This is a genomic window from Pseudidiomarina marina (assembly GCF_044807045.1).
Classification (GTDB): domain Bacteria; phylum Pseudomonadota; class Gammaproteobacteria; order Enterobacterales; family Alteromonadaceae; genus Pseudidiomarina; species Pseudidiomarina marina.
In genome coordinates this window covers 1,786,127-1,901,469 of sequence record NZ_CP085233.1, presented here as the reverse complement: position 1 = coordinate 1,901,469, position 115,343 = coordinate 1,786,127, and the positions used below count along the sequence as shown (strand labels likewise).

Here is a 115,343-nt window from a genome sequence, read left to right as displayed (position 1 = left end):
GGTTGCGATTGTTAATACCGATGATGTTTGCGTTTAAGGCTAACGCGCGCTCAAGTTCTGGTTCCGTGGCCACCTCGGTGAGCACATCAAGCTGCAATTCCGCAGCGAGTTCGGCTAATTGGCGGTACTCGTCATCAGTTAATACGGACAGCATTAATAAAATGGCATCGGCGCCAAAATGGCGAGCCAAAATAACCTGCTCTGGCATCACGATGAAATCTTTGCAAAGCACCGGCTGCGGCACAGCAGCAGCCACGGCAGCTAAATAACGATAATCGCCTTGAAAGTAATCGGGCTCAGTGAGTACCGAAATGGCGTCGGCATATCGACTATAGGTTTGCGCCAAATTCACTGGATTAAAGTTGGGACGAATCAAACCTTTCGATGGCGATGCTTTTTTGCATTCAAGAATAAAGCTAGCTCGTGGCTGCGCCAGTGCTTGGTATAAACTGCGTTGGCTTGGCGCCAACTGCTTTTCTATTGACGCGATATCCAATTGCGCCAAGAACGTTTGTACCGAGCTGCGGCGAGTTTCTACAATTTCGTTAAGTATTGAACTAGCCACGATTAAACTCCTGAAGCTTCTCTAAGTGCGTTAACGCGGCGCCTGATGCCAGATGGTCTTGTACAGCCGCTGTTGCCTGTTTTAAGTCGGCATACTGGTCAGTCACATAGAGCATGGCTGCAACGGTGACGGCAACAGCATTGGTTTGCGCTGGCGTTGCTGCGCCCGCTAAAACCTGCTTGAGTAATTGCGCATTATAATCCGCGTCGCCGCCAACTAACTCAGCCACTTGCGCTGGCTGTACGCCAAAATCAGCGGCATTGAGCGTGTATTCGGTCAGTTCGCCATCACGTAATTCAACCACATGGGTCGGACCATGTAAGGCAATCTCATCAAGCCCCGAACCGTGGACGACCATGGCTCGCCGACAACCCAATAACTTCAAAGTTTCTGCCATCGGCCGGCACCAGCTTGGATCATACACTCCGAGCACTTGTGCATCAGGGCGTGCAGGGTTAACCAGCGGCCCTAGCAAGTTGAATAAAGTGCGAGTTTTAAGCGTTTGTCGACTTGGCATGGCATAGCGAATGCCTGGGTGATAATGCGGTGCAAATAGAAAGCAAAAGTTAAACGTATCGAGTTGCTGCTCGGCAATCTCAGGATCTTGCGTTACTGATAAGCCGAGGCTCTCGAGAACATCTGCTGAGCCAGACCGCGATGACACGCTACGGTTACCATGCTTAGCCACAGCTAAGCCCATGCTGGCAGCAACTAACGCGGCGGTGGTCGAAATATTCATGGTGTTACTACCGTCGCCACCGGTACCACAACTATCGATAACGGCTCGGGTAGGGCGCTTAAATGGCTTTGCCGCACGTCGTAATGCTTGTGCAGCACCGGCCATTTCTTCGGGCTGTTCGCCACGAAGTTTCATTGCCGTTAATGCGGCGGTTATTTGAATGTCATTAAGCTCGCCCTTAACCAAATGGTCGAACAGCTTTTCTGCCTGTTGCAGGGTTAATGGCTCACCGTTGAGTAAAGAATGAAGTGCCTGCATGATTAACCCCCGTACGGCTCAGATCGGTATTGTTGAAATAAGTAGGCGACGGTTTGCGCTAATAGCTGCGTACCGCGGCTGGTCAAAATAGATTCCGGATGGAACTGAAAGCCGATAGCCTGAAATTCTGGGAATTCTGCCGCCATCGGAATTGCCCCCGTTGCCGCAAGAACTTTAATTGAGTCGGGCAACTTGTAGCCACACAATGAATGATAGCGAGCCACAGTTAATGGATTATCCAACTGTTCAAATATGCAATGTTGGCGAGTTTCGATCAGTGCTTTTTTGCCATGCACAATATCAGGGCACCGGTCCACCTCGCCGCCCGCGGCATGGATGAGCGCCTGAAAGCCAAGACAGATGCCAAGCATAGGGAAATGGCCTTGAGCGGCTTTTATCAACGCCAGCAAGTTGCCGGAATGAGCAGGGTGACCCGGGCCTGGCGATAAACATAAGAGCTGCCGCCCAGAATAGTCGCGCATGTTCGCTATCAACTGCTGCACGTCGATATCGTTGCGATAAACCACCAATGGGTAGCCAAGCTGGCGCAATTCATCTACGAGGTTGTAGCTGAATGAATCGAAGTTATCGAGCATCACAATGCGATCAGGTGCCGTTGTATGCGTTGTTGGATTAGCGAGCATTCGCAGCCTCCTGAATACGGTTATTGGCATGACGTACGGCTTCGATGACTGCACGCGCTTTGTTTTCGGTTTCGGCAACTTCTGCGGCAGGGTCGGAATCATGCACAACACCAGCGCCAGCTTGAATGGTCGCTAAGCCATCTTTGACAAAGGCCGAACGAATCACAATGCAGGTATCCATATCACCAGCACCATTGACATAGCCGACGGCACCGCCGTAGCTACCACGCCGTTGCTGTTCAACTTGGCGAATCAGCGTTGCTGCGCTAATTTTAGGTGCGCCTACTAAGGTGCCCATATTCATGCAGGCGCGATAAGCATGGAACGCATCTAAATCGTCAGCCAATTGCGCGACTACCCGAGAAACTAAGTGCATGACATGCGAATAACGGTCGACTTGCAGCAAATCGGCGACGTAGCGTGTACCCGGCTGTGCAATACGAGCCAAATCGTTGCGTGCGAGGTCCACCAGCATCATATGTTCAGAGAGTTCTTTTTGATCTAAACGCAATTCAAGTTCTAAGCGACTATCTAGATCGGCGTGAATCGTACCATCGGCATTTTTGCCGCGTGGACGAGTGCCGGCAATCGGGTATAACTCAACTTGATTAGTTGCTGCCGTATATTTAAGCGCCGATTCGGGGGACGCGCCGAACAACTCGAAACTATCGGTACGCAGGTAAAACATATATGGCGACGGATTGGCCTTTTTAAGCTCTGCATAGGCTAATAAACTGTCGCTGCATGGCAGTTGAAAACGCCGCGAAGGCACCACTTGAAAGATATCGCCAGCACTGATGTGTTCTTTCAGCTGCAGAACTTGTTGGGCAAACGCTTTGGCCGAAGGGGTTACCTTCAAAGCGTCATCAACACCTTGGTTTTTGCTTTGCTTTTGCATTGACGGAAATTGGCATAAGGCAGCAATTTGTCCCACTTGCGCCGCTATATCCGCATAATATTCCGCACTCTGTGGTCCGCTAATAAGACTAGCTAGAAGCTCGGTTGTTTGCCGTTGGTGATCAATAACAAGCAAAGTTTCAGCGAGGTAGAATTGATAATCAGGACAGCTATTTTCAGCTGTTTCAACGTAGGGTAATTGCTCAAACGTTGCCACATAGTCATAGGCAAACACACCGCCGATAAATATCGCCATGGCATGCGGTGCGCCAAGTTGCGCTTTGGTTTGTAGTTTTTGCTGAACAATTCGTAACGGTTCGACATTGCTAGGAGCACGTAACCGCGAATCTTCGTCTGCAACGGCCTTTGTTTGTTTGAACTCACACTGCAACTGTCGGTTGGTTGCCGTGACCTCGCAAACATCGCTACCAAGTGCGTCAAGCTGTTGCGCTAACCATGGTAATAGCGCTGCGCCATTATTGGTAAGCGCTTTAATGATGACGGTTTGGCCGTGACAGGTAAATTGCACGGCGGCATTCACCATGAGCAAGCTTTTGAGATTCTGCCGCGACTGAATTTCGGCAGAATCGAGCAATAAACTTGGCTGCTGCGGCGAGCAGAGCCTTTCGTATACGGCAAGCGTATCGGCTTGATACGGTAGCTTCATGCGTAAACTCGTCAAGAAGCCCGGTTGTTCAATAATATTCACGCTACAGTACTCTTTCTTGTTGAGTGATAGTCGATAACTTTTGGTTGTTCAAAGTTGTATAACTTTCTTTTGCCGCTTGATATCGATAAGCGTGAATAAAAAAACCCGCTTATCGAAGCGGGTTTGTAGCAAACGTGATTAACACGCACAGATACATCGCCCGCTAGCTCGGGAAATGCCACCACCAGTTTTTACGTAGTTGTGATTGCTGTGCCATTGTTATCACGGCTGCTTCCTTTATTTTGTAAACTAAATGACTAGCTTGTCTAATTGATGAGTCGAATGTATCGCGATTAAAAAGTGATGTCAACGCTCAATTGACAGTCGCTATTAACGAACGTTGTGCTTCATAATGCGCGCCTTTTGACGCTGCCAATCGCGTTCTTTAATGGTGTCGCGTTTATCGTGAGACTTCTTACCCTTGGCGAGGTAAATTTCTAACTTCACCAAATGCTTTTTCCAATACATTGCCGTGGCGACAATGGCGTAACCTTCGCGTTCACTGGCGCCGATTAGTTTGTCGAGCTCGCGCTTTTTTAATAAGAGCTTGCGGGTGCGTTCAGGGTCGCACACAACGTGGCTTGAGGCTGAGATAAGTGGTTGAATTTGCGCACCAAGTAGATAGGCCTCACCATTTTTGATGATGACGTAGGTGTCGCTAATGTTGACCTTACCAGCACGGATACTTTTTACTTCCCAACCTTGCAGGGCTAAGCCGGCCTCAAATTTATCTTCGAGGAAATATTCGTGACGCGCTTTTTTATTCAACGCGATGGTATTTGAATTTTGATTTTTTTTAGTTTTGCTCATGCGCCGTATTATACCGATGGCAGGAAAAATTAAAATTTGTTTTATTGCAAAATCACGGGTTTATTTGCTCAATTTGAGAGGGTGATTCAATGTATGAAATGCGCTATCATGCGCATCATTTTAACCAAACGAGGACTGCGATGCCGACTATTGAACGGAGTGCTTTAGTACCATACAGCGATGCGCAAATGTACGCATTGGTGAATGACGTCGATCGTTATCCGGAGTTTGTGCCAGGTTGCCGCAGTGCATCGGTGTTAGAGAGCGATGAGCAAAATAAAGTCGCCCGTCTCGATATTTCCAAAGCCGGAATCAGTAAATCGTTCACAACACGTAATACGCTTGTACCGTTTGAACGAATTGATATGGTGCTTGTGGATGGACCGTTTCAGTATTTGCGTGGTGGCTGGAGTTTCCATAAGCTTGATGAACAAGCCTGCAAAATTGTGTTAAAGCTGGAATTCGAGTTTGCGAATCGTCTGCTCGGCATGGCATTTGGTAAAATTTTTAATGAGCTGCAAAGCCGCATGGTTGATGCGTTTGTACAGCGTGCACAACAAGTGTATGGGTCACAATAAATAATGGCACCGCAACAAATTCAAATTGAAGTAGCGTACGCAACGCCTGAACGTCAGCAAATTATTCCGCTGCGAGTTCCTGTCGGTACGATAGTTGAAGATGCGATTGAGCGTTCACAGATCAAACAATACTTCCCAGAAATTGATCTCTCGGAACAAAAGGTTGGTATCTGGAGTAAAGCGGTTAAGCTCGATCATGAATTACGAGAAGGTGATCGTATCGAAATTTACCGCCCACTTATTGCTGATCCTAAAGCGGTTAGACGCCGTCGTGCGGATCAAGCTATAGATGAGGGGCGAGCCGATCCGGTTACTGGTGGACGTCGACGTCGACGCCAAGATGAATCAGCTGATTCAGCTGAGGAGAACGAATAAGTCGTGGCTGTTACCCTGTTTATTATGCGCCATGGTGATGCTGAACCAGCGCAGGCATTAAAAGCTGATGCAATACGCCCGCTAAGCACGCTCGGTGAGAGTGAGGTGTTGGCAAGTGCCGATTGGCTGAAAAGCTACATGCAAGAACAGGGAACGCAATTCGATTGGTTATTAGCCAGCCCATTTATTCGTGCCCAGCAAACCGCGACCATTGTTGAATCCATTACTCCCGCCAGTCACCGCGATGTTGCCGATGATGCGATTCCTGAAAGCGATCCGCAAGAATTCTGTGATTGGTTTTTTGCAATGTTGCAAAGCCGCTATCCGAACGCTGAAACTATTGTGTTGGTGTCGCATATGCCGTTTGTGAGCTATCTTGTGGCGACGCTGGATAAGAAAACGCCGCCGTTGTTGTTTCCGACGGCTGGGATGGCGGAGTTGAAGTTGGATGTGGCGATGCAGCGAGCCGACTTCATCCGCATGGTCGTTCCTTAAAAACCAAGTGCGATATTAGCTATTAGATATTAGATATTAGCGCGGATGTTTCAGGGTTTTCTAATATCCAATATCTAATAGCTAATATCGTTTTTGCAGTAAGATGAGGAGGGCGGCGTTGCCACCGTGAGCCGCAGGCGCCTGATGAAACGCTCGCACCGCCGGATGCTGTACCAACCAATGCGGTAAATTCTCCTTTAAAATACCCTTCCCGTGACCACTCATAATGGAACAACAGTCAATATTCTGTTTTGTACAAGCATGCAGTAGCGCGGCGATTTCGCGCTTGGCCTCGGCTTGCGTCATACCGTGTAAATCAAGAAATAATTCGGGTGGATAATCGCCGCGGCGAAGCTGCTTGAGTAAGTGCGATGATTCGCCTTCTGCACAATAGCGTACGGGACCTTCGGGGAAATGCGCTCGAAAGGTATCAGAAAAGAAAAACTCCGCCTGCTGTTGGCGTTCAGGGGTATTCGAGCCTGAAGGTTTCCTGGCTCGTTTGGGGCGCGGCGCTTGCACGGTTTCGCTGCGAATGCGGCGATCGACCTTTACTTGCTCACGAAACAGTGCGAAATCGTCTGACTCTTCACTCATAACCACTCGATTTGTATCTATCAACGTACATCTTTGGATGCGAACTTAGTGCTATTAGGGTATCTTATGGCAAAGAACGGAACAACTTCGGAGAACCTACCTTGTCACAGGTAAATGTCACATTTACGCAAACCAATTTACATGATGCGCTGCGTTGGGCTGTCACCGCGATGCAGAGCGCAGATGTTTATTTTGGCCACGGCACCGATAACGCCTACAGCGAAGCGCAACTTTTGTTAGGGCATGTGACTCAGTTGAATTTTGAGCAACTCGCTATGTTCGAGCAGGCCCACTTGCAAGAACACGAACTGGATGAGTTTGTGTCGTTGGTGACGACACGTATTGAAGAGCGGAAGCCAGCGGCTTATTTAATTGGCCAAGCATGGTTTGCTGGGCTGCCATTTATTGTTGACGAGCGCGTTCTGGTACCACGTTCGCCGATTGCGGAGTTGATAGAGAAGCGTTTTACACCGTGGCTAGCGCAAGAACCGAAGCGGATTCTTGATTTATGTACAGGAAGTGGTTGTATTGCTATTGCTTGTGCCTACGCATTTGATGAGGCCGATATTGATGCGTTGGATTTATCGTTAGATGCGCTTGCTGTTGCTGAAGAGAACATCGCGATGCATGGTTTAGAAGAGCGCGTTATTCCTATTCAGTCGAATTTGTATGATGGTGTGCCGAAGCAACGTTATGATCTTATTGTGACGAATCCACCGTATGTCGATGCCGAGGATATGGCGGATCTACCAGACGAATTTAGACATGAACCAGAACTTGGTCTCGCAGCCGGTGATGATGGCTTAGATTTAGTTCGTACCATTTTACGTGAAGCACCGGAACACTTGACCGAGCACGGTATTTTGGTTTGTGAGGTAGGCAACTCATGGGTCGCTTTGGCCGAAGAGTTTCCTGAAGTTCCGTTTGATTGGGTTGAATTCGAGCGCGGTGGCGACGGTGTATTTGTGCTGACGTATGCCGACCTCGTTGCGCATCGCGAAAAATTTTAGCGCGAAACCACACGACTAGAACGTAACAACAATGACTGAGACAGAGTGATGGCAGCAAATACTTGGGGTGAATTATTTCGGGTCACAACTTTTGGCGAAAGTCACGGCGCTGCAATTGGCGCTGTTGTTGACGGCTGCCCGCCAGGCCTAGAGCTTTCTGAAGCAGATATTCAACCGTTTCTTGATCGTCGGAAACCTGGGCAAAATCGATTTACGACCGCCCGTCGTGAGGCGGATAGCGTAAAGATTCTCTCAGGCGTATTCGAAGGGAAAACGACCGGAACGCCGATTGGGCTACTCATTGAAAACACCGATCAGCGCAGTAAAGATTACGGTGATATAAAAGATAAATTCAGACCAGGCCACGCTGATTATACTTATGCCCACAAATATGGCGTGCGCGATTATCGTGGCGGTGGTCGTTCTTCGGCGCGCGAAACGGCAATGCGAGTTGCTGCTGGCGCTATTGCGCAAAAATACTTAGCCGAAAAGTTCGGTATTAAGTTTCACGCGGGCGTGGTTCAAATAGGTCCACATTGTACCGACTCTGGTCAGCCAGAATTTGCTTGGCAACATGTCGCTAGCGATCCATTATTTTGCCCAGACCGAACGATGTCAGAAGCGGCACAAGAGTACCTCAAACAGTTGTTGAAAGATGGCGATTCTGTTGGCGCGCGCGTACGTCTTGAGGTGACCGGCGTACCCGTTGGTTTAGGTGAACCGGTATTTGATCGTCTGGATGCTGATTTGGCGAAAGCGTTGATGAGTATCAATGCGGTAAAAGCAGTGAGCATCGGGGATGGATTCGCGGTTGCCGGTCAGCGCGGCAGTGAACATCGCGATGCCTTAACGCCGAAAGGTTTTGCTAGTAATCATGCTGGTGGGGTACTGGGTGGCATTAGCAGTGGTCAGCCAATTATCGCCGAAGTTGCGTTTAAACCAACGTCAAGCATCACCATTGCTGGTGAGACGATTGATATTCGCGGCGAAACAAGCTCAATTGTGACGCGTGGCCGCCATGATCCTTGTGTTGGAATCCGCGGTGTACCGGTGGTCGAAGCGATGGCTGCGTTGGTGATCATGGATCATTGGTTACGTCAGCGGGCGCAAAATGGCGACGTGCACGCCTGCGTTCCAAATATTGAATTATGACGTTGTTCTATCTAGGTGCTGTTGAGAAGTATGCCACAACATCATTATCAGCAACTCATTGAGCTGTTTGACCAGTGTTTTTATAGTGACTACAAAACCCGATTGGTCGCTGGAACCCATGAGCCCTATTATCAACCTATGCAACGCGCAGATGATTATCATCAGATAGTTTTTGCGCATGGCTTTTTTGCTTCGGCTTTACATGAAATCGCTCACTGGTGCATTGCCGGTGAACAGCGTCGGCAACTATTTGATTATGGTTATTGGTATGAACCAGATGGCCGTGATGCAAAGCAACAAGCTGAATTTGAGCAAGTGGAGCGCAAACCCCAAGCATTAGAGTGGCTGTTTTCGTTGTGCGCGGGTGTGCCATTTCAGGTCAGCGTAGATAACTTAGGCGGTATTGAGGTAGATAGAATAGCGTTTACAAAAGCTGTTCAAGAACAATTATCTCGCTATATAATTGAAGGCATTCCGCCACGAGCGGAGAAATTTGCTCGAGCTTTGGCTGAGTTTTATCAACAGCCTTGGCCCGCAACAACAATAACTAAATGGAACATAACATGAAGAATCGCCATTTTATTATGCTTTTAGTCGCGTTAGGTTTGAGTAGCTGTGCCACTATTGAAGGCATCGGCAAAGATCTTGAGAGTGCCGGCGAAGCCATTCAAGAAGGTACCCGCGATAAAGGTGAATAAGACTCCGTTGTTTCGTATTGGTCTCATTGTCAATTCATACGCAGGTTTGGGCGGCTCCGTTGCTTTAAAAGGGAGTGACGGCGCCGACACGGCGAAGCGAGCACTTGAGTTGGGCGCAACGCCGAAAGCGCCGCTACGCGTAAACCAAGCACTTCAGGTTATTCAAGCCTATTCGAATCAAGTTCAGTTTGTCACCGGTGCAAATGGCCTCGGTGAGGAGATGGTGCGTGAGCGCGGCTTTGCCTATGACGTCATATATACCCCAGAACAGTCGCTCACATCGGCGGACGATACGCGCCAGCTAGCTCAGTTATTAGCTAAGCGAGATGATATCGATTTACTTTTGTTTGCGGGCGGCGATGGCACCGCGCGCGACGTTTGCGCGGTCTATCCGGCCCACCGACCTGTGCTCGGTATTCCTGCCGGCGTGAAAATTCACTCAGGCGTTTATGCGATATCACCCACTGCTGCGGGCAAGGTGCTTGAGCAACTTATTCAAGGTCAACTGACCAGCGTGACCAATGCGGATGTAATGGATATTGATGAAGATGCGTTTCGTCAGGGGACGGTAAGAGCGCGTCGATATGGTGAAATGCTAGTTCCAGCGGAACTGCGTTATGTACAAGCAGTAAAAATGGGTGGTAAAGAAAGCGATGAACTTGTACTCGCAGACATCGCCGCCGATGTGATTGAGAGCATGGACGATGATACGCTGTATATCATGGGTTCAGGCTCAACAGTGGCGTTTATCATGGAGGAATTAAACCTGTCAAATACGCTATTAGGTGTTGATGTGGTGCTAGCAGGAAAGGTGATTGCTAGCGACGTGACAGCTTCACAGCTTGAACAACTCATCCATGAGCATCAAGGCCCTGTACGGTTGATTATTACCGTGATTGGTGGGCAAGGCCATATTTTTGGACGCGGTAATCAACAATTGAGCCCAGCAGTGATTCGCAGTATTGGTAAAGAGAACATTCAAATTGTGGCAACCAAAGCGAAGTTACAAGCGCTAGGCCAGCGTCCGCTGCTTGTAGATACTGGAGAACCTGAATTGGATGCCGAATTGTCCGGGCTCATGCGCGTGACAACCGGCTACCATGATGAAGTATTCGTGCGGATTGAAAGCGCTTAAAATTGCGATTTCGGTAAACGAACTACAATTCCATCTAACTCTTCGGTCATTTCGATTTGGCAACTGAGACGGCTGTTATCTTGCGGGTCGATCACCATGTCCAACATGTCTTCTTCCATTTCACTCGCGGGTGGAATTTTGTTAACCCAGGCTGGATCAACATAGCAGTGGCACGTTGCACATGACATGACGCCACCACACTCGCCAAGAATACCGTCGATCATGTGATCAACCGCACCTTCCATCAGGTTTTGACCAACCTCAACTTCAGCTTCAAATTCGCCGCCTTGGGCATCAATGTATATGACTCGAGGCATGACTAAAAACTCCTTGAATAATGGTTGCGAAGTGCATTGAAGGCGAACAGGTTACCACATAATAGTGCGGCAAAAGCGATGAAATTATTGTAGAATACCGCAATTTTTTAATCAGCAGAGCGAGAGTGGGGGCTTATGCAGGCTTTATTGGAGCGATTGTTTCAAATCAAAGCGCAAGGAAGTACGGTAAAACGTGAAATCGTTGCGGGTATCACGACGTTTTTAACCATGGCGTATATTATTTTCGTCAATCCCTCAATGCTTAGCGAAGCGGGGATGGACTATGGTGCTGTTTTTGTCGCCACCTGTTTAGCTGCTGCTATTGGCTGTTTGGTGATGGGCTTATGGGCGAATTATCCTGTAGCTTTGGCTCCGGGGATGGGGCTCAACGCTTTTTTCACCTATAGTGTTGTACTCGGTATGGGATACACTTGGCAGACGGCGCTCGGTGCGGTTTTCTTCTCCGGTATCTTATTCTTCTTACTCTCTGCTTTGCGTGTGCGTTCGTGGATCATTAATGCCATACCAGTAACGCTTCGACTCGCAATCGCCGCAGGTATCGGTGCTTTCTTAGCGCTTATAGGCCTAAAGAATGCCAACATTATTGTCGCGAACAATGCCACTTTAGTGTCGTTGGGAGACATGTCGCAACTGTCTGTGCTACTCGCTGGCGCGGGATTCTTTCTGATTATTGGTTTGGTTGCACGGGGTATTCAAGGTGCCGCGCTGATTAGTATACTTTTAGTGACCTTAGCCGGATTTTTGCTTGGCGATGTTCAGTATAATGGCATCGTTGCAGCGCCACCTAGCTTGGCACCAACGTTTATGCAAATGGACATTGCCGCTGCGTTCGATGTTGCCATGTTGAGCGTGATTTTTGCGTTCTTATTTGTCGATTTATTTGATACGTCGGGCACCTTAATGGCCGTCGCACAACGCGCTGGTTTAGCGAAGCCAGATGGTTCATTACCGCGTCTTGAACGCGCGTTGATGGCTGACAGTACCGCTACCATTGCAGGTGCCGCATTAGGTACGTCGACCACTACCAGTTACGTTGAATCAGCATCCGGTGTTGCGTCTGGTGGTAAGACTGGACTAACCGCAGTGGTGGTGGGGTTATTGTTCGTTTTGGCTATATTCTTCGCGCCGTTGGCGGGCATGGTTCCGGCTTATGCGACCGCCGGCGCTATTATTTACGTCTCGGTACTGATGCTGTTTACACTTCGTTCAGTGGATTGGGACGATATTACGGAAGCGGCTCCAGTCGCTGTTGTGCTATTGATGACGCCATTAACCTTCTCAATTGCTGACGGTATTGCGCTTGGATTTATTAGCTACGTTGTCGTGAAAGCGCTTGGAGGCAAAGTCCGTGAATTAAATTGGAGTGTTGCGGTATTAGCAGCGCTGTTTGTCGCTAAATTTATTTGGTTGGGGTAATCATTATGGGATGGCATTCAAATCGCGAGTTTTTCGTATCGTGGGAAGAGTTGCATCGGGCAACTAAGGAACTGGCGCGCCGCCAGTTACCAGCTGAACAATGGCGCGGCATTATTGCGGTAAGTCGTGGCGGCTTAGTGCCTGCAGCAATTGTTGCACGTGAGCTGAATGTGCGTGTTGTCGACTCAGTTTGTGTGAGTTCATACGATCACGACAGCCAACGCGACAGCGTAACCATGCTCAAAGATGTGAACGCAACCGAAGATGGCGAAGGCTTCTTGGTTATTGATGACCTCGTTGATACCGGTAATACCTTGAAGTTTTTACGCGAGCGTTTTCCAAAAGCTAAATTTATCACGGTTTATGCAAAGCCAGCAGGTATGCAATTAGTTGATGATTTTGTTGCTGACCTTGAGCAAGAAACATGGATTCACTTCCCATGGGATATGCATTTGCACTATGTGGAGCCACTAGCGGGTTCTGAGAGTTAATCGCTAAGCTCAGTCATACGACGAATAAAAAAAGCCCGAATTAAATTATTCGGGCTTTTTTATACTATTTAGGCAGTTATAGGAGTTAAAATTTGCTCTGCAAATGCTGCAGAACTGAGTCAATGGCAAGTTTTTCTTTCTCGCCACTGCGCCGCGATTTGTATTCAACCGCTTGCTCATCAAGATTACGCTCACCAATCACGATCTGATGTGGAATTCCGATAAGCTCAAGATCGGCAAACATCACGCCTGGGCGCTCTTTGCGATCATCAAACAATACATCAATACCGGCCGCCGTTAACTCGGTGTAGAGCTTCTCAGCAACTTCTTGCACTCGAGCTGACTTGTGCATATTCATCGGTACCAATGCTACTTGGAACGGTGCCAAAGCGTCAGGCCAAATGATGCCGTATTGATCGTGGTTCTGTTCAATGGCAGCAGCAACAATACGGGATACGCCGATACCGTAACAACCCATTGTTAAGGTTTCGTGTTTACCGGTTTCGGTCAATACACCAACTTTCATGGCTTCAGAATACTTCTTACCGAGTTGGAAAATATGACCTACTTCAATGCCACGTTTGATTTGCAGAGTGCCTTGACCACAGGGGCTTGGATCACCGGCCACCACATTACGCAGATCAAAGGTTTCAGGCAGGGCGACATCTCGCTCCCAATTGATATTAAAGTAGTGGAAGCCATCTTCGTTGGCACCAGCAGCGAAATCCGCCATGACTGCGACACTGCGATCAATAATCAATGGCATTGGCAAATTAACTGGGCCTAATGAGCCCGGGCCAGCGCCGATAGCCGCGCGAATTTCTTCATCCGTTGCAAATACCAGCGGGCTAGCGACCAACTGATGTTTCGCAGCTTTAATCTCGTTGAGTTCGTGATCGCCTCGAATAATCAAGGCAACCAGTTGACCTTCTTCAGCGCCGCGCACAATCAGTGTTTTGACGGTTTTTTCAACGGGCAACTTGAACTGCTCAACTAATGCAGCAATTGTTTTAGCATCGGGGGTGGCAACTTTTTCCATTGTAGCCGACGGCGCAGGGCGTTGTGTTGCAGGCGCTACAGCCTCAGCCATTTCAACGTTGGCGGCGTAGTCGGAGCTGTCTGAAAACGCAATGTCGTCTTCACCTGAGCTCGCTAACACATGAAACTCATGCGATGAGCTACCACCAATTGAGCCAGTGTCGGCAATAACCGGACGATAATCGAGACCGAGGCGCTCGAAGATGCGGCAGTAAGCTGCATGCATCACGTCATAGGTTTGCTGTAGGCTGTCTTGATCTAGATGGAATGAGTACGCATCTTTCATGATGAACTCGCGTGAGCGCATCACCCCAAAACGTGGGCGAATTTCGTCACGGAATTTGGTTTGAATTTGGAACAAGTTCAACGGCAACTGTTTGTAGCTGCTAATCTCTTTGCGTGCTAATTCACTGATGACTTCTTCATGAGTTGGGCCTAATACGAAGTCACGGTTATTTCGGTCGTGTAAACGAAGTAGCTCAGGGCCGTAGTCATTCCAACGACCTGACTCTTCCCACAAATCAGCGGGTTGAACCATTGGCATAAGAACTTCTAGAGCACCAGCGCGTTCCATCTCTTCGCGAACGACACGCTCAACTTTACGTAACACACGTAAACCTGTCGGTGTCCACGTATAGAGTCCGGCGGCAACTTTACGAATCATACCGGCGCGCAGCATCAATTGATGACTGACAACTTCTGCATCGGCAGGTGTTTCTTTTAATGTTCCTAATAAATATTGGCTGGTACGCATGTGATCCTCAAATTCCAGCAAAATTCCAATGGTGTGATTACCGTGAAATTCTATCAGTAGCGGCGCTGTGTCAAAAGCCTTTACTGATACTTATTACATGATTTTGTTGATTCAGCACGCGCCAACGAATATTCACGTTGTATAACGTCATGCCGTATTCGCGTTCATCATCGTCGTGTTGCTGATAGGCGGGGCGAGGATCTTGCGCAAGTACTTGGGTTATTAGCGCTTGTAATTCCGGATATTGCGGCATTAGATGCTGCAGTTCATATAGTGCTTGATCACTGAAGGTAGTCATCAAATTTTTTTCTGGCGCGGTTGGCGCAAAGCCGCCAGTTGCCTCTGCTATGGCATCGGCGTAGGGCACGTAAGGCTTAATATCAACCACCGGTGTGTGATTTACCCAATCAGCACCTTGCACGTCAATAATCGTCTGCTTGTTTTGATGTTCGATATTGATCATTTGAACCACCGACAAACCGATATTATTGGGACGAAACGTCGAGCGAGTTGCAAATACGCCGCGTTTTTCGTTGCCACCCAGACGTGGAGGGCGTACCAGAGGTTTCCAACCCTGAGCTGTGGTTTGGTGAAATAAAAATAAAACCCATATATGGGAGAACTCCTTCAAACCCCGAACACAATCAGGATGTCCATAATCACCTTGCAATACGATTCGAGCCTTTGCTGCAGAAACGAGTCCTGGTTGTCGCGGTACGGCAAACTTCTCGGGATAGGGGGATTCAATGAATCCTATCGGCTCAATGCTATGAGAAGTCATATTTGTATGCTTGGGCATGGTGAGTGTATCTGGTCGAATCAAATTTGTAATATTTGAGCATAATTTTGTGAATTTGACTATTTTATGATGAAAAACGAATGCTGGATAAATTTATAAGATATTGAATAATAAAGGATAAATAATTGGCATGATAATTGCTTTATAAACTTCGAGTGAATTTTCTACGTCCTATAACGACGATGACAACATGAATCATTACGGAGACAACAACAATGAACCGTCAACGCACCACTTGGAGTATTGCCTTAGGAATGATCGCAGGTATTACCGTGATCAGCTTGCCATTTACCGCAAATGCACAGCAGCATGAAAAGCACATCAATGCGGAATACAGCGTTTCCGCTGAAACAGAACTGAGCTTTGATTCTGGCGTGGGAACCATTACGTTTGAGCGCACAGAAGGCGATGTTATGGAAGTTTCTATTCGTGCCTACAAAGATGATGACACTGTATTTAACAAAGACGGTAATGTTGAAGATGCTGAACTTGTTGCCGAGCAAGCTGGAAATCAGTTAACACTGCGAGTTTCGAACCAAGATGGTATTCAATTGGATTGGGTTATTAAATTACCGCGAGTTAATCGTGTTGAAACCGATTTAGGCGTTGGTGAAATTAATGGCGATTTGTGGACCACTGATATACAAATTGATTTAGGTGTTGGTGAAGTTGATTTAGATATTTATGGCGACTATAAGACCATTAAAACAGATGTTGGTGTTGGTGACAGCACAATTAAAGGGTTAGGCAATATTGAAAATAATCGTTTTCTGATGACTGCCAATAGCCGTGCTAATTCTTCAGGTAAGCATCGAGTGAGTGTTGATACTGGTGTGGGTGATATCGATATTACTGTGCATTAATTGTATCAACAAACTCAAATAAAAAGCCCCGCTTGGCGGGGCTTTTTGTTACTTAATGAGAAAACTTTCTAACGATTTACCTGAGTCAACTGCGGCCTTTAATGCTTTTGGCATGCGACCTTGTCCGGTCCAAGTCACTCGATTACCTTCAGTGTCGGTAATTTCGTATTTAGGTGGTTTAGGAGCACGTTTTTTCGGTGTTTTTGTTGTGATTGAAGGTTCGCCAACAAGTTCAGCTAAATCAATACCAGCTTCATCGATAAAGCGTTTTACTTCTTCGATTTTTCGTTGTTTTTCAGCTTCAAGCTTTCTAAGTTCCGCTTCTTCTTCGCGACGCTCTTCGATTACTTTATTTAATTTTTCTCGTACTTCTTCTAACTCAGTGACAGATAATTCCTTTACTGCTGCCTTTAAACGTCGTCCATGGTTTAAAATTTTCAAAAACTCGCTCATATTTATTCCAATTTATTAACAATGTGTGTAATTAATTTAATACAGAGTTTATTAAGACGACAATCTTAAAAATTTGTCTTAAATATCTTACACACAAAGTTAATTCATTTAAATAAATTACATATTCGGGTAATTAGGTCCGCCAGTACCTTCTGGTGTTACCCACGTAATGTTTTGCGACGGATCTTTAATATCGCAAGTTTTACAATGAATACAGTTCTGAGCATTTATTTTAAATACAGCCTCACCATTTTCTTCCACCACTTCATAAACGCCAGCAGGGCAGTACCGTTGCGCAGGTTCGGCATATTCAGGAAGATTCACCTTCAATGGAATTGAACTGTCTTTTAACTGAAGGTGACATGGTTGATCTTCTTCATGGTTAGTATTTGATAAAAATACCGACGATAAACGGTCAAAAGTTAATTTATTATCGGGCTTTGGATATTCCAACGGTTTACATTCATTGGCTTTGCGCATTTGCCCGTGATCGGTTTTCTCATCTTTGATGGTGAACGGTAGTTTGCCGCCAAACAGATTCTGATCAATGGTGTTGTACGCTCCGCCCAAGATGGTGCCAAACTTGTGCACAGCTGGACCAAAATTACGTGAGCAATAAAGCTCTTCATAGAGCCACGATTTTTCAAAGCGTTCGGCAAAATCAGGCAGCTCAGCCGGTGTATCAGTGTTTTGTAACGCAGCAAAGATGCTTTCAGCAGCTATCATGCCAGATTTCATTGCCGTATGATTTCCTTTAATTTTGGCAAAGTTAAGCGTCCCGGCATTACACCCAACAAGCACACCTCCGGCAAACGTCATTTTCGGCAGTGCGTAGAATCCACCTTTTGTAATTGCTCGCGCGCCATAAGTTACTCGTTTGCCATCTTTTAAAGTTTTAGCAATTTCAGGATGTGTCTTGAATTTCTGGAATTCGCCAAATGGGTTTAAGTACGGGTTGCTGTAATTCAAGTCGACGATTAAACCAACGTACACTTGCCCATCTTCAGCGTGGTACAAGTAGCCACCGCCACTCGCCTCATCTGCAAGAGGCCAGCCTGTTGTATGAACCACTAAGCCGGGCTGATGCTGGTCTGCCGGGATGTCCCAGATTTCTTTGAATCCAATCGCATAGTGTTGCGGTGATTTCCCTTCGGCGAGGTTGAACTGCTGTTGTAAACGTTTACCTAGATGGCCTCGGCAGCCCTCGGCAAATACAGTGTATTTAGCGCGAAGTTCCATTCCAGGTTCAAATCCAGGTTTTTGTTCCCCTTTACTATCAAGCCCCATATCACCAGTAATGATGCCAGCAACGCGACCGTCTTCGACAATAATGTCGGCAGCCGGGAATCCGGGAAATATTTCGACACCAAGTTGTTCAGCTTGTTCTGCTAACCAACGGCAGACATTCCCCATGCTGGTGATGTAGTTGCCTTTGTTGTGGAATGTTTTAGGTACCATGAAGCCTGGCAATTTAGTCGCTTTCTCAGCGTTTTTAAACAACATGATTTCATCGCCAGTTACTTCTGTTTTGAGTGGCGCGCCACGTTCTTTCCAATCGGGAATTAATTCATTTAATGCGCGTGGTTCGAAAACCGCTCCTGATAAGATGTGGGCACCAACCTCTGAGCCTTTTTCGACTACGCAAATCATTAACTCTTGATTGCTCTCTTGCGCTTGCTGAGCAAGACGTATGGCGCAACTTAAACCGGCAGGGCCTGCACCTACGACGACGACATCAAATTCCATACTTTCGCGTTGCATAGTTTACTCCTGGTAAGGCGTGTCATTATTTGTTTGATCAGGATGTTCGAGCATACCTTGAACTTGTTCTGCAGGAACAGGGCGCGCGAGGAAGTAACCTTGCGCAGATAAACAATCACGCTGCAATAAAAAATCAATTTGTTGTTGTGTTTCTACACCGACAGCACATATGTGAATACCGCGTTCATGGGCAAATTTTATCATGGTGTCGGCAATTAACGCCTGCACTTTATTGTGCGGTATTTCTGAAAGCAATGCGTGGCTAATCTTTAATAGATAAGGCGGGCATAATTGCATCGCCTTCATTGTAATAAAGTTTAGGCCAGTGCCATCAACTGTTAGTTTAACGCCAATGGCCTTCAATTTCGCGAGTACCCCGTCTTCTTGACAAGCATGGCTACAATACAAATCTTCTCGAATTTCAATGTATAAATTCTCTGCCGGCACATTGTAGCGACGTAAGTTGGTTTGCAATAACTCTGGTAATTCAGGTAATGCTAACTGCTTGCCTGATAAATTGATGTGAATCGTTAATTGCGTATGATCGCTTGCTAGCCATTCACGATAATCATTTAACACTCGTTTTAACAAGTTGTCGGTAAGCGGCACAATTAAACCAGTGTCTTCAATGAGCGATAAGAACTCTTCCGGTAGTGCTAATTCACCATCGTCCTGACGCCAACGCATCAGTGCTTCTAGTCCAGTCACGTGTTTCGAGCGCAAATCAAAAATTGGCTGGTAGTGCACTTCAACGCGGTGCGCTTCCACAGCTTTATGCAGTTGCTCTAACAAAAATTGACGTTTAGATAGCTCCGATTGGTGCGAACGATTGTAAATATTGATGCCGTGGTAATCCGACTTTTTCGCTTGATTCAAAGCCGCGTCCGTATGACGCAATAAATTATCTGCATCAAAATCTGCATCATTTGCAAAAGCGATACCCATTGACGCTGAGGCGTACACCTCGTGGCTATTGATGTAAAACTCAGGTTTTACAATTCTAACTAATTGATCGGCTATTTCTGTTGCTTGTTGATCGGTGGTTACACCTTCTTTGACAACAAGGAATTCATCACCGCCAATACGCGCGATAAAATCAAACTTAACCGGACAGCGTTGAATGCGGTGGGCAAGGCGACGCAGTAACTCATCGCCAATTTTATGACCAAGGGCGTTATTAATTTCTTTAAAGTGATCCACGTTGAGTTGAATAGCAACTAACTGACCTTGATGAATAGCTAATTCGGGTAGGCGCTCGTGCAGGTACCGAAGCAGGGCGTTTCGATTCGGTACTTCAGTGAGTGCATCATGTTCCGAAAGGTAAGCTAATTGCTGCTCAATTTCTTCGCGTTTTTGTAATTGAAGCAACAAGTCTTCATTGTTGTTTTTGAGTTGTTCATAGCGCTGTTGCTGCAGCTTCATGCGAAACACTAGCAACATGAAGAAACCCGTTAAAAACATACCGAGTAACGGCACGATATAGGAATTTACGACGTGCATTTCCGAAAATTTTAAAGGTGTTGGCCACACTAAAAATTGCCACTGCTGGTCGGCGACCCGTATCGTGAATTCCGCATTCCATTCGTTTTTTAATTCGGTGTTACCAGCGAATGCGTAGATGGCTTCGTTATTTTGCTTAACTTCAACTTGATAGCCTTCAATAATATGATGATGTATGGTGCTTTTGAGGAGTTCCTGCACAGCAACAACCATTGCAACATAGTAACGCTGTTCAACGTTTATAATGGGTAAAAACAAGGCCAAATCATGATTATTAAGAGAGAGGTTGTGCGCCGGCATAAATACCGTGGCATCATTTGACTGCTGTAGCTTGAGTAGTTGCTCAGGATTACCTTGATAACTCTCTACAATAATTTGCTCGGAACCATTTAGTAATTCTTGATCAATAAAATTAAGTTGTTCATCAAGTACGGTAATGTGTTGTACGGATTGATAAAAAGAATTCACCGCGCGGCGAAGTTGTGGCAGTTGTTGTGCGGGTTCACTTTCACTCATCTTCAATAGTTCACCCGCAATTTCACCTGCATATAGCAAGCGAATTAAGCTTCCTCTTACGTTACTTTCTAAACTTTGTGCATCTGCTCGCATGCGTTCAGCAATGCGCTTATGGTCATATTGCTCGAGCAAAAGAGTCGCCGCAATTGTAATTGCGAGCCCAATGCCTGCGGTGATGATCAAAGAGCGCCATTGCTTCATGCTAGAGTTCCTAATTATATTTCTATTGATTTAGCTCAGCGCGGTCACGAAACTGCTCTAAGGCTTCAGGATTCGCTAATGCATCCGTGTTTTTAACCGTTTCACCGTGTACAACTTGGCGAACTGCTAGCTCAACAATCTTTCCACTAATCGTTCTTGGAATATCTGTCACTTGAGCAATGACCGCAGGAACGTGACGAGGCGTGGCATTTCGACGAATTATCTGGCGAATTTCTTGCTGCAATGCATCATCAAGCTTCAAACCTTCGCGCAAACGCACGAATAATACGACACGTTCATCGTCTTGCCAGCGTTGTCCAATGGCAATGCTCTCAAGCACACTATCAATCTTTTCAACTTGGCGATAGATTTCTGCTGTGCCGATACGCACGCCACCTGGGTTTAGCACGGCGTCGGAGCGACCATAAATAATCACCCCGTCATGATCAGTAATTTCAGCATAGTCACCATGTGCCCAGGTATTCTCAAACCGCGCAAAATAGGCTTTAAAGTAGCGCTGACCATCGTTATCGTTCCAAAACCCGATCGGCATACACGGGAAGCTGTTACAACACACAAGCTCACCTTTTTCTTGCACCACTGCTTGGCCGTTGTCATTGAATACTTGCACGTCTAAACCAAGGCCTTTGCATTGAAGTTCACCGCGATATACCGGCAATATTGGATTGCCAAGAGCAAAGCATGAAACAATGTCGGTACCACCTGAAATTGATGACAAACACAGGTTAGACTTGATGTCGCGATAAACGAAATCAAAGCTCTCCGGTGCAAGCACTGAGCCGGTTGTTAGAATGGCTCGCAATGCCTTTAAATTGTGCACAGTTGCTGGTTTATACTCAGCTTTTTCCAGCGCCGACAGATATTTTGCGCTGGTGCCGAAAACACTTATTTGTTCTTGTTCGGCAATATGCCAAAGTGCCGCCGGTTCTGGATAAAACGGTGAGCCATCAAATAGAACGAGCGTGGCGCCTTGAGCAAGGCCAGAGACCAGCCAGTTCCACATCATCCAGCCACAGGTTGTGAAGTAGAAAAACACATCGTCGCGATCAATATCAGTGTGCAATGCATGCTCTTTCATGTGCTGCAATAGTGTGCCGCCAATCCCGTGAACAATACATTTCGGTACGCCGGTCGTGCCAGAACTAAACATGATGTACAGCGGTGCATTAAACGGCATACGCACAAATTCTAATGTGCTTGCAGAACGATCTAAATAGTCGTTCCAAGCGACCGAGGTGGCGTCGTATTGATGGTTAAAACCTGCAAAATTAACAACGACCGTGGTTTCAACGGAAGTTAGCTCAGCACGAATAGCGTTCACTTTTTCGCTGATGTCGAGTTGCTTGCCGTTATAGAAATAGCCGTCGACAGTAATGAAAAGCTTTGGCTCAATTTGGCCAAACCGGTCGACCACGCCTTGTACGCCAAAGTCCGGTGAGCAACTCGACCAAATAGCGCCCAAGCTGGTGGTTGCGAGCATCGCAATAATGGTTTCAATACAGTTTGGCATCATCGCTGCAATGCGGTCGCCGGCGACAACACCCTGTTGCTTAAATGCTGCGGCTAAAGCCGCGACTTCATGGCGCAATTCGGCGTAAGTTAACTGTTGCCGAGCGCCGTTTTCGCCACGAAAAACTAAAGCAATGTGATCATCTTGATAGCGTAATAGATTTTCTGCAAAGTTTAGTCGCGCGTCAGGAAACCATTTTGCTCCAGGAATTTTAGTGCCATCGACAAGCGTGCGCTCACCGGCATCGCCGATGACATCAAAGTAATCCCAAACGTCGCGCCAGAACGCTTCGTGGTTTTGAACTGACCAATCATGTAGTTCGCTATATGTCGTTAAGTCGGCGCCGTGTTTGCGATTCACATTTTGCATGAAATCCGTCATGCGTGCGGCTGTTATTTGGCTTGAATCAGGTTGCCACATGATTTTCGTTGTCATTTTGTGTGTTCCTGTTTAGCTAGTTCTGCTAGTGCAACATTTGAGCGCGGGCCATGATTTAAGTGTTGGCAAATTGTCGCGCCAGCATGCACCAGCTGGTTAAGATCAATACCGGTTTCAATACCCATACCGTGCAACATGTAAACCACATCTTCGGTGGCAACGTTGCCGCTTGCGCCTTTGGCATATGGACAACCGCCAAGCCCAGCTACCGCGCTATCGATAGTTGCAACGCCCATGGGTAAGCAGCTAGAAATATTGGCAAGCGCTTGGCCGTAAGTATTATGGAAGTGTAATGCGAGTTGTTGCATCGGCACTTTGTCTGCTACGGCGCTTAACATACGCTGCGCATGGAGTGGGGTACCGACACCGATGGTATCGCCTAGCGAAATTTCGTAACAGCCCATTTGCCAAAGTTTTTCGGCAACATAGGCGACGTCACTAAGACTAACTTCACCTTGATACGGGCAACCAAGAACACAGCTCACGTAACCGCGCACTTTCATATTTTGCGCTTGAGCTGCTTCGATAACCGGAGCAAATCGGTCAAAACTCTCAGCGATGCTACAATTGATATTCTTCTGGCTAAAAGCTTCTGACGCGGCGCCAAAAATTGCGACTTCATCGGCACCAGCAGCAACAGCCGCTTCAAAGCCTTTCAAATTGGGCGTTAAAGCGGCATAGGTACGACCGTCGAGGCGCTCGATACCGGCAAATACAGCGGCGCTGTCGGCCATCTGCGGCACCCATTTAGGGCTGACAAATGCACCGGTCTCGATATAGGACAATCCAGCTCGGGCCAACGCATTCACGAGTTCAATTTTCGCCTCAACGGGCACAGCCTGCTCGTTTTGCAGCCCATCGCGTGGGCCTACTTCAACAATTCTCACCTGTTGCGGCAAACTCATGGGGTATCCTTATTCATCATTCAAACTAATCAATTCGGCGCCATCACTGACAAGATCGCCAGCCTGATAATACACTTGGGCAACTTCGCCATCGCGTGGCGCACGAATCGTATATTCCATCTTCATCGCTTCCATAATTACGAGTGCTTGGTCTGCAGTCACTGTATCGCCAGCTTTAACCATCACTTGAACAACCGTACCGTTCATAGGAGCAGTGAGGCTACCAGCTGCCTTTTCTTGTTCAAGCGTATCAGTAACGTTATGACGATTGAACCGCAAACTGGCATGTTCAGTCATCACCACAATGTCGTGATCTGCACGCAAAATATGCGCTTGGAAGCGGTGGCCATTCTTGCTAAAGAACCATTGTTCGCCAATACGATCAGCTTGCCACGCATCGTTGTGGTCAATTTGATACCAAGCTTGGTCTCGTTCAACCAATTGGATATCATGCAGCGTTTCACCATATTGCAGACTGAGTGCAAATTGACGGGGTTGGTTTAAACGAAAACTATGTTGTGTAAACCATGGGTTTTGGTTATCAACTGATTTTTCAGCAAAACGCTCAGCTAAAGTTGCCATCACCGCATAGTCGTTTACTAAATGGCTGGTGTCTGGGAATAGATCCGCTTCATACTTTTCAATAAAGCGTGTGGTTAATTCAGCTTGGCCAAATTTCTTGTGGCCCGCAATACGACGTAGGAAGTCGATATTAGTGCGCACACCAGCAACGCGGTAATCGTTTAGCGCCTGAATCAATCGACGCAAAGCAACGGTGCGATTTTCGCCCCAAACAATGAGTTTGGCGATCATGGGATCATAATATGAGCTCACCTCATCACCAGCGACAACGCCGCTATCGACACGCACATAGTCGCTGCTTGTTGGTGGTTGCAGCACATGTAACGTTCCGGTGCTTGGCAAAAACTCGTGCTCAGGGTCTTCGGCATAAATTCGCGCTTCAAATGAATGGCCGTTTACTTCAATCTGATCTTGAGCAAGTGGTAGGGGCTCGCCACTAGCCACCATCAGCTGCCATGCGACTAAGTCCTGGCCCGTAACCATTTCCGTGACCGGATGTTCAACTTGCAAACGGGTATTCATTTCCATGAAATAAAATTTATTGTCAGTGTCGAGCAAAAACTCAACTGTTCCCGCTCCCACATAATCAATGGCTTGTGCAGCACGCACAGCAGCTTCACCCATCGCTTGACGGGTGTTGGTACTCATGGACGGAGCTGGGGCTTCTTCAATGACTTTTTGATGGCGTCGTTGCACTGAGCAATCACGTTCCGCGAGATAGACCGCATTGCCGTGCTCATCACAGAACACTTGAATTTCGACATGGCGCGGGTTGCCGATGAATTTTTCTACGAGCATTTTGTCGTTGCCAAATGAAGCTTGTGCTTCGCGTTTGGCTGAGCTTAAGGCTTCATCAAACTGTTTCGCGTTTTCGACCACGCGCATGCCTTTACCGCCACCACCGTAGGCTGCTTTGAGTAGCACAGGGTAACCAATTTTTTCGGCTTCGGTGCGCAGTTTATCAGCGCTTTGCTCGCTACCGTGATAGCCCGGTACCAGTGGTACGCCAGCTTCGCTCATAATTGCCTTGGCAGCACTCTTCGAACCCATTGCAGCAATGGCGCTGGTTGGTGGCCCGACAAAGATAATGTTGTTGCTAGCACACGCGTCGGCAAAATCTTCGTTTTCTGACAAAAAGCCATAGCCTGGGTGAATGGCGTCGGCGCCGGTTTGCTTCGCGGCGGCAATAATTTTGTCGATGACGAGGTAACTCTCCGCACTGGGTGCCGCACCAATATGAATACTTTCATCGGCTAACTGCACGTGTTGGGAGTGACGATCTGCATCTGAGTAAACTGCTACGGTACGAATACCCAGTTCTCGAGCCGTTTTAATAATGCGGCAAGCAATTTCGCCGCGGTTAGCAATTAGCAATTTTTGCAACATTGCTGTTCCTTAATTATTGAGTGGTTTTCCAGTTCGGCGCGCGTTTTTCTAAAAATGCACTGAGGCCCTCTTGACCTTCTGCCGAAACCCGAATTTCTGCGATACGTTCAATCGTCACGCGTCGTGTATTTGCGTTGAGCGGTTGCTGATCGATATCTAATGCAAGCTGCTTGGCCGCGGTAACGGCTGCAGGACTGTTGGCCACCAAACTATCGATTAATGGACGCACCGCGGTTTGTAGATCGTCAACGACCTCGTGTACTAATCCAATTTGGTGGGCAACATCGGCACTAAAGCGCTCGGCGGTAACCATATAGCGACGTGCTTGACGGGTGCCGATGGCGCGCATTACATACGGACTAATCACAGCTGGAATGAGGCCGATTTTTACTTCGCTCAAACAGAAGCTGCTTGCTGGCGTCGCGAGTGTTATATCACAACATGCCGCTAACCCGACTGCGCCACCAAATGCTGCGCCTTGTACTAAGGCGATGGTTGGTTTTGGTAGCTCGTCGAGCTCTTGCATGAGACGCGATAGTTCACCCGCGTCGGCAATATTCTCATCGTAATTTTTTGCAGCCATAGAGCGCATCCAGCCCAAATCAGCGCCTGCTGAGAAGTTCTTGCCATTCGATTGCAAAACGAGAACGCGAACATTGTCATTTGCGCGCACGCTTCCTAGCGCATGCAAGAGTTCAGCGATCATGCCGTCATCGAATGCATTGTGAACCTCTGGCCGATTTAACGTCAGATAAGCCACATGACCATTGACTGTCAGATCAATTGCTTGGTAAGCCATATCGCCTCCTTACATCCGGAATACGCCGAACTTGGTGTCGGCAATTGGTGCATTGTTGGCAGCGGCTAAGCTAAGCCCCAAAACGGTACGCGTTTGTGCTGGGTCAATAATGCCATCATCCCATAACCGTGCTGAAGCGTAGTAGGGGTGACCTTGCTTTTCATAGGTATCGATAATTGGCTGTTTAAGCTTTTGTTCGTCTTCGGCGCTCATTGTTTCGCCTTTGCGCGCCAGATTATCTTTAGTCACTTGCGCCATGACACCGGCAGCTTGTTCGCCGCCCATTACCGAGATACGTGCATTTGGCCACATGAACATCAAGGTTGGATCATAGGCACGGCCACACATACCGTAGTTACCAGCACCATAGCTACCGCCAATTAAAACAGTGAATTTAGGTACTTGGGCACAACTTACTGCGGTAACCATTTTGGCGCCGTGTTTTGCGATACCTTCAGCTTCGTATTTTTTACCAACCATGAAGCCAGTAATATTCTGTAAAAACACTAATGGAATTTTGCGTTGTGCGCATAACTCAATGAAGTGCGCACCTTTTTGTGCCGATTCTGAGAAAAGAATGCCGTTGTTGGCGACAATACCGACTGGGTAGCCGTGAATGCGAGCAAAACCGGTAACCAACGTGTTACCGTAATTTTGTTTAAACTCATCAAAATCGGAGTCATCAACAATACGTGCAATGACTTCACGCACGTCGTATGGTTTACGCAAGTCGGTACCAACGATGCCATATAACTCTTTCGCATCGAAGCGAGGCTCTTTTACTGCGCTCGGCTGAACTGGTTGTGCGCCACGATAATTTAAGCGCGCGACTGAGCGACGGGCGAGAGCCAAGGCATGTTCATCATTCATCGCAAAATGGTCAGCTACGCCAGATATGCGAGTATGAACATCGGCGCCACCGAGCTCCTCTGCGCTTACTTCTTCACCTGTGGCCGCTTTAACTAACGGTGGTCCGGCTAAGAAAATTGTGCCTTGTTCCTTGACGATGATACTTTCATCGGCCATCGCTGGCACGTACGCGCCACCCGCAGTACATAGGCCCATTACCACAGCAATCTGTGGAATTCCTTTTGCCGACATGTTGGCTTGATTGAAGAAGATACGGCCGAAGTGATCACGATCTGGGAATACTTCGTCTTGGCGCGGCAAGTTAGCGCCGCCTGAATCCACTAAATAGATACAGGGTAGGTGACAGCGCTCGGCAATTTCTTGTGCGCGAAGATGCTTTTTCACTGTTAACGGATAATAGGTGCCGCCTTTGACCGTTGCATCGTTGGCGACAATCATACATTGCACACCTTCAACACGACCAATTCCGGCCACCACTCCCGCAGCTGGAACGTAATCTTCGTAGCAATCCCATGCTGCAAATTGGCCAATCTCAAGAAATGGCGAACCGCTATCAAGTAATTTTTCGATCCGTTGGCGGGCTAGTAATTTACCGCGAGAAAGATGACGCTCTTGGTACTTTGGGCCGCCGCCTTGCTTAATTTGTTCGGCTTTGGCAAACAAATCATCAACCACTTCTTGCATGGCTTGTTGATTGGCCAAAAATGTTTCGTCTTTTGGGTTCACTGTGCTGGTTAATACCGTCACGATTGCGACTCCTGATAATTAGTTGCGCAAAATTAAGCTGACTCGCTGAATAGCTCGCGGCCTATCAACATACGGCGAATTTCTGAGGTGCCGGCGCCAATTTCATATAATTTTGCGTCGCGCAATAGGCGTCCGGTCGGATACTCGTTAATGTAACCGTTTCCGCCCAGTAATTGAATGGCATCAAGGGCTAATTGTGTCGCTAATTCAGCAGCATACAAAATGGCTCCCGCGGCATCTTTGCGCGTGGTTTCGCCGCGATCACATGATTGAGCTACGGCATACACATAAGCACGAGCTGCGTTTGTGCGGGTGTACATATCTGCTACTTTACCTTGTACTAACTGGAATTCGCCGATGGCTTTTCCGAATTGCTTGCGGTCGTGAACGTATGGAATCACCACATCAAGACAAGCTTGCATGATGCCGCATGGACCTGCTGCAAGCACAGCGCGCTCATAATCAAGACCGCTCATCAATACTTCAACGCCACAATCGACTTCGCCTAGAACGTTTTCAGCAGGAACCTTACAGTTGTCAAATACCAATTCGCAGGTATTCGAACCACGCATGCCTAATTTATCGAGTTTCTGTGCGGTGCTAAAACCAGCGAAATCTTTTTCAATTATAAAGGCAGTAATGCCGCGCGAGTTTTTATCTGGTGAGGTTTTTGCGTAAACCACAAGTACGTCTGCATCAGGACCATTTGTAATCCACATTTTATTGCCGTTTAGCACGTAGTGGTCGCCTTGCAATTCAGCACGTAACTTCATGCTCACGACGTCAGAGCCGGCATTCGGCTCGCTCATCGCCAGCGCACCAACATGCTCGCCACTACATAATTTGGGCAAATACTGTTCTTTTTGTGCCGGAGTGCCGTTGCGTGCAATTTGGTTCACACATAGGTTTGAATGTGCGCCATAACTTAAACCAACGGAAGCCGACGCGCGGCTAATTTCTTCCATTGCCACAACGTGTTCGAGATAACCAAGACCCGATCCACCGAACTCTTCAGGAACGGTCATGCCAAGTAAGCCGAGATCACCCATTTTGCGCCACAAATCAGCAGGAAACTCATTTTTTTCATCAATTTCCGCAGCGCGTGGTGCAATTTCATCACGCGCAAAGGCATTCACGGTTTCACGGATCATATCCGCGGTTTCGCCGAGGCCGAAATTAAAGGTGGTATACTGACTAATCATAACTGCTCCTGAGTTTCTGCTGTAGAACTCGTTGCGGACTGATTTGCTTCAATTTCGGCAAGTTCATCGCGACAACGATCTTCTAAGTTCGTAAGTTCTACTAAAAGAACCTTAATATCTTCAAGTTGCTGTTTGAGTGACATCTTCTTGTCATCAATCAACGCTAAAACGGTATGTAGCTGGCGTGCGCTGCTATTTTCCATGTCATACAAGTCAAACAAATTCTTGGTTTCTGCCAACGAGAACCCAAGCCGTTTACCCCTTAGAATAAGCTTCAAACGCACTCTGTCTTTATTCGTATAAAGTCGCGTTTGGCCTTGCCGTTTAGGCGAGAGCAGGCCTTGGTCTTCATAGAACCGAATGCTACGAGTGGTGATGTCGAATTCACGGGCTAATTCGCCGATGCTGTAGATGGTTGTTGCGTTCATTTTTGCTTGCTTGTCATGGTTGAGGGCGTTAAGCTTAAAACAAGTTGACGTTAACGTAAAGGTAAGAAAGCCCGAAAGCGATATTAGCTATTGGATATTAGATATTAGTTAAAACACCAAAGCCCGATACATCAGAGCTAATATCTAATATCCAATAGCTAATATCGAAGTGGGTCTTCAAGGGAGTATTTATGTCTGATGCAGTAGTAATTGTTGCCGCCAAACGCACCCCAATGGGTGGTTTTCAAGGCAGTTTGACCGAAGTGAGCGCCCCCAATTTAGGCGCGATCGCCATTAAAGCGGCGCTTGCAGAGAGTGGGTTGCAGGGCGACGATGTGCAGGAAGTCATTATGGGCAACGTGTTGCCGGCCGGTTTAGGGCAGGCGCCTGCGCGTCAGGCAACGTTGTATGCAGGGCTACCACGCAGTGCTGGTGCGACAACCATTAATAAAGTGTGTGGTTCTGGGTTGAAAGCGGTGATGTTCGCCCATGATTTAATTCATGTCGGCTCGGCTGATGTGGTGGTTGCTGGTGGCATGGAAAGCATGTCGAATGCGCCCTATTTGTTGAAGAAAGCGCGTGCGGGTTTCCGCATGGGCCACGATGCCATTTATGACCACATGATGCTGGACGGTCTTGAAGATGCCTATGAAGGCAAAGCAATGGGGTGCTACGCACAAAGCACTGCAGATGAGTATGGTCTTGGTCGTGAAGCGATGGATAACTTTGCTTTAGCATCCTTGAGTCGAGCTCAAACAGCAATTAAAGACGGGTTGTTTAAAGATGAAATTGTGCCAGTGACTTACAGCACGCGTAAAGGTGATGTGACGGTTGAAATTGATGAACAACCGGGTAAGGCGATGCCCGAGAAAATTCCTGGTCTGCGTCCAGCTTTTGCTAAAGATGGCACCATCACGGCCGCGAATTCTAGTTCGATTTCTGATGGCGCTGCGGCATTGGTGTTGATGCGCGAAAGTGATGCGAAAGCTCGTGGTTTAACACCATTAGCGCGTGTCGTAGGGCATGCAACACACTCGCAGGCTCCCGCTGAATTTACCGTGGCCCCAATTGGTGCAATGAATAAATTGCTCGACAAAGTTCAATGGCGCAAGGACGACGTTGATTTGTGGGAAATTAACGAAGCATTTGCGATGGTAACGATGCTTGCCATGCAGCAACTAGATATTGACCATGACAAAGTGAACGTGCATGGCGGTGCTTGCGCACTTGGTCACCCAATCGGTGCGAGCGGCGCACGCTTGTTGGTGACGCTACTACACGCATTGAAACAACGCGGCAAGAAACGTGGCGTCACATCGCTCTGTATTGGTGGTGGTGAAGCCGTTGCTGTTGCTGTTGAAATGATTTAATCCGGTCGTTTCGACGCGAGCCATACTGAACTAATCAATATGGCACCACCGAGGACAAGCCGTGGCCAGTCTACGGCTTGCCCCCAAAACGCATAGTTTATCAGCAAGCCAGCTGGAATAAGCATATTGTTCATGGTGGCTAGTTGCGCAACGTTCACGCGCTTAGCACCAAGGTTCCATGCAAGGTAACCGAGGCCAGATGCGCCGAGGCCAAGCCACAATAAAATGCCCCATTCTAACTGGGTTGTCGGTAATTTTGAGAAGTCGGCAAAGAGTACCATCGCTATACCAGATGCGGCGGTGGCACCAATAAAAAATAGAGCGAAGGCGTGTACTTGATTGCGACTATTACCAAGTTCAAGGCGTTTATAAAACACTTGTCCGGCAGCGAAACATAGGTTGGCTGCTTGAATCAGTAAAAAGCCAATCACAAAAGAATCGCTCAGTGATTCAAAGCGGATGACTGCGGCACCAATGACGGCGACAACCGCAGCGAGCCACCAACGAGCCGGTAAATGGCGGCGTTGGAAAAATACATCGTCAATAAGCGTCACGTAAAGTGGCGTAAAAATGGTAAATAAAAGCACTTCAGGAACAGATAGATAAAGAAACGCGTGGTAGAGAAAGAGATACATTACGCCAATTTGAATGGCACCAATTACCGCGAGTTGCCACTGCTGGCGAAACGCAAGACGAGCAGGGCGCCACAGCGGTAAAAACAATGCTAACGCAAGGATCATGCGGATGAATACGGCGATGTAACCGTCGACATGGCCGGCAAGAAACTCTCCAATGAGTGAAAAGCTTGCAGCCCACAGTGCGGTTACAGCCCAAAGTATCCACATAATTTTTTCCTTATTTATTGAGTGCTTTTGGTGGCAGAACTTTCGCGATAGTACTGCGGTGAAATACCCATCGTTTTCTTAAACAGTCGCGAAAAATAGTATGGGTCATCGAAGCCAAGTTGTTGACTGATTTGACGAATTGAATCGGTTGAGGCATCTAACAACTGGCAAGCTATTTTAACCCGAATTTGGTTAAAGTAACGCATCGGGCTGGTGCCTGTGAATTGCTTAAATTTTTTGCTGAAATGGAAGCGTGATAAACCAGCAAAATCAGCAAAATCGTCTAGGCTTAAGTCGCGATGAGAGTTGTCGTACATGAAGCGCTCCAGCGCTGGCAAATCAAAGCCTTGTGGTGCTTGCATGGTTGCGGTTAAGCGCGGCAATTCGGCGATAATTCGCTGCAATAAGCTCGCTGCGACGACTGCTGCGGCAAATTGGTGACGCTGGGTTTGCAAGTTGAGTAGATCGGTAACCACTGGAATAAGTTGCCGCCAACGAGCTAGCGTTAATACCGGTTGCTGGTTGGTTAGCTCAAGAAATTCGAGGCATGCCGCTGCTGCGGAACCTTGAAAATGCGCCCAGTAGATGCTCCAGGGCTGCTCGTTGTGAGCAGCATAAGCGTGGGCTTGCCCAGCGGGTAATAGCAATAATTGTCCAGCACGCAGATTGCCGCTGGCAGTTTCGGTTCGATACCAGCCGCTACCGCGATGGCAAAATATGAGCAAGTAATCGGTATGTTGCTGGCGTTCTACTTGGTGTCCTTGGGCATCGACATAATGGCCATATGCAAGCGGATATAGATGCTTCGTCAGCGGGTGTCGAGATAGCTGTCGGGTCAGTTGTAATGGCAAAACAACACGCGAACTTCCAGGTGGAAGTGGCCACGATGAAGGTTGGCTCATGGAAGACTCCCAGATCACAATTTTGTCCATTATAGGGGCAAAATCGTCGATGTTAAAGGACTTCGAAAACAACGACAATGGATGACATTCGAAAACGATATTAGCTATTGGATATTAGATATTAGAACCGATGTATTGGGTATTTGTGTTTTGCCTAATATCTAATATCCAATAGCTAATATTGCAGTTGAAGTATTCAATAAAGAGGTTATACAGATGAGCAAGAAAGTTCCTTTATTTATCGACGGCGAATTCGTGCAGTCGAACACCAGTAACTGGATTGACGTGACCAACCCGGCCACGCAAGAAGTGATTGCGCAAGCACCTTGTGCAACACAGGACGAGATGAAGAAAGCGGTTGAGAGCGCGAAAAAAGCGTTTTTGACTTGGAAAGAAGTTCCGGTTTCTGAGCGTGCTCGTGTGATGATGCGTTATCAAGCGTTGCTGAAAGAGCATCATGATGAAATTGCTGAAATTCTTGCGAGCGAAACAGGCAAGACGTTTGATGATGCGAAGGGCGACGTATGGCGCGGCATCGAAGTGGTTGAACACGCAGCCAATATTCCATCATTGTTGATGGGGGAAACGGTTGAAAACGTTGCGCGCGGCATTGACAGCTATAGCTATACGCAGCCACTTGGCGTGTGTGCAGGTATTACGCCATTTAACTTCCCAGCGATGATTCCACTTTGGATGTTCCCATTGGCAATTGCCTGCGGTAATACATTTATTTTGAAGCCATCTGAGCAAGATCCTTTAACGCCAACGCGTTTGGTTGAATTGTTCGAGCAAGCAGGCGCTCCGAAAGGTGTGTTGCAGGTGATTCACGGTGGTAAAGAGCAGGTTGATTTCTTACTAGATGAGCCAGCGGTACGCGCGATTTCGTTTGTTGGTTCTGTGGCAGTAGGTCAATACATCTATCGTCGTGGCACTGAAAACATGAAACGCGTGCAAGCATTTGCGGGTGCGAAAAACCATTGCGTGATCATGCCTGATGCAAACAAATCACAAGTGATCAGCAACTTGGTTGGTGCCTCGGTTGGTGCTGCAGGGCAACGTTGTATGGCGATTTCTGTCGCGGTATTCGTTGGCGCAGCACGTGAGTGGATTCCTGAAGTTGCAGCAGAATTGGCGAAAGTGAAGCCAGGGGCCTGGAATGATACAAATGCGGCATACGGTCCATTGATCAGTCCACAAGCGAAGCAACGGGTAGAAAATTTCATCACACAAGGTCAGAAAGAGGGCGCTGAGCTCTTAGTGGACGGTCGTGATTGTAAAGTGGATGGATTCCCGAATGGTAATTGGGTTGGCCCAACGATGTTTAGTAAAGTAACGACCGACATGGAAATCTATAAGAACGAGATTTTTGGACCGGTACTTTGTGCCACTGAAGTTGAAACACTCGATGACGCGCTGGCACTAGTGAATGCGAATCCTTATGGTAATGGCACTTCAATTTTCACTGCTAGTGGCGCCGCGGCGCGCAAATACCAGCACAATGTTGAAGTGGGTCAAGTCGGTATCAATATTCCAATTCCGGTACCATTGCCGTTCTTCTCATTCACTGGCTGGAAAGGCTCGTTCTTTGGTGATTTGCATGCTTATGGTAAGCAAGCAGTGCGTTTCTACAGTGAAACCAAAACCATTACTGCGCGTTGGTTTGAAAGCGATATCGCTGATGCCAATGGTCCAAATATGACGATTCATTTGAAGTAATAGGACGTTGTCATGAATTTTAATTTAACTGACGACCAACAAGCTTTTGTCGATACGGCAAAAGCTTTTGCTGAGAAAGAACTAGCCCCGTTTGCTGCACAATGGGACGAAGAATCACACTTCCCAATTGAGGTGTTCCGTAAAGCTGGTGAAATGGGCTTTATGGGCATGTATACCCCAGAAGACGCGGGCGGCTTCGGCATGAGCCGATTAGACGCTGCGTTGATTTTTGAGCAGTTATCGATGGGCTGTACGGCAACCACCGCTATGATGACCATTCACAACATGGTCACTTGGATGATTGGTTCGTTTGCGAAACCAGACGTAATTGAACAATGGGTTCCAGAATTGGTTACGGGTGAAAAGTTAGGCTCTTACTGCTTAACTGAGCCAGGTGCCGGCTCTGACGCAGCAAGTTTACGCACCACCGCAAAGAAAGATGGCGATGAGTATGTGTTAAACGGTTCGAAAATGTTCATCTCAGGTGCTGGTAGTACCGACGTATTAGTCGTTATGGCGCGCACCGGCGAAGCTGGTCCGAAAGGCATTTCTGCGTTTGTTGTACCAGCCGATGCGGCGGGTATTAGTTACGGTAAAAAAGAAGCGAAAATGGGCTGGAATGCTCAGCCGACACGCTTGGTTACCTTCGAAGATGTTCGAATTCCAGCAGCTAATCTGCTTGGCGAAGAAGGTGAAGGCTTCAAATTCGCTATGATGGGATTGGACGGCGGTCGGATTAATATCGCGGTATGCTCTGTCGGAACAGCGCAAGCGGCGCTGGAAACTGCAACGAACTATATGCACGAACGTACGCAGTTTGGCAAAGAGTTGGGTCATTTCCAAGCGTTACAGTTTAAGCTTGCTGATATGGCAACCGAGCTTGTTGCTGCGCGCCAAATGGTTCGCCTGGCAGCGTTTAAAGTGGATAGCAACGATCCGGACAAAACGACCTATTGTGCGATGGCAAAACGGTTTGCCACTGACGTTGGTTTCCAAGTATGTAATGAAGCGCTGCAAATTCACGGCGGTTACGGTTACATCAAAGAGTATCCACTGGAACGTCATGTGCGCGATGTCCGCGTGCATCAAATTCTTGAAGGCACCAACGAAATTATGCGGGTGATCATTGCACGCCGCTTACTCGCCGATATGGACCGAGCCATCCTTTAAGGGTGGCTTTTCTGTCTTAAAAGGAGGTCATAATGGATCCAGTAGTATTGTTCGACGAGCTTGAAGCAAGCAACGGCAAGCGCATTGGTGTGATCACGCTGAATTCAGAAAAATCATTGAATGCGTTGAGCTTGCCAATGATTCAACTTTTGCAACCACAACTGCAACAGTGGGCAGACAATGACGCCATAGCCTGTGTATTTATGCAAGGTGCTGGCGAAAAAGCTTTCTGTGCTGGTGGCGATATTGTTGCCATGTACAAAGCCATGCAAGCAAAGCCAGGTGTACTTGTTGACGAAGTTGCTGACTTTTTTAGCCAAGAATATCGACTCGACTACGCCATTCACACTTTCCCTAAGCCAATTGTGCTTTGGGGGCATGGCATTGTCATGGGTGGTGGCATGGGCCTGATGAACGGTGCGAGCCATCGGATTGTGACTGAGCGTTCGCTATTGGCGATGCCTGAGATAACGATCGGTTTATATCCTGATGTTGGTGCAACCCACTTCTTGAACCAAATGCCTGATGGCTGTGGTCTGTTTTTAGGTATTACTGGCGCGCACATGAATGCCACTGATGCACTGTATCTCAAGTTAGCTGATCACTTTGTGGCGAGCACCAGCAAAGACGATGTGCTTGCCGGTTTAAAAGACATAAAGTGGGGTGATACGGCGGCATTAAATCACCAGAAAGTAACCGATGTTCTCAACGGTATTGGCATGCGCGATAGCAGTCAACGACCGGCTGGACAGGTAGAAGCGCATCAGCAATTAATTAAAAAGTTAACGCATGACGCGGATATCGAGTCGGTTGTCACAGCAATCGTGAATGACAAGACGGATGACAAATGGCTTGCTCGTGCACGTCAAACACTAGCTGCAGGTTGTCCAATGACGGCGCATATTGTATGGAATCAATTACAACACGGCGCTGATTTGAGTTTAGCTGACTGCTTCCGTCTTGAATTAACATTATCGGTTCAATGTGCGATGCGCGGTGATTTCGCTGAGGGTATTCGGGCGTTGTTAATTGATAAAGATAAGCAGCCAAAGTGGCAGCATGGTTCGGTTGGTGAGGTTTCGGCGGAAGAGGTTGATGGCTTTTTCACGTCGCCGTGGGCGGCAAGCGAACACCCACTCGCAACTTTAGGAAAATAAGAGCAAAAACGTTTTGAGCTATTAGATATTGGATATTAGCCGGCTTTTTTGTTTTCTAATATCTAATATCCATTATCAAATATCGAATTGGGATTTAATTATGGCGAATGTTGGATTTATTGGGCTTGGCAATATGGGCGGCCCGATGGCTGCGAACCTTGTCAAAGGCGGCCATCAGGTCAACGTCTTTGATTTAGCCGAAGCGGCACTGCAGGCTGCGAAAGATGCAGGTTGTCGCGTGGCCAGTTCGGCGAATGAAGCAGCGCACGGCGTTGATTTTGTGATTACGATGTTACCTGCAGATAAACACGTTGAGAGTGTTTATTTAGGTGATAACGGCTTGATTCACGAATTGCCTAGCAGCACGCTCGTAATCGATTGCAGTACCATTAGCGCAGAAACGGCACGAAAGGTTGGACAGGCATTAGCAGCGGAAAATATTTCGTTTATCGATGCGCCAGTTTCTGGAGGTGTTGGTGGGGCGAAAGCCGGCACATTAACGTTCATTTGTGGTGGTGAAACCGCTGCAGTAGAGCGTGCGCGAGATGTATTGCAGCACATGGGGAAAAACATTTTCCGCGCTGGTGATACGGGTGCGGGTCAAGTTGCGAAAATTTGCAATAACATGTTGCTGTCGGTGTTGATGGTCGGTACTTCAGAAGCGCTACAATTGGGTATTGCTCATGGGCTTGACCCGAAAGTGCTTTCGGAGATTATGTCGAAGAGTTCCGGTAGTAACTGGACTTTAGATGTATATAATCCTTGCCCTGGTGTGATGGATAATGTGCCATCGAGCAACGGCTACCAAGGTGGCTTTTTAGTTGATCTCATGAGTAAAGATCTTGGTTTGGCGCAACAAGCTGCGTTAGCGAGTGGTGCGGCGACGCCAATGGGTGGATTGACGCACAATTTATATCGCAGTTGGTCGCAGCTCGGACATGGTCGCGAAGACTTCTCGAGTATCTTTAATTTCGTTAAAGCGAATAAAAAATAACGGATAATTAGCGGATAAATTATGAAAATTGCTGAAAGTACCATTGTAATTACCGGTGGCGCACAAGGTTTAGGCCGCGCAATGGCGGAACATTTTGCCGCTGAGGGCGCGCAATTGGCGCTGATTGATATGAATGCCGATACGCTTACTGAAGCGGAAGGTATTTGCAGCGCTAAAGGTGCCAAGAAAGTAAAAGGTTACGTGGTTAACGTGACCGACGAGGCAGCAGTTGAGCAGGTGTTTAATGATATCGTTGCAGACTTTGGTGCGGTTAACGTGCTGATCAATAACGCCGGTATTTTGCGCGACGGCATGTTGATTAAATGCAAAGACGGTGAAATTACTCACAAAATGCCACTGCAACAATTTCAATCTGTGCTAGATGTTAACCTAACCGGTAGCTTCTTGTGCGGCCGCGAGGCCTCTGCTCACATGGCAAAAGCTGGTCATGGGGGCGTTATCATTAATATTTCGAGCGTCGCGCGTGCAGGCAACATTGGCCAAACGAACTATGCGGCAACGAAAGCCGGTGTGGTCGCGATGACAGTAACGTGGGCGCGTGAGTTAGGTCGATTTGGTATTCGTTGTGGCGCGATTGCACCAGGGTTTATCGAAACACCAATGACAGCACAAATGAAGCCAGAAGCTGTCGAACGTGCCTTAAGTATGGTGCCGTTACGTCGTTGGGGGCAGCCAGAAGAGATTGCCCACAGTGCGCGCTATATTATTGAGAATGACTTCTTTAGTGGACGTGTGATAGAAATAGACGGTGGCGTTCGACTATAACGAGTACTGATGCGTAAATTACCCCCATTAAATGCCTTAAAAGCGTTTGAAGCTGCTGCCCGACATTTGAGTTTTACGAGGGCAGCTGATGAATTGTTTGTTACCCAAGCAGCGGTGAGTCACCAAGTAAAAGCGCTAGAGGAGTTTTTGGGGGTTCAATTATTCTTACGCCGCAATCGCTCGTTGTTACTCACCCCCGAAGGCCAAACCTACTATCTTGAACTAAAAGAAATTTTTGATCACATTGTTCAGGCCACTGAAAAGGTGAAGTTTGCGAGTCAACGAGGCTCACTAACGATTTCATTACCCCCAAGTTTTGCCATTTTGTGGTTCGTGCCGCGCTTGAGTCGATTTCGCGAGGCTTATCCGGATATCGATGTGCGCATTCGCGCCGTTGATGAAGTGGATGGCTCACTTACCGATGATGTCGACGTTGCTATTTATTACGGTGCTGGCAAATGGCCGGGCTTAAAAGCCTACAAGTTGCACAATGAATACCTGATTCCAGTATGTTCGCCACTGTTACTCAACGGTACCAAGCCTCTGCGTGAACCGCGCGATTTATTGAATCACACGTTGCTACATGATGAAACTCGCAACGCTTGGAAAGATTGGTTTAAGTTGGTTGGTATTGATAAAGATAAAGGCGATAACGGCCCAATTTTCAGCCATTCTAACTTAGCATTAAAAGCAGCTGTACATGGGCAGGGCATTGCGTTAGCGAATAACGTATTGGTTAAACCGGAAATTGATGCGGGGCATTTGATTCAAATATTCCCTGAAGCATTACCGCGACAAAAATCTTTTTATCTTGTTTGTCGTGACTCTCAGTCAGAAGTCGGTAAAATCGCCACCTTCCGAAATTGGCTACTACAAGTAGTCGAGGAAGAAGAGGACAGTTATGAGTGATAACCAGCGTGTTGCGATTCATCGCGATAACGCCGATGGCCAATATCGGGTGATTTTTGCACACGGTGCAGGTGCTGGTTTACAAAGCGATTTTATGCAATATGTCGCGCTAGCATTGGCGCTTAATGATATTGAAGTGATTCGCTTTAATTTTCCATATTGGCAAAAATTTATGGATTCAGGTGTGCGACGCCCGCCGAATCGAATGCCGGAACTCGAACATTGTATGCGCACCGTAGCAAGCCAGTTCAATGATGGTAAACCTTTGTTTTTAATGGGTAAGTCAATGGGCTCGCGGGTAGCTTTTCGGCTTGCTGATGAACTGAATGCCAAAGCCGCCATCGCCCTAGGCTTTCCATTTCATCCAATTGGTAAACCTGACAATCTCAGACTGGATGACTTAAATAATCGCTGTGAACAGAACCTGATTATTCAAGGAACGCGCGATAACTTTGGTAAGCCTGAACAGGTACGCCATTATCAAATGCCGGCGAATGTTGCGGTAAAATGGATTGAGGGTGGTGATCATAGTCTTGAGCCAACGAAGCGCAGTGGCTATACGCGCGAGCAGTTATGGCAAGCGGCAGTAAACGAAGTATCGAAACTAATAAAAAGCGTTGTTCGTTAGTCGTCCGTTCACTTCGTTCACTGTTCGTGCGCTCTTCGCGCTGTTCGTGGAACCAAACCACGAAGAGCGCAGCGTTCGAACAGCGAAGCGATCGAATAACGAATAACGCTTTTACCAAGGGGTTATGAATGACCGGAATTGTGGCCTATTGTCGGCCCGGATTTGAAAATGATTGTGCCGCAGAACTGCAAGATAAAACCGCAGCGCTCGGTATCTATGGCTATTGCCAAACCAAGCCGCAGCAAGGCTTTGTGGTCTATCGCTGCCAATCGGAAGAAGCCGAGCATTTAGCGAAAAAATTAATTCTTACTGAATTAATCTTCACACGCCAATTCATCGTGATCTTGGCGCATGTCACTGAGCTGCCGCAAGAAGATCGGGTGAGTGCGGTGCAAGTCGCGCTACTCGACGAGGATGTGCAAGAGGCCTTTGCTGGCGTGAAACCCTGTGGTGATATTCGTGTGGAAACGCCGGATACCAACGATGGCAAAGAGCTGTCAAAGTTTTGTCGCAAATTCACCGTGCCATTACGTCAAGGATTACGCAAAATTGACTGGTTAACTGCAAAAGAGAGCGACCGTCGACCGACGTTACATGCGTTCTTTTTAAGTAATCAGGAAGTGTATATTGGTTTTTCCTACTCATTTAACCAATCGCCTTGGTTGATGGGTATTCCACGATTACGCTCGCCAAGTGATGCGCCAAGTCGTTCAACGCTAAAACTTGACGAAGCGTTTCAAGTGTTTGTGCCAGAGCACGAACGTGAAGAGCGGATTACCTCTGGAATGAATGCGGTTGACTTGGGCGCAGCGCCTGGTGGCTGGACGTATCAGTTGGTGCGTCGTGGGATGATGGTGCAAGCCGTTGATAATGGTCCCATGGCTGAAAGTTTGATGGAAACTGGTCAAGTGAAGCATATTCGTGAAGATGGCTTTAAGTATCGTCCGAAAAAGAAAAATGTGACTTGGTTGGTCTGCGATATGGTTGAGAAACCTGCTCGTGTAGGTGAATTAATGACGAGTTGGTTGATTGATGGTGATTGCAAGGAAGCGATTTTCAACTTGAAACTGCCAATGAAGCGACGCTACGCAGCAGTTGCGGAATATCTTGAACAGATTAAACAGACGCTTGTTGAGCAGGGGCGTGGTCGGTTTGAATTACAGGCCAAACAACTGTATCACGATCGCGAAGAGATCACGGTTCATATTCGCTGGCTGTAATTGCCACAGCACATTTTAATTCATATCTAAAAAAGCCCAGAACCGTTAGGAACTGGGCTTTTCGCTATTATCGTTAAGTAACTTATATTACAGGCGATCAATGACCGCTTGGGTGAAATCGGTTGTACCACCAGTACCACCTAAATCACGTGTAGTACGGTCGCCACTGGCAATTACGTCAGTAACGGCAGCAAGAATACGTTTTGCTTGATCTTGCATGCCTAGGTATTCGAGCATTTGAATGGCTGCCAAAATAACAGACGTTGGATTCGCTAAGTTTTGTCCAGCGATATCTGGCGCCGAGCCGTGAACCGCTTCAAAAATGGCTGATTTGTCGCCAATGTTAGCACCTGGTGCCATACCTAAGCCGCCAACTAAGCCAGCGCAGAGATCAGATAAAATATCACCAAATAAGTTAGTGGTAACAATCACATCAAACTGCTCAGGGTTCATGACAAGCTTCATGCACACCGCATCAACAATCATTTCGTCAGATTGAATATCTGGATATTCCGCTGCAATTTCACGCGCAACTTTAAGGAATAAACCTGACGTTGATTTCAAAATGTTAGCTTTATGAACCGCGGTTACTTTTTTACGGCCTTCACGACGCGCAAGTTCGTAAGCAAATCGAACAATACGTTCAGCACCTGCGCGGGTGATTTTACTCATGGCTTGGGCTTCAGAACCGTCTTCGGAAACCACTTGGCCTAAGCCTGAGTACATGCCTTCGGTATTTTCACGCACAGTGATGATGTCGATATTTTCATAGCGTGCTTTAGTACCTTTAAACGATTTTACCGGTCGCACGTTAGCGTAAAGGTTGAATTGCTTGCGTAAGCTAACGTTGATAGAGGTGAAGCCTTCACCCACAGGAGTGGTGAGAGGGCCTTTTAAGGTTGCTTTGTTGCGCGCGATGGCATCAAGTGTCGCTTGTGGTAATAGCTCGCCAGTTTTTTCCAAGGCCGCTAAGCCAGCATCAGCGAATTCATAATTAAATTCGCAGCCGGCCTTATCAAGAATTTTTAATGTTGCATCGATGATGTCGGGACCGATGCCATCACCTGGGATCACGGTAATTGTGGTGCTCATTGCTGGTACCTTCTTACTTCTTTGGTCGTCAAATGGGAGTACGAAATTGGCGCGAACTATAGCAGATTTCGGCGTGCTGAATGGTGTTAAGCGTCATTAAAACGATTGATATTCGCTATAAGCATCAGCACCCCAAGCAATGAGCTCACCATCTTTAAATAACAACGGCGTGCATTCATCGCGAGTCGTAATACCATCTGATTTCACATGATGGGTACGATAAAAAAGAATCAGCACTTCGCCATTATCGGTTGCTTTTGCTTCACTAATATCTGGCGAACCGAGCAGCCGAATCACGTCATCGCGCGGTGTTCCGAGGTTTAATCGACCGATTTGTTTCAAATTAAAGGTTTCGCGTTCCTGCCAACTCATATTTTCAGGGTCGGCTTGATAAAAATGCAGAACCAGCGCAGCAGCTGCCGCATAAATGGCAAAGCCGATAAGTACGACCTTTAGCATCTTTGACATGGGCTGCGCCTCCCTAGCAATATTAATCAGTAATTACGCGATAACATGGATGATATACCGAACCTGGCAGTTTCATCCGGCTTTGTTCGACGAATGCCCGCAACAATACGTCCAACTTCTTCATCATGTCGCGTTCGCCATGAATTTCAAATACACCGTGTTTGCGAATCGCTCGAATACCATCATCTTTCACGTTACCAGCAACAATGGCGGAAAACGCTCGTCGCAAATCGGCGGCTAAAGCTTGCGGCTCTTGTTCACGGTGAAGATTTAGGTTCCGCACATTATCGTGGTTTGGCACGAATGGACGTTGGAACGCTTCATCGATGTGCAAGGTCCAGTTAAAGCAATAAGAGTCACCAGTATCTCGGCGGTATTCTTTTACTGCTTGTGCGCCCTGAGTCATGGTTTTCGCAACCTCAGCTGGGTTGGCGATAATGATCTGATACAACTTACGCGCATCGTCACCCAAAGTAGCCGTAATAAAGTCATCAATCGCTTCAAAATAACCACGGCTACTCTCAGGGCCAGTCAAAATAATCGGTAGTACCTGACGCTGATTATTCGGGTGCATTAAGATACCGAGAATATAAAGTAGCTCTTCGGCTGTTCCTGCGCCACCTGGGAAAATCACGATACCGTGCGCACAGCGCACAAATGCTTCTAAACGTTTTTCGATATCAGGCAGAATGACTAACTCGTTAACAATTGGGTTAGGTGGTTCTGCTGCAATAATTCCTGGTTCAGTAAAACCTAAGTAACGTCCGTCCACAATACGTTGTTTGGCATGGCCAATAGTAGCGCCTTTCATAGGACCTTTCATGGCGCCAGGGCCACAGCCGGTACAAATATTCAAGCTACGCAGACCAAGTTGGTATCCAACTTCTTTGGTGTACTTATACTCAACTTCATTAATTGAGTGGCCTCCCCAACAGACAATCACATTGGGTTCAAGATTGGGTTGCACCACTTGCGCATTACGCAAAATATCGAATACGACGTGCGTAAGGGTATGGGTATCGGCCGAGTCGAGTGTTTGTGCGTTATAACGTTCACCAGTAAACAAGATATCGCGCAATACCGCTTCAACTAGCTCTTGCATACCGGCAATCAGTTTGCCATCCACAAAGGCTTCAGCCGGCGGATTGACCAACTCAAGTTGTACGCCGCGCTCGCATTTGATGACATTAACGTCAAAATCTTTATATTTTTCGAATATCTCTTCACTGCTATCGGTATTACTACCGGCATTTAAAACCGCCAAGCAACAGTTACGGAATAAGCGGTAGAGTTGCTCATCGCTACTTTGTTGTAATCGGTTAATTTCCAGTTGCGACAGCAGGCTCATGCTACCGCGAGGAGAAATTTTAAATCTCATATTATTTCCTTGTTCATTATTATTGGCGACTTAACCGCACAGACTGAGGTGTTGGCTCGAAATCAGAACGAAATGGATTTATATCCAAGCCACCGCGGCGTGTATAACGCGCGTAAACAGTTAACTGTGATGGTTTGAGTCGCGATTTTATATCCATATAAAGCCGTTCAACGCATTGCTCATGGAACTCATTGTGATGTCGAAATGAGATGATGTAGCGAAGAAGGGCTGCATGGTCAATTGCCGGACCGTGGTAGCGTATCAATACGGACCCCCAGTCTGGCTGATTTGTAATGAGACAGTTTGATTTTAACAGGTGACTGTGAAGTGTCTCAGACACCGTGTTATTCGAGCTCAACTGCAACAGCTCAGGATTATAGTCGTAACAATCTATTTCGATAGATTGCTCATCAATACAATGCCCCGGCAAATCGCCAAAAGCCATTCTTTGGGCTTGTTGTAGGGTATCAAGACGCACTGCAACAGAGGTGCCTGCACAGTTGGATAAATCGATAGCAAGTTGTTCTTGCACTTCAGCCCAACTATTCCAACGGCTTTCATTAAAACTATTAAGGTAAAGTTTGAATGACTTTGACTCGATGAGGTTGCTACTTGTACAAGGTACCCGAAACTCTGCTATCGCCACTTGCGGCACACCAAGACTATTCAACCACGATAGTTCGTAACCGTGCCAGATATCGTCCCCATGAAAAGGTAAACTAGCACCTTCTTCGAGGCCAATAGGCGTTCGGTTAAGCTGGCGTGGTACCGCCTGCAACAGCGAGGCGTCATAATGCGTTGGATATTGTGTGGGTTGTCCCAAATTTAAATGGGCAAGCTCTTGCTTCATCGATTTTAATTACCTGTTACACTACTATTTTTAATGCAGTCGGCCATTGTAGCGCCGCTATCATTGACTTACCAGAAAAACCATAGGGTTGATTCATGTCACTTGATTCCGTATTTGATGAATTTATTCACCGTTATCGCGCCGCCTACGCCGAAGCGAATACACCGTTGCTAACAGAGGCGCATGACGATTGGCAAGCCCCCATTTATTGTCAACACCACGCTGACGAGACAGAAGCGAATGGGCAAGTTCAATGGCAACCTATTTTACAACAGGAACCGTTGCAATTTGATGATCTTGCTAATGCGCTTGAACAACCATTTCATCCGGACATTGCTACTTTTTACGGACGTTGGTTCGCAGCAGATCTCAATGTCGAGTACGACAATCATCCTTTAATTTTATTACAAAACCACTGTCGCGAAGACGGCGAGCGATTACAAGCCAATTTAGCGGGGCATGTGTTAATGAAGCGTCGTTTACGTCAACCGATTACGTTGTTTATTGGCTTGGCCGAAGAATCCGATGACTTGTTAATAACCGTTGATAACGAATCAGGCCAAGTAGGTTTAGAATTCGTAGGACAGCCACAACATGAAATATTGGCGCCATCATTGGCGGCTTTTATTGAAAAAATTAAACCAAGAATTGTCAGCGATGAAGAGGCGTAGGGTATAGCCAAATTGATCTGGATCAAGTAATTTGAGTGTGAGTTGTTTGTAATTGTAATGTATCCGAGCGTTGAGGTGGTATCGGTGTAGTAGCGCTCACCAAACCGAGTACGAAGGAAAGAGCCTATAATGACAACAATAAATCCCGCTCAATTACGTGAAGGGCAATTAACTTATTTAGTTGCTGAAGATTTAAAAATGGCAGCTTCGTTGCTGTATCAAGCCTATCATGATGATGCCTTACTGATGTCGATTTTTCAGGCGGATAAGCCGGATTATGAAAAACGTCTGCGAGCGGCGATACGTGAAGAATTGATGGCGTTTTGGGAAGCACAACAACCTATGCTGGGTGTTTTTGATGGTGAATCATTAATTGGGGTGGTTTGTTTGACCCAGCCTGGTAAGAGTTTCGGTCCAGGAAAATACTGGCACTGGCGCCTGAAAATGTTATTAACTGCAGGCTACGTTAGCACCATGCAACTGCTTGAAAAAGAACGTTTAATTCAGGAGATTATTGGTGGTGATGATTACCATATGCTGGCATTCATTGCGGTAAGTCCGCGATATCAGCAGCAAGGTTGGGGCGATCTATTAGTGCGCGCCGCGCAAGCGGCCTTGGATGAAGAACCTCAGTCACGCGGTCTGGCGGTTTATGTTACCCAACCACAGCACCTGAAGCTATTTGAACAAAATGGCTATGAGTTGGTTCAAGAGCTTGACGTTGGCGACATTCGTGGCAAATTATTGTTTCAGTCTCGTGGGCAAGCACAAGAGGTGAATCGTGCAATTTAAGAGTTTCTCTGAATTCTATCCGTATTACTTGGCGGAGCATGCTGACCCGCGTTGTCGGGCAATGCATTATATCGGTAGTACCTTGGTACTGGTGGTGCTTGCATATGCAGTATTTACGCAGCAATGGCTCTGGTTATTAGCCATTCCATTGGTGGGGTACGGTTTTGCTTGGCTTGGGCACTTCGGTTTTGAACACAACAAGCCGGCGACATTCAAGTATCCGGCTTATTCGTTATTGGGGGACTGGGTGATGTATGGTCAGTTTTTACTAAGCCTGATTGGAATTAAAACCGGACCAAAGAACTCTCGCCCATCTAATTAAATACTTGGCACTCGATGGGGCGGCACCTCAACATTAACTAAACGCAAATTCAGTAAGGTTGCTCGCCCGGCGTATCGACTCTCGCCATCACTGCTAAAACCAAATTCATAGGTGCTTAGCCAGCCAATGTGACGAGCTCGTTTAGCTGGGCGCCCACTTTGCCAGGCAATATCTAAAAACTGCAATTGATGTTGTTTGCAATACTGCTCAACATAGCGTCGTGCGTGCTCGGCCTGACGTCGCCCTTGCCAAAATAATAAAACGACAAAGCCAACTACAAGCAATAATATGGCATCAGCCAAAATCATAACTTAGCTCCAATGAATTGTTGCCACGCCTGGTAAAGCACCACAGGTAAATCATTGCGTTGCACTAACCCCAAAGCAAATATTCGGGTCTCGGGTAACCGCAAAAGGTCGCGCACAATGCCAGCAAACAGAGCTGCATTGTTAAGTTGAGCGACCCGGACAAGAAATGGCTCCATCAATTCACCGTGACCACATAAAGCTGGCCAGAGCCGTGCGACAATAATAACCAACTCATCAGCGGTTGCCACCGGCATACGTTGGGCTAACAACTCTTGTAACTGTGGCTCATTGGCGCAACCAGCGAGCGCTCGCAATGCATTGAGCCGCAATTGTTGCCGTGGTGCATTTATCAAAGACAGCAACTTGTCACTTAACTCTTGCGGCGGCTGCGTATGTTCGAGTGCCTCAGCTAAGGCATTTTGGAGTGCTTCCGGGTAGCTTTCAAATTGCAATGCCAGCGCTTTTGTAACTTCTGGGTGAGCATGTAAGCGAACAACCACATCGTGGATGCCCTGTAGACCTAACTGTTGCCAACCTTCAGGAGTTGGCGAATGCAGTTCTTCGAGCGCCGCAGGGAAATAGCGTGAAGGCGGGCGTTGCCAATTGGCGGTAAGTTGTGCGTGTATTGCCGCTCGTTTGGCTTCAGATGGCGTGAACAAATATGCTGACTGTTGTAACTGTTGCTCTTGCTCGTCATTGAGAGCCCCAGTAATTTGCTGGCCGAGCAATGCGATGACATGCGCCATAAACTCTTGCTGTGCCGCGTGGTTGAGCAAACCGCGTTCGTCGAGCGGCATTTTTAGGAACCACAAAAACGGTTCCGGCTGGTCAGCTTGTTGTTTCGGCCAAAACACCACCGCAAACCAAGCGTGGTCTTGCAGCGGGTAAGGGTAAGGGCGTTGTTGCGCGCAAATTGCGTTGAACGTGTCGGTATCTATAGCCTGAACGCGGCGGCCTAAATCGTAAACGAGATAATCGCTCTGGCTTTCGCTGAGTAACTCAGCTAGGTTTGTCATGGTCATGAAACTTGCAACATTTGTCATTTTGCTTAAAGATGTCGGCCATTATAACTAAAATAAGTCGTGGAGGTAGTCATGGACCAACGACAACGCGCAGCGCGTTTATTAGAACGAATTGAAGCCGAACTCAACTGTTTGGGCTTGTGGCAAACGCATTATCCTTCGGCGCAAGCGCTGGAAAGTACAGAACCGTTTGCAATGGATACGCTAGATTTTCACCAGTGGCTACAGTTTATTATGTTGCCGCGTATGTGGGCTATGCTTGATGGCGAACATCCACTACCGCAAAATATTGCCGTTAGTCCAATGGCCACCCATGTCTATCGTGAAGAGCTTGAGCACCATGAAGGGCTAATTTCAAGTTTACGAGAATTCGATATTCTGCTGAGTGGGGCGGACCCGTTAGCTGAAGATGTCTAATTCAAACTCTGCTTCGAACTCGGAATTGACAATACTTTTCCATGACGACTACTTCGTTGCGATTGATAAACCGAGTGGTTTATTAGTCCATCGCAGTTGGATTGCGCGTGAGGCGACGGAGTTCGCACTGCAAAAGGTACGCGACCAAATTGGCCAACGCGTTTATCCGGTTCACCGTCTTGATCGACCAACCTCTGGTATTTTGCTGTTCGCTAAAGATGCCGATACCGCACGCTTAACCACCGAGTTATTTGCTAATCGTCAGGTACAGAAAACCTACCACGCCGTGGTTCGCGGTTATTTAAGCGATGGCATACTCGATTATCCGTTGAAAGAAGAATTGGATAAAATTGCTGATGCTCAGGCCGACCCGAATAAAGAGGCACAAGAAGCAGTGACTGAGTATCGTTGCCTCAAGCAAATTGAGTTACCGTTCGCTGTTGGGAAGCGTCACGCGACATCACGTTACTCGCTAATGGAGCTCAAACCTAAGACAGGTCGAAAACATCAATTACGCCGTCATATGGCGCATTTGCGGCATCCCATTATCGGTGACAGCCATCATGGCGATGGTCGCCATAACCGATTTTTTCGAGAGCATTTTAACCTGCATCGTTTGATGCTGGCGGCAACCGAATTAGCGTTTGAACACCCATATACAAAAACGGCAGTTCGTATTGAACTGCCGTTGCCAGAAGATTTGTTACTGCCGTTTGTTGATTCGAATTAATCAGCTGCACGCAGAAGTTCGTTAATGCCGACTTTTGCGCGTGTTTTTGCGTCAACTTTCTTCACAATAATGGCCGCATACAAACTGTACGAGCCATCTTTTGAAGGTAAGTTACCCGGCACGACAACGGCTCCGGCAGGCACGCGACCGTAATGAATTTCGCCAGTTTCACGATCATAAATACGTGTGCTTTGACCAATGTAGACACCCATAGAGATAACAGCGCCTTCTTCAACAATCACGCCTTCAACAATCTCTGAGCGTGCGCCAATGAAGCAATTGTCTTCGATAATGGTTGGCGCAGCTTGCAATGGTTCTAATACCCCACCAATACCAACACCACCAGAAAGGTGAACGTTTTTACCGATTTGCGCACATGAACCAACGGTTGCCCAGGTATCAACCATGGTACCTTCGCCAACATAAGCACCGATATTGACATAAGACGGCATCAGTACGACGTTACGGCCGATAAATGCGCCTTTACGCACCATCGCAGGAGGCACAACACGCATGCCTTCAGCGCGGAAACGAGCATCATCATAGCCAATAAATTTACTATCGACTTTATCGAAGAAACGGGTTTCACCGCCATTCATCACGTGGTTATCTTGCGTGCGAAACGACAGTAACACGGCCTTTTTTAACCACTCGTTGACGACCCATTGGCCGTCGACTTTTTCTGCGACGCGATATTGACCTTGATCGATTTTCTGAATGACCTCAGTTAAGTCGCGTTGCAGATCAGCGGGGACTCGGCTTGGTGAAATATCCGCTCGTTGCTCAAATGCGGCTTCAATTCGTTCTTGTAGTGTGCTCATGAAATATCCTATAACTACTTGATAATACGCCTGAAACGGCGCTTATTAATGATCGAGTGCAGCAATGATTTGCTCACGCAATAGCTGTTTCTGTTCGTTACTTAAGGCTTCATTACGACGGGTGGTCACGATAAATAAATCTTCCGCCTGCTCGCCAACCGTGGTGATTTTAGCGGTAAGTATGTTTAAATCCAATGCCTGTAGTACTTTTGCGACGCGGGCTACTAATCCGGGTCGGTCAAGCGCGGTTAGTTCAAATGCGGTACGACGAGGATTCCGCTCACTAACAAATTCAACTTTGGTGGCGACATTAAAACTACGCAGTCGTCGTGGTAAACGCCGCTGCGCGCTTGGCGCTGATTGTCGTTGTCGCAATACGTCGTGAAGCTGTTGTTTAAGGGATTCTATGCGACGGATGTCTGTGAGCGGCTCACCGTCGTCTTGAAGTACGACAAAGGTATCCATGACATAGCCATCGCGAGTCGCCAAAATCTGCGCATCGTGAATGCTAAGTGCCTGACTATCTAAGACTGCTGCCACTGCAGCAAATAAGTTTTCGTGTTCAAGATGATAAACAAATAATTCGGTCGTGCCTTGATTGTTTTCATCACCAACGAGAATCAGCGGTAACTGTTCATCCGACTCGAGCTGCAGAATATACTGTGAATGCCAGGCAATTTGCTCGGGTTGATGCCGTAGAAAATAGTCCGCAGTAAACCGACTCCATAATTCATTGACTGCTTTTGCGGCAAAGCCGAGGCTGAGCAGTAGCCCCATGGCGTGTGCCTGATGCTGATGTATCCGCTGGCGCATTTCGCCAGCCGGTGACGGTTTACTTTGCGCAAGAAATTGTGCGGTTGATTGGTACAAATTCTCTAAAAGTGTCGCTTTCCAGTTATTCCACAAGCTGCTGTTGGTGGCGCGAATGTCGGCAACAGTTAAGCAATACAAGTAATCTAAATAGCGACGGTTGCCAACTTGTTCTGCAAATTGTCGTACCACTTCAGGATCATGAATATCACGTTTTTGCGCAGTAACCGACATCACTAAGTGATGGCGTACCAACCAAGCGATCAGTTTGCCATCGTCAGGTTTTAACTCATGCAGGCGAGCAAAGTTTAAGGCGTCAATTTCGCCGAGTTCGGAGTGATCGCCGCCGCGACCTTTGGCAATGTCATGAAATATACCCGCGAGGTATAAAAGCTCGGGCTTATCCATATTTTTCAAAATCTCGGCACACAGCGGAAACTCCTCTGCATACTCCGAATCACTGTAACGGTATAAGTTTCGGACGAGTCGAAATGTGTGTTCGTCAACTGTATACGCATGAAAAAGGTCAAACTGCATTTGTCCAACAATTTGCTGCCATTGCGGTAAATAGTTAGCCATTAATTGATGTTTGTGCATCAGTCGAAATGCGTCGCCGCAGCCGTTGGGGTGACGCAACAGTTGCATAAACAGTTGGCGACATTCCGCGTCATTGTTTAAAGGCTGACGCAATTGCCGACGTGCGTTGCGTAATAACCGAAGTGTTTGTGCTTGTAACTGCTTTATTTGAGGATGTTTTGCCACCAACAACATGCACTGAAGTAAATTACGAGGCTCAGCAAAAACGTTTTCATGTCGAGCGGCAATCAAGGGGCCGTAGGCATCAAAATTGTCGTCAAGTTGCACCGGTTCAACGTGCTTACTGGTCAAGATACTTTGTTCGAAAAACTGCAGCAGCATATCGTTGAGTTCAGTGACGCCAACTACCGCGTTAAAGTAATCTTTCATTAAGGCTTCTACTGCATGTTTGCCTGGCTGACCATAACCCAACCGTGCGGCAACTCCCGGTTGGTAATCAAACAGTAATCGATCTTCTTTCTTTTCGGCTTCTAAATGCAGGGCAAAGCGAATGCGCCCGAGCAACTGTTGATATTCTCTGAGCTCCAGAAGCTCTTCGGCGGTGATGTAGCCATGCTGAACTAAGGTCTCGTCATTTTGTGTGTGAAAATGACGTTTGGCGATCCAACTGATGGTTTGAATGTCACGTAAACCACCGGGGGTACTTTTGACGTTGGGCTCAAGGTTGTAGGCGGTGCCGTGATAGCGTTGATGACGCTCTTGTTGCTCGGCATATTTGGCTTGATAGTAAGCACGGCTCGACCACGGAAATTCACGTTGAACTTGCCATAAGAATTGCTCTGCTAGGGGTTTGTTGCCGCATAGTAAGCGCTGTTCTAACAAGCTGGTTGCGACGGTGACATCATCTGCTGCTTGCTCAATACACTGGGCTGGAGTTCGGACGCTGTGCCCAACATCAAGACGCAGATCCCACAAAAACTGGATGATATGCTGAATGTTCTCTTGTTCTGCCGATGATAGTGGTTCGGCATGAAGAAACAGTAAATCAATGTCCGATTGCGGATGCAGCGCACCACGACCGTAGCCACCGACAGCAATTAGGCTAAGGTGGCTTTGATCGAGGTGAAATTGTTGCCATAACTGCTGCAGTAATGTGTCGATAAATTCACTGCGGTGGGCGAGAAGAAAATCGATATCCGCGGTGACAAAGGCATCAGCCAGCCAAGTGTGGTAAGCCTCGAGGCATTCGCGCCCCGTACTCAAAGTGACCGGGTTGGGCCAACGGGGAGGGGCGCTAAGCATGATGCATTAACTCGTATGTCGAATAACGCGCGGCAGGTCTTCATCGCTACGCAGAGTTAGCACTTCGACACCATCTTCGGTGACTAATAATGTGTGCTCCCATTGGGCGCTCAAGCTGCGATCTTTGGTTAATACTGTCCAACCATCGCGCATTAGTTTGGTGTGGCGTTTACCGGCGTTGATCATCGGTTCGATGGTAAAACACATACCCGGTTGCAGCAGATCGCCCGTGCCGGCTGTACCGTAGTGCAAAATTTGTGGCTCTTCATGGAATATTGCGCCAATGCCGTGTCCGCAATATTCGCGCACAACCGAATAGCCATGTTGTTCCGCATGCTTTTGAATAACCGCCGCAAAATCGCCTGTGCGCATACCTGGCTTGACCATTTTGATTGCCATGTACAAACACTCTTGGGTAACACGTATCAAGCGTTCAGCGAGGATGCTTGGTTTGCCAACGACAAACATCTTCGAGGTATCGCCGTGGTAGCCATCTAATTTCACGGTGACATCTAAATTCATGATGTCGCCTTCTTTGAGCGGCTTTTCATTTGGGATACCGTGACAAACCACATGATTTAATGAGGTGCAGACCGATTTCGGAAAACCATGATAGTTTAAGGGAGCAGGAACAGCGCCATGGTCAACAATGTAATCGTGACAGATTTTGTCGATTTCTGCGGTGGTTACGCCAGCTTTTATATACGGGCCGATCATTTCTAAAACATCGGCAGCAAGCTTGCCGGCGGCACGCATTTTCTCGATTTCTTCTGGCGTTTTAATACTAATACTCATGAGGCTCTACAAATTCCTGCTTAAGACAATAAAATTGTGCGTAGTTTACCAGCAAACCACAGCATCGTGAAGCATGGCGATAGGCATAGAAAACTTGATTTATACCGCTGGTTTATGGTATAAAGCGCCCGCAATTTCTGATTGCATGAAAACTAACTTAAACACACACATACATCGACACATAGCTCGGGGTGCCCAAAACACGATTGAACGTTGCGGGTCGAACTATGGGATGTATGGAGGCATAACCCCTTTAAAAGGAAAATTATCATGGCAAACGTGTCAATGCGTGACATGCTGAAAGCTGGTGTACACTTCGGTCACCAAACCCGTTTCTGGAACCCAAAAATGAAGCCGTTCATTTTTGGCGCGCGTAACAAGATTCATATCATCAACCTTGAGAAAACTGTTCCGATGTTCAACGATGCGTTGAACTTCTTGCAACACGTTGCTTCAAACAAAGGTAAAATTTTGTTTGTTGGTACTAAGCGTGCGGCATCAGACTCAGTACAAGAAGCTGCAATTAACTGTAAGCAGTTTTATGTAAATCATCGCTGGTTGGGTGGTATGTTGACGAACTGGAAAACTGTCCGTCAATCAATCAAGCGCTTGAAAGAACTCGAAACCATGAGCCAAGACGGCACTTTCGAAAAGCTAACCAAGAAAGAAGCGTTGGTTAATACCCGCGAAATGGAAAAGCTTGAGAAGAGCCTTGGTGGTATCAAAGATATGGCTGGCTTGCCAGATGTATTGTTTGTAATTGATGCTGATCACGAGCACATTGCAATTAAAGAAGCGAATAACTTGGGTATTCCAGTTATCTCGGTTGTTGATACTAACTCAAACCCTGATGGCGTTGATTACGTAATTCCTGGTAACGACGATGCGATTCGTGCAGTACAACTGTACTTGAATGCAGCAGCGGCAGCTATCAACGACGCGCGCGGCGCAGTTGTTGAAGGTAAAGCTGACGATTTCGTTGAAGCTGAAGAAACTGAATAAAGTCATCTGATTAGAGGACAAATACATGGCTATTACAGCAGCTCTGGTTAAAGAACTGCGCGAGCGCACTGGCGCTGGCATGATGGATTGCAAAAAGGCATTAGAAGAGACCGGCGGCGATATCGACGCGGCGATCGAGAATATGCGTAAAAGTGGTCAAGCGAAAGCAGCTAAGAAAGCTGGTCGCGTAGCTGCTGAAGGTGTAATCCTGACTAAGACTGAAGGTAACGTAGGTACTTTGGTTGAATTGAACTGTGAAACTGACTTCGTTGCACGTGATGACAACTTCTTATCATTCGGTGAGAAAGTTATCGAAGCGGCATTCGCCAACAAAGAAACTGACGTTGAGAAGCTTAAAGCGACCAACATCGGTGATGGTACTGTTGAAGAAGTTCGTGAAGCATTAGTTGCGAAAATCGGTGAGAACATGAACGTTCGCCGCGTTATCACTATTGAAGGTGGTGACTTGGTTGAAGCTTATGTTCACGGCGGTCGTATTGGTGTATTAGTTGCAATCACTGGTGGTGATTCTGACTTAGCTAAAGATTTAGCAATGCACGTTGCAGCAAGCGCGCCACAGTTTGTGAAGCCAGAAGACGTATCAGCTGAAGTGGTTGAGAAAGAGCGTGCAATTCAACTAGATATCGCAATGCAAAGTGGTAAGCCACAAGACATCGCTGAGAAAATGGTTGAAGGCCGTATGCGTAAATTCACTGGCGAGATCAGCTTAACTGGTCAAGCTTTCGTGAAAGACCCATCAATCACTGTTGCAGACTTACTGAAGCAGAAAAGCGCTGACGTTCTTACTTTTGTTCGCTTTGAAGTGGGCGAAGGTATTGAGAAGAAAGCTGAAGACTTCGCTGCTGAAGTTCAAGCGCAAATGGCAGCTGCGAAAAAGGCTTAATGCCAATGACGCTGCCGACGACAGACAGTCGATAATAGAAACCGCATCCTGCTCGGCAGGATGCGGTTTTTTTTTAGGGTGAACCCCCTTAAAACCTGAACATGGAGCGAACTGATGACACCAAGTAGCAAACCTGCATACCGCCGTGTACTTTTGAAACTAAGCGGCGAGGCGTTGATGGGCGATGAACCATTTGGCATTGATGCAAAAGTTTTAGACCGCATGGCTCAGGAAATAAAAGAGTTGGTTGAACTGGGCGTTCAAGTTGGTTTGGTGATAGGTGGCGGTAACCTCTTTCGTGGTGAAGGTTTAGCGAAAGCGGGTATGAATCGCGTCGTTGGCGACCATATGGGCATGTTGGCCACGGTGATGAATGGTTTAGCCATGCGTGATGCACTGCATCGTGCCTTCGTCAATGCACGTTTGATGTCAGCCATTGAGTTAAATGGCGTGTGTGACAGCTATAATTGGGCTGACGCAATCAGTTTATTAAAATCCGGCCGTGTGGTGATTTTCTCCGCCGGTACTGGTAATCCATTTTTTACCACTGATTCAGCCGCTTGCCTCCGAGGCATCGAAATTGAAGCTGATTTAGTGCTTAAAGGGACGAAAGTCGACGGCGTGTTTTCTGCCGACCCGGTGAAAGATCCTAATGCTAAATTATTCCGTCAAATTAGCTATAATGATGTGTTACAACAGCAACTTAAAGTGATGGACTTGGCGGCATTTACGCTTGCTCGCGACCATAACCTACCTATCCGTGTGTTCAACATGAATAAACCGGGTGCGTTAAGAGCCGTGATTATGGGCGAAGAAGAAGGTACACTAATAGCCAGTGAAAGCGTGATTGAGCAAGCATAAACCAACTTGTTTGTGCATTAAGAATTGAAAGGATAAAAACGTGATAAACGAAATTAAACAAGACGCTAAGCAGCGTATGGAAAAAAGCGTTGAAGCGCTGCGCTCACAAATTTCAAAAGTGCGCACTGGTCGCGCACATCCAAGCATTTTGGATGGCATTATGGTGCCTTATTACGGTGCGGATACCCCGTTGAAGCAATTAGCGAATATCACCGTTGAAGATTCGCGTACATTGGCTATTACCGTATTTGATAAATCATCAAGCGGTGCGGTTGAAAAGGCGATTATGACCTCGGATCTCGGATTGAACCCAGCGGCTGCTGGCACCGTGATTCGTGTGCCATTGCCACCGCTGACTGAAGAGCGTCGTCGTGACTTGGTAAAAGTAGTGCGCGCGGAAGCAGAGCAGGGCCGCGTTGCGGTTCGTAATATCCGTCGCGATGCGAATACTGATCTGAAAGAATTATTGAAAGAAAAAGAAATTACAGAAGATGAAGAACGTAAAGCGACCGATGAAATTCAAAAGCTGACCGATACCTACATCGCAAAAATTGATGAGCTGCTGGCAGAAAAAGAAAAAGACTTGATGGAAGTTTAAGCAGTTACTCGTATTCCACGTTGGTGGACAGCGCCGTGTCAGGTATACTCGCACGGCGTTTTTTCTTGTATGGCATCACCTATGACAACAACGGAAGTCTCGACAATAAAAATTCCACGCCACGTGGCAATCATCATGGATGGCAACGGGCGTTGGGCGCAAATGCGTGGCAAGCGCCGCACAGCTGGTCATAAAGCGGGTGCAGAAGCGGTTCGCGCAGCGGTTGAATTTGCTCGCAAAAAGGGTATCGAATCGTTAACCTTGTTTGCGTTTAGTAGTGAAAACTGGAAGCGACCAGAACAAGAAGTTTCAGTACTGATGGAATTATTCATGACCGTATTGAAACGTGAAGTGAAAAAGCTACACAAATACAATGTACGTTTGCGAATCATTGGTGATAAATCAGCATTTGGTGAACGCTTACAAAAGCAGATGCAGGAAGCGGAAGCGCTGACCGCCAGCAATACCGCGCTAAACTTGAATATCGCGGCGAATTATGGTGGCCATTGGGATATCACCCAAGCGGCGCGTAAATTAGCCGAGCAGGTTGCAGCTGGGCAGCTAACGCCGCAGCAAGTGACTGAAGAGCAACTAGCGAAGCAGCTTGAATTAGCCGATCAGCCTGTGCCAGATTTATTAATAAGAACAGGTGGCGAACACCGAATTAGCAATTTTCTGTTATGGCAATTAGCCTATGCAGAGTTTTACTTTAGTAAGGTATTATGGCCAGATTTTGATGACCGAGAATTTGCAGCTGCCATTGCAGATTTTAGCTGTCGCGAAAGACGTTTCGGACTCACCAGTGAGCAACTGCAACAAGCCATTTTAGATACCGACGTAACAACCGGGGATTAGTTTGCTGAAACAACGTTTATTAACTGCACTTATTTTAATCCCATTAGCTTTATATGCGGTGTTTGGGCTGCCATTGTTATGGTTTGCTATTGCCGTTATCGGGCTAATGACTGCCGGCGCCTGGGAATGGGCTCCGCTTATGAATGTAACTCGTACGAGTGCACGTATAGCTTACACTGTGTTTGTTGCTGCTCTTCTCGGATTGCTGATGTGGTTAGTGCCACTGGACAAAGTTTGGTTAGATGGCGCGCTTGATCCGATCATTTATACGTTGATTATTATTGGTTGCGTATGGTGGTTGGTCGCCACAGCACTGGTAATTAATTACCCGCGAAGCAGAAGAGTGTGGTCTCGCACGCGTTCGATTGTTGGCGTTTTTGGATTGTTGACTCTTATTCCTGCTTGGGCTGGCTTAGTTGCTGTTCGCTCTTTAAATTATGAGGAGCAGCCGTTATTTGGTGGTTTCGCCGTACTGTTTGTATTGCTATTAGTTTGGGCTGCAGACGTCGGAGCATACTTTGCTGGTGTAAAATATGGTCGCAACAAGCTGATGCCCTCGGTAAGCCCAGGTAAAACGATGGAAGGCTTGTGTGGTGGTATTACTTTGGCGTTTGTGGTCATGATGGTATTGGCTCACTGGCTAAAAATACCTGCTGAGCAATTTAGTGGCTACTACATTACCGGTTTAGTGACAGTGGTGGCGTCGGTATTTGGCGACTTGAACGAGAGTATGTTCAAGCGTTGTGCTGGCGTCAAAGACAGTGGCTCATTATTACCTGGTCACGGTGGTATACTTGACCGTATCGATAGTTTAACTGCCGCTTTACCGATATTTACGCTCTCCTACCTGTGGTTTTTAACCTGATATGAAGCAACGCGTTACCATTCTTGGAGCAACCGGTTCAATTGGCCAAAATACCTTGGCGGTAATGGCCAATCACCCTGAGCAATTTGAGCTATTTGCGGTTACCGCCAATGGCAACGTGGCCGACATGGCTGATATATGTCGACGCTTTAAACCACGTTTTGCGGTGATGGCAGACAAGCAAGCGGCGCAACGTTTACAACAAGAATTAAGTGATTGCGATTGTGAGGTTTTAGCGGGCGCTGAAGCTGTTATTGCGGTAGCTGCTGATTCTCAAGTCACTACCGTAATGGCGGCGATTGTGGGAGCGGCTGGTTTGCTACCAACGATGGCTGCAGTGAAAGCAGGTAAACGCGTCTTATTAGCTAATAAAGAAGCGTTAGTGATGTCTGGTCAGTTATTTATGGATGCGGTGGCCAAATACGGTGCAGAGTTACTACCTATCGATAGCGAGCACAATGCGATCTATCAGTGTTTGCCTCCTGAAGTGCAACAGCCGCTTGGACACGCTGATTTGGCGACTGCCGGTATTCACCAAATTTTACTGACAGGCTCTGGCGGCCCTTTTCGTGAGCTACCGATAGCCAAACTTGCGGAACAAACACCTGCGGCAGCGTGTAACCACCCAAACTGGTCGATGGGCCAGAAAATCTCGGTCGATTCGGCCACGATGTTGAACAAAGGCCTTGAGTATATTGAGGCGCGTTGGTTGTTTAACTGCAAAAAAGACCAGATACAAGTATTGGTGCACCCGCAAAGCGTGATCCATTCCATGGTTAGTTATATCGATGGTTCAGTAATTGCGCAATTGGGACAACCGGACATGCGCACGCCAATCGCTTATGGCCTCGGTTATCCCGAGCGTATTGAGAGCGGTGTTCAGGCGCTTGATTTTCTACAACTGAGTGAACTGACCTTCATGTCCGCTGACGCGGCACGCTATCCGTGTTTGCAATTAGCAATCGATGCGTGCTGGGAAGGGCAGTGGGCAACCACTAGTCTCAATGCTGCGAATGAAATTGCGGTGGCGGCATTTTTACAAGAACGCATTCCATTCACCGCAATTGGTGATATTTGTGATAGGGTGTTACAGCAATTAAACACCGTTGAATTAACATCGGTTGAAGCGCTAATTGAACTCGATAAAGAAGCGCGTGCAGTAGCACGACAGCAAGTGGAGCAAGTTTCGTAATGGGCAGTATTATTTGGTCGCTTGGTGCGTTCGTCATTACCCTTGGAATTTTGGTGACCTTTCATGAGTTTGGTCATTTTTGGGTGGCGCGTCGTTGTGGCGTTAAAGTCCTTACCTTTTCGGTCGGTTTTGGAAAGCCCATTTGGCAACGCCAAGCAGCTGATGGCACGGTCTATCAAGTTGGTATGATTCCACTTGGTGGTTATGTGCGCATGCTTGATGAGCGCGTCGATGATGTGCCTGTTGAACAACGGCACTTAAGTTTTAACTCAAAATCTGTGGCGCAGCGTGCTGCCGTGATTGCCGCCGGACCACTTGCTAATTTTATTCTCGCGATAGCTGTGCTGTGGCTTATGTTCTTGATTGGTGTGCCGTCGGTTAAACCAGTGATTGGCACCACGACACCGAACTCAATTGCCGATGCGGCAGGCATTGTAACGCCAACAGAAATTGTTTCTGTGGATAATAAGCGCACCGCTGATTGGCAACAAGTAAACCTGAACCTTGCTGCTGCACTTGGCAATAACCAAGTTTTACTGCAAACGCGTGACGAAAATAATCGCTTACGCGATTACACCTTGGATATTTCGCAATGGCGATTGGATGACAGTCAGCAACCGACGTTTTTAGCAATAGGTATGCAACCCTATCAGCCCGAGGTATCTCTTGAACTGAGTTATGTTGCGGAAAATTCACCAGCCGCGCAGGCTGGATTGCAGTTGCGTGATAAAATTCTTGAATTTAATGGAACTCCTGTTACTGATTGGCCTCAAACGAGAGACTTAATCGTACAAGCGCCGGGACAACAGGTCGACTTAACTATTGAACGTAATGGCGAACAGCGAGTTATTTCGGTTCGTCTCGGTAGTCGAGAAGTGAATCAGCAAGATATTGGCTTTTTAGGGGGAGAGCCGACCGTCGCACCATATCCTGAAGAGTATCGATTCACGCAACAATACGGTGTATTGGAAGGCCTCTGGAAAGGCGCTGAGCGCACATGGGAACTTATGGTTCTTAGCGTGAAAATGATTGGTAAGCTGGTTACCGGAACAGTTTCTGTTAGTAATTTGAGTGGGCCAGTTGCGATAGCGGAGGGAGCTGGAGCGACAGCCAGTTATGGATTCGTTTATTTTTTAGGGTTTCTAGCATTAATTAGTGTCAACTTGGGCATCATCAATTTAGTACCGCTACCGGTATTAGATGGCGGACACCTCGCATTTTTGGCCATTGAAGGCGCCAGAGGTAAACCCGTTTCAGATCGTGTTCAAGAGATTTGTTACCGTATTGGCGGTATTCTAATTTTTGCGTTAATGGCGATTGCAATCAGCAATGATATTTTGCGATTGTCTCAATGAAACGACATGTACAACATAAAACAATTAAGTAGCACAGAATGACGTTGAAACAGCTGTTTTTAAGCGCCCTCGTTGCAGCGGCGTCACTGCCGGCTTACGAGGCGAGTAGTGCAGAAAATAATTCACAAATAAATTTCGAAAAATTTGTCGTTGAAGACATTCGTGTTCGTGGTTTGCAGCGAGTCGCACTAGGGGCTGCGCTAACCTATATACCAATTCGAGTGGGTGACGAAGTAGATGCTAGCCGCATCCGCGCGAGTATTCGGTCGTTAAACTCGGCTGCATACTTTGAAAATATTGTCGTTAAACGCGACGGTAATACGTTAGTTTTCGAAGTTATTGAACGCCCAACAATTGCCAGTATTGAATTTGACGGTAACAAAGAAATTAAAGACGAGCAGTTAGAAGAGAGCTTAACGGACAGCGGTATTGTTGTCGGTGAGCAACTTGACCGCACCATGATCTCGTCAATTGAAACTGGGCTCGAAGATTTTTTCCACGGCGTTGGTAAATATAACGCGTCTGTTGAAATTAATGTGATTGAATTGCCCCGCAATCGTGTTCGTTTAGAACTGAAATTTGAAGAAGGCGATTCTGCAGAAATTCAACAGATTAATATTGTTGGTAATAGTAGTTTTACCGATGAACAGTTATTAGCCGACTTTGAATTGAAAGATAAATTGCCATGGTGGAATTTCATTGGCGAACGCCGTTATCAGAAACAACAGTTGTCCGGTGACCTTGAGAAACTAGAGAGTTTCTATCGTAACCGAGGTTACCTTGCTTTCCAGATTGAATCTGTCCAAGTCAGTATGACACCAGACAGAGAGGGCGTATACATCACGATTAACGTGAATGAAGGCGAAGTATATGACGTTCGCGAAGTAAACGTCATTGGTGATTTGAAAGGCCATGATGACGTGATAAAGCGACTTACGTCAATCGACCCGGGTACTCGGTATAATGCTGAGCAAATTACATTCCTAGAAGATGCTATCTCGCGTTATTACGGTCGTTTTGGCTATGCCTATCCTGAAGTGCGTGCTATTCCAGATATGCAAGAAGGGAGCAACGAAGTTGATTTGACCTTCTCGGTTAATCCTGGGCAACGGATTTACGTCGATAGAATCAATTTTATTGGTAACAACATTACCGCTGACGAAGTGTTACGTCGAGAAATGCGCCAACTTGAAGGCGCGCCACTGAATGACCAATTGATTGAGCAAAGTAAAGTTCGTTTAGAGCGCTTAGGTTATTTTGAAACAGTTGAAACATCGACCCGCAAATCGGATACCGAAGACGACCGCGTAGAAGTTGATTTTACGGTGAAAGAGCAACCGTCAGGAAGTTTTAATTTCACCTTAGGTTACGGCGACTATTCTGGTTTCCAAATTGGTCTCGGTTTGTCACAAGAAAACTTCTTAGGCTCGGGTAACCGAGCTGCGATTAATGTGAACACGAACCGTTATAATAAGAGCGCCTCGGTTTCTTATACCGACCGATATTTAACGAAGGATGGCGTGAGTTTATCTGGTCAGCTCTACGTGAGCGAGTTTGATGCGGGTAACCTTGAAAACTATATACGTTACAACAAGAAACAATACGGTATTGGTAGCTCAATCGGCTTCCCAATCAATGAAGTGACAAGTTTAAACTTTGGCGCGACGTACCGAAATGAGCAGATTAGTAACGTCGATAGCTATGAGCAAGTTTCACGCTTCTACCGCCCTTATTTGGATGAGCAAAACCCGAATTTAGGTGTGAAATTTGACATCTTTGAGCTTTCAGCAGGCATTAGCCGAGTGACATTGAATCGTGGCATGTTCCCTACGGCCGGCTCGTCAAATAGTTTAAGTGTTGAAGTGGCCACGCCAAATAGCGATGTGAATTACTTCCGCACGAACTATGACTATCGCCAATATTTCCCAATTACTGATAGCCATAGCTTTGTGTTTATGACGCGTTTACGGATTGGCTATGGTAACGGGTACGGAACCGATGAGAACGGAAACGAATACTTATTCCCATTCTATGAGAACTTCCGCTTAGGTGGCCGCGATAACTTGCGCGGGTTTGAAGGAAACACCATTGGTCCACGCGCTATTTATCGGTATCCGCAAACGATTCCAGGCCAACCTGGTTATGATGGTATTCCACCGGGACTTCCTGCGTACCCTGGCGCAGACCAAGTTGCGGTAAGCCAATATTCAGTTGGTGGTAATGCAATGGCCGTAGGTGGGTTAGAATTGATTGTACCTACGCCGTTTATATCTGAAGAAAACAAAAATACGGTTCGTACCAGTTTTTATATTGATGTAGGTAACGTGTGGGATACGGAGTTTGACTACGCAACCTATAGCCAACTTGAGCTGCTTGGTAACTCAGAACCATTGAAAGATTACAGTGAGCCATCGCACTATCGCGCAGCGGCTGGTATTTCTATACAATGGATTTCACCAATGGGACCAATCACGTTATCATTCGGTCGGCCGATTAAATCAGAAGAGACCGATCGTACGCAGACGTTTACGTTTAATATCGGTACAACATTCTAATAAGTATCAAGGAGTTAATAGTGAAAGCTATCGTTAAATCTAGTATCGCAGTTGCTTTATTGTCATCTGCATTGTTTGCCAATGCGGCAGAAGCGCAACAGAAGATTGGTTTTGTTAGCATGCAAGAAGTTTTGTCTAACTTGCCACAAGCTCGTAATCTTGAACAACAAATTCAAGATGAGTTCAAAGGTCAGATTGAAGAAGTATCTAAACTTGAAGAACAAATGCGTGCTTTAAGTGAAAAAGCGCAGCGTGATGCATCGATCATGTCTCCAGCTGAGCGTGTAAAAATGGAACGCGAAATGGAAATGCTTGACACCACGCGTCAATTGAAAGTTAAAGCCCTTCGTGAAGACATGAATCGTCGAGGTAATGAAGTGCGTGATCAGTTAATGACTGAGGTCATGCGCAATGCTCAAGCTGTTGCCAGCGAGCAAAATTACGATGTGGTACTGCAAAGCAGCGCGCTCATTTATGCGGCAGATTCAGCTGATTTGACTGACGAAGTTGTCAATAAAATGACAGGTGGAAACTAAGTTAATGCAAACACTAACGTTGCAGCAGCTTGCTGACGCAATTGGTGCAGAAGTGCAGGGCGATGCCGCCCTCATGATAACCGGTGTTGCTACACTTGCCTCGGCTCAGCCGGGGCAAATTGCCTTTTTAGCCAATGAAAAATATCGTAGCCAACTTGATACTTCGCATGCGGGTGCGGTCATTGTGGCTCCCGATGTTGATGTCCCGAAAGGCATGTCGGCCTTGCGTACACGTAATCCTTATGCGGGATTCGCAAAAATTGCGCAGTTACTCGATACCACACCGAAACCAGCTGAAAGCATTCATGCCAGCGCGCAAATTCATCCCAGTGCAAAAATTGGGAAAAACGTGGCGATTGGAGCGAACGCAGTCATTGCTGAAAACGTGGTATTAGCCGACAATGTCACGATTGGTGTCGGCTGCTATGTTGGACCAGGCACTCAAATTGGTGCAAACACGCAACTTTGGCAACATGTTGTGATTTATCACAACTGTGTTATCGGTGAGCATTGCTTGGTGCATGCTGGTACCGTGATAGGAGCCGATGGTTTTGGTTGGGCTAATGAAGCTGGTAAGTGGATTAAAATTCCACAGCTAGGCCGCGTCGTCATTGGCGATCGTGTTGATATCGGTGCGAGTACCACCATTGACCGTGGTGCACTTGACGATACGATTATCAGCAATGGCGTGATTATTGATAATCAGTGCCAAATTGCGCATAACGTGTTTATTGATGAAGACACAGCGATTGCAGGCTGCACCGTTTTAGCGGGAAGCTGCCGTATTGGTAAGCGTTGTTTAATTGGTGGGGCAACTGCAATTAATGGTCACATTTCAATTTGCGACGACGTACAAATCAGTGGTTTCTCAATGGTTATTAAGGAAATTACTGAACCTGGCGCCTATGCTTCAGGTATTCCTGCTGCCCCACAACGGGAGTGGCGGCGTAATGGGGCGCGTTATCGTCAGTTAGACGACTTGTTCCAGCGCGTTAAGAAAATTGAAAAACAACTCGAACAATAATTAATTAATGATAAAACGAGGATGACGCTTTGTCTGCAGATGGCGCATTTGATATTAAAGAAGTTCTTCGGTTATTACCGCACCGTTATCCATTTTTGCTCGTGGATAAAGTGGTTGCTTGTGACAATAAAACAACCATTCATGCGGTTAAGAATGTTTCGGTTAATGAACCTATTTTTACCGGGCATTTTCCCGAAAACCCGATTTTCCCGGGTGTATTAATTCTAGAAGCACTAGCGCAAGCGGCTGGTTTGCTTGGTTTCAAAATTACCGAAAGCAGCCCTGGCACGAATGACCTATACTTATTTGCAGGTGTTGATAACGCGCGCTTTAAACGGCAGGTGTTACCAGGTGATACCATGAACTTGCATGTAACGTTTGAAAAAGAACGCCGCGGTATCTGGGTGTTTAAAGGTCGTGCGGATGTTGACGGTGAGTTAGCATGTAGCTGCGATATCATTTGTGCAAGAAGGGAAGTCTAAGTGATTCATCCAACCGCGATTATTGATGACTCAGCGCGCATTGGCAACAATGTTGAAATTGGTCCGTACACGATTGTTGGGGCACATGTTGAAATTGGTGACAATTGCGTCATTGGCCCCCACGTGGTGTTGCGTGGGCCAACGGTGTTGGGTAAGAATAACCGAATTTTTCAATTCGCATCGGTTGGCGAAGATTGCCAAGATAAAAAGTACAACGGTGAACCAACGCGGTTGGTGATTGGCGATAATAATGTCATTCGTGAGTGTGTAACTATTCATCGCGGTACGGTGCAAGATCAGGGGTTAACCCAAATCGGTAGTAACAATCTGTTGATGGCTTATGTGCATGTTGCTCATGACTGTATGGTGGGTGATAACGTCATTCTTGCGAATAACACCACCTTGGCTGGACATGTGCATGTTGGCGACTGGGCGATTCTGGGTGGGTTTACCGGTGTGCATCAGTTTTGTCACATTGGTGCACATGCATTTACTGCGGTTAATTCAGTCGTGGTACAAGATATCCCCCCTTATATTATGGCGCAAGGACACAATGCGGCGCCGCGCACAATTAACGCCGAAGGGTTGAAGCGTCGCGGTTTCCAACCGAATCAGATTCTGAATATTAAGCGCGCATTTAAATTATTGTACCGCCAAGGTTTGACGATAAGCGAGGCGGTGGAAAAAATGCGCGACCTCGATGCTGATACTGAGCTGTCACCCTTAATTGATTTTGTTCAGAACAGCCAGCGTGGCATTATTCGTTAATTTCATTAACGACAAGGTACCATGACAACCTCAACAGCTCCTCTCATTGCGGTGATTGCCGGCGAACATTCGGGTGACTTACTCGGTGCCGGCATGTTGCGCGAGCTCCGCCGATTATACCCAAATGCTGAATTCATCGGCGTTGGTGGACCATTGATGCAAGCGCAAGGCCTACAAAGTCTCGTGCCCATGGAAGATTTGGCGGTAATGGGAATTGCTGAGGTGTTGGGTAGTCTGTTTAAACTGCTTGGCCACCGTCGCTTGCTGGTGAATACCTTTTTAGAGCGTCGCCCGGATGTTTTTATTGGTATAGATGCGCCAGATTTCAATTTACCTATTGCGAAACGTCTAAAAGCTGCCGGCATCAAAACCGTGCATTATGTCAGCCCTTCAGTGTGGGCATGGCGTCAAGGTCGTATTCATGGCATTAAACAAGCCGTGGATCATGTGTTGTGTCTATTACCATTCGAAAAAGCTTTTTACGATGAACACGAACTCGCGGCCACCTTTGTTGGGCATCCATTAGCCGATGCTATCCCAATGCAATGGCAGAAGAGCGATGCTCGTGCGCACCTTCAGCTTGATAACGTTTCACAATGGATTGGTGTTTTACCTGGCAGTCGCAAAGGCGAAATTGCACGCATGGCGCCATTGTTTTTGCAGGTTGCTAAGCGATTATATGCAGATAATCCAGCTTTAAAATTTGTGACGCCAATGATCAGTGCTGCGCGAGCCGAACAATTCAAAGTACTCCAGCAACAGATAGCGCCTGAACTCCCGTTAACGATGATTGATGGCCAGTCTCGCGACACCATGGCGGCGTGCGATGCGTTGTTACTTACATCGGGTACGGTTACTTTGGAAGCCATGTTAATTAAGCGACCAATGGTGGTTGCCTATAAATTTAACTGGTTAACGTATCAATTGATCAAGCGGCTGTTTAAAGCCCGATTTTTCAGTTTGCCTAACTTGCTCGCTGATGCGTTATTGGTTCCAGAATTCGCGCAAGAAGAGGCGACGGTTGATAATTTGACGGCAGCACTTGCATTACAACTCGAGCCGCAAGCTGAGCAAACAGTTGCGCGATTTGCTGAATTACATCATCAATTAAAACAACATGCTGACGTGTTAAGTGCGCAAGTTGTGAGCCAGTTAATTTCTGATTAAGTGTCGATTATTCGATTTTTTCGAATATAAAGCCGCGAATTTCTCAATAATCATTCGATAACTTACCCGTTATACTCTATTCCAAGACATTCGAATTATCTTTAAGGAGATCGTCATGGGATTACTCGTCGACGGAAAATGGCAAGATAAGTGGTATGACACCGATAGTACCGGTGGCAAGTTCGAGCGCAGTGCGGCGCAGTTTCGGAATTGGATTGAAGCTGACGGCAACGCAAAATTTCCGGCACAAAGTGGTCGTTATCATTTGTATGTAAGTTTTGCGTGTCCTTGGGCGCATCGTACGCTTATTTTTCGTCAATTAAAAGAACTTGAATCACACATTAGTGTGTCTGTTGTGCATCCGTTGATGCTTGAAAACGGCTGGGAATTTGCAGATCAACCGCTAAATGATGGCCTATATAACTTAGACTTTCTGTATCAACTTTATCTAAAGGCTGATAGTCATTACAGTGGTCGCGTTACCGTTCCGGTACTTTGGGATAAACAACAACAAACCATCGTAAGCAATGAATCGGCGGATATTATTCGCATGTTTAATAGTGCTTTTAACGATATCACGGGCAATACGTTAGATTTTTATCCAGAGAAACTTCAACAAGACATTGATACCATCAATGACTACGTTTACGACCGCGTAAACAACGGTGTTTATAAGTGCGGCTTTGCTACCCAGCAAACTGCCTACGAAGAAGCATTTGAAGAGTTATTTGAGGCGCTTGATAAGTTAGAAGAGCGACTTGCGACGCAATCCTATTTGGTCGGTGAGACGTTAACTGAAGCAGACTGGCGTTTGTTTACCACATTGGTGCGCTTTGATTCCGTCTATGTGGGTCATTTCAAAACGAACAAGCGTCGTATTGTCGACTATCCTAACCTTTGGAACTATGTGAAAGCGTTATATCAAGTACCTGGTATTGCCGAAACGGTCGTTATGGATCATATCAAGCAACATTATTACGGCAGTCATCATATGATTAACCCGACAGGTATTGTTCCAGTGGGTCCTCAGATTGATTTTTTATCGTCGCACACGCTTAAAGAGGTGGTGTTATGAGTAATGTCATTTTAAGTCGTCACCGCGGTATGCCAGCTCAAGATGGCGCCGGTGTGAAATTGACGCGTATTGTGAACCAGCCAAGTCTGCGTTACCAAGATCCATTTTTAATGCTGGATGAGTTTCGCTCGGATAATCCAAACGATTACATCGCAGGATTTCCACCGCATCCGCACCGAGGTTTTGTTACTTTAACTTACATGCTGGCAGGTCGCATGGAACACAAAGATTCCAACGGCAATACCGGTGTGGTTGAGGCTGGTGGTGCTCAATGGATGAAAGCAGCACGCGGAATTATCCACGCCGAAATGCCAAAGCAAGAAGACGGGTTGATGTGGGGATTTCAACTTTGGATTAACCTGCCGGCTGCGCGCAAAATGGAAGCTGCCGATTGGGCGGACTATCCGCAAGCTAAGCTTGGGGTGGTAAATTATGACAACGCGGAAGTTCGCGTCATTGCCGGTCAATTAGATGGCCAAGAAGGGCCAATACAGCAACCTGAACAGCGGTTTCTGATGCTCGATGTTCGGCTCGATCAAGATGCAGAGCTAACGGTTCCAAGTCAACAACAACAAACGCGTTTAGCCTATGTTTATGCCGGAACCGTGACTGTGAATGACAAACAAGTTGAACGTGGTGAATTAGTGCGCTTGAATCAAACCGACGACTTGCAGCTGAAATCGGTTAACAGTTCGGTGGGCATGATAATTTTAGCTGGCGAACCAATTGGTGAACCTATCGCTCAGTATGGACCCTTTGTGATGAATTCACAGGCAGAAATTGAACAGGCGTTGCGTGATTATCAATCGGGTAAACTAACCGCCTAACTAAGTTTCGGTCTCACTGAGGTGCCATTCAATAAGGAGAGCTTATGTCTGCAAGTATGCAAGTCATTGTTGCCGGTGAGCAGCAGCAGGTTCAATGGCAACACCGACCACAGCCACAAGTCGCTGCCGACGAAGTACTCATTAAAGTTGCCTACAGTGGTATGAATCGAGCCGATTTAATGCAGTTGGCGGGGCATTACCCGCCGCCACCAGGGGCTTCTGATGTACTTGGCTTAGAGGTGAGTGGCATGGTTCATGCTGTGGGCACAAATGTGGGAGCCTTTAAAGTTGGCGATCGCGTGTGTGCGCTGTTAACCGGTGGCGGCTATGCGGAGTATGTCGCCGTACCCGCAACACAAGTATTACCCGTTCCGGCAAAAATGGATCTTGCGCAAGCAGCGGGTATTTGTGAGGTTTTTGCCACGGCGTGGTATAACGTCTACGGTTTAGCGGCTGCACAACCGGGGGAACGCATTCTCGTCCATGCAGCGGCAAGTGGCGTTGGCCAAGCCTTGTTACAACTAGCACGTGAACGAGGTAATCCAACCTTCGCAACCGCGGGTAGTGACGAAAAACTTGTTCAAGCACAACGACTTGGTGCAGAAAAAGTGTGGAATCGCCGCAACGGTAGTTTTGTGGATGCGGTGAAGGCATGGGGTGGTGTCGATATCATTTTAGATCCAGTTGCTGGTGATTACGTGGCATGGGATCAACAAGTGCTGAATCAAGACGGTCGTTTAATTGTTATTGGTTTAATGGGTGGGCGCGAGGCGCAGCTTGATGCCGGCAGATTACTGATGAAACGCCAACGTATTATTGGTAGCACCCTAAGAAGCCAGCCGCTGCAAGTAAAAGCACGCATAATGGCCGAGTTATATGCTCATGTTTGGCCGTTATTTGAACAAGCAAGAATAACGCCAAATATTGATGAGGTAATTCCGGTTGGCGAGGTTGAGCAAGCCTTTCAGCGATTACGAGATAATGCTACGCAGGGTAAGCTGATTTTGGTTTGGTAGAAAAGAAGTGGTGGAGGGGGCAGGATTCGAACCTGCGAAGGCTGAGCCGTCAGATTTACAGTCTGATCCCTTTGACCGCTCGGGAACCCCTCCACGCGAGGGCGGCATAATAGCAGATTGAGAGTCGCTGTAAACCCGTTTATGATGATGCCATTGGAATTTAACAACGAAGTGAACCAATGAGCCCAGCAAAGTCAGTGGATGCTATACCTCTTGAAGTCGATGAAGAAATTGCTAGATTTCTTGACCGGTTGTGGTTAAAGCAGGGCGTGAGTCAGCACACCAGTGCAGCGTACCGTACTGATCTACGTAGTTTTCAGCGTTTTCTCAGTGAATATCAACAGTCGCAATTGCTTCAAGTAACAAGTACAGACCTTGAGCGCTACTTGTTGTGGCGCAGGCAAAATGGTTTTTCGCCACGTAGTACCTCTCGAGCGCTTAGCGCACTGAAGAAATTCTATCAGTATGCGGTAGCTGAGCGATTGTGCACGCGTGACCCGACCACACGCTTGGCTCGCCCGAAACAACCACAATCGATTCCACACAGTTTGTCTGAAGCGGAAGTTGAAGCGTTACTGACCGCTCCCGATATTGACGATCCGGTTCAACTTCGCGACAAAGCCATGCTTGAAGTATTGTATGCAACCGGATTGCGAGTGACCGAATTAGTCAACTTACAAGTCGATCAAATCCACTTTCAGCAGGAGCTCGTGCGTGTTGTCGGTAAAGGCAATAAAGAGCGCTTGGTGCCATTAGGTGAAGAAGCCTTAGACTGGTTACAGCGCTATTTTCAAGACGGTCGTCTGCAATTGCATGCCCAACCCGGCGACTGGGTATTTGTAACACGTCGCGGAGGACCTTTGACGCGACAAGCATTTTGGCATCGAATTCGTTATTATGCCCAACGTGCAGATATACGCTCCCATTTGTCGCCGCATACATTACGTCATGCTTTTGCAACACACCTATTGAACCACGGTGCCGATTTGCGGGTGTTACAAATGTTATTGGGTCACAGTGACTTATCGACCACACAGATTTATACACATGTTGCGCGCGAACGTTTGCAGCAATTACACGCAAGCCATCATCCGCGTGCTTAGTTACTATTCGACAGCAGTTAAATTAGGATAATTCATGAAGTATTTGGCAGTTTTTGGTTTGAGTTTTTTGGCCTTGGCGTGCTCGCCTGAGCAAACAGCCACAACCGCGCCGAACGCACAGGTAGCGGATGAGGAATTTGATACCAGCCACATGCAGCGCATGGGGTTTGTGGTGGAATCTGCACGTCCAGCCCATATCGATGGCTTGATGGAAGTAATCACCGATCAAGGTTTAGTTTACGCCAGTAAAGATGGGCGTCATATTGTCAGTGGTCGTATTTACGAAATTACCGGCAGCGAGCCGAATAATGTCAGCGAAGCGGTACTTGAAGCCATGCGAGTGAAGGATTTAGCGCAGGTTGAGGATACTGTGATTGAATATACCGCGCCGAACGAAAAGCATGTAATTCATGTATTTACCGACACCAGTTGTGGCTATTGCCGACAGTTGCACGAACGCATCGACGAATACCTTGCCTTGGGCATTTCGGTGCGCTATTTAGCATGGCCGCGCAACGGCATGCAGAGCAACGCCGCGAGTGATTTGAAGAATGCGTGGTGTGCAGATGACCCACAAGCTGCGTTGAGCGCTGCAAAAAATGACGAAACAATAACGTCATCATCATGTAATGATCCGGTTGCGCAGCATTATGCACTTGGTCATAAGTTTGGTGTTCGTGGCACACCGGCCATTGTATTCGAGTCGGGACGTATGCTACCAGGCTATGTTCCACCTGAGCGTCTTGCTGCGGAACTTGATAAATAATCATGACTGATATCAGCATTCATCGTCGTCCCACTGTCGCAGTCGGCGATTGGGCTTCTGGCATGCCGCCACTATTGGCGCAAATTCTTGCTCGCCGAGGCATTGCCGAAACTCAGCAACTGGATCTCGGAGCCAAGCACTTACCACACTTTAATTTGCTGAAAGGTGCCGATGTTGCGGCAAAGATTCTTGCTGATGCGATTTTACAGCAACAAGCGATATGTATTTGCGGCGACTTTGATGCTGATGGCGCGACATCGACAGCTTTAATGGTTTCGGTACTTCAGGCATTAGATGCGCCGCAGGTTAGTTATATTGTGCCGAATCGTTTCGCTGATGGTTATGGCTTATCACCAGCGGTAGTGGCACAAGCACAACAGCAAGGCGCTCAGATAATCGTGACAGTTGATAGCGGCATATCGTGTCATGCAGGAGTTGCTGCAGCCAAAGCAGCGGGTATGACCGTGATAATTACTGATCACCATTTGCCGGGCGCAGAATTGCCGAATGCCGATGTTATTGTCAATCCGAATCAGCCAAACTGTGACTTTCCTAGCTCGAATATTGCTGGGGTAGGCGTTGCATTCTATGTGCTGTTGGCATTGCGTCATGAACTGCGTGAACGTGGCATCGAAACACCGAATTTAGCGCAATGGCTCGACTTAGTTGCAGTTGGTACTGTTGCTGACGTGGTGAAACTTGATGGCGTTAACCGCATTTTGGTGCAGCAGGGGTTACAGCGGATTCGGGCTGGTTATTGCCGTCCTGGCATCGCCGCATTACTTCAGGTTGCCAACCGTGACCCACAGCAGCTTCAAGCCAGCGATCTTGGCTTCGCTATCGGGCCACGAATCAATGCCGCCGGGCGATTAGATGATATGGCCGCCGGCATAGAATGCTTGCTCGCGGATAATTTGACGCAAGCCCAACAATACGCATTGCAACTTGATGCGTTAAATAAAGCGCGTCGCAATATCGAAACTGAAATGCGTGAAGAAGCTGAAGCCTATGTGGCACAACTCAATGCCGACAGTGACCGATTACCAGCCGCGCTGGTGCTCTACCAAGCAGGCTGGCATCAAGGCGTAGTTGGTATCGTAGCGGGGCGAGTTAAAGAGCAATGTCATCGACCGGTGATAGCCTTTGCCGACAGTGACGACGGTTATTTAAAGGGGTCGGCGCGCTCGATTCCGGGGTTACATATTCGAGACGTCTTAGAACGTGTGCATAGCTTACATCCAAACTTAATTGAACGGTTCGGCGGCCATGCTATGGCCGCTGGACTGACTCTCGCGCACGAAAATTTAAACGAATTTCGACAGGCGTTTACACAACAGGTTGAAACTTGGCTGGGTGACGAAGAGCTTACTCGCACCATTTGGTCGGACGGCGAGCTCGATGCGGATTATCTGCAAGAGCCATTTGTGCGCCAATTGGAAGCTTATGGACCGTGGGGACAAGGGTTTCCGGAGCCGATTTTCGATGGTGAGTTCCGCATTGTAAGTCAACGTTTGGTGGGGGAGCGTCATTTGAAATTGGTACTTGAAACGCCACAACGTGTGGTTGTTGATGCGATTGCATTTAATATTGATTTAGAAACCTGGCCTGATGATTCCGTGCAGCGCGTGCATGCTGCCTATAAAATTCAATTAAATCACTTTCGTGGACGCACTTCTGTGGAGCTACAACTAGAGCATTTTTACGCTTTGCGGTAGAATACGCCCCCTTTGTGAACAACCATGCAAACAACTTGCTATTGAGATTGAAAAACTATGTTCGAAACGAATGCTACTTATGTTGCGATAAAAGAAATGCGTAAACGCAGCGAGCTACTTCGGGGGTATCTTTGACTACGCTCAGAAAGTAGAGCGCCTTGAAGAAGTGACTCGTGAGCTTGAAGACCCGAGCGTTTGGAACGACCAAGAACGTGCTCAGGCCTTAGGGAAAGAGCGCGCGAGTCTTGAACAAGTGGTTGAAACGTTGAACAATCTCGCGCAAGGGCTGGATGATGTTGAGGGTTTAGTCGAATTGGCGGTTGAAGCCGATGATGAAGAAACTTATAACGATGCGGTTGCTGAACTTGACCAATTAGAAGGGCAACTGGCAACACTCGAGTTCCGTAGAATGTTTTCTGGCGATCATGACGCATCGGACTGTTATTTGGATATTCAAGCCGGTTCGGGTGGTACGGAAGCCCAAGACTGGGCGAACATGTTGTTGCGGATGTATTTGCGCTGGGCCGAATCGCATGATTTTAAAGCGGAAATTACGGAGCTTTCTGAAGGTGAAGTCGCTGGCATCAAATCAGTGACGGTGCGTGTACAAGGTGAATATGCTTACGGTTGGTTACGTACCGAAACCGGCGTACATCGATTAGTACGTAAATCACCTTTTGATTCAGGAAATCGTCGGCATACGTCGTTTGCTTCGGTGTTTGTCTACCCAGAGGTCGATGACTCTATCGAAATTGAGATTAATCCGGCCGATTTGCGCGTCGATACTTACCGTGCGTCCGGTGCCGGTGGTCAGCACGTTAACCGTACTGACTCGGCGATTCGTATTACACACGAACCTACCGGCGTGGTAGTGCAGTGCCAGAGCGACCGTTCACAGCATAAAAACCGTGATGCGGCGATGAAGCAATTACGAGCGAAGTTGTTTGAGTTAGAATTGCAAAAGCAATTAGCTGAAAAACAAGCGCTGGAAGATTCAAAGTCAGATATTGGTTGGGGCAGTCAGATCCGCTCTTACGTGCTCGATGATGCACGAATTAAAGATTTACGTACCGGTGTTGAAAACCGTAATACGCAAGCGGTACTTGATGGTGCGCTTGACCCATTTATTGAAGCAAGTTTGAAATCAGGTTTATAAATTGAAGTTGCAGGGCCTGAAGCCTTGCGAAAAGAGGAAACGTACCCATGAACGATAAAACGCAAGCCCCTGAGTTGGACGTCAATGAACAAATCGCCCAGCGCAAGGCTAAGCTTGCTGCGTTGCGCGAGCGAGGCGTAGCATTCCCGAATGATTTCCGTCGCGACAGTTTAGCTGCTGAATTGCATGAACAGTTTGATGGTTCTGAGAAAGAAGAACTCGCGGCGAAAGGCATTCGCGTCAGTGTTGCTGGTCGTATGATGACGCGTCGTATTATGGGCAAGGCTAGTTTTGCAACCATTCAAGATATGTCGGGCCAAATTCAACTGTATGTGGCGCGCGACAATCTGCCTGAAGGCTTTTATAACGAAGAATTCAAAAAGTGGGATCTCGGTGACATCGTTGGTGCCTCGGGAACGCTGTTTATCACCGGAACTGGTGAGTTGAGCGTACAAGTTGATGACGTTCGTCTATTGACTAAGGCGTTGCGTCCGTTACCTGATAAGTTCCATGGTTTATCGGACCAAGAGATGCGCTATCGTCAGCGCTACTTGGATTTGATTACTAATCAAGAGTCTCGCAATACCTTTATTGTGCGTTCAAAAGTGGTCGATTACATTCGCCGTTACTTAGCTGAAAAGCAGTTCTTGGAAGTAGAAACGCCGATGATGCAAACCATTCCAGGCGGCGCTGCTGCGCGTCCGTTTGTCACGCATCATAATGCCTTAGATATGCAGTTATATCTGCGTATTGCGCCTGAGCTTTATCTGAAGCGCTTGGTTGTGGGCGGTTTCGAAAAAGTATTTGAAATTAACCGTAACTTCCGTAATGAAGGTCTATCGACCCGTCACAACCCAGAGTTCACGATGCTTGAGTTCTACTGGGCCTATGCAGACTACCAAGACTTAATGGATTTAACGGAAGATATGCTACGTGGCATGACCACCGAAATTCTAGGGTCAGCGCAATTTGAAAGTGAAGGGGTTCAGTACGATTTCAGCAAGCCGTTTGCGCGAATGACGGTTAAAGAAGCGATTTTGGAGCACCTGCCAGCAGCAACCGATGCACAGCTTAATAGTATTGAGCAAGCAACGGCATTGGCTGAATCTTTAGGCATTAAAGTGAAGCCAAATTGGGGCTTGGGTAAAATCCAAATCGAGATTTTTGAAGAGGTTGCGGAACACAAGCTAATGCAACCAACCTTTATTACCGCTTACCCAGCTGAGGTTTCGCCATTGGCTCGTCGTAACGATAACGACCCATTTATTACCGACCGCTTTGAGTTCTTCGTGGGTGGACGTGAGCTGGCGAATGGCTTCTCGGAGCTTAACGACGCTGAAGATCAGGCAGAGCGCTTCCGTGAACAAGTTCAGCAAAAAGAAGCGGGTGACGATGAAGCGATGTTCTATGATGAAGATTACGTGACCGCTCTGGAGCACGGTTTACCGCCAACAGCGGGTGAGGGTATCGGGATTGATCGGTTGGTGATGTTGTTAACTGATTCGCCGTCAATTCGTGATGTGTTGTTGTTCCCACACATGCGCCCACGTAAATAACGGCAAAAGCGATATTAGCTGTTAGATATTAGATATTAGAGGTGGCCCGGCGTTTTACGCCGGGCTTTTTCGTTTTACGAATAACCAGTAACGAACAACGAATAACGAATAACGAGTAACCAGTAACCAGTAACCAGTAACCAGTAACCAGTAACCAGTAACCAGTTAGGCTTTAGGTAGCGCTTGTAACAAGTCGTTTAAGAGCTCGTTCTTATCTTCAATTCCGGCTGATAAGCGCAGTAGATCAGGAGGGCAAGGTGTGCCTTCGCCTTCAACGCTGGCGCGGTGTTCAATCAAACTTTCGACGCCGCCGAGCGACGTGGCGCGTTTCCATAGTTTGGTGTTCGCCGCAAGATGCACTGCTGCGCTCTCACCACCTTTAACGCGAATGGATAACATCCCACCGAAACCGCCATGCATTTGCTTACAGGCGACCGCATGCCCCGCAAAACTTGGCAATCCGGGATACAACACTTCAAGAATTTGTGGATGCTGTTCGAGTTGCTCCGCCAAGAACATGGCATTGCTGCAGCTCTCTCTTACCCGTAAGTGCATGGTACGCATGCCGCGAAGCAATTGTGCCGCGTCATGCGGGCTAGGGACGGCGCCACCTTGTGCGCGCACCGCACGAATACGCTGCCAATAAGGCGAGTCTTGTTTGGTAATTAGCGCACCAGCAATCACATCTGAGTGGCCGTTTAGATACTTCGTCGCGCTGTGCATGACAATATCTGCGCCTAGCGCTAGAGGTTGCGTCAGCAATGGTGTCGCACAAGTGGAATCGACAGCAACCGCAGCACCGGCTGACTTTGCTAACTCACTAATGGCGGCGATATCACTTATGGTCCACATTGGATTGCCAGGAGTTTCTAGCCAAACCAACTTGGTTTGTTGCGGCTTGATTGCTGCAGCCACCGCTTCAAGATCAGTCATGTCGACAAAATCGATACGTAAACCCCAATCGGTGGCGAAGTTTAGCAGCCAATTACGCAGTGCCCAATACATGACCGTTGGTGCAACCACATGATCACCGGGCTTTAAACCTAAAAATACGGCTGTAGCGGCCGCCATACCCGAGCCAAATAATAACGCTTGCTCGCCGCCTTCAAGTTGACATAACAGCTGCTCAACTGGCTTATACGTTGGATTGTCTGCACGCGAATAGACGTTGCCAGTTGGGTAGGTATTATCCGCACCACGAATGTAGGTGGTGGCCACGTGGATAGGGAGCACGACACCTTGACTTTCTTGGTCGATTTTACCGAGCGCCTGAGCAAGTGCTGTGGCAGCACTAAATGGATAAGCTTTGCTGTTAGTCATGAATAAAGTCACTTGTAAAAATGGCAAATGTGGCGATCAGTATACGCTGTATTACGCATAAAAAAACGCACCCGAAGGTGCGTTTTTGTCGCAATTTTCTGCGAATTAGCCGTGGTTATGGTTACCATCAGCATGCACGTGGCCGTGGTCCAATTCGCTTGGATCCGCATCACGCACTTCAACTACTTCAACGTCAAAGTTTAACGTTGTACCAGCTAACGGATGGTTGCCGTCGACCGTTACTTCGTCATCGCTCACGTCAACAATCATCACAGACTGCTCACCGGCATCAGTGCTAGCGCGGAACTGCATGCCAACAGCCACTTCGTTGTCGCCAAATAAGCTGCGTGGAACGGTTTGAATAAGACCGTCGTGACGCTCGCCGTAGGCATCAGCTGGTTGAATTTCAGCTTCAAATTTGTCGCCAGTTGCTTTACCGTCAAGCGCGTTCTCAAGACCTTTAATCAACATACCGCGCCCAAAGATAAATTGTAGCGGTTGACCTTCTTTTGATTGATCCAGAACTTGGCCTTCGGCGGTTTTCACGGTGTAGTGAATTCCAACAACTTTGTCCTGGCTAATAGTTTGACTCATGATTCATCCAAGTTATAAGGCAGTGGGTAAATTTCCAAAAGACTCGCGTCATCATCTTTTACTCTTAGCTTAGTATCTGCCTCAATATCGCTTGGCAATACTGCTAATAGATCAAGTTGATTGTCAGCACGGCTCACTGCATTAATTACCGTACCGGCACGTCGCCAATTGTCACCAAGTTGCTGTTCCAGCGTGGCACCGGCTGAAACCGATTGCCCTTGGCCAACTAAACGAAACAGTGCTCGCTTCTGCTTGCCCAGATATTTCATCCGAGCGATGGTCTCTTGGCCGATATAACACCCCTTGGTAAAACTAATACCATGCAACGCCTGTACGTTCAGCATTTGGGGTACATACTCTAATAGTGTACCTGAAACTAGGGTCGGTCGACCACGTTCAATTTCAAGTGCATTCCAAGCATCCATTGAAGAATTCGTAGGGAAGTTATCACGTTCGGTTACCAAAAGGTACTGATCTGGCTGGCTACCCAAAGTTAATGCCACACCATCTGAAAACCCAGTAACCGCTTGTTTATCGGTAACGTTTAGCGGTTGTTCAAGCCACTCGGCTAAACGAGCTGGCGCCGCTGTACCGAATACGCCAAACAGTGATAATTGCTCAGACGCATCGACGATATCCGTTTTGCTAAATACACCAAATTTTTGTAACTGGGCCAAACTGGCGGCAATCGCGTCTTTATGGCTAAGCAATAACACACTATCAGCAAAGCGAGTGACGAATAGCGTACTCATCGCTTTACCTTTATTGTCGCAGTGTGCGGCATATAACCAGCCATGGTCACTGAGTTGCTTCATGTCACAGGTTAATTGCCCCTGTAAAAACTCATCTGTTTGCGGACCGGTCAGACGAATAATGCCGTAATCTGTTAATGAAACCGTTACGTATTCAGGCTGAGCTTTGGTAAACTCTGTATCTAACACACGAAACCTCACTTTCTCATCGATAAACGAATAGATGGGGATGTTTTTTCATTATACAAGCCGTTTTATTTCGCGACGCATTATTTTTGTCGTAAAAGAAGGATTCGCATGGAAAAGTTGCAACAAAATGCCGACACATTGAAAGATAAAAATCGTCTTCGTTGGGCGTGCCGCCGCGGTATGTTAGAACTCGATGTTTTATTTATGCCATTCGTTGAAGAAGCTTACGATGATCTCAATGCACAACAGCAAGATGCTTTTCGACGCTTGTTAACGTGCGATGATCCAGATTTATTTGCGTGGTTTATGGGCCATCAAAAATGCGAAGATGACGAATTAGCAGCTATGGTGGCGTATATTCTTGGCCGCGTTAAAGTTTAACGCCAGGTGCATTTGTCATGCTTTGGCAATTGACTGTTCGGCCATGGGTATGGCTGCGGTCGCCAGCGCATGTATGGGGTGTGAATAACGAAACTGGTGTTTGGGTAAAACTCGACGATTTAGATCAAACCTGCTGGCACTTGCAGCCGTTATCGTGGGTTACTCCATGGGGCGCTTTGCTGATTCTGCACCATCCGAATACGGTGCGGCGCTGGTTATGGCTACCGCGCAGTTGGCTTGGCGATGCGCAATATCGACGTTTAGCTCGATTTTTGTTGCGCTGGCGTCAATACGGTCGGCTTTGCCTCAGCGAGTAAATCAGGGTAGTCGAGGTTGTAATGCAGCCCGCGACTCTCATGTCGTGCCATGGCACTACGCACGATTAATTCAGCAACTTGCACCAAATTACGTAGCTCCAACAAATTATTACTTACTTTGAAGTGACTGTAATATTCATGGATTTCTTGTTGCAGCAGTTCGATACGGCGCAAAGCGCGCTGTAGCCGTTTGTTGGTTCTGACGATACCAACGTAGTCCCACATAAATAAACGTAATTCGTGCCAGTTATGTTGAATGATGACTTCTTCATCGGAATCGTTTACTTGGCTCTCGTCCCATGCGGGAAGATCGGTACGCAACTGGACCTGCTGTAGTTGCTCGATGATATCGATCGCCGCAGCCCGTGCGAACACTAAGCATTCTAGCAACGAGTTGCTCGCCATACGGTTAGCTCCGTGCAAGCCGGTGTAGGCAACTTCGCCGATGGCATATAGGCTATTGAGTGCGGTTCGTGCGTGCAAATCGGTTTTCACACCGCCACAAGTGTAATGGGCTGCTGGAACAACTGGCATCGGCTCTTGACTGATATCTATCCCTAAACTTAAACACTTGTCATAAATATTCGGAAAGTGCTCTTGGATGAACGCTTTCGGCTTATGCGAAATATCCAAATACATACAATCCGCGCCAAGACGCTTCATTTCATAATCAATCGCTCTGGCAACCACATCACGTGGTGCTAGCTCTGCTGCCGGGTGAAACTCTGGCATAAAGCGACTGCCATCAGGGCGTCGTAATACAGCGCCTTCGCCGCGCAATGCTTCGGTTAGCAAGAAGGACTGCGCATTCGGATGAAACAAGCAGGTTGGATGAAACTGATTAAATTCCATGTTAGCGACTTGGCAGCCAGCTCGCCACGCCATGGCAATGCCATCGCCACTCGCAACATCGGGGTTGCTCGTATACTGATAAACTTTGCTAGCACCACCAGTGCACAAAGCCACAAATCGAGCAGCTATGGTTTCAACACGTTGATTTACGCGATTCAGTATGTACGCACCGTAGCATCGCTGTGCGCCGCCTACGTGCTTATGCGTGATCAAATCAACCGCATTCACGCGTTCTAGTATCGTAATATTCGGATGTCGTTTCGTTTGCTCGACCAAGGTCGTTTGCACGGCACGACCCGTCGCATCGGCAGCGTGCAAAATGCGGCGATGGCTATGGCCACCTTCTTGATTTAGGTGAAATTGACCATCATCGACGCGATCAAAACCAACGCCAATATCAATTAGCCATTGCAAGCTTTCTTTAGCGTGACTTGTGGTAAACTTAACCGCTTCAATGTCACATAATCCGGCACCGGCAACTAAAGTGTCTTCAACGTGGCTTTCAATGCTATCATTCTCATCGAATACAGCAGCGATACCGCCTTGTGCGTAGTAGGTTGAGCCTTCGGTTAACGGTCCTTTAGATAGCACGGTAACCTGGGCATGGTCAGCGAGTTGTAAAGCTAGGGTTAAACCAGCTGCGCCGCTACCAATAATGAGTACATCGCATTGATAATGTGACATTTGTTCCATAAAGTATGTGGGATAATTTGCGTGACAACACGCTGATCTGCCAAAGGAATAGAAGCGATTTTACTCTTTTGAATTTTTTTTGCGAACTTTTTACGAACACTTGGGTCATACTTTGCAAGTACGCAACGGGCCTAATATCTGACGTAGCTAGGGGTTGAGGAGAGCGGGCTCGGATGAGCGAACAAGAAACAGATAAAGCCCTGGTAGAACGAGTGCAACAGGGCGACCAAAGAGCCTTTGATTTGTTGGTAAAAAAATATCAGCACAAAGTGATGAGTCTGATATCACGCTACGTCAAACAACAGGCTGATGTGCCAGACGTAGCTCAAGAAACATTTGTGAAAGCCTATCGTGCATTAGCGAACTTTCGTGGCGATAGCGCGTTTTATACTTGGTTGTACCGCATAGCGGTGAACACTGCGAAAAACTATTTAGTGGCACAAGGGCGAAAACCACCAGCCAACGATGTTGACGCAGATGAAGCAGAATACTACGAAGGAAGCGGTGCTCTAAAAGACAGCGCTTCTCCAGAAAGTATGTTGTTAACGGATGAGATTCGTGACGTCGTAATGCGAACCATCGAGGATTTACCTGAAGATTTACGTCGTGCTATAACACTGCGTGAAATTGAAGGTTTAGGTTATGAAGAAATAGCCATTGAAATGGATTGTCCTATTGGCACGGTGCGTTCACGAATTTTCCGAGCGCGTGAAGCTATAGATCAACAATTACGGCCGTTATTAGAGCGCTAAACTGAATTTGAGGAAGCTTTATGTCTGATCGTCGCAAACAAAATGCCTCAGCATTACTTGATAATCACTTCGGTGATTCAGGTGCTGATGCTGAACGTCCATTTAATGCTGAACTTTCAGCATTGCTGGACGATGAACAGGCACGTGCTACATGGCAGCGCTACGCGTTGGTAGGGCACGTGATGCGGGGTGATGCGCAAACCAATCAACAGCTTGATATAAGCGCTCGTGTTGCCGCGCAAATTTCGCAAGAATCAGTGATCGTAAAACCGTCTGTACAACAAGGCGGTGCAATGGCGCGTGCGGCCAGTCGTTGGCTTAAACCTGCTGGTAGTATTGCTATTGCAGCGAGCGTTGCTGTGGTGGCCGTGCTTTCGGTACAGCAACCGGTTGTAGAAACTGAACAGGCAACACCAAGTGTTACCTCGCCAGCGCTAATCACGAATCCGTTTGGTGGGCGTAACCCGGTAAGTTACAATACGATGGTTGAGACACAAGCGCCGTCAGAGGCAGAGATTGCTCAACAGCGCCAGTTGTTACAGTCGTATATGTTAGATCATCAGCGTCAATTGCAACTATCATTGCAAGCTGATAAAGAACAGCAGCAACAAGAATCATCAACCGTTGAGAAGTTAAACGAACAGAATGACTAAATACGTCGTCGCGATTGCACTTTGGTTTGTGGCAATCGCTCCTATCGGCGCGAGTGCTCAGCAAGAAGTTAATGCAGAACGCGCCGCCAATATGGGCCAGATTTGGTTTGACCGCATGGCTCGTTCGTTGCGTGACCTTAATTTTGAAGCGACCCTAGTCCAAAGCCAAGGTCAGAGAATACAACCGCTTCTGTGGTTTCATGGAAACTACGATCACAAGACCGACCTCGAATTATTAATTTATCTGAACGGCGCCGATACTCGTGCGCTACGTGTTGGTGATCAAACCTATTACTACTCGCAAGCAGGTGGCTCATATACGCTGCAATCGGATGTTACGATTGGCCTGATACCACCTGCGTTCTATGAACCATTTGCGAATATCAATCAGCATTATCAGGTTATTGCCAGTGGTGGAATGCGCGTGACAGGGCGTCCTGCTCAGTACCTACGATTAATCAGCCGTGATGACAACCGTTATCACTATGACCTATGGGTTGATCGTGATTCAGGGATGCTCTTAAAACTACAAATGATGACCCCACAAGGTGAAGTACTCGAACAATTACAATTAACATCGATTAGTTTTTCTGATCAAATACCTGAGCAACTCACCGAAGTGAGCGCAATTCAGCGGCCGCCTAAGTTATATGATACCCAGCAACTCGCTGAGCTTCGTTTCCCATTGCGCCCGAGTTGGTTACCTGCTGGTTTTGATTTGCGTCGTTCACACCATCGTCAGCTGTATGATACCCAGTTACCAACTGATTATTTTTTGTTTAGCGATGGACTGACGGAATTATCGATCTATGTGTCTGACCAACGCGCTCAAAAACTACCGAGTTTGGCATATCAAGGTCCTGAATCGCTTGTTAATACCTTTGTCGATGGGCATGCCGTGACCGTCGTTGGCAAATTGCCGGCTGATACGCTACGTCGGATAGCCGAGAATATGGCGATATCAACTCAGGAATCGCAACAGTGATTCGAGAGCTTGCCGAAGTGATCGCTGTAGAAAGCGATTCTTTATTAGTGTCTACCGAATTAAAAACCGGCTGTAACGGCTGTGCACAGCAGAATACTTGCGGTGCGGGGATTATTTCAAAGGCGTTCTCTGATCGCCGTGCTGAATTTCGCATTCATCGGCCAAAAGGGCAGTTTACTCCCGGTCAGCAAGTCGAGTTATTACTTCCTGAACAAGCACTTACACGTTACTCCCTGATGGTATATTTACTTCCAATTCTAGCCTTATTACTTATCGCAATTGCAACGGGTCAACTGTTGTCGTGGCCAGAGGGATGGGTGATTCTTAGCGCTTTTAGTGGTTTTGCATTCAGCTTTTATCTATTGCGGCGTTGGTTACAGCAACGTGACATTCAGGTTGCGCAACTGTTGAGCGTGCAACAAATCGATTAAATTTACCCGAAATTCTTTGTCCCGAACCGCATAAATCAGTATGATCAGCGGTTAGTATTTATTCCTTATTTTTTGTTGTTGCGGGGGCATTAATGCCAGAGAAGGCGTTTAAGCAAGCAAATATTCGCAATTTTTCAATTATTGCGCACATCGACCATGGTAAGTCGACTCTTTCTGATCGTCTTATTCAGCACTGTGGCGGTTTAACTGACCGTGAAATGGCTGAACAAGTACTTGATTCAATGGATCTTGAACGCGAGCGTGGTATTACCATTAAAGCGCAGAGCGTAACCCTGCACTACACCGCACTCGACGGCGAGACTTATCAGCTAAACTTTATTGATACACCGGGGCACGTTGATTTTTCATACGAAGTATCACGTAGTTTGGCTGGTTGTGAAGGCGCCTTGTTGGTGGTTGATGCAGCACAAGGCGTTGAGGCACAAACCTTGGCCAACTGCTATACCGCAATTGAAATGGACCTTGAAGTAGTTCCGGTATTGAACAAAATCGATTTACCGCAGGCCGATCCAATGCGTGTTGCTGAAGAGATTGAAGATATTGTCGGCATTCAGGCGATTGACGCGGTGCAGTGTTCTGCCAAAACCGGTATCGGCATTGATGAAGTTTTAGAACGCATTGTTAAGCAAATACCGCCTCCACAAGGTGATCCTGACGATCCGTTACAAGCGTTAATCATCGATTCTTGGTTTGACAATTACCAAGGTGTGGTGAGTTTGGTGCGCGTTAAAAATGGCGTGTTACGTGCTGGCGATAAAATGAAAGTCATGTCGACTGGGCAGACGCACCAGATTGATAAAGTTGGATTTTTCTCACCCAAAGCAACAGAGACCGGTATTTTGCGCTGTGGTGAAGTAGGGTTTGTTATTGCTGGTATTAAAGAAATTCACGGTGCGCCAGTAGGGGATACCCTGACTTTGGCGAAACAACCGGCTCCGCAACCATTACCGGGCTTTAAAAAAGTAAAGCCGCAGGTTTACGCGGGAATGTTCCCAATTTCGTCGGACGATTATGAAAACTTCCGTGATGCGTTGGCGAAACTTTCTTTGAACGATGCATCACTGTTCTATGAACCAGAGAACTCTGCAGCGCTTGGTTTTGGATTCCGTGTGGGTTTTCTCGGTATGCTGCATATGGAGATTATTCAAGAGCGCCTAGAACGTGAATATGATATCGATTTGATTACTACCGCACCGACGGTGGTATATAAGGTTATCACCAAAGATGGTAAAGAACACAAGGTGGATAACCCTGCCAACTTGCCGGCCGTAAATGATATTGAAACCATTTACGAGCCTATTGTCGAAGCGAATATTCTCGTTCCACAGGAATATCTGGGGAACGTGATTACGCTGTGTATTGATAAGCGCGGTGTACAAACGAAAATGGCTTATCATGGCAATCAAGTCGCAGTAACGTACGAATTGCCAATGGCTGAAGTGGTGATGGATTTCTTTGACCGTTTAAAATCAACGAGTCGCGGTTATGCGTCGCTTGATTATAACTTTAAACGCTTCCAAGAAGCGGACATGGTGCGTGTTGATGTGTTAATTAACGGCGACAAGGTGGATGCCTTGGCGATGATTACACACCGCGATAATTCTCAGGGCCGTGGTCGTGAATTGGTCGATAAAATGCGTGAGTTAATTCCAAGACAAATGTTCGATATCGCAATTCAGGCGACAATCGGCACACACGTTATCGCTCGCTCTACGGTGAAGCAATTGCGTAAAAACGTTACTGCGAAGTGTTATGGTGGTGATGTAAGTCGTAAGAAGAAACTGTTACAAAAACAAAAAGAAGGTAAAAAGCGAATGAAGCAGCTTGGTAACGTCGAAGTACCGCAAGAAGCATTTCTTGCTGTGCTGAAAGTTGGCAAGTAATGCAATTTGCTTAGTGCGCTAGGAATCAAAATTAAATGGCTAACTTTTATTCGATTGTGCTGACGCTAGTAACTATCGTTGCAGGTTTGATTTGGCTTTATGATGCTAAAATGAAAAAACCTGCGCGCTTGGCGACTATCGCTAAATTAGAAGAGCAGACGAACAAAACTTTGGATGATGAAGAACGTGAACGGGTTGCGCCGCAAGGTCGAGTGGCGGAATTTGCACAAAGTGTTTTCCCAATTTTGTTTATCATTTTAATTGTTCGTTCTTTTTTCTATGAGCCATTTCGAATTCCATCAGCATCGATGATGCCAACTATGCTGGCTGGCGATTTTGTGTTGGTACAAAAGTTTAGCTATGGTGTGCGTGATCCGCTATTTCGCACTGAATTGCTGGAAACTGGAAAACCAAACCGTGGCGATATTGCGGTGTTCAAATTTCCAGTCAACCCACAGGTTGATTTCATCAAACGTATTGTGGCAACGCCAGGTGATCGAATCATCTATCGTAATAAAACATTGTATTTAGAGCCTGCTTGCGTTGATAACTCGGCTGAATGCCCACAGTTACAAGTAATTGAACGCAACGTACAACAGCAAGATGAAGTTTATTTCAGTCGTACTACACCATTGCAACGTTATTCGGAGCAACTTGGTGAAGTGAAACATGAAATTCTCATCGATCCGACCGTAGCGCCTCGCACCGCTTACTATTTTCAACAAGCAGGCACAGCGGCTGACGAATGGATAGTGCCAGAAGGGCATTATTTTGCGATGGGTGATAATCGCGATAACTCTGAAGATAGTCGTTATTGGGGCTTTGTTCCGTATGAGAATTTAGTCGGTAAAGCGACATTTATTTGGATGAGTTTAGAGTTTGACCGCGGCCCTGATTCTTGGGTGCCAGAGTGGCTCCCAGATTGGGTTCCCTCGGGGGTTCGCTGGCATCGTCTTGGCAATGTGGAGTAGGGCGTGAGTTTACCGAAACCACCACTGAAACAACTTGAAAAATCTTTTGGTTATACCTTTAAAAATCGTGATGCGCTGACGCAGGCGCTGACGCACCGTAGTGCTGCGGCTAAACACAATGAACGTCTCGAGTTTCTCGGTGATTCAGTGTTAGGCATTATCATTAGTGAAGCGTTATTTGAACAATTCCCTGATATTGATGAAGGCGATTTAAGCCGCATGCGTGCAACGTTAGTGTGCGGGCGTAGTCTTGCGAAATTAGCGCAACGTTTCGATTTAGGGAAGTTTTTGGTGCTTGGCCCAGGTGAAATGAAGAGCGGTGGGCATCGTCGCGAATCAATACTCGCTGATGCGGTTGAGGCTTTACTAGGTGCCATGTATTTAGAAAGCAATTTGAACACTTGCCGCGAGGTTGTACTAAACTGGTATGCGAAACAATTAGCGGCAATCAAACCAGGTGTAAGTCATAAAGACCCGAAAACGCGATTGCAAGAGTATTTGCAGGGGCGCCAGTGCGCGCTTCCTGTTTATGAAGTTGTCGCGACACAGGGGCAAGCACATAACCAACAATTTACCGTAAGTTGTCAAGTTGATGGGTTAAAAGAGCCGATTCTAGGAACAGGAACGAGTCGCCGTAAAGCCGAACAACAAGCCGCAACCGAAGCGCTTGAACAACTTATTCAGCAGGATAATTCATGACGGAACCGCAACATAGCTCAGAATCAGCGTTTGTCGCCATTGTCGGGCGTCCGAATGTTGGGAAATCAACGCTACTTAATCGTATTCTCGGGCAAAAAATTAGTATTACCTCAAGCAAACCACAAACGACACGGCACCGCATTTTGGGGATTGAAACCGAAGGCGAGCGCCAAATTGTTTATGTGGACACACCGGGTCTTCACCAAGACGAAAAACGTGCGATTAATCGGTTAATGAATCGCGCAGCATCAAGCTCATTGAGTGGTGTCGAAGTGGTGTTATTTGTGGTTGAAGCGGGCAAGTGGGCCAGCGACGATGAAATGGTTCTCAATAAGCTGAAAAAATCAGAGCGCCCAGTTATTTTGGTCATTAATAAAATTGACCTGTTTAAAGATAAAACGGAGTTGCTACCGTATTTACAGCAACTTGCCGAAAAGCATCAGTTCGCTGAAATCATCCCGTTATCAGCGGCAACCGGCGCGCAAGTGGAAGCCTTGCGACAAATCGTGCACAACTATGCACGTCCGGGCGTTCATCACTTTCCTGAAGACTATGTGACAGATCGCTCGCTACGCTTTATGGTGGCAGAAATTATTCGCGAGAAGCTCATGCGCTTTACCGGAGATGAATTGCCATACAGCACGACCGTTGAAATTGAACAATTCAAAACAGCGCCATCAGGCACGACGCATATCCATGCATTAATACTCGTTGAACGTGACGGCCAAAAACGCATGGTGATTGGTGCCGGCGGTAGTAAATTAAAAACCATCGGTACTGAGGCACGTCGAGATATTGAGCCTTTGGTTGGCGGTAAAGTTCACCTACAGTTGTGGGTGAAAGTGAAATCCGGCTGGGCTGATGATGAGCGTGCTTTACGTAGCTTAGGTTACGGCGAGGATTAAGCGTTGGAACCGGCGTTTGTATTGCATCGCTGGCCCTATCAAGACAGCAGTTTACTGGTTGAATTGTTCTCTGCTGAGCACGGTCGTTTTCGTGCCATTGCAAAGGGTGCGAAACGACCGAAAAGTGCTTGGCGCAGTATCTTGCAGCCTTTTACGCCATTGCAGATTAGTACGCGCGGCCGACATGAATTACAAACTTTGGTTGCCGCAGAAGCGCTGGATACCAGCCTGAATTTGAAAGGAACGTCACTCTATAGTGGCTTCTATGTCAATGAACTGGTGCAACGCCTGACTACACCATACCACGTGGTTGATGGCCTGTTTCAAGATTATCAAGATACCTTGGAATTGCTCACCCAAGTGAGTCATGTGGAGCCAATATTACGACGCTTTGAATGGCAATTACTCTGTCATTTAGGCCATGGCTTTGATTGGCACATGGACACCCACGAACAACCTATAATCGAAACTCAGACGTATCAATTTATACCTGAAGCTGGATTTTCCCTGACTCATGCCAGCAATCAGGTCGATATCATTGTGTTGAATGGTGCCGATATTCTGCGACTCGGTGATTTTGAAGTTACCGATCAGCGCCTGCTAAACTTATTTAAACGACTGATGCGAGTGGCATTACAACCTTATTTAGGAAACCAACCGCTGCGTAGTCGCCAACTCTTTGTTCAATTTAAGGATTTGTCATGAATTCAACCGTTGGAATTGCGCCGATTTACTTAGGTGTCAACATTGACCATGTCGCCACTGTTCGTAATGCTCGTGGTGTTAGCTATCCCGATCCGGTAACGGCTGCGGCCATTGCTGAGCAGGCCGGTGCGGATGGTATTACCGTGCATTTACGCGAAGATCGCCGTCATATTAACGATCGCGATGTTGAGATTCTCGCAAAAACTTTGCAGACCCGTATGAACCTCGAGATGGCAGTTACTGACGAAATGTTAGCGATTGCCTGTCGTACCAAGCCGACTTTTTGTTGTTTAGTGCCAGAAAAGCGCGAAGAATTAACCACTGAAGGTGGTCTCGATGTTGCCGGCCAGCAAGCTAAGATCACCAAGGCGGTAGCGCAACTTGCCGAGCATGGCATTGCGACCAGCTTATTTATTGATGCGGATAAACGTCAAATTGATGCGGCCGTTGCTACAGGCGCTCCGATTATTGAGTTACACACCGGCCATTACGCTGAGCAGACTACTGAGAAAGCACAGTTGCAGGCACTCGCACAGTTACGAGATGCTGCAGAATATGCGCAGGCGGCGGGATTACAAGTGAATGCTGGACATGGTTTGCATTATCACAACACGGCGCCGATTGCGGCAATTCCTCAGTTGGTTGAGCTGAATATTGGCCATGCAATTATTGCTCGAGCGGTGTTAGTTGGGCTTGAACAAGCAGTACGCGATATAAAAGCGATTATGCAACAGGCGCGGTTACATGGCTCAGTTTTATAAGCCGCAATTGCGAGCCACAAAACCACAGCGATTAACCGAACAGCAGGTTGTTGGTTTGGATCACCAAGGTCGAGGTATTATTCGTACCGCTACCGGTGTGCGGTTCGTGCCTGGGGCATTACCAACTGAGCGAGTAACCATTACCGTTCAAGGCAAACATGATGCGCAGCTAGAGCGAGTTCAAACGACGAGCAAGCAGCGCGTGACGCCGCTTTGTGCTTTTTATGAGCAATGCGGGGGCTGCGATTTGCAACACCTAGCGTTATCTGCGCAGCGTGAGCATAAGCAGCAGGTGGTGGCAGAAATACTCGCGAAATTTGGCCAAGTTGAAGCGCAGCAATGGCTCGAACCTCTGGCTGGCGACGCTTGGCATTACCGTCGACGAGCACGATTGGCGGTGCACTATGACGCCAAACGCCAGCAATTCAAGATGGGATTTAGAGCGCCGAAGAGCAAACGAATAACCGTGATTGATGCTTGCGTGGTGTTAGCTGAGAACCTAAATAGGCTCATTCCCCCGTTACAACTTCTGCTCCCTCAACTTGAGTTAGTCAAACAGCTAGGTCATGTTGAATTGATTGAATTTGAACATCAGGTCGTGGTGTTGTTGCGACTCCGAGAATGGCCAAACGAGAGCGATCAGAAGCAACTCCAGCAGTTTGCAGCGCACTACGAAGTAGCTGTATGGTGCGACACAGAACAACAGCTAGCACCGTTAACCGCATCAAATCCATTGAGCTATCGCACGGTGGGCGCGAGTATTAACTGTTCACCTACGAATTTCATGCAAGCGCATCGGCAGCTTAGTGAAAAAATGGTTGAACAAGCATTAACTTGGCTTGATATTCAGCCAAACGATAAAATTCTAGAGCTGTATGCTGGCAGTGGTAATTTCAGTTTACCGATGGCGTTAGCTGGAGCGCAAGTTACGGCGATTGAAGGCGTTGCGTCGATGGTTGAGCAACTTAAAGCCAATGCTCACAATGCTCAATTAAGTATTGCGGCTTTTTGCACCGATCTTGAACAACCGTGGTCGCGCCAAGCCTGGAGCCAAGAGCAATTCACGAAAGTGTTGTTAGATCCTGCCCGCGCTGGAGCTCCGCAGGCTATTAAAGAAGTGGCTACACGACAACCGCAGAAAATTGTCTATGTTTCCTGTGCGCCCGATACCCTTGCTCGCGATGCAAAGGTACTGAAAGATAATGGTTATACCCTAAAACAAGCGCAAGTGGTTGACATGTTTCCGCAGACCCATCACATTGAGGTCATCACATTATTCGAACGGGAGTAACACGGTGGTTTGGGTGCGTAGTACGCATGTTGATAAGCCGCATCAGCATGGCGATTGGCTAGCAGAATTAGATTCGGACGAACGCTGTGCACAGCTACGTGAACATGCTGAGCGCCTAAAACACATTTGTGAAAGCTCGAAGCAGCCACAGCTTCTGGTGAAAGGCGAAGAGATGGTTGAGATTTTAATTGGTCTCAACCTTGATCAAGAATCACTCATTGCAGCGCTTTATAGCCCAGCCTTTGAAGCCCAACTCATTGATTTAGAACAAGCTTTAGCGTGGGGTGGCAAAAGCCTTCCAGTATTACTTGAAGCAGTGCAACAAATGCAGACCATCAGTGCGCTGCAACACTTTCAACACGGTAAACCCAGTCTCGTACAAATAGACAATGTGCGGCGCATGCTACTGGCGATGGTTACCGACGTTCGGGCGGTATTAATCAAGCTAGCTGAACGTATCTGTTTTTTACGTGAAGTTAAAACGCTCGACGAAGAAACGCGTGTCCTTGCCGCCAAGGAGTGCAACGAAATTTATGCGCCGTTAGCCAATCGTCTTGGTATTGGTCAACTCAAATGGGAACTTGAAGATCTCGCATTTCGCTATTTACATCCATCCACCTATAAAGCCATTGCAGCTCAACTACATGAACGGCGTATTGACCGTGAGATTTATATCAATGACTTTCTGCAAACATTACAACAAGCGCTAGATGACGAAGGGGTGCAGGCAACGGTTTATGGCCGGCCAAAACACATCTACTCAATTTGGCGCAAGATGCAGAAAAAGCATCTTAACTTTGACCAGTTATACGATATTCGCGCGGTACGTATTATCACCGACTCGCTGAAAGACTGTTATGCAGCGCTTGGCGTTGTGCACAGTTTATGGCGTCATATTGCTTCGGAGTTTGATGATTACATCGCTACCCCCAAAGCCAATGGTTATCAGTCGATTCATACGGTGGTATTGGGTCCTCAAGATAAACATGTTGAAATTCAGATACGCACGCAGGCGATGCACGACGACGCCGAACTTGGTGTTGCCGCACATTGGATGTACAAAGAGGGCGGTGCTGCGGGTAAAGGTTCAGGCTTCGAAGAAAAGATAGCCTGGTTACGTAAATTGCTTGCCTGGCATGATGATATGGCGGGTCATGAAGGCCTTGTCGATGAAATACGTTCGCAAGTATTTGAAGACCGCGTCTATGTTTTTACGCCAAAAGGCGAAGTCATTGACTTACCTGCCGGTGCGACGCCGTTAGATTTTGCTTATTACATTCATTCACAGGTGGGGCACCGTTGTGTTGGTGCCAAAGTGGATGGTCATATTGTGCCGTTTACTTACCACTTGAAGAATGGCGAGCGAGTCGAAATTCTTACACAGAAAAATGCTCAACCACGCCGTGATTGGTTAAACCCTGCGAATGGTTATTTACAAACCTCGAGAGCACGCGGCAAAGTTGTTACCTATTTTAAAAAGCTTGATCGTGATAAAAACCTCAAAGTAGGCAAAGAGTTACTTGAAGCTGAGTTAGCGAAACATAATGTGCCATTGGCGCAAGCGGAAAGCATATTAGAACGCTTTAATATGGTGCATTTAGATGATTTACTCGCGGCAATTGGCGCTGGTGATGTACGGCTGCAACAAGTGGTCAACCAATTGCGCCCCGAAACCGACAGTGCAGCTGAACGCATCGAACGCTTAACCGCGCGTAAGGGAAAAGCAACTCGCAGTGGTAAACAAAGTGATGTAACGGTTGAAGGAATAGGTAACCTGTTGGTGCAGTTTGCGAAGTGCTGCCAACCGGTTCCCGGCGATTCGATTTTAGGATTTGTTACGCAAGGGCGCGGTGTTTCCGTGCATCGCACGGATTGTGAACAACTCAAACATTTATTGGAACAACATCCAGAGCGTGCATTAGAAGTTAGTTGGAGCCAAGCGAAACGCGGCAACTATCGGGTGAACATCCGCATTGACGCGGACGATCGTCAAGGCTTGTTGCATGATATTACGAGCGTCCTTGCGAACGAAAAAGTCAATGTCGCGCAACTTGATTCACGCTTGGATACAGCGACACGCCAAGCGCTGGTAACCGTTGGTATTATTGTAGCTGGTGCGGAAGATGTACAACGTCTACTCAATAGAATTGGACAGTTGAAAGGGATACACAACGTGGAAAGGGTCACACAATGAGTCAGTCAGAAAACTTTCAGGGGGTTGCGGCCCTACTGGAGGTCATGCGTCGATTACGGGATCCTAATGGCGGCTGTCCATGGGATTTAAAGCAATCTATGACGACGCTAATCCCATACACGATCGAAGAAGCATACGAAGTTGCTGCGGCTATTACCGAGGGCAATTTAGCGGAAATTAAAGATGAGTTAGGCGATTTATTGTTTCAGGTTGTTTTTTATACCCAACTGACTGCCGAGCAACAGCAATTTACCTTTGATGAGGTGGCACAACAGACGGCGGAGAAGCTTATTCGCCGCCACCCTCATGTATTTGGCGACAGTAACAGCCAAACTGATGAAGAGATTAAAGCTCAGTGGGAGCAGATAAAAACCGAGGAACGCGCTAAGAAAGGGCAGCATGACAGTGTTTTTAACGGTATTCCAGATAATCTGCCGAGTATTTTACTAGCGCTTAAATTGCAGAAGCGAGCCGCCAATGTCGGTTTTGACTGGCCGAACATACAACCTGTTCTCGCCAAAATTCGCGAAGAGATAGCCGAAGTTGAAGAGGAACTCGCCCGCGAAGAACGCGATCAACAGGCGCTTGAAGCGGAAATTGGTGATGTTTTGTTTGCCGTAGTGAACTTAGCACGGCATGCTCAAGTTAACCCGGAGCATGCGCTACGACGCACGAATTTGAAATTTAAACGTCGTTTTCAAGCCATCGAGCAACGTTTACGCGAATTAGATAAGAATCCCGAGGAACTTAGCTTGGATGAACTTGAGAGCCATTGGCAAGCAGTGAAGACCGATGGGTGATTTGCTAAGTGAGTTTATAGACAGGGGAACAGCTAAGCAAAAGTTACCGATGATGCGATTTTAAATTGTCGGCAAGCGATGCTTCAGGTATACTGTTTTCCCGTCTTGAAGCAAATCCCTTTTTAACCTGACGACTTAGGTTTCGCATGACAACTAATTATATTTTCGTCACCGGCGGTGTTGTATCTTCGCTGGGCAAAGGCATTGCTGCAGCTTCACTGGCGGCAATTCTTGAAGCTCGTGGCCTAAAGGTCACGATTCTAAAACTCGATCCTTATATTAACGTCGATCCGGGCACCATGAGCCCAATTCAGCACGGTGAAGTATTTGTCACCGAAGATGGTGCTGAAACCGATCTTGATCTTGGTCACTATGAGCGCTTCATTCGCACGCGCATGACTAAGAAAAACAACTTCACTGCTGGCCGTGTCTACGAAGATATTATTCGTCGCGAACGTCGCGGTGAATTCCTTGGCGCAACCATTCAGGTTATCCCACACATCACCAACGAAATTAAGCGTCGTATTATTGATGGTGGTGCTGGATACGATATCGCTATTATCGAAATTGGCGGCACGGTTGGTGACATTGAGTCACAACCGTTCCTTGAAGCTATTCGTCAGTTAGCCACTGAAGTAGGGCGTGACCGTACCTTGTTTATGCATCTAACCTTGGTGCCATTCTTGGGTGCGGCTGGTGAAGTGAAAACCAAGCCAACACAACACTCAGTGAAAGAATTACGTTCAATTGGTATTCAACCTGACATTTTGGTGTGTCGTTCAGACCGTGCGTTGCCGGCAAACGAGCGCGCGAAAATTGCATTGTTTACCAATGTGGAAGAAAAAGCTGTTATCGGCTTAAAAGATGTCGACAGTATTTATAAAATTCCAGCGATTTTGAAATCGCAAGGGTTGGACGAAATTGTCGTGCACCGCTTCCGCATGGATTGTCCAGAAGCTGATTTATCGGAGTGGGAACAAGTTCTTTACCAAGAATCTAATCCGAGTGGTGAAGTGACTATTGGGTTTGTGGGTAAATACATTGAATTACCAGACGCCTATAAGTCAGTAAACGAAGCCCTAGCACATGCAGGTTTAAAGAATCGATTAACCGTCAATATTCGATATATTGATGCGCAAGACGTCGAAACCAAAGGGGTGGCAAAACTTGCTGATGTAGACGCGATTATCGTACCTGGTGGTTTTGGTGAGCGCGGCATTCTCGGTAAAATTATGGCGGCTCAGTACGCTCGTGAAAACGGCATTCCGTATTTAGGTATCTGTTTGGGTATGCAAATTGCGTTGATTGAATATGCGCGTAATGTTGCGGGCCTTAAAACTGCTAATAGCACCGAATTTGATGCGAAAGCTGAGCATCCAGTGGTTGGCCTAATTACCGAATGGATGGACGCGAAAGGTCAAAAAGAATTACGCGATTCCAGTTCAGATTTGGGTGGCACGATGCGGTTAGGTGCCCAGCCATGTAACCTCGTGAAGGGTACCAAGGCGCGCGATCTTTATGGTAAAGATGTGATCAAAGAACGTCACCGTCACCGCTATGAAGTAAATGGTCATTACATTGAACAATTGGAACAAGCCGGCTTGAAAATTTCTGGCTGGTCGCATGATAATCGATTGGTTGAGATTATTGAGATTCCTGAGCATCCATGGTTTGTTGCAGCGCAGTTCCACCCGGAATTCACCTCAACACCGCGTGATGGGCACCCATTGTTCCGTGGCTTTATTGAAGCCGCAGGTATTTATCAGAAAAAGCGTCGCGCCTAGGCGTCGCGTGTATTAACAGGAGTAGGTTACTGTCATGGCAGCAATCAGCAAAATTGTAGCTCGTGAAATTATGGACTCACGCGGAAATCCAACCGTTGAAGCCGATGTGTTTTTAGATAACGGCCATTGGGGTCGCGCGGCAGCGCCGAGCGGTGCATCAACCGGTTCACGTGAAGCGTTAGAATTGCGCGATGGTGATCCGGCGCGCTATTTAGGTAAGGGCGTTGAAAAGGCTGTAGCCAATATTCATGACGCCATTGCGCCAGCATTAGCGGGCGTTGATGCCACTGACCAACAGCGTGTTGATCAGATTATGTTGGATCTTGATGGCACTGAAAATAAAGAAAAGCTGGGTGCCAACGCTATTTTGGCGGTGTCTTTAGCTGCAGCGAAAGCAGCGGCAAGTAGCAAAGGCATGCCATTGTATGCGCACATTGCTGAAATCAACGGTACAGCTGGTAAATTTAGCATGCCATTGCCAATGATGAATATTCTCAACGGCGGTGAACACGCTGACAACAATGTTGATATTCAAGAATTTATGATTCAACCAGTTGGCGCACGAAGCTTCAAAGAAGGTTTGCGAATGGGTGCGGAAATATTCCACGCCTTGAAAAAAGTGTTGCAAGCGCGCGGGTTAAGCACTGCCGTTGGTGACGAAGGAGGCTTTGCACCGAACCTCGCGAGCAACGAAGAAGCGCTTACCGTGATAGTTGAAGCGGTTGAAAAAGCGGGTTATCGCATGGGTGACGACGTTACGTTGGCTCTCGACTGTGCCGCATCTGAGTTCTATCGCGATGGCAAATATAACCTTGCGGGTGAAGGAAAATCGTTTGATGCCGCTGGTTTCGCAGAGTACCTTGACGGTCTGTGTCAGAGATACCCAATCATCTCAATTGAAGATGGTCTTGACGAAAGCGACTGGGATGGCTGGAAAGTTTTAACCGATCGTCTTGGTGACCGTGTGCAATTAGTCGGTGATGACCTATTTGTCACCAACACAAAAATTTTGCAACGCGGCATTGAGCAAGGTATTGGTAACTCCATTTTGATCAAATTTAACCAAATTGGTAGCTTGTCGGAAACTTTAGCGGCAATTCGTATGGCGCGTGAAGCTGGCTTTACCGCAGTTATTTCACATCGTTCAGGCGAAACTGAAGATGCGACCATCGCTGATTTGGCGGTCGGTACCGCGGCGGGACAAATTAAGACGGGCTCGTTGTGCCGTTCTGACCGCGTTGCTAAGTATAACCAGTTGCTGCGCATTGAAGCCGAACTGAATGGCGAAGCGCCATATCGTGGTCGTGCTGAAGTGAACGCGAAGCAAAGCTAAGCTGAACGGGTCACTACCGTGACACATCAAAGCGATATCTTTCAGCAGCTCACATCTACCTCGACGGTGGGTGTGAGCTCTGCTGTTTTTGCAGAGCTCTGTATGGCGTTATATGAGCGCGAACTAAAACAGCTCTCTCAGCAACCGCAGGTATCGATTTCTTTACTTCAACGGCGCTTACAAAGTCTGCCTTATCACGTTAAAAATGCCGCCCAAGGGATGTTAGAAAGTGACGCACCTTATACGCTCGATATTCAAAATGCGAGCTGGCAGACACCACAAAAACGGCAACTAAGCGTTAGCGCTACGCAACCGAGTAAATTACAGCGTTGGCTGACACACTCTGCACGCTTAGGTGATACTGTGCCTATTTTTGATTTTCGCCTGCCGATTCAGCAAGCTCGTTTAGATTCCATTGATCGAATCGATAAAGCGCAACAGCGTGTCCATTGCAACATGCATGGTTGGTTTTCATTTCAAGGTGAATGCCTCGAAGTAGAAGGGGATAAACTACGACTGTTGCGTCCTGATCATGCCAATTTAGCGCCCGCATTTTGCGGCCATCAATGGAATCACAAAGGCCGAATTGACCCACGAACGTTGGCTTTGCGCGAAGTCTTGTTGGCGACCACTGTTACTTTTTAAGCATTCCAAGCACCCGCAAAAGCGATTGCTCCGGCAATAATCACTAACAGAAGACTGAGCTTGCGAAATAGTCTTTCAGAAAGCTTATCGCTGATTTTGTGACCCAACCAAGCACCACTAATGGCACCAATGAGAAGACATATAACAATGGGAACATGCGCTGCTTCGTAGCGTTGCTGAACGCCAAACGACACAATATTGGTTAACGCTAACACCCAGAAGAAAATGGTTAGCGTTGCGCGAAAAGCAAGGCGATCGAGACCATTACCGGTTAAGAACAACACCACTGGTGGGCCACCAAGCGTCAAAGCACCGTTACTAAAACCAGCCAATAATCCCGTCACTGACTGCAATCCTGGTGTACTGCGATGCTTTAATTGCACCCCAAACCAAAATAGCAGCGCGACTGTTATCACCATAATAGCCATACCCATTTGTAGCCAATCTAAGCGAATATGATTGAGTAACCAGTTGCCAGCGAGTGTGCCAATAACCCCAGTTAATAATAGCCATCGCCACTGCCGAATTTGTACTGAATGTCGAAGCATCCAGGCGAGGTAAGTTGCCATGGCAAAATTTATAATCGACAAGGTAGGGGTAATGACACTCAAGGGCAGCAGCAAGGTGAGTAAAGGCACCGCAATCAGACCAGAACCGAATCCAGTAATACCTTGAAGGCATGCACCAATGAAAATAATCAAGGTGATCAACAGGTAATCCATAATAAAGACGCTCTCGATTAATCGTTGGGCTTTACGACAAAGGTCGATATACTAGCAGTACTGCTGCATTTATTTATAATAACGAACAACAGCAAGTGGGGACAGCTATGCGATTATTGAAACTCATCTTTATTGTCGCTCTCATTGCGCTTCAATATCGGCTGTGGTTCGGTAAAAACAGCTTACCAGATTATTGGCACTTACAGTCAGATGTGGTGCGACAAGCGGAAACCAATACACGATTAACGCAGCGCAACCAAGTGTTAGCGGCTGATATCGCGGATTTGCGCGAAGGTCAGGTTGCACTTGAAGAGCGCGCGCGTAACGAACTTGGGTTGATTAAGCGGCACGAAACCTTTTTCCGCATTGTGCCAGTGAAACAAACAACGAATTAATAGAGATGATGCATAACCAGCTTAAGGTTGCCGCAGTAATTCCTGCTGCCGGTATCGGCAGTCGTATGGGTCTGGCCGAGCCAAAACAGTATCTTCGCATTGCCGACAAAACAGTTCTTGAACACAGTGTCGCTGCTGTCGCTGCAGATAACCGTGTAGCTGCTATCTACATTGCTGTCGCCGCGGACGATATACGAGTGCAGTCAATCCATTTTAAAACGAACTGCCCAGTACATTTGGTTGTTGGCGGCGCCACTCGTGCCGCATCGGTATTTGCCGGCGTTGCAGCGGCACAAGCGGATGGCTTCCATTGGGTTGTGGTGCATGATGCTGCGCGACCGTGTTTACAATTGTCTGAATTGAAAGCTGTGATTGATGCAGGAATTGAACATGGCGATGGCGCCATTCTTGCTCTTCCTGTTGCCGATACCATCAAACAAACGCAAGTCGCTAAAGCCGATATTATTGCCAACAGTGTACCGCGCGAAGGTTTATGGCGAGCGCTAACACCTCAAGTTTTCCGCGCCGAACAGCTTATTGAGGCACTGCGTCAGCTTGGGGTTGAGCATGCGGCAATTACCGATGAAGCCTCTGCCATTGAACTCACCGGTGGACATCCGAAGTTAGTGGTGGGGCAGCAAACCAATATTAAAATTACGCAGCCTGGTGACGAGCGCTTGGCGGCAATGTTTATCGCTTTAATGGCAAAGGAGCAAGCATGCGAATAGGGCACGGTTATGATGTGCATAAATTCGGTGGTGACGGGCCACTAACACTTGGTGGTATTCAAGTACCACATGAGCAAGGCTTGATTGCGCATTCTGACGGTGACGTCATATTACATGCAGTTGCTGATGCATTGCTTGGCGCAGTTGCCCTAGGCGATATTGGGCAACATTTTCCTGATACGGATGCACAATATGCCGGTGCTGATAGCGGAAAACTGTTACAGCATGTCTATCGGTTGGTTAAGCACCAAGGGTTCGAGCTGGGTAATCTCGATGTTACCGTCGTTGCCCAAGCCCCAAAACTGGCGGGCCACATTCCAGCCATGCGGGAGCGTATTGCTGCACTTTTAGCCGCCGATGTAAGCCAAATAAATGTGAAAGCGACGACGACCGAGAAGCTTGGTTTCGTCGGTCGAAAAGAGGGTATCGCTTGTCATGCCGTTGTTCTGTTGATGCCGAGTATTGCCCGTGACTGACGCCTATTTACATGGAATTCCGACCTGCCGTGGCACGTTTAAAGCTTCACCTGAAGATTTTCAGGTAACCGAAGTGTTGGCATTACCGGTTACTGAACCAAGCGAACAAGTCGGCGAGCATCAATGGCTATGGGTTAAGAAAAAAGGAGCGAACACTGCTTTTGTAGCCGGTCAATTAGCCAAGTTTGCGGGGGTAAAAGAACGAGATGTCAGCTTTTCCGGTTTAAAAGATCGCCATGCTGTTACGTACCAATGGTTTTCAGTGCAGCTACCAGGCCAAGCGCTGCTACCGTGGGAAACCCTAGAGCATCCTGAATTTTCGGTAGAAAAAGCCGCTCTGCAGCCCAAAAAACTTAAAACCGGAACGCACCGCGCTAATCATTTTGTATTGAAAATCCGAGATATTGATCAAACTGAACAATTTAGGCAACGCTGGCAGCAAATTGTTGAGCAAGGTGTGCCAAACTATTTTGGTGAACAGCGCTTTGGTCACAATGGTCAGAATATTGAGCAAGCCAAACGCTGGTTTTCGGGACAATTGAAACGCCGGTTAACCCGCAACCAAATCGGTTTATATTTATCAGCGGCGCGTTCATTTTTATTTAACCAAGTAGTAAGCGAACGCATTTCTACGCAACGTTTGATGCCGGAAATTGGCGATGCTGTCATGTTACAGGGTAGTCAGTCGTTTTTCGTTGTTGATACGTTAGACGCAAGTTTGTTTGAGCGCTATTCGCAGGGTGATATCATGTTGACAGCGCCGTTGCCAGGCAGCGACAAATGGGCAAGCTCCGCGTCGATAGCAGAGTTTGAACAGTCGATTTGCCGGCGGTATCCAGAGTTAATGGACGGGTTAGCTAAACAGCGGGTTGACCATGCCCGTCGCCCATTACTGATGACGTTACAGAACCCGCAACTACGCTGGTTAGCAGATGATTGCGCTGAACTTGAGTTCTCATTGCCGCGTGGTAGTTTTGCCACGAGTGTATTACGTGAATTGATTTGTGATTCCATGAGTACTCCCAATAGCGCCCTAATTAGTGAACCAACACAAGGTAATTAAACTCATGATGAAGTTGTTAGTCAGCAACGACGATGGTGTACATGCACCCGGGATTGAAGCGCTCTACATGCGTTTAAAAGATATTGCTCAAGTTCGTGTTATTGCACCAGATCGCAACTGCAGCGGCGCCAGTAATTCGTTAACACTCCATAATCCGCTTCGGATGCAGCGTTTACCTAACGGCTTTTATTCACTGAACGGGACACCGACTGATTGTGTCCACCTCGGTACCAATTCGCCACTCGCTGATGATGTTGATTTGGTTGTTTCCGGCATTAATGATGGCCCAAACATGGGTGACGACGTGCTGTATTCAGGTACCGTTGCCGCGGCAATGGAAGGGCGCTTCATGGGCTTGCCTGCCATTGCGGTTTCGATGGGTTCACGTAGTGATGAGTACTACGATACGGCAGCTCAGGTTGTTGCGGATATTGTCAGCCGTATGGCAGAACAACCCCTGCGCTTGGACACCATTTTGAACATTAATGTACCAGCGGTACGGTATGACGATCTCAAAGGTTATAAAGTGACCCGTCTGGGGCGTCGTCACCGAGCCGAAACAATGGTGCAAAGCAAAGACCCTTTTGGTCGCGACATCTTTTGGTACGGTCCGATTGGTGGTCATCAAGACGATGCCGAGGGAACCGATTTTCACGCCGTGCGTGAAGGTTATGTCTCGATAACGCCGTTAAGTTTGGATATGACGGCGCGGAGTCATCAAGACACTTTGTCTAACTGGTTAACGAACACGACAACATGATTCAGAATTTTCAAGGTATGGCGCGTAAATTAGCGGATAAATTACGCGCTGAAGGCATTACTAATACGGCCGTGTTAAATGTCATTCGAACCACGCCCCGGCATTTGTTTATGCCCGAATCGCTCGCTCACAAAGCCTATGAAAATACAGCGCTGCCAATTGGCCAGGGACAAACTATTTCGCAGCCACTGATGGTTGCGTCAATGACGCAATTATTAATGCAACATGATTGTCAAAAAGTGTTAGAAATTGGTACAGGTAGTGGCTATCAAACAGCAATTTTGGCACAGTTAGTGAATCATGTTTATTCCGTGGAACGAATTGCTGAATTGCAGTATCAAGCCAAGCGAAGATTAAAGAAACTCGATTTACACAACGTATCAATGCGCCATGGCGATGGTTGGCAGGGGTGGGCAAGCAAAGCTCCATTCGATGGCATTATCGTCACTGCAGCTGCGAGTTCCATGCCGATGGCGTTACTACAACAGCTAACCGATGGCGGCGTGATGGTCATTCCAGTTGGCACCACCACACAACGACTCATTGTCGTGCGTCGTTTTGGCGACGAATTTGAACAAAAGGAATTGGGTGAAGTGAAATTTGTACCGTTAGTACCAGGGGCAACTACATGAAGCTATTTGGTTGGCTCTATGACAAAGTTTTAAGTTGGTCACAACATCGCCGCGCGCCGGCAATTCTTGCTGGGTTGAGTTTTTCTGAGTCGGTTATTTTTCCAATTCCACCGGATGTTATGCTAGCACCAATGGCGATGACACAGCCGCAGCGTGCTTGGCAGTTTGCTTGGATAACCACAATCGCATCAGTGCTTGGTGGTATTGCCGGCTATTGGCTAGGGTACTTCTTGTTTGATCCTGTCGTACTGCCGTTGGTTGAATGGGCAGGGTACGAAGAAAAATTGGCACGGGTTACCAGTTGGTTCCATGAATACGGTTTTTGGATAATTTTCATTGCCGGATTTTCGCCACTGCCGTATAAGCTATTTACTGTAACTGGCGGCATGCTGAGTGTGGCGTTTCTGCCATTTGTGTTAGGTTCTGTGATTAGCCGTGGCTTACGATTTTTTTTAGTGGCGTGGTTACTGAAAACAGGTGGACCGAAAATGGCGGTACAATTACGAACCTATGTTGACCGTATCGGTTGGGGGATGGTTATACTCGCCATCATCGCTTATGTGTGGACGCGTTAAACAGCTGATTGGGTTATCAATAGCGCTGATTCTAGTGCTTTCTGGGTGTGCGCAGCGGACTGAGCCAGCACCGGTTACCCGATTATATAAAGGCAAAACCATTCACGATTTTGAGCCGGCTAGTTTGACATCTCCCTCCTATACCGTCGAACAGGGCGATACACTTTATTCCATTGCGTTTCGTGCCAACGAAGATGTGCGAACATTGGCACAATGGAATAACATCCCAGCACCATATACGATAGTGCCGGGACAGAAATTGCGGTTAACGGCAACGGCTTCCACAACGACGCCGACGAGACCAGCGACCACGTCACAAACCATTGCGTCGACGCCAAAGAAAGAGTATCGTGAACAGCAGAGTAAACAAAATAAAAGCAAGCCGTTAACAACAAAGCAACAGTCTGTAGCGAGTCGGCCATTGCCGCCGCAAAAAACAGAACCGCCACTCCCAGCAAGCAAAGATATTGTTTGGCAGTGGCCTAACAGCGGGCGTGTGTTGAAAGAGTTTTCAACAGCTGAAACGGGTAGCAAAGGCTTAGATATTGCCGGTAATCGCAACGATCCGGTTTATGCCGCAGCCGCGGGGAAAGTGGTTTATGCAGGCAATGCATTAAAAGGGTATGGTCAGTTAATTATTTTGAAACATAACGATGACTATATTACGGCCTATGCCCATAACCAGAAGCTGTTAGTGAAAGAGCAACAATGGGTCAACAAAGGCGATGAAATCGCCGCCATGGGCGATACCGATGCGGAACGTGTGAAACTGCACTTTCAAGTGCGGTTTCGCGGAAAGTCGGTAAATCCACGGCACTATTTGCCTCGGGGGACACAATGAGTCGAGATCAGGAAGACATAGACGAAATTGATGAGCAAGAATTGCTGTCAATGGAGCAATCTGCGCCCGATGACAGTGATGAGGCATTCGAAGAAATTCTTGCCAATCGTGTCAATTACCAAAAGAAAATGGACGCGACGCAGTTATATTTGAGTGAAATAGGTTACTCACCGCTGTTAAGTGCCGAAGAAGAAGTTCATTTTTCTCGTTTAGCCCGTAAAGGGGATGCTAAAGCACGAGCGCGCATGATTGAAAGTAACTTGCGCTTGGTTGTGAAGATTGCCCGTCGATATACCAACCGTGGATTGGCTCTACTTGATTTGGTTGAAGAGGGTAACCTCGGCCTCATTCGTGCGGTTGAAAAGTTTGATCCTGAACGTGGTTTTCGTTTTTCTACTTATGCGACTTGGTGGATTCGTCAGACCATTGAGCGCGCAATTATGAATCAAACGCGCACTATTCGCTTGCCTATTCATGTCGTCAAAGAGCTAAATAGTTACTTAAGAGCGGCTCGGGAATTAGCGCATACACTTGATCATGAGCCAACCGCGGAAGATATTGCTGAAAAACTCGATGTTTCGGTAGCCGATGTGAGCCGGATGTTGCGTCTCAACGAACGAGTTACCTCTGTCGATACGCCTATGGGCGGTAGCGACAACGATAAAGCACTTGTCGATATGCTTACGGACGATAACGATTACGGTCCGGAAGGCGATATGCAAGAAGAAGACGTGCGCGATCACATCATGACTTGGTTGGAAAATTTAAATGAAAAGCAGCGTGAAGTATTGGCACGCCGTTTTGGTTTGTTAGGTTATGAGCCGGCCACATTAGAAGATGTTGGACGTGAAATTGGTCTGACGCGTGAACGGGTGCGGCAAATACAAGTTGAAGCGTTACGACGTTTACGCGATATGCTTAGGCAACAAGGCTTGAGCTTAGATTCGTTGTTTCATCGCGATTAAATTGCAATTCGATTGTTATCGACGAACTCAATGCGCACAAGCTTAATCGCTAGTGCGCATTTTTTGTTGCCACTGCGCTAACCACGTTAGCGCCTCAATCGGCGTTAATTGATTTACATCTAAGTCAGCAAGCGCTTGTTCAAGCGCGCTCGGTTGAACTTCAAATAACGGAGCCTGTGCCGGCGCAGCAGATGCCTGAGCTGGCAGCGCTTCGACAACACCGTGATGATCACTTTCAAGTTGTTGTAGATACTGTTTTGCTTGCTGTAGCACGGAGGTTGGTAAGCCAGCAAGTTGTGCTACTTGCACGCCAAAACTACGACTCGCGGCACCGGTTTTAACCTTATGTTGGAAAGCAATGGTGTCGCCATGTTCTGTCGCTTCAACATGAACATTGAGCGCCCCCGCATGCTGACCGATGGTTTGTGTTAATTCAAAATAGTGTGTCGCAAATAACGTTAAGGCACGGTTTTTATCTAACAATGCTTCGGCACAGGCCCACGCTAAAGCAAGTCCGTCATAGGTTGATGTACCACGACCTATTTCATCCATAAGTACTAAGCTTTTGTCAGAAGCATTGTGCAAAATATTTGCTGCTTCAGTCATTTCGACCATAAACGTTGAACGCCCCGAAGCGAGATCATCGGAAGCGCCTATACGCGTAAAAATTCGATCGATAGGGCCAAATACCGCTTTTCTTGCAGGGACATAACTACCGCAATGCGCCATAATCGCAAGTAACGCAGTTTGCCGCATATACGTTGATTTACCACCCATATTCGGGCCGGTAATCAGAAGTAATCGTTGTTGCGGTGTTAGACTAACATCATTCGCAATAAACGGTTCTTGCTGTAACCGTTCAATCACTGGATGCCGCGCATCGCTGAGCTCAATTTGAACTTGTTCAACCAGTTCCGGACGCTGATATTGATAGGTAATTGCCTGTTCAGCAAAACTGCGAAGCACGTCGATTTCAGCTAATGCCAAAGCGGTACGTTGCAATGGTTGTAGATGTTCGGCTAATTGTTCAATGAGACTGTCGTATAGCCATTTTTCACGAGTAAGCGCACGGCTTTGGCTTTGAAGTACCTTATCTTCGTAGGTTTTTAACTCGGGAATTATATAGCGTTCAGCATTTTTTAATGTTTGGCGACGTTGGTAGTCGGCCGGAATTTGTGCGCTCGCGGCACGACTCGCCTCTAAATAGTAACCGTGAACTTTGTTGTAGCCGATTTTTAACGTCATGATACCAGTGCGCTGTCGCTCTCGTGCCTCAATTTGCTGAAGAAAATCGGTTGCGCCCGCGGCTAACTGGCGCTGTTCATCAAGCTCTTCGTCAAAACCGTCACGAATAACGCCGCCATCACGAATGAGCATGGGCGGTTGCTCGACAATCGCTTGTTCAAGTAAATCAGCAAGTTCAGGAAACGTAGAGATAGCTTGCTGCCATGGAGCCAGATTAGGATGTTGAATTAAGTTTTGAATACTGGGCAAGGTCTGCAGTGCAACGCGTAATCGAGCGAGATCACGAGGGCGTGCACTGCGTAAGCCGATACGGGTCAAAATACGTTCAACATCGCCGACTTGGCGTAACTGTTGGTGAAGTTCATGAAAATCAATTTGTTGGAGAGCACCAACCGCATCGTAACGACTGTTGAGTTGCTGATGTTGGCGTAAAGGGCGTTGTAGCCAACGTTGTAGCAAGCGGCTTCCCATGGCGGTACTGGTGCTATCCAGTACATCAAACAAAGCGGTTTTCTGTCCGCTTAGCGAGCGCACCAGTTCTAAATTTCGACGTGTTGCGGCATCGAGCATGATGGCTTCGTCGTAGCGTTCCGCGATAATCGATGTAATATGAGGTAATGCCGCGCGCTGCGTCGCTTTGACATAGGTTAAGATAGCACCGGCTGCGCCAACGGCAGTGCGTAGGTGACTAATACCGAATCCATCAAGGTGCGCTACCTGAAATTGGCGCAAGAGTAGCTGCTCAGAACTGGCAAAATCGAATTCCCATTCGGGGCGACGGCGACAACAGCTGCAATTCAATTCTTTGTCGCTAAATTGCCAAGTTTCTGGGTATAACACTTCAGCTGGTTGTAAACGTTCGAGTTCGGCACGAAGTTGCTCACGACTATTGGCCTCAAGTACCGTAAAACGACCACTTGCCATATCAAGGCAAGCAATGCCGAAGTTATCGCCGGGATTCACGGCAACCAGTAAATTTTCTTGTGCGGCGGGAAGCAAAGCTTCATCAGTCAGTGTGCCGGGGGTAAGAATCCGAACGACTTGGCGTTCAACGGGACCTTTGCTGGTTGCGGGGTCGCCAATTTGCTCACAAATAGCGACCGATTCACCAAGTTCGAGTAAACGTGCTAAATAGTTTTCAGCTGCATGATAAGGCACGCCAGCCATTGGAATGGGGTTGCCGTTACTGCTTCCTCTAGCGGTTAGTGAAATATCAAGTAACTCAGCAGCGCGTTTTGCGTCATCATAGAAAAGTTCGTAAAAATCACCCATGCGATAGAATAATAGGGTATCAGCATGTTCTGCTTTAATCCGCAGATATTGCTGCATCATGGGCGTATGTGCTGAATTTTTTTGCGAGTTATTTTGTGCGTTCGACATGCCTGTTATTATCCGTATAGAGTCGATATACCGCGTATAAGGGAATAGTCAAATGGTATCACAAACACGTCACGATTTAGCAGTAGATTTAGGTAAGTGGTTACAACAACGTCAATGGCAAATTGTCACTGCGGAATCCTGCACTGGTGGTGGAATTGGTTATGCTATTAGTTCGATTCCTGGCAGCTCAGCGTGGTTTGCCGGTGGTTTTATCACATACACCAATACGCTCAAACATGAGTTATTGAATGTTCCTAATGTCACTTTGGCGCGCTATGGTGCTGTTTCGAGTGAGACGGCGGCAGCCATGGCCTCCGGTGCATTAGCGAATAGCGGCGGTGATGTGGCCATTGCGGTGACCGGAATCGCCGGTCCTGATGGAGGCACACCGGAAAAGCCAGTTGGTTTGGTATGGTTTGGATTAGCTTGGGAAAACCACTGTATAACTTGGCATAAAGTGTTTGCAGGGAGTCGAACGCAAGTTCGCAAGGCGACAATTGACGAGGCTTTGCGAAGTTTTGAAAAAATTACTTGATACTGTATAAATTTACAGTACACTTAGTTACAACATGACCAACAGAACGGACATTAACATGAGCAACGATAAACAAAAAGCACTCGACGCCGCGCTAGGGCAAATTGAACGTCAATTTGGTAAAGGTTCAATTATGCGCTTGGGTGATAACCAAGCAATGGACATCGAGTCAGTTTCAACTGGTTCATTAACACTGGATATCGCACTTGGTATTGGCGGGCTTCCATTTGGCCGTGTGGTTGAGATTTATGGACCTGAATCAAGTGGTAAAACAACGCTCACCTTACAAGTCATTGCAGAAGCGCAGAAGAAAGGAAAAACTTGTGCGTTTGTTGATGCGGAACATGCCCTTGATCCTATCTACGCCGAAAAGCTAGGTGTCAATGTTGATGAGTTACTTGTTTCACAGCCAGATACTGGTGAACAAGCACTAGAAATCTGTGACATGTTGGTGCGTTCAGGCGCCGTTGATGTCGTTGTGGTTGACTCGGTTGCGGCACTAACGCCAAGAGCTGAAATTGAAGGCGAAATGGGTGATAGCCATGTGGGGCTACAAGCACGCTTGATGTCGCAAGCTTTACGTAAATTGACTGCGAATATTAAGAAATCAAACAGCATGTGTATTTTTATCAACCAAATTCGAATGAAAATTGGTGTGATGTTTGGTAATCCAGAAACCACAACTGGCGGTAACGCGCTGAAATTCTACTCATCGGTACGTCTCGATATTCGTCGCACTGGTGCGGTAAAAGAAGGCGATGAAGTTGTTGGTAACGAAACCCGTGTGAAGGTGGTGAAAAACAAAGTTGCACCACCGTTCAAACAAGCTGAATTCCAAATCATGTATGGCGCCGGTATTTCGAAAGAAGGCGAGTTGATTGATCTTGGTGTGAAGCAAAAGATTATTGATAAAGCGGGTGCGTGGTATAGCTACAAAGGCGATAAGATTGGCCAAGGCAAAGCAAATGCGATGAAATTTATGCTCGATAACCCTGCGGTTGCTGCGGATATTGAGCAACAGATTCGCGAACAGCTATTAGCAAAACCTGTTAAAGGTAGTAAGTCTGCCGTAGCGGAAGTTGCTGAAGCAAAAGATGATGTTATGATGGATGACGATCTTATCTAACTCTCATTTTTTAGGACAATGTTACCATGAGTCAGTATGTTCAAGTCGCATTAGCGCTGGGTTCCGGCGCTGCCCGCGGATGGTCACACATTGGTGTGATTAAGGCCCTAAAAGATATGGGCATTGAAATTAACATGGTTGCAGGCACTTCAATCGGCTCCCTCGTGGGAGCCGGTTTTGCTTCTGGGCGTCTTAACGAACTCGAGGAGTGGGTTCGCGATATGGGACGTTGGGAAGTTTTCAATTTACTCGACTTTGGGTTAAGTCATGGTGGCATCATTCAAGGCGAGAAGGTTTTTAGTCACGCCCGCGACTTGTTTGGTGCAATTAATATTGAAGATATGCCGATTACCTATGGGGCTGTCGCGACTGATTTATTTACTGGGCGCGAGATATGGCTTCGAAAAGGTGATGTTTATGATGCTTCTCGAGCATCTTGCTCAATGCCAGGGTTATTAGCGCCGACCGGTGTTAAAGGTCGTTGGCTCGTTGATGGCGGCCTCGTCAATCCGGTTCCTGTATCGTTATGCCGAGCTCTCGGTTCCGACTTTGTGATTGCAGTGAATCTGAACTCGCAGCTGACAACAACAGCGATTGAAGCGCGGAATAAATATGTGGCTCCTGGTCATGAAAATTTGCGTAAGAATCAGAGTGAACCGCAGGCGGATGTACATGGCCACAACACGCCAACCACAACGGAAGCTTCCGAGGATGGCGTGCATCCAAGCGAGGATGCGGAGCAAGGTTTTTTCAAGAGTTTTTTGTCGACCAGTCAGCAATATTGGGATTCGATGAAAGATAAGTTTAATGGTCAATCTTATAAGGCCCCAGGCATGTTAGGTGTGATGGCTGGCTCGATTGATATTATGCAAGAACGTATCACGAAAGCTCGATTGGCTGGCGATCCGCCAGATATTTTAATTCAACCGAAACTTGGTCACATTAGTTTGATGGAGTTTGAGCGTGGTAATGAAGCGATTGATGTGGGATATGAAACGACGATGCGGATGAAAGATTTTATTTTGTCCGAACTTCAGCTCTTCTCCGAACGTCGCGGCGTGTAAAAAGCAAAGACGATATTAGCACTTAGATATTAGACAGAAAAAAGGCGCCTTGCGGCGCCTTTTGTTTTTGCTCTTTAGCTAATATCCAATATCTAAGTGCTAATATCGCTCTTGTAGTTAAGAGTGAATCACTTTTTCCATTTCTTCGAAGGTATCTTGTAACTCTTTAGCTGGATCAGCGGTCAAGTTACTGACAACGATGACTGCTAAAGTACAAACAATAAAGCCTGGAATAATTTCATAAACGATACTGCTCAATGTTGCGCCATCTGCAAGTACAGGCGCATAAATCCAGAAGAGCACTGTTGCTGCGCCTGATACCATGCCAGCTAATGCGCCATGACGGTTCATACGCTTCCAGAATAGACTCAGAATGATTACTGGGCCGAATGCAGCTCCGAAACCAGCCCAAGCGTTAGCAACGAGGCCTAGAATTGTATTATTCGGATCCCATGCCAGCGCAATAGCTACTAAAGATACTAACAGCACCGAAATTCGTCCGACAGTGACAAGTTCTCGATCGCTCGCATCACGACGCAAGAACGCTTTGTAAAAATCTTCGGTTAGTGAGCTTGATGTCACCAATAGCTGTGACGAAATTGTACTCATAATTGCCGCTAAAATAGCTGCCAATAGGAAACCAGAAATGAGGGGATGGAATAGAAACTGCGAGAAAATGATGAAAATAGTCTCAGCATCATTAAGCTGCATTTTGGTTTCCGCAACATAAGCGATGCCAACAAAGCCGGTTACCATCGCACCGATAATTGAAACAAACATCCAGCTGATACCGATACGACGAGCTGTCGGGATATCTTTTACCGAACGAATGGCCATAAAACGGACAATAATATGTGGCTGACCAAAATATCCAAGCCCCCAAGCGAGCAATGAAATAATGCCTAGAATGGATAATTGATTGAGCATTGGATCGGCGATAGAGCCATCTCGGAAGAACTTAAGAAAATCCGGGTTAATAGATTCTACCGTGCTGGTCACTTGACCGATGCCACCTAAATCGAAGATGGCGACTACCGGAACTAATACAAGCGCTACAAACATGATGCAGCCTTGCACAAAATCGGTCATCGATACCGCCAAGAAGCCGCCAAACAGTGTATATGCGCAGACGACACCAGCTGTTACCCATAAGCCCAAGCTATAATCAAGACCAAACGCTGAGCTCGCAAACAATTTACCGCCGGCCACTAAACTTGCCGACGTGTACAAGGTGAAGAAAATAATAATTACCACCGACGAAAATACGCGAAGCACGCGAGTTTTGTCGTCGAATCGGTTAGCGAAATAATCAGGTATAGTAATTGAGTCGTTCGCTACTTCGGTATAAGTGCGTAGCCGCGGCGCCACAATGAGATAGTTTAAATAGGCGCCAATAAGCAAACCGACAGCTATCCATAATTGTGAAACACCAGAGACATAAATCGCACCTGGAAGACCCATGAGCATCCAGCCGCTCATATCAGATGCGCCTGCTGATAATGCCGTAACACCTGGCCCTAAAGCTCTTCCCCCAAGCATGTAACCAGAAACATCATCCGTTGATTTCTTGTAGGCATAAAAACCAATACCTAACATGGCAATAAAATAGAGTGCTAATGAAACGAGAGTACCTGTTTCCAAAGCCTTACTCCTGTGTTGTTGTGTGTTTAAGCGCTTTATTCAATTGCTCCGATTGCAGCAGTATTTTGGTCAACTGCTCTTTCGGATTTGTTAGTAGCGCCTGTGTGGAATCAAACTCAATCATTTTACCACGATGCATTATTAAGATCTTGTCAGCAAGGTGACGAACGATCTCCGGCGAATGTGACGCGAAAATGAAAGAAATACCCATATCTTCTTGTAGATCGAGTATTAAGTTAATAATTTGAGCTCTAATCGATGGATCCAATGAGGCGAATGCCTCGTCTGCGACGATAATTTGAGGTTCTAGGATTATTGCTCGCGCAATGCACACGCGTTGTTGTTGACCACTTGAAAGCATGTGCGGATAAAAATCAAAGTGATCTGGCAACAAGCCAACTTTTTGCAAGGTGACATATACGTGCTCTTGCCGTTCGGCTGGTGTCCACGCCGTATTGAAACGCAATGGTTCAAGTAACTGCTTGCCGATGATTAACTGTGGATTGAGTGAACCGAAACTATCTTGGAAAATCATTCGGATTTCACGACAGCGTTGCTGATAATTGTTCGGATCGAGTAATTCGCCGTTTAAATAGATTTCCCCAGAAGTGGGAACTTCAGCACCAGCGATGAGTTTCGCTAGAGTTGACTTACCTGAGCCCGTTTCACCCATAATGGCGATAGTCTCGCCGCGTTTGACTGAAAAATTGATCGGTTCAAGCGCACAGACTCGGGTAGGGCGGAGCCAACCATTTTTAAAGCTATAATATTTGCTGAGGTTACGAACCTCCAATAGGTCAGTCATGATGCACAATCTCGATTAGCGGGAAGTGGCAAGCAAACTGATGCTGTTTCACTTTACTAAGGCGCGGTTGATGAATACATGCACGACGAGCGTTCGGACATCGAGGACCCAAGCGACATCCAATTGGCATGTGTTGCAATGTTGGAATAGCTCCCGTTAGAGTTGGTAATCGTGTCTTCGGCGCAACATCTTGGTTAAAGAAGCTCATTTTCAACATGGCATCGGTATACGGATGGAAAGGTTCACTCATGAGTTTTTCGGTGGGTCCTGTCTCCATTAATTGACCACAATAGACCAAACTCATGCGTTGCGTCTCAGGAATGATGGCCGTCAAATCCTGAGTAATCATCAAAATACTCATCCCTTGGCTTGCACTCAGTTTGGCAAGTAACCGATAAATCTGATTGCGAGTATTAGGCTCCATTGCCGTTGTGGGTTCATCGGCGATAAGTAGCTTGGGATTGTGAGCAATCGCCATTGCAATACTTACTTTCTGCGCGATACCCTCGGACAATTGCTGCGGATAACTGTTCATAACTTTGGCGGTATCTTTAATACCAACTCGATGCAGCAGCCGTTCTGCGCGAACTGTACGTGTCGCTTTGCGGCGCAGATAAATACCTTTCAGTTCGCTTTGTGGAATGGTCTCTCGCAGTTGCTCACCAACTTTGGTATTCGGATCAAGATAACTGCCTGGGTTCTGAAAAATCATCGCCATATCGCGGCCAGTGACGAGTCGGCGCTGCACGGGATTTAAAGCCAACAAATCATAATGCCGCCACCACAGTCTATCGGCAGTAATTTTCCAGCGTGGATTAATAAACCCCATTATTGCTTTTGCGAGCAAGCTTTTGCCAGAGCCTGATTCACCGACTAGCGTATGAATTTCACCTTCGGCAAGTTGCAAACTGAGCTTGTCGAGAACTTTTACCACGCCGGCACTTGTTTCGAGCTCGATGGTGAGGTTGCGAATATCTAAAATATTGCTCATGAGCCACGTATCCGTTCTTGAATTGCTGCGCGTAGGCTATCACCGAGCACATTTATCGAGAGCACGGTTAAAAACAAAGCAAGGCCCGGCAGTACCATCGTCCACGGTAATAGATATACCTGATCAAGGCTGCGTGCGAGCATGGTACCCCATTCTGGTGCTGGGGCTTGCACGCCTAGACCAAGAAAGCCTAACGCAGCAATATCGAGAATGGCTGTCGATAAGGCAAAAGTCACCTGCATGACAACAACAGACGTAATATTTGGGAAAATAACCCGGGTTAGAATGTACCAGCGTGAGCTACCGTTTAGTTTCGAGGCAATAACATATTCTTTGTTGCGTTCCTCATAAAATGCGTTATGGACGCTATGAATGAACTGTGGAATTAAAACGATTGTAATGGCAATCATCACTGTGTGTA

117 protein-coding genes, 1 tRNA gene and 1 other annotated feature (2 of these 119 running past the window's edge) are annotated in these 115,343 nt (G+C 47.2%); of the genes, 77 read left to right on the top strand and 41 right to left on the bottom strand.

What is annotated here, in order from left to right; all coding sequences use genetic code 11:
- The 5 genes from trpCF to smpB form a co-directional block, all read right to left on the bottom strand.
- Window positions 1-565: the 5' end (the start) of a bifunctional indole-3-glycerol-phosphate synthase TrpC/phosphoribosylanthranilate isomerase TrpF gene (gene trpCF, locus LG272_RS09005; RefSeq protein WP_404408067.1), read on the bottom strand. Its footprint begins 848 nt before the window's first position; only the first 565 of its 1,413 coding nucleotides appear in the window; the start codon lies at window positions 563-565; its stop codon lies off the left edge, out of view.
- Window positions 558-1,562, bottom strand: coding sequence for an anthranilate phosphoribosyltransferase (gene trpD, locus LG272_RS09000; RefSeq protein ID WP_404408065.1), 1,005 nt, complete (start codon window positions 1,560-1,562; stop codon window positions 558-560). The genes trpCF and trpD overlap by 8 nt, the downstream gene beginning before the upstream one ends.
- Window positions 1,563-1,564: 2 nt before the next feature.
- A complete protein-coding gene (locus tag LG272_RS08995; protein WP_404408063.1) occupies window positions 1,565-2,206 on the bottom strand; it encodes an aminodeoxychorismate/anthranilate synthase component II in 642 nt (213 codons plus the stop codon).
- Window positions 2,196-3,812, bottom strand: a complete 1,617-nt coding sequence (locus tag LG272_RS08990; protein ID WP_404408061.1) for an anthranilate synthase component 1 — start codon at window positions 3,810-3,812, stop codon at window positions 2,196-2,198. Before LG272_RS08990 ends, LG272_RS08995 begins: the two co-directional genes overlap by 11 nt.
- 95 nt (window positions 3,813-3,907) lie before the next feature.
- Window positions 3,908-4,005, bottom strand: a sequence feature (Trp leader region).
- Window positions 4,006-4,142: 137 nt separating this feature from the next.
- Window positions 4,143-4,622: an SsrA-binding protein SmpB gene (gene smpB / locus LG272_RS08985; protein ID WP_126759005.1), complete on the bottom strand. Its 480-nt coding sequence runs from the start codon at window positions 4,620-4,622 to the stop codon at window positions 4,143-4,145.
- Between the two features lie 140 nt (window positions 4,623-4,762).
- Between smpB and LG272_RS08980 the strand changes: the two genes are divergently transcribed.
- Genes LG272_RS08980 through sixA form a run of 3 tightly spaced genes read left to right on the top strand, consistent with a single transcriptional unit; the run spans window position 4,763 to window position 6,070 of the window.
- On the top strand, window positions 4,763-5,200 hold the full coding sequence (locus LG272_RS08980) for a type II toxin-antitoxin system RatA family toxin (protein ID WP_126759004.1): 438 nt from the start codon (window positions 4,763-4,765) through the stop codon (window positions 5,198-5,200).
- 3 nt (window positions 5,201-5,203) lie between these two features.
- Entirely contained in the window at window positions 5,204-5,575 is a 372-nt protein-coding gene (locus tag LG272_RS08975; RefSeq protein ID WP_126759003.1) for an RnfH family protein, read from the top strand.
- A 3-nt stretch (window positions 5,576-5,578) separates the two neighbouring features.
- Window positions 5,579-6,070, top strand: coding sequence for a phosphohistidine phosphatase SixA (sixA, locus tag LG272_RS08970; RefSeq protein WP_126759002.1), 492 nt, complete (start codon window positions 5,579-5,581; stop codon window positions 6,068-6,070).
- An 81-nt stretch (window positions 6,071-6,151) separates the two neighbouring features.
- Here the strand turns inward: sixA and smrB are convergent, their stop codons facing one another.
- Window positions 6,152-6,664: an endonuclease SmrB gene (smrB, locus tag LG272_RS08965; RefSeq protein WP_404408057.1), complete on the bottom strand. Its 513-nt coding sequence runs from the start codon at window positions 6,662-6,664 to the stop codon at window positions 6,152-6,154.
- A gap of 101 nt (window positions 6,665-6,765) precedes the next feature.
- Here smrB and prmB point away from each other — a divergent pair, with 101 nt between their 5' ends.
- From prmB to LG272_RS08940, 5 genes are read left to right on the top strand one after another with little or no spacing between them, the layout of a single operon-like run.
- Window positions 6,766-7,674, top strand: coding sequence for a 50S ribosomal protein L3 N(5)-glutamine methyltransferase (prmB, locus tag LG272_RS08960; protein ID WP_404408055.1), 909 nt, complete (start codon window positions 6,766-6,768; stop codon window positions 7,672-7,674).
- 48 nt (window positions 7,675-7,722) lie between these two features.
- Entirely contained in the window at window positions 7,723-8,826 is a 1,104-nt protein-coding gene (aroC, locus tag LG272_RS08955; RefSeq protein WP_404408053.1) for a chorismate synthase, read from the top strand.
- A 30-nt stretch (window positions 8,827-8,856) separates the two neighbouring features.
- A complete protein-coding gene (locus LG272_RS08950) occupies window positions 8,857-9,393 on the top strand; it encodes an elongation factor P hydroxylase (protein WP_404408051.1) in 537 nt (178 codons plus the stop codon).
- Entirely contained in the window at window positions 9,390-9,524 is a 135-nt protein-coding gene (locus LG272_RS08945; protein WP_156265926.1) for an entericidin A/B family lipoprotein, read from the top strand. The genes LG272_RS08950 and LG272_RS08945 overlap by 4 nt, the downstream gene beginning before the upstream one ends.
- The gene (locus LG272_RS08940) at window positions 9,517-10,659 is read left to right on the top strand and encodes an ATP-NAD kinase family protein (protein ID WP_404408049.1); all 1,143 of its coding nucleotides are present in this window, start codon (window positions 9,517-9,519) and stop codon (window positions 10,657-10,659) included. Before LG272_RS08945 ends, LG272_RS08940 begins: the two co-directional genes overlap by 8 nt.
- On the opposite strand, the gene LG272_RS08935 is transcribed toward LG272_RS08940, so the two are convergent.
- Window positions 10,656-10,976, bottom strand: coding sequence for a 2Fe-2S iron-sulfur cluster-binding protein (locus tag LG272_RS08935; RefSeq protein ID WP_126758996.1), 321 nt, complete (start codon window positions 10,974-10,976; stop codon window positions 10,656-10,658). The genes LG272_RS08940 and LG272_RS08935 overlap by 4 nt on opposite strands.
- Window positions 10,977-11,111: 135 nt before the next feature.
- On the opposite strand from LG272_RS08935, the gene LG272_RS08930 reads away from it, so the two are divergent.
- Both LG272_RS08930 and gpt read left to right on the top strand, forming a co-directional pair.
- Window positions 11,112-12,413, top strand: coding sequence for an NCS2 family permease (locus LG272_RS08930; RefSeq protein WP_126758995.1), 1,302 nt, complete (start codon window positions 11,112-11,114; stop codon window positions 12,411-12,413).
- 5 nt (window positions 12,414-12,418) lie between these two features.
- On the top strand, window positions 12,419-12,904 hold the full coding sequence (gene gpt, locus LG272_RS08925) for a xanthine phosphoribosyltransferase (RefSeq protein ID WP_126758994.1): 486 nt from the start codon (window positions 12,419-12,421) through the stop codon (window positions 12,902-12,904).
- Between the two features lie 85 nt (window positions 12,905-12,989).
- Here the strand turns inward: gpt and LG272_RS08920 are convergent, their stop codons facing one another.
- Together LG272_RS08920 and tsaA are read right to left on the bottom strand one after the other, a co-directional pair.
- The gene (locus LG272_RS08920; protein WP_404408046.1) at window positions 12,990-14,696 is read right to left on the bottom strand and encodes a proline--tRNA ligase; all 1,707 of its coding nucleotides are present in this window, start codon (window positions 14,694-14,696) and stop codon (window positions 12,990-12,992) included.
- Between the two features lie 70 nt (window positions 14,697-14,766).
- Window positions 14,767-15,477, bottom strand: a complete 711-nt coding sequence (gene tsaA / locus LG272_RS08915; protein WP_126758992.1) for a tRNA (N6-threonylcarbamoyladenosine(37)-N6)-methyltransferase TrmO — start codon at window positions 15,475-15,477, stop codon at window positions 14,767-14,769.
- A 233-nt stretch (window positions 15,478-15,710) separates the two neighbouring features.
- On the opposite strand from tsaA, the gene LG272_RS08910 reads away from it, so the two are divergent.
- Window positions 15,711-16,358, top strand: a complete 648-nt coding sequence (locus tag LG272_RS08910; RefSeq protein ID WP_126758991.1) for a hypothetical protein — start codon at window positions 15,711-15,713, stop codon at window positions 16,356-16,358.
- A 48-nt stretch (window positions 16,359-16,406) separates the two neighbouring features.
- Here LG272_RS08910 and LG272_RS08905 read toward each other — a convergent pair whose 3' ends face one another.
- The 10 genes from LG272_RS08905 to LG272_RS08860 all read right to left on the bottom strand — a co-directional run bounded on the left by LG272_RS08905 (window position 16,407) and on the right by LG272_RS08860 (window position 29,677).
- Window positions 16,407-16,811: an H-NS family nucleoid-associated regulatory protein gene (locus LG272_RS08905; RefSeq protein ID WP_126758990.1), complete on the bottom strand. Its 405-nt coding sequence runs from the start codon at window positions 16,809-16,811 to the stop codon at window positions 16,407-16,409.
- Window positions 16,812-16,928: 117 nt separating this feature from the next.
- Window positions 16,929-18,572 (bottom strand): electron transfer flavoprotein-ubiquinone oxidoreductase, encoded by a 1,644-nt coding sequence (locus LG272_RS08900; protein WP_404408043.1) that lies wholly within the window; start codon window positions 18,570-18,572, stop codon window positions 16,929-16,931.
- A gap of 3 nt (window positions 18,573-18,575) precedes the next feature.
- The gene (locus LG272_RS08895) at window positions 18,576-20,789 is read right to left on the bottom strand and encodes a putative bifunctional diguanylate cyclase/phosphodiesterase (protein ID WP_404408041.1); all 2,214 of its coding nucleotides are present in this window, start codon (window positions 20,787-20,789) and stop codon (window positions 18,576-18,578) included.
- Between the two features lie 22 nt (window positions 20,790-20,811).
- Complete coding sequence (locus tag LG272_RS08890; protein ID WP_404408039.1) at window positions 20,812-22,755, bottom strand: acetoacetate--CoA ligase; 1,944 nt, start codon at window positions 22,753-22,755, stop codon at window positions 20,812-20,814.
- Entirely contained in the window at window positions 22,752-23,663 is a 912-nt protein-coding gene (locus tag LG272_RS08885; RefSeq protein WP_404408037.1) for a hydroxymethylglutaryl-CoA lyase, read from the bottom strand. Before LG272_RS08885 ends, LG272_RS08890 begins: the two co-directional genes overlap by 4 nt.
- Window positions 23,664-23,672: 9 nt before the next feature.
- Window positions 23,673-25,631, bottom strand: coding sequence for an acetyl/propionyl/methylcrotonyl-CoA carboxylase subunit alpha (locus LG272_RS08880; protein WP_404408035.1), 1,959 nt, complete (start codon window positions 25,629-25,631; stop codon window positions 23,673-23,675).
- Between the two features lie 13 nt (window positions 25,632-25,644).
- Window positions 25,645-26,430 carry an enoyl-CoA hydratase-related protein gene (locus tag LG272_RS08875; RefSeq protein WP_126758984.1) on the bottom strand — a complete coding sequence of 262 codons (786 nt, stop codon included), beginning with the start codon at window positions 26,428-26,430 and terminating at the stop codon, window positions 25,645-25,647.
- A gap of 9 nt (window positions 26,431-26,439) precedes the next feature.
- Window positions 26,440-28,047 (bottom strand): carboxyl transferase domain-containing protein, encoded by a 1,608-nt coding sequence (locus LG272_RS08870; RefSeq protein ID WP_126758983.1) that lies wholly within the window; start codon window positions 28,045-28,047, stop codon window positions 26,440-26,442.
- A gap of 32 nt (window positions 28,048-28,079) precedes the next feature.
- Complete coding sequence (locus tag LG272_RS08865) at window positions 28,080-29,249, bottom strand: isovaleryl-CoA dehydrogenase (protein ID WP_404408033.1); 1,170 nt, start codon at window positions 29,247-29,249, stop codon at window positions 28,080-28,082.
- Window positions 29,246-29,677: a MerR family DNA-binding transcriptional regulator gene (locus LG272_RS08860; protein ID WP_126758981.1), complete on the bottom strand. Its 432-nt coding sequence runs from the start codon at window positions 29,675-29,677 to the stop codon at window positions 29,246-29,248. The genes LG272_RS08865 and LG272_RS08860 overlap by 4 nt, the downstream gene beginning before the upstream one ends.
- 191 nt (window positions 29,678-29,868) lie before the next feature.
- On the opposite strand from LG272_RS08860, the gene LG272_RS08855 reads away from it, so the two are divergent.
- The gene (locus tag LG272_RS08855) at window positions 29,869-31,047 is read left to right on the top strand and encodes an acetyl-CoA C-acyltransferase (protein WP_404408030.1); all 1,179 of its coding nucleotides are present in this window, start codon (window positions 29,869-29,871) and stop codon (window positions 31,045-31,047) included.
- Here the strand turns inward: LG272_RS08855 and LG272_RS08850 are convergent.
- Together LG272_RS08850 and LG272_RS08845 are read right to left on the bottom strand one after the other, a co-directional pair.
- Window positions 31,044-31,892 (bottom strand): EamA family transporter, encoded by an 849-nt coding sequence (locus LG272_RS08850; RefSeq protein WP_404408028.1) that lies wholly within the window; start codon window positions 31,890-31,892, stop codon window positions 31,044-31,046. The two genes, LG272_RS08855 and LG272_RS08850, sit on opposite strands and share 4 nt — an antisense overlap.
- A gap of 14 nt (window positions 31,893-31,906) precedes the next feature.
- Complete coding sequence (locus tag LG272_RS08845) at window positions 31,907-32,794, bottom strand: AraC family transcriptional regulator (RefSeq protein WP_404408026.1); 888 nt, start codon at window positions 32,792-32,794, stop codon at window positions 31,907-31,909.
- A gap of 216 nt (window positions 32,795-33,010) precedes the next feature.
- Here LG272_RS08845 and LG272_RS08840 point away from each other — a divergent pair, with 216 nt between their 5' ends.
- The 8 genes from LG272_RS08840 (at window position 33,011) to rlmM (ending at window position 41,374) form a co-directional block, all read left to right on the top strand.
- Complete coding sequence (locus tag LG272_RS08840) at window positions 33,011-34,510, top strand: CoA-acylating methylmalonate-semialdehyde dehydrogenase (RefSeq protein ID WP_126758977.1); 1,500 nt, start codon at window positions 33,011-33,013, stop codon at window positions 34,508-34,510.
- 12 nt (window positions 34,511-34,522) lie between these two features.
- A complete protein-coding gene (locus LG272_RS08835; RefSeq protein ID WP_126758976.1) occupies window positions 34,523-35,680 on the top strand; it encodes an acyl-CoA dehydrogenase family protein in 1,158 nt (385 codons plus the stop codon).
- A gap of 32 nt (window positions 35,681-35,712) precedes the next feature.
- The gene (locus LG272_RS08830; RefSeq protein ID WP_404408023.1) at window positions 35,713-36,837 is read left to right on the top strand and encodes an enoyl-CoA hydratase/isomerase family protein; all 1,125 of its coding nucleotides are present in this window, start codon (window positions 35,713-35,715) and stop codon (window positions 36,835-36,837) included.
- Between the two features lie 100 nt (window positions 36,838-36,937).
- On the top strand, window positions 36,938-37,831 hold the full coding sequence (gene mmsB, locus LG272_RS08825; RefSeq protein WP_404408021.1) for a 3-hydroxyisobutyrate dehydrogenase: 894 nt from the start codon (window positions 36,938-36,940) through the stop codon (window positions 37,829-37,831).
- A 21-nt stretch (window positions 37,832-37,852) separates the two neighbouring features.
- Window positions 37,853-38,617 (top strand): SDR family oxidoreductase, encoded by a 765-nt coding sequence (locus tag LG272_RS08820; RefSeq protein WP_404408019.1) that lies wholly within the window; start codon window positions 37,853-37,855, stop codon window positions 38,615-38,617.
- Between the two features lie 6 nt (window positions 38,618-38,623).
- Window positions 38,624-39,526 carry a transcriptional regulator GcvA gene (locus tag LG272_RS08815; RefSeq protein ID WP_198678571.1) on the top strand — a complete coding sequence of 301 codons (903 nt, stop codon included), beginning with the start codon at window positions 38,624-38,626 and terminating at the stop codon, window positions 39,524-39,526.
- Entirely contained in the window at window positions 39,519-40,154 is a 636-nt protein-coding gene (locus tag LG272_RS08810) for an alpha/beta family hydrolase (protein WP_404408017.1), read from the top strand. Before LG272_RS08815 ends, LG272_RS08810 begins: the two co-directional genes overlap by 8 nt.
- Window positions 40,155-40,282: 128 nt before the next feature.
- The gene (gene rlmM / locus LG272_RS08805) at window positions 40,283-41,374 is read left to right on the top strand and encodes a 23S rRNA (cytidine(2498)-2'-O)-methyltransferase RlmM (protein WP_404408015.1); all 1,092 of its coding nucleotides are present in this window, start codon (window positions 40,283-40,285) and stop codon (window positions 41,372-41,374) included.
- An 87-nt stretch (window positions 41,375-41,461) separates the two neighbouring features.
- On the opposite strand, the gene LG272_RS08800 is transcribed toward rlmM, so the two are convergent.
- The 4 genes from LG272_RS08800 to queF all read right to left on the bottom strand — a co-directional run bounded on the left by LG272_RS08800 (window position 41,462) and on the right by queF (window position 45,162).
- Window positions 41,462-42,466, bottom strand: coding sequence for an isocitrate dehydrogenase (locus tag LG272_RS08800; RefSeq protein WP_126758969.1), 1,005 nt, complete (start codon window positions 42,464-42,466; stop codon window positions 41,462-41,464).
- A gap of 96 nt (window positions 42,467-42,562) precedes the next feature.
- Entirely contained in the window at window positions 42,563-42,934 is a 372-nt protein-coding gene (locus tag LG272_RS08795) for a DUF3192 domain-containing protein (RefSeq protein WP_126758968.1), read from the bottom strand.
- A 22-nt stretch (window positions 42,935-42,956) separates the two neighbouring features.
- Window positions 42,957-44,312 (bottom strand): nucleotide 5'-monophosphate nucleosidase PpnN, encoded by a 1,356-nt coding sequence (ppnN, locus tag LG272_RS08790; RefSeq protein WP_126758967.1) that lies wholly within the window; start codon window positions 44,310-44,312, stop codon window positions 42,957-42,959.
- A 19-nt stretch (window positions 44,313-44,331) separates the two neighbouring features.
- Window positions 44,332-45,162, bottom strand: a complete 831-nt coding sequence (gene queF / locus LG272_RS08785; protein WP_126758966.1) for an NADPH-dependent 7-cyano-7-deazaguanine reductase QueF — start codon at window positions 45,160-45,162, stop codon at window positions 44,332-44,334.
- A gap of 95 nt (window positions 45,163-45,257) precedes the next feature.
- On the opposite strand from queF, the gene syd reads away from it, so the two are divergent.
- The 3 genes from syd (at window position 45,258) to LG272_RS08770 (ending at window position 46,947) form a co-directional block, all read left to right on the top strand.
- The gene (gene syd, locus LG272_RS08780) at window positions 45,258-45,833 is read left to right on the top strand and encodes a SecY-interacting protein (RefSeq protein WP_404408012.1); all 576 of its coding nucleotides are present in this window, start codon (window positions 45,258-45,260) and stop codon (window positions 45,831-45,833) included.
- Window positions 45,834-45,962: 129 nt separating this feature from the next.
- Window positions 45,963-46,625, top strand: a complete 663-nt coding sequence (locus LG272_RS08775; protein WP_404408010.1) for a GNAT family N-acetyltransferase — start codon at window positions 45,963-45,965, stop codon at window positions 46,623-46,625.
- On the top strand, window positions 46,612-46,947 hold the full coding sequence (locus LG272_RS08770) for a DUF962 domain-containing protein (protein ID WP_126758963.1): 336 nt from the start codon (window positions 46,612-46,614) through the stop codon (window positions 46,945-46,947). Before LG272_RS08775 ends, LG272_RS08770 begins: the two co-directional genes overlap by 14 nt.
- On the opposite strand, the gene LG272_RS08765 is transcribed toward LG272_RS08770, so the two are convergent.
- Complete coding sequence (locus tag LG272_RS08765) at window positions 46,944-47,255, bottom strand: DUF3301 domain-containing protein (protein ID WP_404408008.1); 312 nt, start codon at window positions 47,253-47,255, stop codon at window positions 46,944-46,946. The two genes, LG272_RS08770 and LG272_RS08765, sit on opposite strands and share 4 nt — an antisense overlap.
- A complete protein-coding gene (locus LG272_RS08760; RefSeq protein WP_404408006.1) occupies window positions 47,252-48,277 on the bottom strand; it encodes a DUF3549 family protein in 1,026 nt (341 codons plus the stop codon). Before LG272_RS08760 ends, LG272_RS08765 begins: the two co-directional genes overlap by 4 nt.
- A gap of 72 nt (window positions 48,278-48,349) precedes the next feature.
- Here LG272_RS08760 and LG272_RS08755 point away from each other — a divergent pair, with 72 nt between their 5' ends.
- Both LG272_RS08755 and truC read left to right on the top strand, forming a co-directional pair.
- Window positions 48,350-48,694, top strand: a complete 345-nt coding sequence (locus tag LG272_RS08755; protein ID WP_092855290.1) for a YqcC family protein — start codon at window positions 48,350-48,352, stop codon at window positions 48,692-48,694.
- Complete coding sequence (truC, locus tag LG272_RS08750) at window positions 48,687-49,424, top strand: tRNA pseudouridine(65) synthase TruC (protein WP_126758960.1); 738 nt, start codon at window positions 48,687-48,689, stop codon at window positions 49,422-49,424. Before LG272_RS08755 ends, truC begins: the two co-directional genes overlap by 8 nt.
- Here the strand turns inward: truC and dapD are convergent.
- The 3 genes from dapD to map are packed head-to-tail and all read right to left on the bottom strand — an operon-like array spanning window position 49,421 to window position 53,689.
- Window positions 49,421-50,245, bottom strand: coding sequence for a 2,3,4,5-tetrahydropyridine-2,6-dicarboxylate N-succinyltransferase (dapD, locus tag LG272_RS08745; protein ID WP_404408003.1), 825 nt, complete (start codon window positions 50,243-50,245; stop codon window positions 49,421-49,423). The genes truC and dapD overlap by 4 nt on opposite strands.
- Window positions 50,246-50,290: 45 nt before the next feature.
- On the bottom strand, window positions 50,291-52,894 hold the full coding sequence (gene glnD, locus LG272_RS08740; protein WP_404408001.1) for a [protein-PII] uridylyltransferase: 2,604 nt from the start codon (window positions 52,892-52,894) through the stop codon (window positions 50,291-50,293).
- 6 nt (window positions 52,895-52,900) lie between these two features.
- Window positions 52,901-53,689, bottom strand: a complete 789-nt coding sequence (gene map, locus LG272_RS08735) for a type I methionyl aminopeptidase (protein WP_404407999.1) — start codon at window positions 53,687-53,689, stop codon at window positions 52,901-52,903.
- A gap of 270 nt (window positions 53,690-53,959) precedes the next feature.
- On the opposite strand from map, the gene rpsB reads away from it, so the two are divergent.
- The 17 genes from rpsB (at window position 53,960) to LG272_RS08650 (ending at window position 70,771) form a co-directional block, all read left to right on the top strand.
- The gene (gene rpsB / locus LG272_RS08730; RefSeq protein ID WP_126758956.1) at window positions 53,960-54,691 is read left to right on the top strand and encodes a 30S ribosomal protein S2; all 732 of its coding nucleotides are present in this window, start codon (window positions 53,960-53,962) and stop codon (window positions 54,689-54,691) included.
- A 25-nt stretch (window positions 54,692-54,716) separates the two neighbouring features.
- On the top strand, window positions 54,717-55,595 hold the full coding sequence (tsf, locus tag LG272_RS08725) for a translation elongation factor Ts (RefSeq protein WP_126758955.1): 879 nt from the start codon (window positions 54,717-54,719) through the stop codon (window positions 55,593-55,595).
- Between the two features lie 114 nt (window positions 55,596-55,709).
- Entirely contained in the window at window positions 55,710-56,456 is a 747-nt protein-coding gene (pyrH, locus tag LG272_RS08720; protein ID WP_092855274.1) for a UMP kinase, read from the top strand.
- A 76-nt stretch (window positions 56,457-56,532) separates the two neighbouring features.
- A complete protein-coding gene (gene frr, locus LG272_RS08715; protein WP_404409981.1) occupies window positions 56,533-57,054 on the top strand; it encodes a ribosome recycling factor in 522 nt (173 codons plus the stop codon).
- Between the two features lie 81 nt (window positions 57,055-57,135).
- Window positions 57,136-57,909 (top strand): polyprenyl diphosphate synthase, encoded by a 774-nt coding sequence (gene uppS, locus LG272_RS08710; protein ID WP_126758953.1) that lies wholly within the window; start codon window positions 57,136-57,138, stop codon window positions 57,907-57,909.
- 1 nt (window position 57,910) lies between these two features.
- A complete protein-coding gene (locus tag LG272_RS08705) occupies window positions 57,911-58,774 on the top strand; it encodes a phosphatidate cytidylyltransferase (protein ID WP_126758952.1) in 864 nt (287 codons plus the stop codon).
- Window position 58,775: 1 nt separating this feature from the next.
- A complete protein-coding gene (gene ispC / locus LG272_RS08700; protein WP_126758951.1) occupies window positions 58,776-59,966 on the top strand; it encodes a 1-deoxy-D-xylulose-5-phosphate reductoisomerase in 1,191 nt (396 codons plus the stop codon).
- The gene (gene rseP, locus LG272_RS08695) at window positions 59,966-61,321 is read left to right on the top strand and encodes a sigma E protease regulator RseP (protein ID WP_404407995.1); all 1,356 of its coding nucleotides are present in this window, start codon (window positions 59,966-59,968) and stop codon (window positions 61,319-61,321) included. Before ispC ends, rseP begins: the two co-directional genes overlap by 1 nt.
- A gap of 38 nt (window positions 61,322-61,359) precedes the next feature.
- Window positions 61,360-63,876, top strand: a complete 2,517-nt coding sequence (bamA, locus tag LG272_RS08690; protein ID WP_126758949.1) for an outer membrane protein assembly factor BamA — start codon at window positions 61,360-61,362, stop codon at window positions 63,874-63,876.
- 20 nt (window positions 63,877-63,896) lie between these two features.
- Window positions 63,897-64,412 carry an OmpH family outer membrane protein gene (locus tag LG272_RS08685; protein WP_157980798.1) on the top strand — a complete coding sequence of 172 codons (516 nt, stop codon included), beginning with the start codon at window positions 63,897-63,899 and terminating at the stop codon, window positions 64,410-64,412.
- Window positions 64,413-64,416: 4 nt separating this feature from the next.
- Window positions 64,417-65,436, top strand: coding sequence for a UDP-3-O-(3-hydroxymyristoyl)glucosamine N-acyltransferase (gene lpxD, locus LG272_RS08680; RefSeq protein WP_404407992.1), 1,020 nt, complete (start codon window positions 64,417-64,419; stop codon window positions 65,434-65,436).
- A 29-nt stretch (window positions 65,437-65,465) separates the two neighbouring features.
- Window positions 65,466-65,918, top strand: a complete 453-nt coding sequence (gene fabZ, locus LG272_RS08675) for a 3-hydroxyacyl-ACP dehydratase FabZ (protein ID WP_126758946.1) — start codon at window positions 65,466-65,468, stop codon at window positions 65,916-65,918.
- Window positions 65,919-66,686 carry an acyl-ACP--UDP-N-acetylglucosamine O-acyltransferase gene (gene lpxA / locus LG272_RS08670; protein WP_404407989.1) on the top strand — a complete coding sequence of 256 codons (768 nt, stop codon included), beginning with the start codon at window positions 65,919-65,921 and terminating at the stop codon, window positions 66,684-66,686.
- A 21-nt stretch (window positions 66,687-66,707) separates the two neighbouring features.
- Window positions 66,708-67,853 (top strand): lipid-A-disaccharide synthase, encoded by a 1,146-nt coding sequence (gene lpxB / locus LG272_RS08665; RefSeq protein ID WP_126758944.1) that lies wholly within the window; start codon window positions 66,708-66,710, stop codon window positions 67,851-67,853.
- Between the two features lie 115 nt (window positions 67,854-67,968).
- Window positions 67,969-68,928 carry a glutathione S-transferase family protein gene (locus LG272_RS08660; RefSeq protein ID WP_404407986.1) on the top strand — a complete coding sequence of 320 codons (960 nt, stop codon included), beginning with the start codon at window positions 67,969-67,971 and terminating at the stop codon, window positions 68,926-68,928.
- Window positions 68,925-69,755, top strand: a complete 831-nt coding sequence (locus LG272_RS08655; protein WP_126758942.1) for a pirin family protein — start codon at window positions 68,925-68,927, stop codon at window positions 69,753-69,755. Before LG272_RS08660 ends, LG272_RS08655 begins: the two co-directional genes overlap by 4 nt.
- Before the next feature lie 44 nt (window positions 69,756-69,799).
- Window positions 69,800-70,771: an NAD(P)H-quinone oxidoreductase gene (locus tag LG272_RS08650; protein WP_404407984.1), complete on the top strand. Its 972-nt coding sequence runs from the start codon at window positions 69,800-69,802 to the stop codon at window positions 70,769-70,771.
- A gap of 8 nt (window positions 70,772-70,779) precedes the next feature.
- On the opposite strand, the gene LG272_RS08645 is transcribed toward LG272_RS08650, so the two are convergent.
- Window positions 70,780-70,864, bottom strand: a tRNA-Tyr gene (locus tag LG272_RS08645).
- 86 nt (window positions 70,865-70,950) lie between these two features.
- Here LG272_RS08645 and xerD point away from each other — a divergent pair.
- The 5 genes from xerD to lysS all read left to right on the top strand — a co-directional run bounded on the left by xerD (window position 70,951) and on the right by lysS (window position 77,067).
- Complete coding sequence (xerD, locus tag LG272_RS08640) at window positions 70,951-71,874, top strand: site-specific tyrosine recombinase XerD (RefSeq protein WP_404407982.1); 924 nt, start codon at window positions 70,951-70,953, stop codon at window positions 71,872-71,874.
- Between the two features lie 34 nt (window positions 71,875-71,908).
- Complete coding sequence (gene dsbC / locus LG272_RS08635; protein ID WP_126758940.1) at window positions 71,909-72,640, top strand: bifunctional protein-disulfide isomerase/oxidoreductase DsbC; 732 nt, start codon at window positions 71,909-71,911, stop codon at window positions 72,638-72,640.
- 2 nt (window positions 72,641-72,642) lie between these two features.
- Window positions 72,643-74,355, top strand: a complete 1,713-nt coding sequence (gene recJ, locus LG272_RS08630) for a single-stranded-DNA-specific exonuclease RecJ (RefSeq protein WP_404407980.1) — start codon at window positions 72,643-72,645, stop codon at window positions 74,353-74,355.
- A 57-nt stretch (window positions 74,356-74,412) separates the two neighbouring features.
- A protein-coding gene (gene prfB, locus LG272_RS08625) for a peptide chain release factor 2 (protein ID WP_404407978.1) occupies window positions 74,413-75,511 on the top strand; the annotation gives its coding sequence in 2 pieces (ribosomal slippage) (window positions 74,413-74,487 and window positions 74,489-75,511; 1,098 coding nt in all).
- 47 nt (window positions 75,512-75,558) lie between these two features.
- Window positions 75,559-77,067: a lysine--tRNA ligase gene (lysS, locus tag LG272_RS08620; RefSeq protein WP_404407976.1), complete on the top strand. Its 1,509-nt coding sequence runs from the start codon at window positions 75,559-75,561 to the stop codon at window positions 77,065-77,067.
- 165 nt (window positions 77,068-77,232) lie between these two features.
- On the opposite strand, the gene LG272_RS08615 is transcribed toward lysS, so the two are convergent.
- The 3 genes from LG272_RS08615 to ygfZ form a co-directional block, all read right to left on the bottom strand.
- Window positions 77,233-78,387, bottom strand: coding sequence for a trans-sulfuration enzyme family protein (locus LG272_RS08615; protein WP_404407974.1), 1,155 nt, complete (start codon window positions 78,385-78,387; stop codon window positions 77,233-77,235).
- A gap of 105 nt (window positions 78,388-78,492) precedes the next feature.
- On the bottom strand, window positions 78,493-78,981 hold the full coding sequence (locus LG272_RS08610) for a peptidylprolyl isomerase (RefSeq protein ID WP_126758935.1): 489 nt from the start codon (window positions 78,979-78,981) through the stop codon (window positions 78,493-78,495).
- Complete coding sequence (gene ygfZ / locus LG272_RS08605; RefSeq protein ID WP_126758934.1) at window positions 78,978-79,922, bottom strand: tRNA-modifying protein YgfZ; 945 nt, start codon at window positions 79,920-79,922, stop codon at window positions 78,978-78,980. The genes LG272_RS08610 and ygfZ overlap by 4 nt, the downstream gene beginning before the upstream one ends.
- A gap of 108 nt (window positions 79,923-80,030) precedes the next feature.
- Here ygfZ and LG272_RS08600 point away from each other — a divergent pair, with 108 nt between their 5' ends.
- Both LG272_RS08600 and LG272_RS08595 read left to right on the top strand, forming a co-directional pair.
- The gene (locus LG272_RS08600) at window positions 80,031-80,303 is read left to right on the top strand and encodes a succinate dehydrogenase assembly factor 2 (protein ID WP_126758933.1); all 273 of its coding nucleotides are present in this window, start codon (window positions 80,031-80,033) and stop codon (window positions 80,301-80,303) included.
- A gap of 17 nt (window positions 80,304-80,320) precedes the next feature.
- Window positions 80,321-80,620: a hypothetical protein gene (locus LG272_RS08595; RefSeq protein ID WP_404407971.1), complete on the top strand. Its 300-nt coding sequence runs from the start codon at window positions 80,321-80,323 to the stop codon at window positions 80,618-80,620.
- On the opposite strand, the gene nadB is transcribed toward LG272_RS08595, so the two are convergent.
- The gene (gene nadB, locus LG272_RS08590; protein ID WP_404407969.1) at window positions 80,564-82,165 is read right to left on the bottom strand and encodes an L-aspartate oxidase; all 1,602 of its coding nucleotides are present in this window, start codon (window positions 82,163-82,165) and stop codon (window positions 80,564-80,566) included. The genes LG272_RS08595 and nadB overlap by 57 nt on opposite strands.
- A gap of 173 nt (window positions 82,166-82,338) precedes the next feature.
- Here nadB and rpoE point away from each other — a divergent pair, with 173 nt between their 5' ends.
- From rpoE to LG272_RS08510, 16 genes are all read left to right on the top strand, one after another.
- On the top strand, window positions 82,339-82,917 hold the full coding sequence (gene rpoE / locus LG272_RS08585) for an RNA polymerase sigma factor RpoE (RefSeq protein ID WP_126758930.1): 579 nt from the start codon (window positions 82,339-82,341) through the stop codon (window positions 82,915-82,917).
- Between the two features lie 20 nt (window positions 82,918-82,937).
- Entirely contained in the window at window positions 82,938-83,570 is a 633-nt protein-coding gene (locus LG272_RS08580) for a sigma-E factor negative regulatory protein (RefSeq protein ID WP_126758929.1), read from the top strand.
- Complete coding sequence (locus LG272_RS08575; RefSeq protein WP_126758928.1) at window positions 83,563-84,555, top strand: MucB/RseB C-terminal domain-containing protein; 993 nt, start codon at window positions 83,563-83,565, stop codon at window positions 84,553-84,555. The genes LG272_RS08580 and LG272_RS08575 overlap by 8 nt, the downstream gene beginning before the upstream one ends.
- Window positions 84,552-84,986: a SoxR reducing system RseC family protein gene (locus tag LG272_RS08570; protein WP_404407966.1), complete on the top strand. Its 435-nt coding sequence runs from the start codon at window positions 84,552-84,554 to the stop codon at window positions 84,984-84,986. The genes LG272_RS08575 and LG272_RS08570 overlap by 4 nt, the downstream gene beginning before the upstream one ends.
- Before the next feature lie 92 nt (window positions 84,987-85,078).
- Complete coding sequence (gene lepA, locus LG272_RS08565) at window positions 85,079-86,890, top strand: translation elongation factor 4 (RefSeq protein ID WP_126758926.1); 1,812 nt, start codon at window positions 85,079-85,081, stop codon at window positions 86,888-86,890.
- Window positions 86,891-86,925: 35 nt separating this feature from the next.
- Window positions 86,926-87,861 (top strand): signal peptidase I, encoded by a 936-nt coding sequence (gene lepB / locus LG272_RS08560; RefSeq protein WP_404407964.1) that lies wholly within the window; start codon window positions 86,926-86,928, stop codon window positions 87,859-87,861.
- 3 nt (window positions 87,862-87,864) lie between these two features.
- A complete protein-coding gene (gene rnc, locus LG272_RS08555; RefSeq protein WP_126758924.1) occupies window positions 87,865-88,560 on the top strand; it encodes a ribonuclease III in 696 nt (231 codons plus the stop codon).
- Complete coding sequence (gene era / locus LG272_RS08550) at window positions 88,557-89,465, top strand: GTPase Era (protein WP_126758923.1); 909 nt, start codon at window positions 88,557-88,559, stop codon at window positions 89,463-89,465. Before rnc ends, era begins: the two co-directional genes overlap by 4 nt.
- Window positions 89,466-89,468: 3 nt before the next feature.
- Entirely contained in the window at window positions 89,469-90,170 is a 702-nt protein-coding gene (gene recO, locus LG272_RS08545) for a DNA repair protein RecO (RefSeq protein ID WP_404407961.1), read from the top strand.
- Window positions 90,171-90,184: 14 nt separating this feature from the next.
- Complete coding sequence (gene pdxJ / locus LG272_RS08540; RefSeq protein WP_404409980.1) at window positions 90,185-90,931, top strand: pyridoxine 5'-phosphate synthase; 747 nt, start codon at window positions 90,185-90,187, stop codon at window positions 90,929-90,931.
- Window positions 90,915-92,222 carry a 23S rRNA (uracil(1939)-C(5))-methyltransferase RlmD gene (gene rlmD / locus LG272_RS08535; RefSeq protein WP_404407959.1) on the top strand — a complete coding sequence of 436 codons (1,308 nt, stop codon included), beginning with the start codon at window positions 90,915-90,917 and terminating at the stop codon, window positions 92,220-92,222. The genes pdxJ and rlmD overlap by 17 nt, the downstream gene beginning before the upstream one ends.
- 4 nt (window positions 92,223-92,226) lie before the next feature.
- On the top strand, window positions 92,227-94,416 hold the full coding sequence (gene relA / locus LG272_RS08530) for a GTP diphosphokinase (protein ID WP_404407957.1): 2,190 nt from the start codon (window positions 92,227-92,229) through the stop codon (window positions 94,414-94,416).
- Window positions 94,413-95,216, top strand: a complete 804-nt coding sequence (gene mazG / locus LG272_RS08525; RefSeq protein WP_404407955.1) for a nucleoside triphosphate pyrophosphohydrolase — start codon at window positions 94,413-94,415, stop codon at window positions 95,214-95,216. Before relA ends, mazG begins: the two co-directional genes overlap by 4 nt.
- A 146-nt stretch (window positions 95,217-95,362) precedes the next feature.
- Window positions 95,363-97,000, top strand: coding sequence for a CTP synthase (locus tag LG272_RS08520; protein ID WP_404407953.1), 1,638 nt, complete (start codon window positions 95,363-95,365; stop codon window positions 96,998-97,000).
- Between the two features lie 34 nt (window positions 97,001-97,034).
- Window positions 97,035-98,333 carry a phosphopyruvate hydratase gene (gene eno, locus LG272_RS08515; RefSeq protein ID WP_126758917.1) on the top strand — a complete coding sequence of 433 codons (1,299 nt, stop codon included), beginning with the start codon at window positions 97,035-97,037 and terminating at the stop codon, window positions 98,331-98,333.
- 18 nt (window positions 98,334-98,351) lie between these two features.
- Complete coding sequence (locus LG272_RS08510; protein ID WP_126758916.1) at window positions 98,352-98,978, top strand: hypothetical protein; 627 nt, start codon at window positions 98,352-98,354, stop codon at window positions 98,976-98,978.
- Here LG272_RS08510 and LG272_RS08505 read toward each other — a convergent pair.
- A complete protein-coding gene (locus LG272_RS08505) occupies window positions 98,975-99,700 on the bottom strand; it encodes a sulfite exporter TauE/SafE family protein (protein ID WP_404407951.1) in 726 nt (241 codons plus the stop codon). The two genes, LG272_RS08510 and LG272_RS08505, sit on opposite strands and share 4 nt — an antisense overlap.
- A gap of 107 nt (window positions 99,701-99,807) precedes the next feature.
- Here LG272_RS08505 and ftsB point away from each other — a divergent pair, with 107 nt between their 5' ends.
- The 9 genes from ftsB to rpoS are packed head-to-tail and all read left to right on the top strand — an operon-like array spanning window position 99,808 to window position 106,135.
- Complete coding sequence (gene ftsB / locus LG272_RS08500) at window positions 99,808-100,095, top strand: cell division protein FtsB (protein WP_126758914.1); 288 nt, start codon at window positions 99,808-99,810, stop codon at window positions 100,093-100,095.
- A gap of 5 nt (window positions 100,096-100,100) precedes the next feature.
- Window positions 100,101-100,823, top strand: coding sequence for a 2-C-methyl-D-erythritol 4-phosphate cytidylyltransferase (ispD, locus tag LG272_RS08495; protein WP_126758913.1), 723 nt, complete (start codon window positions 100,101-100,103; stop codon window positions 100,821-100,823).
- Window positions 100,814-101,299, top strand: a complete 486-nt coding sequence (ispF, locus tag LG272_RS08490) for a 2-C-methyl-D-erythritol 2,4-cyclodiphosphate synthase (RefSeq protein ID WP_126758912.1) — start codon at window positions 100,814-100,816, stop codon at window positions 101,297-101,299. The genes ispD and ispF overlap by 10 nt, the downstream gene beginning before the upstream one ends.
- Complete coding sequence (truD, locus tag LG272_RS08485; RefSeq protein ID WP_404407948.1) at window positions 101,292-102,362, top strand: tRNA pseudouridine(13) synthase TruD; 1,071 nt, start codon at window positions 101,292-101,294, stop codon at window positions 102,360-102,362. The genes ispF and truD overlap by 8 nt, the downstream gene beginning before the upstream one ends.
- 4 nt (window positions 102,363-102,366) lie before the next feature.
- A complete protein-coding gene (gene surE / locus LG272_RS08480) occupies window positions 102,367-103,122 on the top strand; it encodes a 5'/3'-nucleotidase SurE (protein WP_404407946.1) in 756 nt (251 codons plus the stop codon).
- On the top strand, window positions 103,119-103,754 hold the full coding sequence (locus tag LG272_RS08475; RefSeq protein WP_126758909.1) for a protein-L-isoaspartate(D-aspartate) O-methyltransferase: 636 nt from the start codon (window positions 103,119-103,121) through the stop codon (window positions 103,752-103,754). Before surE ends, LG272_RS08475 begins: the two co-directional genes overlap by 4 nt.
- Window positions 103,751-104,329, top strand: coding sequence for a YqaA family protein (locus LG272_RS08470; protein ID WP_126758908.1), 579 nt, complete (start codon window positions 103,751-103,753; stop codon window positions 104,327-104,329). The genes LG272_RS08475 and LG272_RS08470 overlap by 4 nt, the downstream gene beginning before the upstream one ends.
- On the top strand, window positions 104,265-105,170 hold the full coding sequence (locus LG272_RS08465) for a peptidoglycan DD-metalloendopeptidase family protein (protein WP_404407943.1): 906 nt from the start codon (window positions 104,265-104,267) through the stop codon (window positions 105,168-105,170). Before LG272_RS08470 ends, LG272_RS08465 begins: the two co-directional genes overlap by 65 nt.
- Window positions 105,167-106,135, top strand: a complete 969-nt coding sequence (rpoS, locus tag LG272_RS08460; protein WP_126758906.1) for an RNA polymerase sigma factor RpoS — start codon at window positions 105,167-105,169, stop codon at window positions 106,133-106,135. Before LG272_RS08465 ends, rpoS begins: the two co-directional genes overlap by 4 nt.
- 42 nt (window positions 106,136-106,177) lie before the next feature.
- Here the strand turns inward: rpoS and mutS are convergent, their stop codons facing one another.
- Window positions 106,178-108,760 carry a DNA mismatch repair protein MutS gene (gene mutS / locus LG272_RS08455; RefSeq protein WP_404407941.1) on the bottom strand — a complete coding sequence of 861 codons (2,583 nt, stop codon included), beginning with the start codon at window positions 108,758-108,760 and terminating at the stop codon, window positions 106,178-106,180.
- A gap of 52 nt (window positions 108,761-108,812) precedes the next feature.
- Here mutS and LG272_RS08450 point away from each other — a divergent pair, with 52 nt between their 5' ends.
- The 3 genes from LG272_RS08450 to LG272_RS08440 are packed head-to-tail and all read left to right on the top strand — an operon-like array spanning window position 108,813 to window position 111,485.
- Window positions 108,813-109,295 carry a CinA family protein gene (locus LG272_RS08450; RefSeq protein ID WP_126758904.1) on the top strand — a complete coding sequence of 161 codons (483 nt, stop codon included), beginning with the start codon at window positions 108,813-108,815 and terminating at the stop codon, window positions 109,293-109,295.
- 58 nt (window positions 109,296-109,353) lie between these two features.
- Complete coding sequence (recA, locus tag LG272_RS08445) at window positions 109,354-110,421, top strand: recombinase RecA (protein WP_126758903.1); 1,068 nt, start codon at window positions 109,354-109,356, stop codon at window positions 110,419-110,421.
- Between the two features lie 26 nt (window positions 110,422-110,447).
- A complete protein-coding gene (locus LG272_RS08440; protein WP_126758902.1) occupies window positions 110,448-111,485 on the top strand; it encodes a patatin-like phospholipase family protein in 1,038 nt (345 codons plus the stop codon).
- Window positions 111,486-111,602: 117 nt separating this feature from the next.
- On the opposite strand, the gene putP is transcribed toward LG272_RS08440, so the two are convergent.
- The 4 genes in view from putP to LG272_RS08420 are tightly spaced (at most 4 nt apart) and all read right to left on the bottom strand, a layout consistent with a single transcriptional unit that may run on beyond the window.
- Window positions 111,603-113,126, bottom strand: coding sequence for a sodium/proline symporter PutP (gene putP, locus LG272_RS08435; RefSeq protein ID WP_126758901.1), 1,524 nt, complete (start codon window positions 113,124-113,126; stop codon window positions 111,603-111,605).
- 4 nt (window positions 113,127-113,130) lie between these two features.
- Window positions 113,131-113,931: an ATP-binding cassette domain-containing protein gene (locus LG272_RS08430; protein WP_404407938.1), complete on the bottom strand. Its 801-nt coding sequence runs from the start codon at window positions 113,929-113,931 to the stop codon at window positions 113,131-113,133.
- Complete coding sequence (locus LG272_RS08425; RefSeq protein ID WP_126758899.1) at window positions 113,924-114,922, bottom strand: oligopeptide/dipeptide ABC transporter ATP-binding protein; 999 nt, start codon at window positions 114,920-114,922, stop codon at window positions 113,924-113,926. Before LG272_RS08425 ends, LG272_RS08430 begins: the two co-directional genes overlap by 8 nt.
- Window positions 114,919-115,343, bottom strand: partial view of an ABC transporter permease subunit gene (locus LG272_RS08420; RefSeq protein WP_126758898.1) — the end only. It continues 475 nt past the right edge of the window; only the last 425 of its 900 coding nucleotides appear in the window; its start codon lies off the right edge, out of view; the stop codon is at window positions 114,919-114,921. The genes LG272_RS08425 and LG272_RS08420 overlap by 4 nt, the downstream gene beginning before the upstream one ends.

Coding starts and splice junctions, on each gene's coding strand:
- LG272_RS08910 (WP_126758991.1), top strand. CDS start 15,711: ATGAACCGTCAACGCACCACTTGGAGTATTGCCTTAGGAATGATCGCA.
- gpt (WP_126758994.1), top strand. CDS start 12,419: ATGGGATGGCATTCAAATCGCGAGTTTTTCGTATCGTGGGAAGAGTTG.
- LG272_RS08575 (WP_126758928.1), top strand. CDS start 83,563: ATGACTAAATACGTCGTCGCGATTGCACTTTGGTTTGTGGCAATCGCT.
- frr (WP_404409981.1), top strand. CDS start 56,533: ATGGAAAAAAGCGTTGAAGCGCTGCGCTCACAAATTTCAAAAGTGCGC.
- LG272_RS08800 (WP_126758969.1), bottom strand. CDS start 42,466: ATGAGCACCACAATTACCGTGATCCCAGGTGATGGCATCGGTCCCGAC.
- LG272_RS08845 (WP_404408026.1), bottom strand. CDS start 32,794: ATGAGCCAACCTTCATCGTGGCCACTTCCACCTGGAAGTTCGCGTGTT.
- LG272_RS08650 (WP_404407984.1), top strand. CDS start 69,800: ATGTCTGCAAGTATGCAAGTCATTGTTGCCGGTGAGCAGCAGCAGGTT.
- LG272_RS08905 (WP_126758990.1), bottom strand. CDS start 16,811: ATGAGCGAGTTTTTGAAAATTTTAAACCATGGACGACGTTTAAAGGCA.
- mazG (WP_404407955.1), top strand. CDS start 94,413: ATGAGTCAGTCAGAAAACTTTCAGGGGGTTGCGGCCCTACTGGAGGTC.
- era (WP_126758923.1), top strand. CDS start 88,557: ATGACGGAACCGCAACATAGCTCAGAATCAGCGTTTGTCGCCATTGTC.
- LG272_RS08430 (WP_404407938.1), bottom strand. CDS start 113,931: ATGACTGACCTATTGGAGGTTCGTAACCTCAGCAAATATTATAGCTTT.
- rpoS (WP_126758906.1), top strand. CDS start 105,167: ATGAGTCGAGATCAGGAAGACATAGACGAAATTGATGAGCAAGAATTG.
- LG272_RS08850 (WP_404408028.1), bottom strand. CDS start 31,892: ATGTGGATACTTTGGGCTGTAACCGCACTGTGGGCTGCAAGCTTTTCA.
- LG272_RS08465 (WP_404407943.1), top strand. CDS start 104,265: ATGTTGACCGTATCGGTTGGGGGATGGTTATACTCGCCATCATCGCTT.
- LG272_RS08795 (WP_126758968.1), bottom strand. CDS start 42,934: ATGTCAAAGATGCTAAAGGTCGTACTTATCGGCTTTGCCATTTATGCG.
- glnD (WP_404408001.1), bottom strand. CDS start 52,894: ATGCTTAGCGCCCCTCCCCGTTGGCCCAACCCGGTCACTTTGAGTACG.
- LG272_RS08865 (WP_404408033.1), bottom strand. CDS start 29,249: ATGATTAGTCAGTATACCACCTTTAATTTCGGCCTCGGCGAAACCGCG.
- LG272_RS08900 (WP_404408043.1), bottom strand. CDS start 18,572: ATGCAACGCGAAAGTATGGAATTTGATGTCGTCGTCGTAGGTGCAGGC.
- LG272_RS08980 (WP_126759004.1), top strand. CDS start 4,763: ATGCCGACTATTGAACGGAGTGCTTTAGTACCATACAGCGATGCGCAA.
- LG272_RS08775 (WP_404408010.1), top strand. CDS start 45,963: ATGACAACAATAAATCCCGCTCAATTACGTGAAGGGCAATTAACTTAT.
- LG272_RS08810 (WP_404408017.1), top strand. CDS start 39,519: ATGAGTGATAACCAGCGTGTTGCGATTCATCGCGATAACGCCGATGGC.
- LG272_RS08440 (WP_126758902.1), top strand. CDS start 110,448: ATGAGTCAGTATGTTCAAGTCGCATTAGCGCTGGGTTCCGGCGCTGCC.
- rpoE (WP_126758930.1), top strand. CDS start 82,339: ATGAGCGAACAAGAAACAGATAAAGCCCTGGTAGAACGAGTGCAACAG.
- LG272_RS08655 (WP_126758942.1), top strand. CDS start 68,925: ATGAGTAATGTCATTTTAAGTCGTCACCGCGGTATGCCAGCTCAAGAT.
- LG272_RS08890 (WP_404408039.1), bottom strand. CDS start 22,755: ATGACAACGAAAATCATGTGGCAACCTGATTCAAGCCAAATAACAGCC.
- lpxB (WP_126758944.1), top strand. CDS start 66,708: ATGACAACCTCAACAGCTCCTCTCATTGCGGTGATTGCCGGCGAACAT.
- rpsB (WP_126758956.1), top strand. CDS start 53,960: ATGGCAAACGTGTCAATGCGTGACATGCTGAAAGCTGGTGTACACTTC.
- LG272_RS08765 (WP_404408008.1), bottom strand. CDS start 47,255: ATGATTTTGGCTGATGCCATATTATTGCTTGTAGTTGGCTTTGTCGTT.
- rlmM (WP_404408015.1), top strand. CDS start 40,283: ATGACCGGAATTGTGGCCTATTGTCGGCCCGGATTTGAAAATGATTGT.
- lysS (WP_404407976.1), top strand. CDS start 75,559: ATGAACGATAAAACGCAAGCCCCTGAGTTGGACGTCAATGAACAAATC.
- LG272_RS08920 (WP_404408046.1), bottom strand. CDS start 14,696: ATGCGTACCAGCCAATATTTATTAGGAACATTAAAAGAAACACCTGCC.
- map (WP_404407999.1), bottom strand. CDS start 53,689: ATGAGTATTAGTATTAAAACGCCAGAAGAAATCGAGAAAATGCGTGCC.
- recJ (WP_404407980.1), top strand. CDS start 72,643: ATGACTGATATCAGCATTCATCGTCGTCCCACTGTCGCAGTCGGCGAT.
- LG272_RS08840 (WP_126758977.1), top strand. CDS start 33,011: ATGAGCAAGAAAGTTCCTTTATTTATCGACGGCGAATTCGTGCAGTCG.
- LG272_RS08930 (WP_126758995.1), top strand. CDS start 11,112: ATGCAGGCTTTATTGGAGCGATTGTTTCAAATCAAAGCGCAAGGAAGT.
- recA (WP_126758903.1), top strand. CDS start 109,354: ATGAGCAACGATAAACAAAAAGCACTCGACGCCGCGCTAGGGCAAATT.
- tsf (WP_126758955.1), top strand. CDS start 54,717: ATGGCTATTACAGCAGCTCTGGTTAAAGAACTGCGCGAGCGCACTGGC.
- LG272_RS08855 (WP_404408030.1), top strand. CDS start 29,869: ATGTCTGATGCAGTAGTAATTGTTGCCGCCAAACGCACCCCAATGGGT.
- ispD (WP_126758913.1), top strand. CDS start 100,101: ATGATGCATAACCAGCTTAAGGTTGCCGCAGTAATTCCTGCTGCCGGT.
- LG272_RS08860 (WP_126758981.1), bottom strand. CDS start 29,677: ATGAACGCAACAACCATCTACAGCATCGGCGAATTAGCCCGTGAATTC.
- bamA (WP_126758949.1), top strand. CDS start 61,360: ATGACGTTGAAACAGCTGTTTTTAAGCGCCCTCGTTGCAGCGGCGTCA.
- LG272_RS08835 (WP_126758976.1), top strand. CDS start 34,523: ATGAATTTTAATTTAACTGACGACCAACAAGCTTTTGTCGATACGGCA.
- LG272_RS08755 (WP_092855290.1), top strand. CDS start 48,350: ATGGACCAACGACAACGCGCAGCGCGTTTATTAGAACGAATTGAAGCC.
- truC (WP_126758960.1), top strand. CDS start 48,687: ATGTCTAATTCAAACTCTGCTTCGAACTCGGAATTGACAATACTTTTC.
- uppS (WP_126758953.1), top strand. CDS start 57,136: ATGACAACAACGGAAGTCTCGACAATAAAAATTCCACGCCACGTGGCA.
- ispC (WP_126758951.1), top strand. CDS start 58,776: ATGAAGCAACGCGTTACCATTCTTGGAGCAACCGGTTCAATTGGCCAA.
- lpxD (WP_404407992.1), top strand. CDS start 64,417: ATGCAAACACTAACGTTGCAGCAGCTTGCTGACGCAATTGGTGCAGAA.
- ispF (WP_126758912.1), top strand. CDS start 100,814: ATGCGAATAGGGCACGGTTATGATGTGCATAAATTCGGTGGTGACGGG.
- LG272_RS08950 (WP_404408051.1), top strand. CDS start 8,857: ATGCCACAACATCATTATCAGCAACTCATTGAGCTGTTTGACCAGTGT.
- pyrH (WP_092855274.1), top strand. CDS start 55,710: ATGACACCAAGTAGCAAACCTGCATACCGCCGTGTACTTTTGAAACTA.
- nadB (WP_404407969.1), bottom strand. CDS start 82,165: ATGGAACAAATGTCACATTATCAATGCGATGTACTCATTATTGGTAGC.
- LG272_RS08820 (WP_404408019.1), top strand. CDS start 37,853: ATGAAAATTGCTGAAAGTACCATTGTAATTACCGGTGGCGCACAAGGT.
- lepB (WP_404407964.1), top strand. CDS start 86,926: ATGGCTAACTTTTATTCGATTGTGCTGACGCTAGTAACTATCGTTGCA.
- smpB (WP_126759005.1), bottom strand. CDS start 4,622: ATGAGCAAAACTAAAAAAAATCAAAATTCAAATACCATCGCGTTGAAT.
- aroC (WP_404408053.1), top strand. CDS start 7,723: ATGGCAGCAAATACTTGGGGTGAATTATTTCGGGTCACAACTTTTGGC.
- LG272_RS08935 (WP_126758996.1), bottom strand. CDS start 10,976: ATGCCTCGAGTCATATACATTGATGCCCAAGGCGGCGAATTTGAAGCT.
- trpD (WP_404408065.1), bottom strand. CDS start 1,562: ATGCAGGCACTTCATTCTTTACTCAACGGTGAGCCATTAACCCTGCAA.
- dsbC (WP_126758940.1), top strand. CDS start 71,909: ATGAAGTATTTGGCAGTTTTTGGTTTGAGTTTTTTGGCCTTGGCGTGC.
- rlmD (WP_404407959.1), top strand. CDS start 90,915: ATGGCTCAGTTTTATAAGCCGCAATTGCGAGCCACAAAACCACAGCGA.
- surE (WP_404407946.1), top strand. CDS start 102,367: ATGATGAAGTTGTTAGTCAGCAACGACGATGGTGTACATGCACCCGGG.
- LG272_RS08975 (WP_126759003.1), top strand. CDS start 5,204: ATGGCACCGCAACAAATTCAAATTGAAGTAGCGTACGCAACGCCTGAA.
- LG272_RS08520 (WP_404407953.1), top strand. CDS start 95,363: ATGACAACTAATTATATTTTCGTCACCGGCGGTGTTGTATCTTCGCTG.
- LG272_RS08660 (WP_404407986.1), top strand. CDS start 67,969: ATGGGATTACTCGTCGACGGAAAATGGCAAGATAAGTGGTATGACACC.
- LG272_RS08470 (WP_126758908.1), top strand. CDS start 103,751: ATGAAGCTATTTGGTTGGCTCTATGACAAAGTTTTAAGTTGGTCACAA.
- LG272_RS08615 (WP_404407974.1), bottom strand. CDS start 78,387: ATGACTAACAGCAAAGCTTATCCATTTAGTGCTGCCACAGCACTTGCT.
- ftsB (WP_126758914.1), top strand. CDS start 99,808: ATGCGATTATTGAAACTCATCTTTATTGTCGCTCTCATTGCGCTTCAA.
- LG272_RS08610 (WP_126758935.1), bottom strand. CDS start 78,981: ATGAGTCAAACTATTAGCCAGGACAAAGTTGTTGGAATTCACTACACC.
- LG272_RS08885 (WP_404408037.1), bottom strand. CDS start 23,663: ATGAGTTTGCCGCAACAGGTGAGAATTGTTGAAGTAGGCCCACGCGAT.
- LG272_RS08995 (WP_404408063.1), bottom strand. CDS start 2,206: ATGCTCGCTAATCCAACAACGCATACAACGGCACCTGATCGCATTGTG.
- LG272_RS08875 (WP_126758984.1), bottom strand. CDS start 26,430: ATGGCTTACCAAGCAATTGATCTGACAGTCAATGGTCATGTGGCTTAT.
- smrB (WP_404408057.1), bottom strand. CDS start 6,664: ATGAGTGAAGAGTCAGACGATTTCGCACTGTTTCGTGAGCAAGTAAAG.
- LG272_RS08895 (WP_404408041.1), bottom strand. CDS start 20,789: ATGAAGCAATGGCGCTCTTTGATCATCACCGCAGGCATTGGGCTCGCA.
- LG272_RS08450 (WP_126758904.1), top strand. CDS start 108,813: ATGGTATCACAAACACGTCACGATTTAGCAGTAGATTTAGGTAAGTGG.
- dapD (WP_404408003.1), bottom strand. CDS start 50,245: ATGAGCACACTACAAGAACGAATTGAAGCCGCATTTGAGCAACGAGCG.
- tsaA (WP_126758992.1), bottom strand. CDS start 15,477: ATGACTTCTCATAGCATTGAGCCGATAGGATTCATTGAATCCCCCTAT.
- queF (WP_126758966.1), bottom strand. CDS start 45,162: ATGAAGCAAGAGCTTGCCCATTTAAATTTGGGACAACCCACACAATAT.
- ppnN (WP_126758967.1), bottom strand. CDS start 44,312: ATGAGATTTAAAATTTCTCCTCGCGGTAGCATGAGCCTGCTGTCGCAA.
- LG272_RS08580 (WP_126758929.1), top strand. CDS start 82,938: ATGTCTGATCGTCGCAAACAAAATGCCTCAGCATTACTTGATAATCAC.
- mutS (WP_404407941.1), bottom strand. CDS start 108,760: ATGTCGAACGCACAAAATAACTCGCAAAAAAATTCAGCACATACGCCC.
- eno (WP_126758917.1), top strand. CDS start 97,035: ATGGCAGCAATCAGCAAAATTGTAGCTCGTGAAATTATGGACTCACGC.
- rseP (WP_404407995.1), top strand. CDS start 59,966: ATGGGCAGTATTATTTGGTCGCTTGGTGCGTTCGTCATTACCCTTGGA.
- xerD (WP_404407982.1), top strand. CDS start 70,951: ATGAGCCCAGCAAAGTCAGTGGATGCTATACCTCTTGAAGTCGATGAA.
- LG272_RS08830 (WP_404408023.1), top strand. CDS start 35,713: ATGGATCCAGTAGTATTGTTCGACGAGCTTGAAGCAAGCAACGGCAAG.
- LG272_RS08505 (WP_404407951.1), bottom strand. CDS start 99,700: ATGGATTACCTGTTGATCACCTTGATTATTTTCATTGGTGCATGCCTT.
- LG272_RS08600 (WP_126758933.1), top strand. CDS start 80,031: ATGGAAAAGTTGCAACAAAATGCCGACACATTGAAAGATAAAAATCGT.
- LG272_RS08475 (WP_126758909.1), top strand. CDS start 103,119: ATGATTCAGAATTTTCAAGGTATGGCGCGTAAATTAGCGGATAAATTA.
- LG272_RS08425 (WP_126758899.1), bottom strand. CDS start 114,922: ATGAGCAATATTTTAGATATTCGCAACCTCACCATCGAGCTCGAAACA.
- LG272_RS08760 (WP_404408006.1), bottom strand. CDS start 48,277: ATGACCATGACAAACCTAGCTGAGTTACTCAGCGAAAGCCAGAGCGAT.
- lepA (WP_126758926.1), top strand. CDS start 85,079: ATGCCAGAGAAGGCGTTTAAGCAAGCAAATATTCGCAATTTTTCAATT.
- syd (WP_404408012.1), top strand. CDS start 45,258: ATGTCACTTGATTCCGTATTTGATGAATTTATTCACCGTTATCGCGCC.
- mmsB (WP_404408021.1), top strand. CDS start 36,938: ATGGCGAATGTTGGATTTATTGGGCTTGGCAATATGGGCGGCCCGATG.
- LG272_RS08945 (WP_156265926.1), top strand. CDS start 9,390: ATGAAGAATCGCCATTTTATTATGCTTTTAGTCGCGTTAGGTTTGAGT.
- LG272_RS08595 (WP_404407971.1), top strand. CDS start 80,321: ATGCTTTGGCAATTGACTGTTCGGCCATGGGTATGGCTGCGGTCGCCA.
- LG272_RS08880 (WP_404408035.1), bottom strand. CDS start 25,631: ATGTTGCAAAAATTGCTAATTGCTAACCGCGGCGAAATTGCTTGCCGC.